This is a genomic window from Microbacterium sp. NPDC055455 (assembly GCF_053619935.1).
Map to the genome: position 1 here is coordinate 907,660 of NZ_JBSHLB010000001.1, position 112,735 is coordinate 1,020,394.

The following is a 112,735-nucleotide window of genomic DNA, read 5'->3' on the forward strand; positions in this document are numbered from 1 at the left end:
TCCGAGCAGGCGAAGATCCCCACCGGCCCCTCGCCGCCGAGCTCCGACAGCGCCCGTGCACACGCGCGGCGAGCGTCCCACGCGCTCCAGTCCGCGCTCGTCCGCACGCACGGCGCATGGGGCGCGAGCTCGCCCAGGGTGGCGGTGAACCCCTCGACGCGCGCTCGGCCGTAGCGGTAGGAGGGGGCGCCGCCGATGACGACGAAGCGACGGGCTCCCCGCGAGATGAGGTGCTCAGCGGCCGCCGAGCCTCCTGCCCGGTCGGTCGTGCGGACGCTCGGCAGGGGCCTCGACGCCTCGGACGGCGGCTCCATCAGCACCAGGGGGATGCCGGCGCGCTGCATCGCGGCGATCTGCGCGCTCGTGGGGGTGATGAGACCGGTGACGACGCCGGCGGAGCCGCGGGAGCGGATGCGTTCGGGCCAGTCGTCGGCCGGGTCGTCCCGCTCAGCTGTCAGGACGAGGTCGTAGCCGAGCGACGAGGCGGTGGTGCGGGCGCCGGCGGTGATCTCCTCGGTGTACGGGTCGTGGAAGTGCCCGAGCACGAGGTCGAACATCAACGCGGTGCCGCGGCGCGGTCGGCCCCTCCCTGCGCCGGTGCCGGGATAGCCGAGCTCGGCGGCCGCGCGGAAGACCCTCGCTCGCGTATCGGCGGACATCTCGCCGCGCGCGCGGAGCGCCCGCGACGCCGTGGCGATGCTCACCCCCGCGCGCTCGGCCACCGCGCTGAGGGTCACCCGTGCACCGTCGCTCACGCATCGATTTTTGCGCAAAGTTCATCCGGTTCGCATCCGCGCGGTGGCATTGTGACGGCGTAGCACCCGTCGATGCGGAGGGATGAGGTCGATGACGACGACTCACGAGGGACGCCGCGCCTTGATCGTGCGCGGGGGATGGGAGGGTCACCGACCCGTCGAGGCGACCGAGATGTTTCTTCCGTTCCTCGAGCAGCGGGGCTTCGACGTGCGCATCGAGGAGTCCAACGAGGTCTACGCCGACCGCGACGAGATGGACCGCACCGACCTGATCGTGCAGTGCGTGACGATGTCCGAGATCTCGGCCGATGCGCTCAAGGGCTTGCGCGGCGCTGTCGAGCGGGGCACGGGACTGGCCGGGTGGCACGGCGGCATCGCCGACTCGTATCGCGACAGCTCCGACTACCTGCAGCTGATCGGCGGTCAGTTCGCCACCCATCCGTCCAAGCACCCCGATGCGCGTGAGGGTGACGAGCGCGACAACTTCCTCTGCTACACCGTGGATCTCACCGAGCTCGGGCGCTCGCACGAGATCATGGCCGGTGTGGAGGACTTCACCCTTCGCACCGAGCAGTACTGGGTGCTGAGCGACGACCTCAACGACGTGCTGGCCACGACCACGCACCCCGTCCAGCCGCATCACCCCTGGCAGCGCCCCATCACCTCGCCCGCCGTGTGGACGCGCGAGTGGGGGCAGGGCCGCGTCTTCGTCGCGACTCCGGGCCACAGCCTGTCGGTCCTCCGCGACGTCAGCGTTCGCACGATCATCGAAAGAGGGATGCTGTGGGCGACTCGCAGTTCCTGACGTCGGCCCGGCTGCGGGAAAAGCGAAACCCCCGCGATGTAGAAGCTACGCGAGGGTTCCTGGGGTGACTGTAACGATCACCCTTGTGGCTCCGACCGGCATCGATCCGGTGACCTTTCGATTTTCAGTCGAACGCTCTACCAACTGAGCTACAGAGCCGCACGGTGGTTTCTCTTGCAAGACCTGCCGCGTCCTAGACGAAAGGCCCTCTTCGAGAAAAGGGCCCGTCGCTCGGAGCGACCCTGACGGGACTTGAACCCGCGACCTCCGCCGTGACAGGGCGGCACGCTAACCAACTGCGCTACAGGGCCATGCTTATTGATTTGTGTGGAGTGACCCCAACGGGATTCGAACCCGTGCTACCGCCGTGAAAGGGCGGCGTCCTAGGCCGCTAAACGATGGGGCCGGGTGAACCTTGGGGGCTCACTGCCGAGGACCAAGCATACGTAATCGCCGGGCAAAACGCGAATCGAGGGCGCGCCGCTCTTGTGGAACGTGCGGCGGAGGCGGAGACTTGCGCAGTGACCGCTGCCCGAAGCGGCGGCGGACGTGCGCAGGTGGGGGTTTGCGCATGTTACCGATGTTGCTAGTGTGAAAAGAGTGACGCCGCGAGGGGAGGGTCCGGTGCAGCTCGATGAAGTCACCGCGAAAGCCTCATCCGACGATGCCGTCGACGACTGCGGCTGCGCTCCCACTCCGCTCGAGCAGCGTCGACTGTGGCCCTCGATGAACCGCCGCACCGCGCTCGGACTCGGCATCCTCGGCGTCGCCGCGCTCAGCGCAGGCGGCGCAGTGCTCGGGCCGCTGGTGAGCCCCGCGTTCGCCGCCGACTACCCTTCGTGGGACGACGTGGCCGCGGCCAGGGCGAACGAGGCCGCGAAGGCCGCCGAGATCGTCAACATCCAGAACCTGATCGCCGGGCTCGAGGCCGATGTCGCCTCGAAGCGGCAGATCGCGCAGCAGCTGGCCGACGAGTTCTACGTGGCGCAGCAGGAGTACTTCGATGCGGCCCTCCGCGCCGACCAGCTCCAGCAGCAGGCCGACGAGCAGGCGGCGGCTGCGCTGGACGCCACCAACAAGGCCGGACGCGTCGCCGCGCAGCTGTACCGCAACGGCGGCGACGACACGTCGCTCGAGCTCTTTTTCGCCGGGTCGGCCTCCTCGGCCGACGATCTGCTCGCGCGTCTGGGCACGATGGACAAGCTCGTCCAGCGCAACCAGGCGGTGTACGCCCAGGCCGTCACGGCACGGGATTCGGCACAGAGCCTCAGTGACCAGGCCGCCGTGCAGCGCACAGAGCGCGACCGCCTGCAGAAGATCGCCGAAGAGAAGATGGCGGCAGCCCAGAAGGCCGCCGACGAGGCGCAGGCCGCCCTCGACGCGCAGAACGCCAAGCGCGGCGAGCTCGAGGCGCAGCTGGCCGCCCTCCAGGACACCACCGCCAAGACGGTCGCCCAGTACGAAGAGGGCGAGCGCGTGCGCAAGGCGGCGGAGGAAGCAGCCCGCGCCGCCGCGGCCGCAGCCGCGCGCGCCGAGGCCGAGCGCATCGCGCGCGAGCAGGCGGCCGCCGGAGGCGGGGGCGGTGGAGGCGGCGGAGGCGGCGGCGGCGGAGGCGGCGGCGCGGTCATCGGGACCGGATGGGCTCGCCCGTCCTCCGGATGGCGCAGCTCCGGATACGGCCCGCGCACCGTGCAGTGCGGCAACAGCTACTGCTCGAGCGGATTCCACTACGGCGTCGACCTCGCCGCCGGGTGCGGGGCCGGCATCTACGCGGCATCCGCAGGACGCGTCGTCTACGCGGGCTGGAACGGCGGCTACGGCAACTACATCAAGATCGACCACGGCGGCGGCATCGGCACCGGCTATGCCCACATCCGCTCGGGCGGCATCTTCGTCGGCGTCGGCCAGTGGGTCGGCGCGGGGCAGCTCATCGCGAGCGAGGGCAACACCGGCAACTCGTTCGGCTGCCACCTCCACTTCGAGACGTACTGGAACGGCTACCCCGTCAACCCGATCTACTTCATGGCCGACCGCGGCATCTCGGTCTGACCCGCAGACGTCCCAGAACGACGAAGAGCGGATGCCTCGGCATCCGCTCTCCGTTTGTGCACAGGTCAGAGCGTGTTCGGTGCGACGCCCTCACCCTGGGTCTTGGTCTGGCCCTCGTGCTCGGCGAACCGTGCGAAGGCCTCGTCGACGAGCCGCTCGGCCTCGGCCGCGTCCGCCCACTCGTCGACCTTGACCCACTTGCCGGGCTCGAGATCCTTGTAGTGCTCGAAGAAGTGCGTGATCTCCTTCTGGGTGTACTCCGGGATGTCGGCGACGTCCTGGATGTGCGCCCAGCGCGGGTCCTTGGCGAGCACGGCCACGACCTTGTCGTCGCCGCCGGCCTCGTCGCTCATCTTGAGCACGCCGACGGGGCGCACCTGCGCGAGGATGCCGGGGGCCAGGTCGTGGTCGAGCAGCACGAGCACGTCGAGCGGGTCGCCGTCCTCGCCGAGGGTGTTCTCGAAGAAGCCGTAGTTGGTCGGGTAGCCCATCGGCGTGTAGAGGATGCGGTCGAGGAACACCCGGCCCGTGCCGTGGTCGACCTCGTACTTGATCTTGCTGTTGCGCGGGATCTCGATGACGGCGTCGTACGCGCCCATAGCGGTGCTCCTTCGAAGACTGTGGATTGCCGCGACAAGCCTAGTTCCGGTGCTCGGCCGGTCCCTAACTGCTCAACGCCGTCGCGAATCCGGGCGACACGCCGGTGCGCACCCCCGCGACGCACGGATCCTCGCGAGGGCGCGCGGCGTCGGCCGGTACCGTGGGTCGCGTGACCGACCGCCGACCCGGACTCGACCCCGCCGTCGCCGAGGTGCGACTGGCGGTCCGCCGCGCCCTCACCGGCCTCGCGCAGGGCTCGACGGTGATCGTGGCGCTGTCCGGCGGGGCCGACTCGCTCGCGCTGGCCGCCGCGACGGCGTTCGAGGCGCCGAAGCTGGGGCTGCGGGTGGCCGCGGTCATCGTGGACCACCGGCTTCAGGACGGATCGGCGGATGCCGCGGCCGCCGCGGCCCGGCAGGCCGAGGCGCTCGGGCTCGGGGCGCACGTCACCCGGGTCGAGGTCGGAGACGCGGGCGGGCCGGAGGCGGCTGCCCGCGACGCGCGCTACGGCGCGCTGCGCGCCCACGCCCGCGCGGCGGGGGCCACGGCCATCCTCACCGGTCACACGCTCGACGACCAGGCCGAGACGGTGCTGCTGGGCCTCGCGCGGGGTGCCGGGGCCACGAGTCTGCAGGGGATGGCGGATGCCGCGGATCTCGACGGCGTCGCGCTCCTGCGCCCGCTGCTGGGCGTGCGGCGGGCCACCACGCACGCGGCCTGCGCGGCCGCGGGGCTGACGCCCTGGCACGACCCGCACAATGCCGACGCCCGCTACGCGCGGGTGCGCGTGCGCCAGACGGTGCTGCCGGTGCTGGAGGCCGAGCTCGGGCCGGGCATCGCCGAGGCGCTCGCGCGCACCGCGGCCCAGCTGCGCGAGGACGCGGAGGCCTTCGACGAGATGATCGACGAGACCATCGAAGACCTCGTCGAGCATGCGGAGGCCGGCATCTCGGTCTCGGCCGCGGCCCTCGCCGCGAATCCCGCCGCTCTCCGCCACCGCATCATCCGTCATGTCGTGTCCAGCGAGTTCCACGAGAGCCTGACGCGCACCCAGACCCTCGAGGTCGCACGGCTCGTGACCGACTGGACGGGTCAGGGCCCGATCGATCTGCCCGGATGCCGCGCCCGCCGCGTGGGCGGCCGGATAGAGTTCACCGCCCGCTGACGCCGCGATCGCGGGGCCGGCGCTACGCCTGCGGACATGGGGAAATGTACCCCTCGGCCGCTGGATCCGACCCCGCTAGCGTGTGTCGAGACATGGCCGACGTCGCATTCGAAGACTCCGACTTCGCCGCGGCGACCTCGCACCTCACGCGGGCGGGAGTCGCCCCGGTCGACCCGTTCTGCCCGTCGCTCGCCGCCGTCGGCTCCGACGTCGTGGCGTCCGCGGTCGGCGACGTCGACGCACTGATCCGCCAGGCCATGAGCGCGCTGGCCGGGGTCGCGGCGGAGCTGTCGGCGGACGTCGACACCGTGCACACCGAGCTGCGCGCCCTGGATGCCCGGATGGCGGGGGCCGGCGCATGAGCCTCCCGGGCCTCGCCGCCGATCCCGGCGAAGGAAGCGTCGACGCCATCCGCGACCTCGCGGGGCTCTTCCGGGGCCGCGCGGCCGTCGAACGGGACCAGAGCGCATCCGCCCGCGCGGCGCTCGCGGCGCTCGCCGCCGTGACGGCTCGGAGCGTCGACGCGCTGCGGCCGCGCGTCACGGTCGCCCAGGGGCGGTTCACGGCCGTCGCCGACGCGGCCGACGAGGCGGCGGGGGTGCTCGACGGCTACGCCGACGCCGTCGCCGACCTCCAGCGCCGCGCGGAAGCCGCGCTCCAGCGGGCCGCGGCCGACCACGCGGCGATCGGCTCGCGGCGGGAGGCGGCTCTCGATGCGGCGTCGGAGTTCGTGGTCGGGTGGGCACTGGACTGGGACGACGTGCTGCCGTCGTGGCTGTACATCGACGACCCGTCGCTGCTCCACAGCTGGCAGGCCGCGATCGACGACTACCGGTCGTCGCGCGCCGCGTACAACGCTCTGCGCGAGGAGCGGGACCGGCTCGACGACGACACGGCCGCCCGGCTCGCGGCGATCCCGCTCATCACCGAGCTCACGCACGACGGCGCGGTGGGCAGGGGCGGGTTCGTGGCGGCGACCGCGCTGTGGGCGGGTGACACCGACGCCGTGACGGCGGAGCAGATCGCCGCGCTCGCCGATCCGGGTCTCGTGCGGCAGGTGTGGGACAGCCTCAGTCACGCCGAGCGGGAAGCGCTGATCGCCGGCGCCCCGCACGTCATCGGCAACCTCGACGGGGTCCCCATCGGCGACCGCGTCGCCGCGAACCGCCTGAACATCGAGGACGAGATCGCCGCCCGGCGCGCCGAGATCGAACGGCTGCAAGCCGCCCGCGACGCGGCGCTCGGCCGCGCGTATCACAGCCGCGACGCCGTCGAGCAGGCGTACGGGGCGCTCATCGCCGAGCAGCAGCGCCTCATCGACGCGTACGAGGGCCTCCTCACGCAGGAGATCCAGGTCATCGACGCGTCCGGTGCGAGCCGCACCGAGATCGGCGCCCGCGTCGTGGTCTTCGACCCGGCGCGTCAGGCGATCGCCACGTATCACGGCCCGCTCGACCCGGTCACCGGTGACATCCCGGCGTGGGTCACGTCCGTCGCCGTCTCGGTTCCCGGCACCGGCTCGGACATGACCGCGTTCGGAGACGCCCGCGCGGCCGACCTGCAGGCGGCGGCCGGTCGCACGTCGGCGGTGTTCCAGTGGGCCGGTGGCGCGTTCCCGCAGTCCATCCCCGAGGCCATGAGCACGTCGTACTCGCACGCCCTCGCTCCGCGCCTGCGGGACTTCACAGCGGGGATCGTGGTCCCGGCGGGCGCGACCACGACGGTGCTCGGGCACAGCTACGGCGGGGCGACGGTCGGCCTCGCCGAAGCCGCCGGCCTCCGCGCCGACCGCGTGCTGTACGTCGCCGCTGCGGGCATGGGCGACGGCGTCTCGGGCGTCGCCGATTTCCCGCATACTTCAGACGTGCCCCACTACGCGATGATGAGCCGCAACGACATGGTCGTGGGGCTCATCCAGGGTCGCGAGGGCGATCTCCACGCGCTGCACGGGCAGTCCACCCTGACCGCCGACGGCGTGATCCGGCTGGAGACGGGCGTGATCGACGCCGCTCGCGCCGACAGCGACGACATCGAGGACTACAACGTCCCGGGCAACGGCACGCCGAGCGCCATCGACAGCCACAGCTCGCTCTACACGCCCGGGTCGACGGCGTTCGAGAACATCGTGGCGGTCATCACCGGCGGCGATGCCGAGGTGTTCGCCGACGACGAGATCGTCGTCGCCGGTGGCCGCCCCATCGTGATCGACGGCATCGACCGCGACGACTACGAGCCGGTCTACACGGAGGTCGACTGAGGCATGCGCCGACTCCTCGCCGCCGCCGCCGCGGTCTTCTTCGCACTCCCCCTCGGAGGATGCAGCATGACGCCAGAAAGCCGGCTCGACGAGTACCACGCTGAGGCCGATCGGCTTCTCGAGGACACCGTCGCGCTGATCCCCGACGACCTCGCTCCCGCCTCGGGCTTCAGCGAGTCCGAGCCGCGCTTCGGCCCGAGCGAGGGATCAGCTGCGGCATCCGATCCCGCCTGGTGGCAGGCGCGCGAGAGCGTCAACCTGGCTCCGCAGACGGATGCCTCCGCCGACGCCGCCGCGGCGATCGCGGCGTCACTGGAGTCCGACGGGTGGCGCCAGGCCCGCGTGCGCGAGACCGAGGGCGGGGACCGCATCGCCGACGGCTTCCGGCGCGAGGTGGACGGCGACCAGTGGTACATCGAGGTCACCTGGGTCAGGACGAGACCCGAGATGGCGGAGGTCGTCGAGGTCCTCGTCGTAAGCCCTCAGACCGTTCGCGGCTCGGCCGCCACCGCCCCGTAGACTCGTCGCATGCGTGCGGCAGACGTCTCCAGCGAGATCACGGAAGTCCTCGTCACCGAGGAGGAGATCCAGGCCAAGCTCGAGGAGGTCGCCGCCCGGGTCGCCGAGGACTACGAGGGCAAGGACCTCCTGCTGGTGGGCGTCCTCAAGGGCGCCGTCATGGTCATGGCCGACTTCTCGCGGGCACTGAAGATGCTCGCGCCGATGGACTGGATGGCCGTGTCGTCCTACGGTGCCGGCACGAAGTCCAGCGGCGTCGTGCAGATCCGCAAGGACCTCGACACCGACATCCTCGGCAAGCACGTGCTCATCGTCGAGGACATCATCGACTCCGGTCTGACCCTCAGCTGGCTGCTGGAGAACTTCGCGGCCCGCGGCGCGGCATCCGTCGAGGTCTTCGCCCTGCTGCGCAAGCCCGAGGCGGCCAAGGTCGAGGTGCGCTGCAAGTACGTCGGCTTCGACATCCCGACCGAGTTCGTCGTCGGCTACGGCCTCGACTACGCCGAGCGGTACCGCAACCTCCGCGACGTCGCCGTGCTGGCCCCGCACGTCTATTCCTGACGCCCCCGCCGATTACGCCCGGGGCGAATGCACAGTCAGCGCCTAGGAAGCCCGCGATACCCTGATTCAACCGTCGACGGGCCCTTTCCGTCTGCGGCGGAACGTCGACGAAAGGGGTCGGGCTCTCGCCCGCACCATGGACTTCAAGAAGATCACACGCAATCCGCTCTTCTACGTCCTGCTGATCGGGGTCTTCCTCATCGTGGGTTTCTCGCTCATCTCGAGCCTGAACGGCGCGAAGCAGATCTCCACGCAGGAGGGGCTCGAGCTCCTCGCCGGTGACACCGTCGCCGAGGTCGTCAACACCGACGGCGATCAGCGCGTCGACATGACGCTGTCGAAGGAGTACGACGGCGCGAGCGACGTGCAGTTCTACTACGTCTCCGCGCGCGCCGACGAGGTCGTCGAGGCGATCAACGCGGCCGAGCCCGAGGACGGCTTCAACGACGCCGTCCCGCGCGCGACCTGGTTCGACGGCTTCATCTCGCTGCTCCTGCCGATCCTCCTTCTGGGCCTGCTCTTCTGGTTCCTGCTCTCCAGCGCTCAGGGCGGCGGCAGCAAGGTCATGCAGTTCGGCAAGTCGCGCGCCAAGCTCGTGACCAAGGAGATGCCGCAGGTCACCTTCCAGGACGTCGCCGGCTCCGACGAGGCCATCGAGGAGCTCGAGGAGATCAAGGACTTCCTGAAGGACCCGTCGAAGTTCCAGGCCGTCGGCGCCCGCATCCCGAAGGGCGTGCTGCTGTACGGCCCTCCCGGAACCGGCAAGACGCTCCTCGCCCGCGCCGTCGCGGGTGAGGCGGGGGTGCCGTTCTACTCGATCTCGGGTTCGGATTTCGTCGAGATGTTCGTCGGCGTCGGCGCCAGCCGCGTGCGCGACCTGTTCAACACCGCCAAGGACAACTCCCCGGCCATCATCTTCATCGACGAGATCGACGCGGTCGGCCGCCACCGCGGCGCCGGCATGGGCGGCGGTCACGACGAGCGCGAACAGACGCTCAACCAGATGCTCGTCGAGATGGACGGCTTCGACCCCAAGGTCAACGTCATCGTGATCGCGGCCACCAACCGCCCCGACATCCTCGACCCGGCCCTTCTGCGCCCCGGCCGCTTCGACCGTCAGATCGGCGTCGACGCGCCCGACTTCAAGGGTCGCGCCAAGATCCTCGAGGTGCACGGCCGCGGCAAGCCCCTCGCCGACGGCGTCGACCTCGAGGTCGTCGCCCGCAAGACGCCCGGCTTCACCGGCGCCGACCTCGCCAACGTCCTCAACGAGGCCGCCCTCCTCACCGCCCGCTCGAACGCGCAGCTCATCGACAACCGCGCGCTCGACGAGGCGATCGACCGCGTGCTGGCCGGCCCTCAGCGCCGCACGCGCGTCATGAAGGACAAGGAGAAGCTCATCACGGCCTACCACGAGGGCGGCCACGCCCTCGCGGCGGCGGCGATGAACCACACCGACCCGGTGACGAAGGTCACGATCCTGCCCCGCGGGAAGGCACTCGGCTACACGATGGTGCTGCCGCTGGACGACAAGTACTCCGTCACGCGCAACGAGCTGCAGGACCAGCTCGCGTACGCGATGGGCGGCCGCGTCGCCGAGGAGATCGTCTTCCACGACCCGACCACCGGCGCATCGAACGACATCGAGAAGGCGACCAGCATCGCCCGCAAGATGGTCACCGAGTACGGCATGACCGGCGACATCGGACCGGTCAAGCTGGGTCAGTCCTCGGGCGAGGTCTTCATGGGCCGCGACATGGGTCACGGGCGCGACTTCTCGGAGCGCATCGCCGAGCGGGTGGACGCGCAGGTGCGCGACCTCATCGAGCAGGCCCACAACGAGGCCTACCAGGTGATCAACGACAACCGCGACGTGCTCGACACGCTGGCGCTGGCGCTCCTCGAGAAGGAGACGCTGGACCACATCGAGCTCGCCGAGATCTTCAAGGACGTCAAGCGCCTCCCTCCGCGCCCGCAGTGGCTCTCCAGCGAGCAGCGGCCGCCGTCGTCGCTGCCGCCGGTGGACGTGCCGCACCGCCGCGACGAGGCCGGCCTCGCCGCGAGCGTCGAGGCCGAGCAGCCGGCGGCCGAGAAGGCGCCCAAGCGTCGCCCCAGCGGGCAGGCGCGGCCCGCGACCGCGTAGGCTCGGCCCGTGGCCGTCGATCGTGAGCGCGTCGCCGCGCTCGTGCGTGAGCTGCTCGAGGCGATCGGTGAGGACCCCGAGCGCCCCGGGCTGAAGCTGACCCCGACGCGCGTCTCCGACGCCTACGCGGAGTTCTTCTCGGGCGTCGGAGAGGATGCCTCCGCCCCGCTCGCGCACACCATCTCGGTGACCCGCGGACCGGCACCCGACACGCTCCCGTCCGGCGCCGTCATGCTCCGCGACATCCTGTTCCGATCAGTCTGCGAGCATCACCTGCTGCCCTTCCGCGGCCACGCACACCTGGCGTACCTCCCCGGCGAGCAGGTGGTCGGGCTGGGTGCGCTGCCGAAGGTCGTCGACATCCTGTCGTCTCGACCGCAGGTGCAGGAGCGCCTCGGCGAGCAGATCGCCGACGTGATCGCCGCGTCCCTCGATGCGCGCGGGGTGCTGGTCGTGCTCGAGGCGACCCACGAATGCGTGACGATGCGCGGTGGACGACAGCCGGATGCCTCGACTGTCACGATCGCCGCGCGCGGCGAGCTCGCCGAGCCTGCCGCCCGCGCCGAGCTGGTCGCGCTGATGGGCGCGGCCAGATCAGGGGCGCGCGGATGACGACGCTCATCATGGGCATCGTGAACGTCACGCCCGACTCGTTCAGCGACGGCGGACGCTATGCGGATGCCGAGGCCGCCGTCGCCCACGGACTGCTGCTGCGCGCACAGGGCGCCGACATCCTCGACGTCGGCGGTGAGTCCACCCGTCCCGGTGCCGAGCGCGTCGACCCGCGGGTGGAGCAGGACCGCGTCCTCCCGGTCGTGCGCGCGCTCGCCGAGGCGGGTGCCGTGGTGAGCATCGACACCATGAACGCGTCGACGGCCGTGGCCGCCGTCGAGGCCGGCGCCCGCATCGTCAACGACGTCTCCGGTGGCCTCGCCGACCCCGACCTCCTCGCCGCGGTCGCGCCGACGGATGCCGACGTCGCGCTCGGCCACTGGCGCGGCCACTCGGCCGACATGTACGCGCGCGCGCAGTACGAGAACGTCGTCGACGAGGTCGTGCGCGAGCTCCGGGGGCGGGTCGAGGCCGCGGCATCCGCCGGCATCGCCCCGTCGCGCGTGATCCTCGATCCCGGAGTCGGGTTCGGCAAGAAGGGCGCGCAGAACTGGGCCGTGCTGCACGACCTCGACCGGCTCGTCGGTCTCGGACCCCGGCTGCTGGTGGGGACGAGCCGCAAGCGGTTCCTCGCGGAGGCGCTCGAGGTCGACCCCGCCGACGTCGACGAGGCCCGCCGCGACCTCGCCACCGCGGTCACCAGCGCCCTGGCCGCCGAGGCGGGGGTGTGGGCCGTGCGCGTGCACGATGTCGCCGCGACCCGCGATGCTCTCATCGTGGCGCGCGGCTGGCGGGAAGGGATCCGATGGACTTCGTCGACGAGATCACCCTGACAGGCGTCCGCGCCTTCGGGTACCACGGGGTGCTCCCCGAGGAGCGGCGTCAGGGCCAGGAGTTCGTGGTCGACGCCACGCTGTACCTGAGCACGGCGGCGGCTGCGGCATCCGATGACGTCACCGACACGGTGCACTACGGCGACGCCGCCGAGCGCATCGCCGCGATCGTGGCGGGCGAGCCCCTCAACCTCCTCGAGAGTGTTGCCGCGCGGATCGCCGACGACCTGCTCGCCTACGACCTCGTGAAGATGGTGTCCGTGACGATCCACAAGCCTCAGGCGCCGATCCCGGTGCCGTTCTCAGACGTGTCGGTGACGATCCGCCGCGCGCGACCGGACGATGCCCCTCGGGCGGTGGCACCGTGAGCCGCCGCCTCGCGCAGGGCTTCGAGGGCGACACCGCGCGCCGCCGCCGCGATGCCGTCGAAGCCGTCGTCGCTCTCGGTGCCAACCTCGGCGATCGCGCAGAGACGATGTCCACGGCGATCAAGGAGCTCGCGCGCGTGCCGCTCGTCGGCGCCGTGCGGGTGTCCGAACCCATCGAGACGGTCGCGGTGAAGCAGGACGGGCCGGATGCCGCGGCCCCGGCGTACCTGAACGCGGTGGCGATCCTCACCACGCGCCTGGCGCCCTCGGTGCTGCTGGGCTACCTCCACGCCATCGAGGAGCGGCACGGCCGCACGCGATCCGGGCGGCGATCCGCGAACGAGCCCGGGTGGGAGGACCGCACGCTCGACCTCGACCTGATCGCCTACGGCGACCTGGTCAGCGACGACCCGCGGCTCCTGCTCCCCCACCCCCGGGCGGCCGAGCGCGAGTTCGTGCTCGGGCCGTGGCTCGCCGTGGACCCCGACGCGATACTGCCGGGCACCGGTCGCGTGGACGAGGCTCTCGGTCGGCTGCGGGGGGCGAACCGGCGATCGACCGACGAGGCGGCGCGATGAGGCGCACGAGCGCGGGCGTCCTGCTCCTCGCCGCCGCCCTCGGCGTGGCGGCCGGCTTCCTCCTGGACCAGCTGCTGACGTCGGCGGGCCGCCCGACGTTCACCCCCGCCGTCACCCTGCCGATCCTGCTCCTGCTGCTCGGCGCGGTGGTCGTGGCGCTGGCGGTGCCGATCCGCCGGGCGACGCGCGGCGGATCGACGACCGCGGTGAATCCGTTCCGCGCGGTGCGCATCGCGATGCTCGCCAAGGCGTCCAGCATCGTCGGCGCCGTCATCGGCGGGCTCGGCGCGGGCCTGTGGATCTTCCTCGCGACCCGGCCCGTCCCGCCGTCGCTAGGCTCGTTGGGAACGGTCATCGCGACGACCGTGTGCGGCGCCCTGCTGGTCGTCGCCGGTCTGGTCGCGGAGCACCTGTGCACGATCCGGAAGGACGACGATGACGAACAGCCCGGAGGCGACGACCCCGGACTCGAGCCGCGCATCCACGGCCACTGAGGCGGGGACCTACGACCGGATCGTCGAGCCGCGCTCGGAGAACCGCCTCGTCCTCGCGGAGGGCGTCTGGCACCAGATCTCGCCGAAGTACGTCAAGGTGCAGTACATCTCGTCGGGCTCGTTCCTCCTGATCGTGATCGCCGCCACCCTGGTCCTGACGCTGCTCATGCACCAGCTCTGGGCGTGGATCCCCGGGGCGATCATGACGGTGATCCTCGGGTGGACGCTCGCGATCCTGCCGCGGCAGGCCCGCTCGATCGGGTACCAGCTGCGCGAGGACGACCTGGTCTTCCGCCGCGGCATCCTTTGGCAGCGCTTCGTGGCCGTGCCGTACGGCCGCATGCAGCTCATCGACATCACCCACGGTCCGCTCGACCGGGGCTTCGGCATCGCGCAGCTGAAGTTCGTCACCGCGGCCGCGGCGACCGGCGTGACGATCCCCGGTCTGGAGCAGTCGACCGCCGAGACGCTCCGCGACCACCTGGTGCAGGTCGCCGAGAGCCGGCGCACGGGCCTATGACCTCCGTCGGGCCCAGTGCGCCGCCGCCGCAGCTGGTCCGTTCGCCCCTGAGCGACGGCGAATGGCACCGGCTGCATCCGCTCACCCCGCTCCTGCGGGGCGGGCTGTTCCTCATCGTGGTCATCGGCATCGTGCTGGCGAACCTGCGCGACCGGCTCGTGTTCGTCTTCCTGCCCTGGCTCGCCCCCGACATCGAATCCGAGGTGGGGGAGTGGGAGGGCGCCGGCGGCGACCCTATCGACTTCATCATCGCGAACAACCTCTACGTGATGGCCGGCCTCGCGGTGCTCGCCGTTCTCATCGTCGTCGTGGCGGTGTTCTACACGTCGTGGCGGTTCCACACCTTCCGGATCACCGAGGACGACGTCGAGGTGCGCAGCGGCATCCTGTTCCGCACGCAGCGGCGCGCGCCGCTGGATCGCGTGCAGGGCGTCAACCTGACGCGCCCGATGATCGCCCGTCTCCTGGGCATGGCGAAGCTGGAGGTGGTCGGGGCGGGGACGGATGCCAACGTCAAGCTCGAGTACCTGTCGACCGCGAACGCCGAGGCCGTCCGCGCCGACATCCTCCGCCTGGCCTCGGGGCGCCGGCTCGCCGCGGCGAGCCCGCCGGCGGATCCCCGCCACGAGGGCAGGGCGGCATCCCTCGGGCAGCGGGTCGGACGCGAGCTGACGGGCATGATCGAGGGGCCGGAGGCCCCGGTGGCCGAGGTCGAGTCGGTCGTGAACATCCCGCTCGGCCGGCTCGTGGCATCCCACGTCGTCAGCATGTCCACGCTCGTGCTGGTGCTCGCGGTCATCGCGGTCATGGTCGGCGTCAGCCAGGGCGTGACGTGGCTGCTCTTCGCCTTCGTGCCGGCGATCATCGGCATCGGCGCCTACTGGGTGCGCTCCATCGTCCGCTCCCTGCGGTACTCGATCGCACCCACCCCCGACGGGGTGCGGATCACCTTCGGACTCTTCACCACCATCACCGAGATCGTCCCGCCTGGACGCGTGCACGCCGTGGAGGTGACGCAGCCGATCCTCTGGCGCCCCGCCGGCTGGTGGACCGTCCGCATCAACCGCCTGACCGGCCGCAGCGTCACGGAGGCGTCGACCGACCAGTTCACCACGGTGCTGCCGGTCGGCACGGCGGCGGACGTCGAGCGCGTGCTGCGGCTGCTGCAGCCGTCGCTCCCCGACGACGAGAGGGCGCTCGTCGTGCAGGAGGGCATGTTCGGGCCCGGCGAGGACGACACCTTCACGAACACCCCCCGGCGTGCCTGGTGGATCAGGCCGCTGTCGTATCGCCGGAACGGCTTCCGCCTCACCGGCGACGTGCTGCTGATGCGGCGGGGCGTCGTGTGGCGCCGGCTCGTCATCCTGCCGCTGGCGCGGCTGCAGAGCTTCGGGCTGTACCAGGGGCCGCTCGACCGCGCCACGCGCGTGACCAACGTGCGGGCGCATGTCGTCGCCGGTCCGGTGTCGCCCTTCCTCGCCGCCGTCGACCGCGACAGCGCGCTGACGCTCTTCGACGACGTCGCACGCGGCTCGGTGCGCGCGGCCCTCGCCGATCGCACGCACCGCTGGGCCCAGGACGAGGCGGACGCGCCGCCCACGCCGGCGATGACGCCCCACGCCGGAGAGGGGGACGCGTGAGGTCGAGAGACGGAAGGCTCGGCGTCGGGATCATCGGCGCCGGGCGGGTCGGGCCGGTGGTGGGCGCCGCCCTGGGTGGCGTCGGGCATGCGGTCGTCGGGATCACCGCGGGCTCCGATTCGGAGCGGGTCGAGGCGGTCCTCCCGGGCGTGCCCGTCCTGGATGCGACGGAGGTCGTCCGCCGCAGCGAGCTCGTCATCATCGCGGTGCCCCACGACCAGCTCGAGGGGCTCGTCGCCGGTCTCGCCGAGATCGGCGCGTGGCAGCCGGGGCAGCTGGTGCTGCACACCGACCCGAGCTGGGGCACGGCCGTCCTCACCCCCGCCGTCGCGAAGGGCGCGATCCCGCTCGCGGTGCACCCCGCGATCGAGTTCACCGGGACAACCATGGACCTCCGTGCGCTGTCGAGCTCGTACGCCGCGGTGACGGCGCCCGGGCCCGTGCTTCCCATCGCACAGGCGCTGGCGGTCGAACTCGGCTGCGAGCCGGTGGTGGTCGAGGAACAGGCGCGGCCGGCGTACGGGGAGGCGATCGCGACCGCCCGGGACTTCTCCCGGTCCATCGTCCGCCAGGCGGCGGCGCTCCTCGCCCAGGCGGGGATCCCGCAGCCGGGGTCCTACCTGTACTCGCTCGCGCACACGACGATCGACCACGCCCTCGCGGAGGCCGGGTCCGGTCCCGTGGACGAGCCCCCCGCTACGATCCAAGGATGATCAGCACCGTCGACGGGCTGCGCGCCCGGATGGCCGAGGTCCGCGCCGCCAGACCGGAAGCGCGCGTCGCGCTCATCTCCACCATCGGCTCCCTCCACGACGGGCACATCGATCTCGTCCACCGTGCGCGCGAGGTCGCCGACGTCGTCGTGGTCTCGGTGTTCGTCAATCCGCTCCGCTTCGCCACTCCGGCCGAGTATGCCGCCTACCCCCGCACGCCCGACGAGGACGGCGAGCTGCTGCGCTCGCTCGGCGTCGAGATCGTGTTCGCCCCGGACGCGTCCGAGCTGCTGCCGAACGGGTCCGCCACGACGAAGGTCAGCGCCGGCGACCTGGGCCTGCGCTACGAAGGGCGTGCGCGCCCCTTCTACTTCGACGGGCTCCTCACCGTCGAGGCGAAGCTCTTCCACCTCGTGCAGCCGGACGTCGCCGTCTACGGCGAGCGCGACCGGCAGCGGGTGTTCCTGGTGCGCCGCATGATCCGCGACCTCTACTTCGACGTCGACGTCGCGACCGTCGAGACGGTGCGAGGCGACGACGGGCTGCCGGTGTCCACGCGCATGGGCATGCTCGAGCCGCGCGACCTCGCCGCGGCGGCCCTGCTCCCCGCCGCCCTCGACGCCGCCGCCGCGAACGCCGACCGGGGCGTGGACGCCTGCATCGCGGCCGCGCAGTCGGCGCTCATGGGGGAGCAGCGCATCCGCCTCGAGTACCTCAGCGTGGTCGACCCGTCGACCTTCCTCCCCGTCGACGAAGGCAGCAGCGGGCCGGCGGTCGCGCTCATCGCCGCGACGGTGGCCGGTCACCGCTTCATCGACAACGCGGACATCTACCTGGGCTGAGACGGGGGCGGGAGCGGGCGGCAGGCGTCCGCGGGGCCCGTCACCGCCGTGACGCACGCTCGGACAGGGCGGAGGTGGCGCTCGATAGACTTGGGAGTCCGCGTTCTGCGGCGAACATCCCCACCGAGGAGCCCATCCGTGACCGACACGACCTCGCCCGCCGAGACCGCCGAGCCGACCGAAGCCGAAGTCTTCGAGCAGAAGGCCGTGCGGCTGGCAAAGCGCGAGCGACTGATCGCCGAGCGGACGGATGCCTCGGGTGGCGCGTACCCGGTGAGCCTTCCGATCACCGACACCATCCCCGCGCTCCGCGAGCGCTTCGGCGACCTCGAGGCGGGTGCCGAGACCGGCGTCACGGCAGCCGTTGCGGGTCGTATCGTCTTCAGCCGCAACACCGGCAAGCTGTGCTTCGCGACGCTCCAGTCCGGCGACGGCAGCCGCATCCAGGCGATGGTCTCGCTCGCCGCCGTCGGTGACGAGTCCCTGCAGGCGTGGAAGGAGCTCGTCGACCTCGGGGACCACGTCTTCGTGTCGGGCGAGGTCATCTCGAGCCGGCGGGGTGAGCTGTCGATCATGGTGTCGGAGTGGCGCGTGGCGTCCAAGGCCGTGCTGCCGCTTCCGAACCTGCACTCCGAGCTCAGCGAGGAGACGCGCGTGCGCAGCCGCTTCCTCGATCTCATCGTGCGCGACCGTGCGCGCGACACCGTGGTGGCGCGCGCGAAGGTGAACGCCAGCCTGCGGGAGACGTTCGGGTCGCACGGCTTCCTCGAGGTCGAGACGCCGATGCTGCAGGTGCAGCACGGCGGGGCATCCGCTCGCCCGTTCATCACCCACTCCAACGCGTTCGACACCGACCTGTACCTGCGCATCGCGCCGGAGCTGTTCCTCAAGCGCGCCGTCGTCGGCGGCATCGACCGCGTGTACGAGATCAACCGCAACTTCCGCAACGAGGGCGCGGACTCCACGCACAGCCCCGAGTTCGCGATGCTCGAGGCCTACCTGGCGTACAGCGACTACAACGGGATCGCCGACCTGACGCAGGAGCTCATCCAGAACGCCGCGGTGGCGGTGGCCGGCTCGACGACCGTGACCTGGGCGGACGGGACCGAGTACGACCTGGGCGGCCAGTGGGACCGCCTGTCGATGTATGACTCGCTGTCGGAGGCGGTGGGGCGCAGCATCACCCCCGAGACGTCGTTCGCTGAGCTCGTCGCGCTCGCCGAGGCGGAGGGCGTCGACCTTCCGCCGCACGCCATCCACGGCAAGCTCGTCGAGGAGCTGTGGGAGCACTTCGTCAAGCCGGGCCTGGACCGCCCCACGTTCGTCATGGACTTCCCGCTCGACACCAGCCCCCTCGTGCGCGAGCACCGCTCGATCCCCGGCGTGGTCGAGAAGTGGGACCTCTACACGCGCGGCTTCGAGCTGGCCACCGGGTACTCCGAACTCGTCGACCCGGTCATCCAGCGCGAGCGGTTCGTGGAGCAGGCCAAGCTCGCGGCGCGCGGCGACCTCGAGGCGATGCGCATCGACGAGGAGTTCCTGCGCGCGCTCGAGCACGGTATGCCGCCCACCGGTGGCATGGGCATGGGCATCGACCGCCTGCTGATGGCGATCACGGGGCTCGGCATCCGCGAGACGATCCTCTTCCCGCTGGTCAAGTAGATCCGTCGGGTCTCGGCGCGTCGCGTCGCCGTCGTCATCGGGGTGCGCCACGGCGGAACGCCCAGTCGGGCAGATGCCCGGCCTGCACGAACGACAGCACGATCTGCGACAGGCCGTGCTCCGGCTCGATCTCGCACGCCATCCCCGCGTACGCCGCGGCGTGCGTAGACCGGCCGAGCGCCCACGACAGCCACGCGCACATGGCGAGCGCACCGGGTCGCGCCTCGCGCGGGGCCACGGCCGCGGCGTGACGGCACACCTCCAGCGCCACCTCCAGGCGGGCGACGTCGGGAGTGTCGCCCTCCCCCCACATCCGCATCGCGAGGTGCGCCGGGTACTCCTCGCCGGACTCCCACCGCAGCTGGGCGTCCAGCGCCTCATCCCCGTCGGCGAGGTTCCCGCTCCACTGCACGAGCGCGACATCCCGCAGCGACGGCCGTGCGAGGCACCACACCAGGGCCGCGGAGTCGTAGGCGTCGCGCCCTGCGGGCCGCTGTTCGAGCGCGTCCTCGAAGAGGCCCGGGAGGTCGTCGAGCCGGCATGCGGTGCCGAGGGCGCGCGGGTCGATCCGGGTGTTCGAATCCGGTGCCGGGTCGCCCTCGTCGGCGTCGCCGAAGATCGGGCCGGGCACCGGCCCGAGGTCGCACGCGTGCCCGGCCGCCGGAGCGCGATCGTCGGGTGCGGGCGCCGCCTCGGGTGCGTGCGCCGCCTCCGGGAGGGGTGCCGTCGACACCCCAGGCGCTCCGCGGAGGCGACCGCCGGCGACGGCATCCGGCCCGCACAGCACCTCGACCGCGTCGTCGAGCGCCGTCAGCGCGCGCGCCACCCGCTCCTGCTCGCCCGGTGGACACTCCGGCAGCTCGGCGCCGCTCGCCTGATCGCCGTCCGCCGCACGCATCCCCTGCAGCTGCGTGCCGGCGCCCTCGAGATCCGACAGCGGCCGTCCGGACGCAGGGAGGTGGGAGTCGAGCGCCGAGCCCCAGCCGTCGGCGGCCACGCACAGCAGGTCGGTGACGCGCAGCCCGCAGGCATGCGCGCGGCGGTCGAGGGCGTCCAAGAGCTCGCGGTGCGGCATCCTGTCGCGGTCTTCGAACCGTGCGCCGGTGTACGCGATCGCGGCGACGGCGTCGGCCTCGGGCAGGCGGCATGCCAGGCCGATGACGGTGGCGGCGACGCCGTCGGTCTCGCCCCCGGCAGGCAGATCGAATCGCATGGCGCCCAGGCTGCGGGCGCCCTGGAACGGGATCACGACGAGGCTCTCGGAAGGGTGGTAGCCCAGCATGAGGGGGACGAACGACAGGAACTGCGCCGCGTCGGCGGCCTTGACGACTGTTGCGGGGGTCATGCGGACGACTCTCGCGGGACGCGCAGAGGGGCAGGAGCCGGATCCGCCGTTCGAGGAAACTCCGCGCCGGTGCCGCCTGCGCACAGGCCTGGGGAGGAGCCCCGGTCGGCCGGCGGCAGGAGGCCGCGGGGGACGGCGTATCCTGGATGGCATGGATTACTGGGTCGCGGTGCTGTGGACGCTCCTGCCGACCGTCGTCGTCTCGCTGATCTTCTTCTACGTCATGCGCAGCGCGATGCGCGCGGACCGCAACGAGCGGCGTCTGTACGCCAAGGTGGAGGCGCAGGAGCGCGCCAAGCGCGGACTGCCGCCCGCTCCGACCGGCGCCCCCGCCGACCACTGACGCGCTGAGCCCGCTCGGCGCGTCACCGCGTCAGGAGTTCGCCGCCGCCCGCGGGCGGACCCCCGCCAGCTCGAACGGGAACCGGGGCAGCGGCCCGATCGCCTCGTCCAGGCCGCCGAGGGCCCGCTCGAGCGCGTCGCCCACGCCCGCGACGATGCCGGCATCAGCCGGGCGCGCGTGGCGACGCAGCGACTCGACCGTCGTGTCGTGATCTACGGCGAGGAAGCGGCTGGTCCCCGGCGAGATGACGCTCTCGTAGTCGTGGAACTTGAAGTCGCCGCCGTTGAGCGGCGGCTCCAGCGACGTCCACGCGGCGGGGATCCCGTAGGAGTCGGCCACGATCAGGCCGTGCAGCGATGACGTGAGCACGACCGAGCACGCGGCGATCTCGCGTGTCGCCGCCGCTGCGCTCCGGCGCACGTCGATCACCCGCACCGCCTCGCCGCCCCGGCGCTGCAGCGCGGCGATCACCGAGCTGTCCCGGTGCGTGTAGTGCGGGACGATCCCGACGTCCCACCGCACCCGTGGCCGCCGGGCGATGCGGCTGACGAGCACGCCGGGGTCGCCGAGCGCGAAGGCGCCGCGGGCGCCGATCACGTCGGCGCTGTGGCGTCCCCGCACGGCCAGCACGTGCGCCTCGGGCAGCGGGCGAGGGTCGTCGCGGATGGCGCCCGCGCCCCAGATCGCGCCCGTGTAGCCGGCGTCGAGGCGCTGCAGCAGGCTGCCGACGCCGACGAGCCTGGCCCGCGGGAGGAGCTGCCGGACCGGGAGGAAGCCGTAGTGAGGAAGGAGCCACGACGTCAGGCCGTCGCCGAAGTTCTGCACGTCCTCCCACCAGTAGGCGGACACGAACCGGCCGGTCCGCCACATCCGAGGACGAGCCGCCGCGCTCGCGAATGCGCCGGCCGCTCGCACTCGGCGGCGCAGCGGAGACGTGTAGGACGGCGCCCTCACCGGCTGGGCTCTCCGGCGCGATGGGCGCGTACGCTTCCGGTCACGGTGCGATCCTCGCACATGCGGCGACCGCACCCGTCGCGGCCGGCCCGTCCGCCGCCACTGCCGATGCACGGCTTGTCGTCCGGCCCCCGATACGCTGGCCTCACCCGTCCCGACCGCGATGCGAGAGGCCTCCGCCGATGATCACCATCACGTTCGATGCGACGTGGTGGGCGGTGCTCGTCCTCCTGCTCGATCTGACGATCCGCATCGCGGCGATCATCATCGTGCCGCGCAACCGGCGTCCGACCGCGGCGATGGCATGGCTCCTCGCGATCTACTTCATTCCGATCATCGGTGTGTTCCTGTTCCTGCTGATCGGCAACCCCCGGCTGCCGCGCAAACGCCGGCGCAAGCAGGAGCGCATCAACGAGTACATCCACGACACCAGCGCCTCGCTGGACTTCGGCACGCTGCGCCCGCACGCCCCGTCGTGGTTCACGTCGCTGGTCACGCTCAACCGCAACCTCGGCGCGATGCCGCTCGCGGGCGACAACTCCGCGCAGATCATCTCCGACTACCAGGAGAGCCTGGATGCCATGGCCGACGCGATCCGCGCGGCCGAGAGGTACGTGCACGTCGAGTTCTACATCCTCCAGGCGGACGAGTCGACCGACAACTTCTTCCGCGCGCTCGAGGAGGTCGCGGCGCGCGGCGTGCCGGTGCGGGTGCTGCTGGACCACTGGGCCAACCGCGGCAAGCCGAAGTACCGGCAGACGATCAAGCGCCTGGACGCGATGGGGGCGCACTGGCGCCTCATGCTCCCGGTCCAGCCGCTGAAGGGCAAGTATCAGCGACCCGACCTGCGCAACCACCGCAAGCTCGTCGTCGTCGACGGACGGGTCGCGTTCACCGGCTCGCAGAACGTGACCGACTCGACCTACAACCTGCGCAAGAACATCCGGCGCGGCCTTCACTGGGTCGACCTGATGGCGCGCATCGAGGGCCCGGTCGTGGCATCCGTCAACGCCGTCTTCCTGAGCGACTGGTACAGCGAGACCGACGAGGTGCTCACCGACGACGTCGACCTCTTCGACGTCAGGAGCGGTCCGGGGGACCTCGACTGCCAGATCGTGCCGTCGGGCCCCGGGTTCGAGTTCCAGAACAACCTCAAGCTGTTCGCGGGCCTGCTCTACGCGGCGCAGCGCAAGATCATCGTGGTCAGCCCGTACTTCGTGCCCGACGAGGCGCTGCTGCTGGCGATCACGACGGCGTGCCAGCGCGGCATCCACGTCGAGCTGTTCGTGTCGGAGGAGGGCGACCAGGCGATCGTGTACCACGCGCAGCGCAGCTACTACGAGGCGCTGCTGCGTGCCGGCGTGAAGATCTGGATGTACAAGAGGCCGTACATCCTGCACACCAAGAGCCTCACCATCGACGACGAGGTCGCCATCATCGGCTCGAGCAACATGGACATGCGCTCGTTCGGTCTCAACATGGAGATCTCGATGCTGGTGCGCGGCGAGGAGTTCGTGCGTCAGATGCGCGGCGTCGAGGACATGTACCGGTCGCAGTCGCGTGAGCTCACGCTGGAGGAGTGGGAGAAGCAGCCGCTGCGCTCCACCATCCTCGACAACCTCGCGCGCCTCACGTCCGCGCTGCAGTAGAGACCTTCAGCAGCCCCTCGACCACGAGCCGGTCCACCGCCGCCCGCACGAGTGCGCTGGCATCGGCGCCGTCGGGGGCGCCGTGCGCCGCGGTGGCGGCCGCGACGAGCGCATCGAGGGGGACGCCGGATGCCGCGGCCCACAGTGTCGGCGCGATCCCGTCCAGGACGCGCACGGTGCCGCGGCCGACCGCGTCGCTCGTCAGCACGGCGATGCGGTCGGCGCCCGCGAGCTCGAGCTCGTCGACGCACGCCGCACGCGAGAAGAGGACCTCGCCGGGGGAGCCGCCCGGGATGGACGGGGGACCCGCCGGCTCCCGCACTATGGCCGGGGCGACCACCGGTGCGGCCGCTGCGCCGGCGAAGAGACCGGGCACGATCTCGGACAGGTCGCCGGCCTCGCGGTAGCGCACGGCGCGGATGCCGCCGGTCGCCTCCGCGACCGCGGCGATGAACCGCAGCGAGTCGGGGCGCTCGGCGAGGTGGCTGGACTGGGTCACGAGGTCGTCGAGCGCATCCGCCAGCTCGACCCGGCGGACAGCGGGGGCGCCGTCGTGGGCGGCGTCCCGGTGGAGCAGGACGATGGCGCGCACGCGCAGCTCGCCGGGGATCGGACCGAGTCCGACCGACGACGCGGAGCGCTCCACCTTGGGGGCGAACGGCTCCTCGATGATCGACAGCGGCTTGCGGTAGGCGACCACCCCGCCGTCGCGTGCGATGCCGATCGTCTCATCGGAGACGTAGCCGTAGTGCTGCCCCAGCCGACGCGATGCGGTCGTCTTCCCGCGCCCGGACGGCCCGACTAAGGCGACGACGTCTCCCTCGGGTGACGCGATCCCCGCCGCGTGCAGCATCCACAGATCCCTCCGCCGGGCGTCGATCGCGGCGCGCGTGACCTGCTGCGACAGCGCCTGCAGCATGCGGGTGCGGATCCCCGCGCGGGGGACCACGATCGCCGCGGGCTCGTCGGCGGGGTCGGTGGCGGCATCCGCCCACGCCGCCCGCACCGCGTCGGCGTCGCCGGCGTCGAGCCTCGACAGGTCGATGGCGACCGTCGTGCCGATGGCGCTGACGTGAAGCATCGCGGTCATCCTCGCAGTGTAGGCGAGGGCGGACCCGTGCCGATCCCGCCCTTCCCGGACGGAAACAGGCGCGAAAAACCGGTGCTCTACGCTGGTGCGGTGACATCCGCACCTGCTGGGGAGCGAACGGAGCGCATCGCGGCCATCGACGGCCTGCGCGCGTTGGCGTTCCTGCTGGTGTTCGCGTTCCACTCGTGGCAGTTCGCGGGGGCGCCGGACATCCCGGTGATCTCCACCGTGGTGGCCCAGAACATCCGTCCGGACTTCTTCGTGGTCCTGACGGGCTTCGTGCTGTTCCTGCCGTTCGCCCGTGATCCGTCGCGCCTCGGGCGATTCCGGACGCGGCCGTACCTGAATCGGCGCCTGCGCCGGATCGTGCTGCCCTACTACGCCGCTCTCGCGTACGCGATCCTGCTGCCGCAGGCGCTGGTCGTGATGATGAAGGCGCTCGGTCGCGAGGCCTCGTGGCAGCCGTGGCCGAGCATCGGCGACGTGCTGAGCCACGTCACCTTCACGCACATGTTCTTCCCTCAGTACTGGTCGACGATCAACGGCAGCCTGTGGACGATGGCCCTCGAGATGCAGCTGTACCTGCTCTTCCCGCTGGTGATGCTCGCCGCCGCCCGGTGGGGGCTGCGCGCGATCGTGGGCGCCATCGTCGTATCGGTGCTCTTCCGCATCGGCGTCGACCTCTTCCTGGGGGACGCCGGATTCTCCGTCGTGTTCCTCTGGGCCGCCTCGGGCCTCGGCCGGCTGACCGAGTTCGCCTTCGGCATGCTCGCCGCGGTGGTGGGCTTCCGCGTCGCCGGCCGCGTGCGACCGCCGCACGCCGTCGCGGTGCTCGCCGTCATGGTCGCGGCCTACTTCGTCGCCACCGAGCCCTTCTTCCGCGGGACGGTGCTGCCCATCCGCGACTTCGGGCTGTCGGTGCTGTTCGGCGGACTCATCGTCCTCGTGCTCACAGTGCGCCCGTTCGGGGCGGCTTTCGCATGGCGGCCGGTGTCCTGGCTCGGCTACCGGTCGTACAGCCTCTTCCTCATCCACCAGCCGACCCTCTGGTACGCCTCGGAGTTCCTGCAGAAGTTCCTCCGCGTGCCCGAAGGCGTGCTGCTGCTCATCCTGCTGTGGACCGTCGGCTTCGCCGCGGTGCTCGGGGTCGGTCTGCTGCTCTTCGTCACCGTGGAGCGGCCGTGCATCACGTGGGCGAAGCGGGTGCCCTCCAGTCGGGCACCCGTCCCGGCCCCGGTGGTCGAGGCGCCCGGCGCGGCGGAAGCCTCTGCGACCGACATCGCTGCAGACGGCGACGCGGGCGATGCTCCGCGTCCCGCCGGGGGAGATCGGCCGCCGAGTGCCTGAACTGTCGGTACTCATGCCGGTACGCAACGGCCAGGCCACGGTGAGCCATGCGGTGGCCTCGACCCTGCGGGCCCTGCCGCGCGACGCGGAGCTCGTGATCTGGGACGACGCGTCCACCGACGCGACGGTGAGCGTGATCGAGCGGATCCGGGACCGGCGCGTGCGGCTGATCCGCAGCGATCGCCCGCTCGGGGTCGGCGCGGCGCTGCGCGAGCTGACCGATCGCACCGACAGCCGACTCGTGGCACGCATGGATGCCGATGACATCTGCCTGCCGTGGCGGTTCGCCGTGCAGTCGGCGGCGCTCCGAGAAGGGCGCAGCGGCATCCTGTTCTCGTCCGTCGTGCGGTTCCGCACGTCGCCGCTGCGGGTGTCGCCGTCGGCGCCCGTCGGGATCGCCACCGCGGCGCTCCCCCTGCACCTGGCCGTCATGTGCGTGGTGATGCATCCGACGATGCTCGCCACGCGGCGAGCGGTCGAGCGGGCCGGCGGCTACCGCGACGTCCTCGCCGAGGACTACGACCTCTGGCTGCGCGCGGCGACCGCCGGCGTGCCGATGCGGCGGATGGCCCTGCCCGCCCTCGCCTACCGGCGCCACGCCGGTCAGGTGTCGGTGTCGGGCGAGTACACGCGACAGGTCAGTGCCGATGCGAGACTCGCGCAGTCCTACCGCGAGTTCGTGCGGACGACGCTCGATCTCGACACGACCTGGCTTCCGGCCCTCGGCGTGGACTCGCCCGAGAGCGAGGCCGCGGGCCGGGAGCTCCGCGAACGCCTCACGGCTCGATCGGCGGGCCTGTCCGCGTGGCAGCGGACACTGCTCGAGCGCACGATGCGGCGTCTCCCGACGTAGCCGGCATCCGGCGGATCACCCGGCGCGGCGCAGCAGTTCGTCCACGGCGGCGGCGGCGTCGGCGGCGCTGCGGGCGAACCGGACCGTCGGGAACCGCGCCAGGTAGTCGCCGAAGGCGGCCGCCAGCTTGCCGTTGGCATTGTCTCTGGCCACGACCGGTCTTCCGAGGATGGTGGCGAGCACGGCCGCGTGAAGCCGGTCGGTGACGACCACCCGGCCCTGCAGCAGGGTGCGCTCGGCGGCGCGCACAAGCGTTCGGGCGGCCAGCGCGTACCCGGGGTCGACCAGCGCGCGATAGAACCGGGGCATCGTCGCGGGAACGCGTTTGGCCACCGACCCGGGTGCCTTGGCGAGGCTCCATGTCGCCCTCTCGAGCGGCGAGTAGTTCCAGTCGACGGTGCGCCGCGACCACGACCCGACGGAGTCGACGAGCGTCTCACCCGTCGATTCGCCGTCGCGGCGGCGCAGCTCCAGGACGTCGACGCGCGGGCGCTGCGCCCTGCTCGGCTCGTATCCGAACGCGAGGTCGGGGCAGTACACCGCGTTCACACCGGGGAGCAGCTCCGCGGCGCGTCTCATGCTGCGCGTGTCCCGCAGGAGCACCGTGAGGTCAGGATGTGCGAGGTAGGCGGCGCGCACGCGCTCCGCGGTGCCGGGGGTCATCTCGATGCTCTGCGGAAGCTGGACGATGCGACGGCCGGGGAAGTCGGCGATCACCCGCTCGCGGAAGTGCTGGAACAGCGCCCACCGGTCGCCGAAGTTCCCGCCGCCGTGGAGGAGGATCGGCCCGTCGGGGTGCAGCGCCGAGAGATCGGCCGGCCGGTATCTCCCGGCCGTCGTCTGGTAGCGCAATGGCAGGCCGAGCCGTCGCAGGTAGGCGCGCTCACCCAGGTAGATGAGTGAGTCGCCGGCGTTGTCGTGCAGCGGGAAGTCGACCAGCGCCACGGGACGCCCCGCTTCGAGCAGGCCGCCGAGTGCGCTCAGCGAATCCCGCTGGAGATCTTCCTGGACCTGACGGCCGCTCACGCGGACGCCTTGCGGCCGCGCACCCGGAGCACGACCGCCTCGGCCGACTCGAGCGGCGCGCTCCCGACCGCCCACCAGGACAGCGCGGCGACATAGCGCCCGCGTCCTGCCCGCGCGGCCGCGGCGAGCTCGCCGAGGTTCTCCGCCGCGGCATGACGCCGATAGCGCCGGAGATTCTGCCTGAGCAGGGTCGCCAGCTCGCGGTCACCGCGCCGCGCGGCGCGAAGCTGCCCGCGCAGGCCGCGCACGGCGGCCTTCCTCCCCGGCAGCCCGCGGTTGGTGACGTTGGCGCTGTGCCGGCGGTAGCCGACGAGCTGCCGGTCGACGGCGGCGAACTCCCCGCGCTGCAGCAGCCGCAGGATGAGCTCGTTGTCTTCGGCGGGCTCCATCTCGGAGCGGCATCCGCCGACGCCCGTGTACGCGCTGCGGCTGATCAGCAGGGTCGTGATGCGGGGGAAGGTCACCGCGCCCGAGAGCATGTCACGAGCGGATGCCGCGGGCGCGGGCCACCCCGCGCCGAACGGCCGCCCTTCGGCGTCCATGTACCACCCGCCGGTGTATGCGGCGATGGCCTCCGGAGCCGCGGCGAGCGCATCGAGCTGGCTCCGGATGCGCTCGGGATGCCACACGTCGTCGTCGTCGAGGAACGCGATCCAGTCGCCGTGCGCGGCCGCGACGCCGGTATTGCGGGCGACGGACAGGCCCGAGGCATCCTGTCGCACGTACGTCACGCCCAGTTCCGCCGCGATGGTGGCCAGGCCCGGAGCAGGAGCGCCGTCGTCGACGAGCACGATCTCACCCACCGGCGCGGTCTGCGCGCGCACGGAGGCCACCGTCTCGCGCAGGTACCGGCCGTCGCGGTTCGTCGGGATGATGACGCTGACCGACCGCGAGTCCACGCGTCCTCCCCGGTTGCTCCCGCCTCGCGCGACTCCCGCGGCGAGTCCTGCATAGTGTAGACGGGAGGACGAACCGGATGGGTGCAGTCAAGCAGTCGGTGTGGCGGGCGTCCCGGCCGCTGCGGAGGGCCATCGCCCATGTCCGCTGGCGTGCGCGGCGGACGACGGCGGACGTCGTGGACCGGTTCCGCCGGGGCGACCGCACCGTGATCGCCACCCCGGGCGGCATGCGCTTCGGCAACTGGCTGTACCTCTGGCTCGCCGCCCATCAGCGCACCGCCGAGGGCCGCCCGACGCTCGTGCTCGAGGTTCCGGGCATGACTCCCTGGCTGGAGCGGTTCCCCGCGCTGTCCGCACTCACGATCCGCACGCAGGATCTCCGCTTCCACGATCGACGCGAATGGAAGGGCGGCGCCGCGCTTCAGCGCTTCGGCACCGACTTCACGCGCGAGGCGCTGCAGCGGTTCGTCCGCGAGGTGCTGGCCCCCGGCATCCCGACGACACCCCCGGCGCCCGTCGCCGTCAACGTCCGGCGGGGCGACTACTACGCCTACGACGGCTTCCGGGCGATGTACGGCATGGACATCGAGGGCTTCGTCCGCGAGGCGCTCGCCGAGATCGGGCCGGCTTCCGCCATCCTCGTGGTCTCGGACGATCCGCAGTGGTGCCGGGAGCATCTGGGTGGGATGCTGTGCGCCGCGGCGCAGGAGGTCTCGTACGCCGAGCGCGACCCGGTCGGGAACTTCCTGGCGATCGCCTCGGCCCCCACGCTGATCGGGACCAACTCGACGTTCTCGTACTGGGGCGGCTACGTCACCGACGCGATCCACGATGATGCGCACGTGGTCATGCCGAGGTTCCACGCGCGGATGGACGACGGGTGGGACGCATACCAGCTCGACCCGGCATGGACGGCGCTCGAGGGCTTCGACGGGCGTGAGGATCCCGCCGCCGGATCGCCCTCCGGCGGCGCGCGAGGCGCTGGATAGAGTGTGACGGTGAAGCAGTCCGAGGCGGCCGAGATTTCGGTGCCGCTCGCGGTGCGGCTGCTGCTCGGACGCGCGGCCGTGCAGGTGATCGCATCGGATGCCGGGGCGGACCTGCTCCACATCAAGGGGAACGCCGTCGACACGTCGCTGCGGGTGCGAGAGGCGCCGGGGACCGACATCGACGTCATGGCGCGACCCACCCACGTGCCCCGGTTGCACGACGAGCTCGTGCGGCACGGCTGGGTGGTGTACAGCTCGTTCCGCTACGGGTCCCCGTTCGGCCACGCGCAGACCTATCGCCATCCCGACTGGGGGTACCTGGACCTTCATCGCATGTTCCCCGGCATCCGGCTCGACCCCGAGGCGGCGTTCGACGAGCTCTGGCGCGACCACGGCACGCGCGATTTCGCGGGGACCGACGGCGCCGTCCCCTCCCTGACCGGTCAGGCGGTGCTCCTGGTGCTCAACGACGTGCGCTCCCGCAGGGCGGCCCGGGCGATCGCCACCTGGGTCGACCGGCCGGGTCTGGATCGCTCGGAGGTGTCGGCGCTGGTGGAGCGACTCGACGCGCGCGTGGCCTTCGCCGCGGCGACCGGCGATCTCGAGCGGTATCGCGGCGAGCGCGACTACCGCCTGTGGAAGGGCATCACCCAGGGCAGCACGCGCACGGGGGAATGGTGGGCGCGCGTGCGGGCGGCCCGCACGCTGCCGGAGGCGCTCGGCATCGTGGTGCGCGCACCGCTGGCCAACGTCGAGCGACTCACGCATCAGCTCGGACGCAGCCCCACGCGTGCCGAGGTGCTGCGCGCGACGGCGATGCGCCCCGTGCGCGCGGTGCGCGAGCTCGTGGCAGGCGTGCGACGGCGGGTCCGGCCGTGATGCGCGTCGGTCCTCGCGTGGCGGCCACCGCGTACGAAGGCAAGGTGTTCATCGCGCAGCTGCCGGACGGCCCGATCCGGGTACTCGAAGGCACGGCCGCGCTGATCTGGACGCATGCCCTCGCCGTGCCGCGCTCCGGCCTGGTGGCGGCGCTGGCGGAAGAGGTCGTCGGAGACCCCGCGACGGTCGAGGCCGAGGTGTCGGCGTTCGTCGACGCGCTGCTGCATCAGCGGCTGCTGGTCGAGGACGGGGAGGCATGATGCGCGCGCGCGCCACAGCGGTCGCGATCGGCGTCCTCGCCGTCGTGGCAGGCCTCCTCGCGATGACGGCGGCCCTCGTGGTGCCGGCGGGACTGCCCTACGACGAGCCGGCGCACTGGTCGAACGTCCTCTTCTACGCCGAGCACCTCGGACCTCCGGTGCTCGGAGACCCCGGGGTGTCGTACCAGGGCCAGCAGACGCCGCTCTACTACGCGCTCGCCGCGGTCCTCGTGCGCGTGGTCGGCGATGCGGATGCCGCATTCCTCGCGGTCCGGCTGCTCGGGGTCGCGGGTGCCGTCGCGCTGACCCTGCTGACGGCGGGGATCCTGGTGCGCAGCATCCCGAGCCGTCCCGTGGTGATACTGACCGGCACCGCCTTCATCGCGCTGAATCCGATGTTCGCCGTCATCGCGGGCTCGGTGCAGAACGACACGTGGACCCTGGTGTGGGCGTTCGCGCTGCTGTGGGCGGCGCTGCCCTTCGTCGATCCGTCGCACCCCGCTCTCCGTCCATGGGCGTGGGGACTGCTGCTGGGCGCCCTCGGCTCGGCGGCGATCCTCACGAAGCTGAGCATCGCGCCGCTGGTCGCGATCGTGCTCGTCCTGCTGCTGGTGCGGCGCCGGATCGTCATGGCGCTCACCGCGGGCGCGGTCGTGCTCGCCGCGTGCGGCTGGTGGATCGTGCGAAACCTCCTGCTCTACGGCGATCTGACCGGCCAGGCCGGCGTCGAGCAGGCCGGGTACGAGTTCGGACAGGGTGCCCTCGGCCCGCTGCACCTGGCGCGGTCGGCGCTGACCTACCTCTTCCTCCCGACGGAGTACCTGCGCAACTCGATCTCGGCGCCCTGGTGGATCGACGCCGTCGTGGTCGTGCTCGGACTGGCAATCGCAGCCGGCGGCGTCTTGCTCGCCGTGCGCGCGCGGCGCGACTGCGCTCCCGGTGCCGTGCTGCTCCTGGTCGTAGTCGGGGCGGTCTCGGTCGCGGCCTGGCTCGTGCAGGTGACGTTCGGCTGGCACGTCGCCTTCCGCACGGCGTACGGCGTGCTGCCGCTGGTGGCCCTGGCGTTCGGGTGCGCCACGCAGGCGATCCCCTCCCGCCGCGGCGGCATCGCCATCGGCGTGATGCTCGGGATGCTGCTGCTCGTCGTCGCCGGATGGGTGGCGGTCGCGGCATCCGCTGAACCCGCCCAGCTGGTCCCCTGATCGAGTGCGATACTGAATCGACGATCGGGAGGACCGTGGTCCAGGTTTCGGAGCGCACGCAACGAATCCGCGACATGCTCGGCCGCTGGTGGCCGGCGGCGTGGCGGTTCGTCCTGCTCGCCTTCGGAGCGGCGCTCAGCAGCTACCTGGTGCTCGATCGAGGCCTGCGCGACGGCGTGATCTCGGCCGTGATCATCGGTCTGCTGGTGATCGGCGTCTCGCTCATGCCCCGGCTCCCGCTCGCGATCGCGCTGCTGGCCACGCCGGGCCTCATCGTCGTGCAGCGCGTCGGACTCGGCGGGACCGATCTGACGGTGTCCGACGTGGCGCTGGCAGCGGCGTTCGGCTCGGCGGTGCTGTTCGGGACCTATCCGCTGAGCCGGCCCATGAAGCAGCTCCTCGCGCTGAACCTCGTCTACCAGTTCGCGACGCTGCTGACGGTGATCGTCAACCCGTTCCCGCAGAACACAGTGGAGTGGTTCCACGCGTGGCTGCTCATCTCGGGCGCACTGCTCGTGGGATGGGCGCTGGGCAGAGCCGGGCTCGCACACGCCGCCTTCGGGCTGCTGATCGGCGCGATGCTCGTGGTGGCCGTCGGCGTGCTCGTCACGGCCGTCCTCACATTCGCGCAGGGACAGTTCGTGGGAATCGCGCCCAAGTGGCCGCTGCCGATGCACAAGAACGCCGCGGGTGACCTCCTGGCGATCGGCGCGGTGGTGGCGCTGGTGAACCCGCGCTGGGCGGGCTGGTCCGACGGCGCGGCGCGGCTGGCGTTCTGGACGCTCACGACCGCGGTCGTGCTCACCCAGTCCCGGCAGGCGATCATCGGGCTGGTCGTCGCCGTCCTCGTCGTGACGCTGCGGCGTGGCGCCTCGCGGCGCTCGCGGCTGATCCTGCTGCTCGTGCTGCCGGCCGTGTGGTTCGTGGTCTCGATGGTCATCGACCAGATCGAGACGGGGAACCGGTTCAACTCGTTCTACGTGCGGATCGAGTGGATGCAGCAGGTCTACGCGCTGTGGAAGCACTCGCCGATCTTCGGACACGGCCTTCGGTACTGGTACGTCCATGAGTGGGCGCTCTTCCAGCCGCCGCAGGCCGAGCTGGAGGTGGTCGCCTCCGCGGGCGTGGTCGGGCTCCTGGCGTTCCTGGTGATGTGGGCGGGGTTCATCGTCGTGCTCTGGCGGGTGGATCCCGTCTTCGGCACGCTCGCGGTCGCCGCGGTGCTCAGTCGTATCGTGCAGGCGCAGTTCGACCTCTTCTGGGTGGCGGCTCAGGTGTCGGTGCCCTTCGTGGTCGCCGGGATCTGTCTCGGGGCGCAGGCGCTGCTCGCCTCAGAAGGGTCGGACGCCAGACGGGCGGATGACTTAGCATGGAGCATCCGTCCGAGCGGCCGGCAGGCGGTGCCCGCTCGGACCGGGAAGACGTGGGGGGAAGGCGCCGATGGAACTGCGTGACTACATGCGCGGATTGCGGCGCCATTGGCTCGCGATCGTGCTCATCACCCTGATCGGTCTCGGCACGGGATACGCCTGGACGCTCATCCAGACTCCCGTCTACGAGGGGTCGGCGAGCGGCCTGCTGAAGACGACCGTGGCCATCGAGGGCGGATCGACCACGACCATCTCCGTCGCGGAGGACTCCGCGGCGCGCGCCAAGGTGCCGACGTTCCTGGACCTCGCGCAATCCGAGCGCGTGGCCCAGGGTGCGATCGACGAGCTGGGACTGAGCACCACTCCGGCCGCGGTGATCAACCGGATCACGGTGACCAACCCGACCAGCACCTCGATCCTCAAGGTGAACGCGCAGGCCGCCACCCCCGACGAGGCCAGCGAGCTGGCGTCCGCGTGGATCGGCTCCCTCGCCGTCGTCGCCGACGACGTGCTCGGCGACGGGTCGGACGGCTCCTCCGCCGTGACGGTGGTCGCCTACGAAGCAGCCGGCAAGCCGACGAGCCCGATCTTCCCCGACGTGAACACCGCGCTGGTCGTGGGCGGCGTGCTCGGCTTCGGGTTCGGCGTGGCGTTCGCGCTCGTGCGCACCGTGTCGGACCGCAGGATCCGCATCAACGACGACATCGAGGCGCGCGTGGGCGCGCCGGTGGTCGGCACGATCCCGATCGCCGACGGCCTCACCCGTGAGTCGCGCATCGTCGCGCGCGCCGAGCCGAACGCGAAGGGCACCCAGTTCGCGGTGTCGGAGGCGTTCCGGTCGCTGCGGACCAACCTGCAGTTCATGGACGTCGACGATCCGCCCCGCACGATCGTCGTCACCAGCCCGCTGCCGGGCGATGGCAAGTCGATGGTCGCGGCGAACATCGCGGTGGCGCTCGCCGAGAGCGGGCGGCCCGTCGTGCTCGTCGACGGCGACCTGCGGCGCTCGACCGTGGCGAAGACCTTCGGGCTGCCCGACGGCGCCGGGCTCACCGACGTGCTCGCCGGCCGCGCGGACCTCATCGACGTGATGCACCGCACGCCGGTCTCCGAGAACCTCGTCGTGCTCACCGCGGGCAGCGTTCCGCCGAACCCCAGCGAGGTGCTCGGCTCGGCGAAGATGCGCACGGTCCTGAACGACCTCGCCCAGCACGCCATGGTCATCGTCGACGCCCCGCCGCTGCTCCCCGTCACCGACAGCGCGGTGCTGGCTCATCAGGCCGACGGCGCGATCCTCGTCGTCGGGCTCGGGAAGACGACGTACGACCTCGTCACCAGGGCCGAGGACGCCCTCGCCAAGGCGTCCGGTCGACTGCTGGGCATCGTGCTCAACCGCGCGCCGCTCAAGGGCGCCGACGCGTCGCCGTACTACGACTACCGCAAGGGCTACGACGGCACCCGCTCGCGGGGCGGGACGGATGCCACATCGGCCGAGCCCGCTGCGACGGCTGCGCCCGCCGCCGAGACGCCGGCCGCCGAGGCCGGTCCGGCGCGCCCGGCGTCCAAGAAGCGGTCGGCAGCCGCCAAGTCCGCCGCACCGGCGGCGTCCGCGGGTGAGGGGGATGCCTCCTCCCCGGCCTCCGCCGACACGGCGAACCAGGACTTCGAGTCGTTCATCGCCGGGATCGACGGGACCCCGCAGGGCGAGCCGCGCCGTCGCGCGGGGCGGAGCTGACCGGCTCGATGCCGCGAGCCGCCCGCCGAGTCGCGCTGATCTCGTCGTCGTTCGCGCCGTACGTCGGGGGTGTCGAGACGCACGTCGATCGCGTGGCGCGGGCGCTGCGCGACAGCGGGTGGACGGCGGAGGTCTGGACCGTGGATCGCGGTGAGGCTCTGGGCGTGGTCGACCGGGACGGCATCCGCATCCGCCACCTGCCGACGCCGCTGCCCGCGCGCTCCGTCGCCGCCATGGCGCGCTTCGCCCGCGAGGGCGGGGCCGCGCGCCGGGCGTGGGCCGGGGCGCACCGGGCCTTCCGCCCCGACCTCCTGAACATCCAGTGCTTCGGGCCGAACGGGCTGTACGGTGCCCGGCTGGCCCGCAGGACGGGGACCCCGCTGGTGGTGACCTCGCACGGCGAGACGCTCGCCGACGATCGCGGGGCGTTCCAGCGTTCCCGCCAGCTGCGCGACGGACTGCGCCGGGCGATCGGGGAGGCGGCGTCGGTCACGGCGCCGTCGGACTACGTGCTCGACGATCTCCGGCGCCACTACGGACTGGGCCGGCTGGACGGCCGGATCGTGCGCAACGGCGTCGACCCGCTCCCGCCCGCGTCGGGACGGCAGCCGCTCAGCGGTGCGTACCTGCTCGGGGTCGGACGCCTGGGCCGGATGAAGGGCTTCGACCTGCTCATCGAGGCCTTCGCCGATGCCGGTCTGGACCCCGCCGTCCGGCTGATCATCGGCGGCGACGGGCCGGAGCGCGGTGACCTCGTCGCTCTTGCGGCGGCGCGCGGGGTCGCCGACCGGGTGACGCTGCTCGGAGCGCTCGACCCCGCGGCGGTGGCGCAGAGCATGGCCGGCGCGCGGGCGGTCGTGGTGCCGAGCCGCGCCGAGTCGTTCGGAATCGTGGCGCTGGAGGCCTGGCGTGCCGGCACCGCGCTGGTGATGACGAGTCGCGGCGGCGCCGTCGAGTTCGTCCACGACGAGCGGGATGCGCTGCTGGTCGATCCGCTGGACCGGGCCGAGCTTGCCGGCGCGCTGCGGCGCGTGGTCGCCGACGAGGCGCTGCGGACGCGTCTGGCGGCGGCGGGCCACGCGCGCGTGGGCGAGTTCGCGTGGCCGGCGGTGGCTCGCGCCTACGCCGCGCTGTTCGACGAGATCGTCGACGCGAAGACGGGAGCCCAGCGGTGAGCTATCACGATCCTTGGCCGCGGCGCCTGCGCGCGGCGCGGCGGCTGGCGCAGGCGGCCCTCGTCCCGGAGGTGTGGCGGCACGGCCGCGTCGTGCCGGCGTACTGGTGGGACGGCCACCCGAACTTCGGCGACGACCTCACGCCGTGGCTCCTTCCCGCCTACGGCGTGGTGCCCGTGCATCGGATGCCGCAGCACGCGCGTCTCGCCGGCGTCGGAAGCGTCCTGGAGTTCCTCCCGCCCGAGTTCGATGGCGTGGTGTGGGGGAGCGGGCTGATGAGCGACGCGCCGCATGCGCTGCCGCACGCGCGCGTGCTGGCGGTGCGCGGCGCGCTCACCCGCGACCTGATCGGCGCCACCGGCGAGACCGCTTTCGGCGACCCCGGGCTGCTGGTGTCGCGCCGCACACGGCGACCAGCGCCCCGATGGGACGTGGGCTTCGTGCCGCACGGCCATCATCGCTCCCACGCGGGGTTCGCCGCCGTGGCGGCCGCGACCCCCGGCTCGCGCGTCGTGAACGTGCATCAGAGCGCCCGCCGCACGGTGCGGGAGATCGCGGCGTGCCGGGTCGTCGTCACGACGTCGCTGCACGGCCTGGTGACCGCGGACGCCTTCGGCATCCCCGCGGTGTGGACGACCCTCGACCCGCCCCTCGGCGGCGGAGACTTCAAGTTCCGCGACTACGAGTCGGTGGTGACGCCCGGCCGCACGCGGCAGGTCGCCTGGGACGACGCCATGGCACCCGCCGAGCTGGCCGGAGCCGCATGGTCGGCCGATGCCGAAACGGTGACGCACCTCGCTGACGGCCTGGTGCGCGCGATCGGGCGGCTGGACGACGAGGTGCCGGGGCTGCGCCGCTTCCCGCTGGGTGCGCTGCTCTCCGGCTGACGCCGCTCAGCGTCGCCAGGGGAGACGCTCCACGACGGCGCGCCGGCTGGGCAGCACCGCACGAGCGACCGGACCGAGGCGGGGCGGGGTCGCCGCGATGCCGAACTCCGCCGCGAGTCGCTTCGAGACGGGGCGGCCGAGCCCGCCGAGCGAGACGCCGGAGTGGTTCTCGCCCGTGCCGACCCGGTACAGCGCGCCCGCGAACGGAACCGGCGCGAGCGGGTGACCCGCCGCGGCGAGGTCGTCGGCGACATGCAGGTGCGATCCGAACCACCGCTCGAGACGGTCGCCCAGCCGGTCCTCGAGCTGCGCCTGCGACGCCCCCGCGTCCAGGTCGCGCGGCAGATCGTACAGATCGGTGCGGACCACGCAGCCGCTGCCGCAGTGGCGGTGGAAGTCGGGCTGACGGCGGAGGGCCCCGCGGTCGGCGGCCCAGCGGTACCCGCGCTCGATCCGCCACCCGGGGGCATCCGGCTGCTCCGCCGAGAGCTGGGCGAGGCGTCGCGAGACGAGGTCGTCCGCATCGAGGAACATCACGTGATCGGGCGAGCTCTCGCGGGCGGCGAGCAGTCCGGCGGCGAGCTTGGAGCCCTTGTCGCGCAGCACCGCCGCGACTCCGGTGCGCGGCCCGCCGAGGGTGCTGGGGGCCTCGAAGTCGACCTGCACCCAGTGCACGTCCGGTGCCAGCCGCGTCGGTCGCCGGTTGCCGACCACCCAGACGCTGTACGGGGCGGTCTGGCGCGACACCGATGCGAGCGTCTCGGCGAGGAGCGCCTCCACGCGGGCGTAATCGGCGCTGTTGCGGGGGTGCCGCAGCGAGGTGATGAATGCGAGCATCGGATGCCTCAGCCCACGCGGGCCCACACCCGGGCATGGGCGGCGACGCAGCGCTCCCACGTGAAGTCGGCGGCCCGGGCGCGTGCGACCTCGACCATGCGCTCGACGTCGGCGTCGCCCGAGGTCACTGCGAGGAGCCCGTCGGCGATGGCCGGCCCCTGCGGCGCCACCAGCAGACCGCCGTCGCCGACGACCTCGGGAAGCGAGCTGGTCGCCGCGGCCACCACCGGAACGCGGGCGGCCATCGCCTCGAGGGCGGGAAGCCCGAACCCCTCGTACGTGGACGGGACGACGACGGCCTGCGCGCTCGCCAGGACGCGGGGCATGACAGCGTCGGCCAGGCGCCCCGCCAGGACCGTGCCCTCGAGTCCCGCGAACAGGGCGCTGCGCCGCGGGTGCGGCGGCCCGCTGAGGACCAGGCTCAGCCCCGGCCGCTCCCGCCGCACGGCAGGCCACGCGGCCGCGAGGGCATCGAGGTTCTTGCGCTGCGCGGCGCCCCCGGCGTGGAGCACGAACCGTTCGGGCAGTCCCAGCGCGGTCAGCTCGCCCGTCGACAACGGCACGGCGTCGAAGAAGCGCTCGTCGACCCCGTTCGGGATGACGTGGACGTCCGACAGGCCGAGCAGGTCGTGCGCCTCCTGCGCCGTGAACGCCGAGACGCAGATGACCGCGGCCGCCCGTCGCAGCTCCTCGGGAGCGGCCGGCACCGGGGCGGACTCGTCGGGGAACCGCCAGGCCACCACGTCGTGCAGCGTGACGACGTCGGCGCCCGGCGCAGGCGGGAGCTCGAGGTTCATCCGGTGGGTGACGTCGTCCGCGCCGAAGAGCAAGCGGCCGATCGCGCGGCGCACGCGGGGGTCGGCGCGGGTCACCCGGGCGAGCGGGAGCCGGCGCGTCCCCGCGAGCGGTGACCGCAGGGATCGCACGATGACGCGCCGGACGGCCCAGGGCACGTCCGCGGTGGCATCCAACGCGGCCTGTGCGCGCCCGGCCACCTGCTCCTGGTACACCTGCGCGCCCATCGGCGCGTCGGTCGCGATGGTGGCGATGCTCAGGCGTCGATGCGATGCGATGCGGTGCCTCCGGAGGATCGGGGGACGCGGACGGTGCGCATCCGCCCACGAATCTAGTTGAATGGGTGCTCGGCGGCGATCAGGTCGCCTCGGACCGCGTTGGGAAGATCGCCGAATGACAGACCTGCGAGCGGTGGTCGTCGTCGCCACCTACCGGCGACCCGACCACGTGCGCACGTGCCTGGAGCATCTGGCCGCTCAGACCGTGAAGCCCGCGCGGACGATCGTCGTGGATGCCTCGCCCGACGAGCTCACGCGGGCGGTGGTCGCCGACTTCGAGGGCGTCGAGTACCGCCGCAACGACCACGGCGCCGGCACGCTCGCGACGTCGCGCGCGATCGGCATCGAGGGCGTGGATGCCGACGTCGTGGCCTTCATCGACGATGACGCGTACGCCTTCCCGGAGTGGCTCGAGGAGCTCCTGCGCCCCTACGACGACCCGACGGTCGGAGCGGTGGGCGGGCGTGCCCTGAACGGGCAGCCCGACGAGGCCGAGGAGGGCATCGGCCAGATCGGACTCCTGCTGCCCGACGGCCGGCTGACGGGCTACTTCGCCGCGGATCCCGGCCGGGTCGTCGAGACGGATCACATGCTGGGCGCGAACATGTCCTACCGGCTGGATGCCGCACGCAAGGTCGGCGGTGTGCACGACTTCTATCCCGGCACCTGCCTGCGCGAGGACGCCGACATGCCGCTGCGGCTGGGGCGCGCCGGGTGGCGCGTCGTGTTCGCACCTCGCGCGGTCGTGCGGCACGTCGCCGGGCAGTACGCCAAGGGCGTGCGCTTCGACTCCCGCTACCGGTACTACGGCGCCCGCAACCACGTGGTGCTGCTGGCCACGACGCTCGGCTACCGCGCCCCCGTCTTCCGCCGCTACCTCGGCACCGCGCTCCGCGCCGCGGGTCGCGACCTGCGCAGCGCCGTGACCGCGCTGAAGCGGCCGAGCTGGCGCGCGAAGCTCAAGGGCGTCGCGGGAGGATGCCGCCGCGCCGCGATCGGGATCGGCGGCACCGTCGCCGGCCTCGTGGCGAGCGTGGGTGCCGTGCGCGCCCAGACGCGGGCATCGTGAAGATCCACGCGTACGTGCTCGCCGGCGATCCCGCGTGGATCGGCGAGAGCATCGGCTCGTTCTACGGGCTCGTCGACCGGATCGTCGTCTCGTACGACGCGGACGGCCTGTCGTGGTCGGGGCATCCGCTCTCCACCGCCGAGTCGCTGTCGCGCATCGCCGCCGCCGACCCGGACGGCAAGGTCGTCCTGCGCCCCGGCCGCTTCAGCAACCCCGAGCTCATGGCGATGTGGGCCGAGACCGCGCAGCGGCAGGATGCGCTGGATGCCGCGTCCGAGGGGGCCGACTGGGTGCTGCAGCTCGACACCGATGAGATCGTCGCCGACCCGGGCGCGTTCCTCGCCGCGATCGAGACGGCCGACGGGCGCGCCGCGTCGGCCGTGGAGTATCCCGCACGCGTGCTCTACGCCCGCGCCCGGTCGGGGCGCTTCCTGGAGACGTGCGGTCGATTCTGGTCGACGCAGTCGAGCTACCCGGGCCCCGTCGCGGTGCGGGCCGGAACCACGTTGAGCCATGCCCGCCAGGCGGCGGGGGTGCCGGTGTACCGCGTCGACGTGGCGCCGTGGAACACCGATCCCGCGCGCCCGGCGACGACGCCCGTCCACCGGGTGATCCGCCGCGATCAGTCGATCCTGCATTTGAGCTGGGTGCGCACCGAGGCCCAGATGGCAGAGAAGCGCACCGTCTCCGGTCATGCGCGGGACCGCGACTGGGACGGCGAGCTGGGTCGCTGGCGGCGGCGGATGCGGCATCCGTTCCTCACCGCGGCGGCCGCGCCGTTCGCGCGCAAGCCGTTCGAGCGGTACCGGGTGGCCTCGCTGCCGGCGTTCGCGCGCCTCGACCCGTAGGCGTCAGTTCAGCTCGCCGAGCGCCACCAGCCGGGCGAACTCGGTGCTGGCGTCTCGCACCTCGGTGAAGGTGCCGGTGGCTTCGATGTGGCCGTCCTTGAGGAAGACGAGCGTGTCGGCGCCCCGGACAGTGGAGAGCCGGTGCGCGACGATGAGGATCGTCATACTGCCCTGAAGGCCTCGGAGGGTCTCCGCGATCTCGTACTCGGTGGCGTTGTCGAGCGCGGAGGTCGCCTCGTCGAGCACCAGCACCCGCGGGCGGCGGTACAGCGCGCGCGCGAGCCCGAGGCGCTGGCGCTGGCCGCCGGAGAGGCGGACACCGCGTTCACCGACGACCGTGTCGAGGCCGTCGGGGAGGGTATCGATGAGCTCGCCGAGCTGCGCCATCCGGATGACCTCGGCGATGCGCTCGTCGTCGATGCGATCGGCCGGGACGCCGAACGCGATGTTCGACCGCATCGTGTCGTTGACCAGGAAGACGTCCTGCGGCACGACGCCGAGACCGGCGTACCACGCGGCGCGGTCGGCGAAGATCGAGCGCCCGCCGCACTCGATGGTGCCCGACGTGGGGTCCTGCAGGGCCAGCACCAGGTCGAGGAGCGTGCTCTTGCCGGCGCCGCTGGATCCGACGAAGGCGGTCGTCGCGTTCTCGCGGATCGTCAGCGACAGGTCGGTGAGCACGTCGGTGGCGGAGTCCGCGTAACGGAAGGAGAGGTTCCGCAGCTCGATGTCGCCCCGGTAGGGAGTGTCGTCGATCGGCGTCTCGACGTGGGCGCCGCGCTGATCGAGCTCGGCCGTGGAGTTCAGGACGATCTCGAGTCCCACGTGGCCGGTGCGGATCGTCGCCATGTTGGAGCTGACGCGGTTCAGGGTGGGCAGGGCGCGGACCGCCGCGGCCGCGAAGACGCCGAGGACCGTCAGGGCATCGCCCGGCTCTCCCGTGGCGAAGAGCACGAGGGAGACGCCGCCGATCATCACCACGAAGCCGATCTCGAGCACGTAGCGGGGCGCTTCGCCGAGGATGCCCATCGTGCGACTGGCGTTCGCGCCTCGCAGACGCGCCTGGTAGAAGCCGTCCACGAACCGCTCCGAGCTCGACGTGAGCCGCGCCTCGCGGAACCCGTCGAGTCCCGGCATCAGGTACTGCCAGGCCTCGAGGGCCGCCTCGCTGGTGACTTCGCCGAGCTGCGATTGGCGCTTGCGGAAGATCCGCTGCAGTCCGACGACGAACCCCCCGAAGATCACGACGGTCACGATCGTCACGACCGGCGCGGTCCACGCCAGCACGGCGGTGATGGCGATGAGCATCATCAGATCCGTGCACATGCTGATGGTGGCCAGCAGCACGCCCGTGGCCTGTGCCGTGCTGGTGGAGATGTTGCGGTACACCTCGCTGAGGCGCCGGGTGCGATGGTCGGCGTACGGGGCGAGCACGTACCGCCGGAACATCCCGCGCGAGAGCGTCGCGGAGACGCGCGTCGTGCGCCCGAGCAGCCACCAGCGGAACAGGAGCGCCGCGACGCTCTTGCCGATGAAGAGGACGGCGACGGCGCCGGCGACGAGAGGGATGAGCTCCTGCGGCGTCGACATGCCCGTCACCCCCGAGATCCAGCCCAGTGCGCCGGTGTCGGTGTCGGCTCCGGCGATGAGCTGGGTGAGCGGGATCATCGCCGCGATCCCGAGGCTGTCGAGGACCGCGAGGACGAGGGATGCACCGACGGTGGATGCCGCCCAGCCGGCCGGGCGCGCGTCGGCGAGCTCCAGCAGCGAGCGCAGCTGCGGCAGCAGCCGGGTGGGAGGCTCGGGGGCTGTCATGACGACCTTCCGCCTGCGCGCTCGGATCGCAGGCCTTCCGCATCCTATCCGGGCGCACCGGGCGCAGGCTCGGGCCGCCACGGCGTGGGGCAGGCGCAATTCGCGTCATGACCTGGTATGGGGTGTGCGCGGAACGGGATGATGCGATACGATCCCCCCATCGCCTTCCGCGAGGAGATGGGGTCTGTCCGTCGCCGGAAGGGATAAGCCTGGTGCTGGGGGGGCCCAGGGCCTCGCCATAAATAGGGGAATATCGACGTCGGAATCCGGCGGCACCAGCTCTGGGAGGGACTGGGGAACATGGACGAACTCGAACCGCAGAAGTCCGGCGTCAGCCGCCGGACCGTGACCAAGGCCATGGCGTGGGCGGTTCCCGCCATCGCCATCGCCGCACCGGCTCCGGCCTTCGCGATCTCGGGCTCGCCGCCCGACGTCGTGATCGGACAGGCGTGCAAGCTGCCCGGTGCCAGCAACCAGGGCTGTGCCGGCGTCTACGCCAACTGTCCCGGACTAGACACCGACAAGGCGTACGCCTTCCCGATCCAGATCACCAACACCGACGATCAGATCATCTACATCACCGATGTCGAGATCACGACCGTGGGCGACCTCGATTTCGACGTCCGCTGCATCTCGCCGGCGTACTGCTCGCCGATCGCGGGTGGCGCCACGGTGACGATCTTCGTGTACGCGAACTCGAACAACAGCGCGAACACCGAGGAAGACGTCACCCTGACGGTCACGTGGGGACACTCCGTCGACACGACGGGCGGCACCTGCACGCTCACCGACAACGACCACACTCCGGTCGTCGCCGGCCCCGTGCACATCGACGCGTTCCCGCCGTGCTCGTCGCGGATCCCGTTCCCGACCGGCGCGCCGACCTGCACGCCGCCGTTCTACGAGCCCGCGTAAGGCTCAGTCACGACAGCGCCTGAGGCGCCGGGACTCGTTCCCGGCGCCTCAGCCGTTTCCGCACGACAGCCCCGCACGGTCGCATCAGGCGGGCTGCCGGGAACGGCCCCGCTACGCTCGAGTGGTCGCTCTTCGACCGGCCCGGAGGATTGCAGTGGAACGCAGCCTGATCCACGCCATCACCCCCGGCGACCACTTCTCGCCGCTGACCGGGTCGGCCATCCCGACGGTGGTGCACGGGCTGGCCGGCGCGGCGCTGCAGGCCGGCGCGCCGCGACACCGGGTCGTCGTGGACCGCTCGACGTGGCATCCGCGCTACGACAGCGCGGATGTGATCGAGTACACCGGCGCGCGCGCCCCCGACCGCCGCGCGCGGTACGCGGATGCGCTGCGCGGACGCCTCGGGATGCCGCGCACCGCTGTCGCCGCGTACTACCGACCGATCGCCGACGCCGTGGGGGCGCAGCCGGCGTCGGTCGTCCTCGCGCACAACGCCCCCATCCTCGTGCGGCTGCTGCGCGACACGCCGCACCGGGTGGTGCTCTACGCGCACAACGACCTGCTGCGCACGTACTCGCGCCGTGAGGCGGGGCGGATGCTGGGCTCCGCCGCGGCGATCGTGTGCGTGAGCGAGTCGCTCGCCGACCGTACCCGCGAGCGTCTGCCTCGCGCGCTGCACGGGCTCGTCCACGTCATCGGCAACGGCGTCGACACGGCGCAGTTCCAGCCCGACGGAGTCCGGCACGAGGGGGCTGTCCGCGTCATGTTCATGGGCCGCGTGATCCCCGACAAGGGCGCCGACGTCCTCCTGCAGGCGGTGCAGCGGCTGGACGCCGCGGGCCTCGAGGTGGTGATCGTCGGACGACCGGGGTTCGCGGCGGATGCCCCGCTCAGCGACCACGAGCGGGAGCTCCGCCGGCTCGCCGAGGCGTCCGCCGCCGCGGTGCGCTTCCAGACCTTCGTGCCCCGCGCGGAGCTTCCCGCCCTGCTGCGCACTGCGGACGTCTTCGTGGTCCCGTCCCGCTGGCCCGACCCGTCGCCGCTCACGGTCGGTGAGGCGCTCGCGACCGGGCTGCCGGTCATCGCCAGCCGCATCGGCGGGATTCCCGAGGCGATGGGGGATGCCGGGATCCTCGTCCCGCCCGACGACCCGGGGGCGCTCGCCGTCGCCCTGCGCGGGCTGATCGGCGACGGCGCGCGGCGGGCGGCGTTGGCCGAGGCGGCTCGCGCGCGCGCCGAGGAGCGCGACTGGTCGTGGTCGTGGCGGCAGCTGGAGACCGTGCTCGATCGGATGTGACGGCGTCGCAGCCGACCGGGCGTCAGCGCGGCGGCATCCGGTCGATCACGGAGCGCATGGCGGCAGCGCGGTCGTCCCAATCCGGGGCATCCCCCTCTGCCCCGTCGGGGAAGCGGCTCACCGCGGGCATCAGCGACGCGACCGCGGCGGGGAACGCGGATGCCTCCGCCAGCCGCACCCGCGAATCCGAGACATCCCGGAACCCGGCCACCGGCGTGGCGACGACCGGGCGGCCGACCGCCGCGTACTCGTACAGCTTGATGGGGTCGAGGCTGTCGGTGAACGGGCTGACGACATGCGGCACCAGCAGCACGTCGGCGTGCTGCAGATAGGCGACGACGTCCTCGCGCCGGCGCGGGCCGAGGAGCAGCACACCGGCGGCGCGCAGCCGTGCGGCGTCGGAGGGATCCAGGGCGTCGGGGCCGACCAGCACGACGCGGCCGCGGCCGGCGACGAGTCGCGCGGTCGCCACGCACACGTCGAGGTCGAGCCGGTCGCGGTGGAGCGTGCCGACGTAGACCGCGGCGACGGCCGGGAGGTCGCTCGGTCGCGGCCGCGGCACGCGGTACGCGGCCACGTCGACGGCGTTCGGGATGAGGTCGATGCCGACCCGTGCCGATGCCTTGCGTCGCACCAGCTCCTCCGAGCACGCGACGACCGCGGCGGCGTTGCGCAGCAGCCACTCCTCGCCGCGGCGGATGCGGTCCAGCTCCGCCCCCGGCCGCTCGGCGGCCAGCCAGTCGTCGGTCAGGTCGTAGAGCGTCGGCCAGCCGGTCGCCCGGGCGAGGTCGGCGGCGCGCGGATCGTTGAGCCACAGCAGCGGGCGCCGCATCCCCGCCGTCCCGGCGGCCCGGTGCACGGTGCGCGCGAGGCGCTGATCGGCGCGCCGGTCCAGTCGTCGCGGCAGCGCCTTCAGAGGTCGCACGCGCAGCAGACGCCCGTCGTAGCCGGCCGCGCGGGGGCCGAACGGGCGCGAGGGCCGGCGCCGCGACGCGAGGTCGTGGAGGGGATCCGCGGGCGGCTCGACGAACAGCACGCGCAGTGCGGGGTCACCGTCGAGCAGGCGCGAGACCAGGTGCTGGTTGCGGCGCCACACCTCGTCCCATGCTTCCAGCGACACCACCACGAGGTCGGTCATCGGCGCTGCCGCCGCTCCGCGTCGCCGCCCCGCCGCGCGGCGATCGCGCGACGGTACACGGCATCCGTGCCGGCGAGCTGCGCGGCGATCGAGAACTCGGCGCGCTGCCGCTCGCGTCCGGCGGCACCCAGGGCCGCCCGCGCGGCCTCGTCGTCGGCGAGGTCACGCAGCGACCGCGCCGCGGCGGCGATGTCGTCCGGCGGGAACAGCGCGCGCGGATCGAGACCTGCGAGGATCTCGGAATGCCCGCCCGCGTCCGCGGCCACCGCGGGAAGCCCCGTCGCCATCGCCTCCAGCAGCGACAGCCCGAGGCCTTCGACCGGACAGGGGGCCAGGAACAGCCCGGCCCGCCGATAGAGCTGTGCGACGTCGTCCCGGAATCCCAGGAGGTCGACCGCACCGTCCACGCCGAGCGACGCCGCATCCTCCTCGAGCAGCGCCAGCTCCGGTCCCGCGCCGGCGATCTGCAGGCGCCACCCGTCGTCCGCCAGGCCCGACGCGGCGAAGGCCGCGAGGCCGATCCGCGTGCGCTTCTCGGGCTGCAGCCGCTGCGCCATGAGGACCGTGCGGGATCGCGTGGCGTCAGCCGGCGCCGCGGCATCCGCGACACCCGAGTGCACCACGGTGCTCGGGATCCCGATCGAGCGCGCGACGGCCTCGCTGATCGCGATCTCGGCGTCGATGCGGCGTTCGATCGCCGGATACACCGGCCGGGGGGCGCGACTGCCGCGTCGCCGCGTGAAGTGGCGGGTCGCGACGAGGGCAGCATCCCGGCCGAGGAGGGCTGTCGCGGCGGCGGCATCCGCCGCGGTCATGTGCGTCGCGACGACATCGGCGCCCCGCGCGCTGCGGCGGATGAGGAGGATGTCGCGGATGCCGCTTCCCGACGCCGTGAAGCCGACGCCCGCGGCGTGCAGCGCGAGGGCCATCTGCGCGGGGTCGCCCCCGATCACCGCGACGCGATGCCCGGCGCCGGCCTGGGCGATCGCGAGGCGCCGCACGAACTGCTCCACGCCGGCGAAGCTGCGGGTGCGCACCACGTGGAGGATCTGCAGCGGGCGGTCGGTCATCGCGCCGCCTCGGCATCCCGCTCGGCGCGCACGTCCTCGAGCAGTGCGACGTACCGCTCCGCGATCGCGCGCCAGCCGAACGGCTCGGCACTGCGGCGGGCGGCCGCCGTGAAGCTCCCCGGCTCGGCGGCGGCCACCTGCTCCAGCCGCCGCGCGAGTTCGAGCGGATCCCGGTCGACGAGCCAGCCGTTTCGGCCGTCCTCGACGACTTCGGGCGCGATCCCCACGCGTGTCGCGACGACCGGCAGGCCGCTGGCGAGCGCCTCGAGGAACACCAGGCCGCTCGACTCGTACGAGCTGGGGAGCACGAACAGATCCGCGGCGGCGAGGTACGGCGCGAGGTTGGACTGCTGGCCGAGCAGCAGAACGCGGTCGGCCACCCCCAGCTCGTCCGCCTCGCGCTGGGCCCGCGCGACCATCGAGCGGGTGCCGCCGACGACGAGCAGCAGCACGGTCGTGGCGTGCACGAGCGCCTCAATCGCCAGCCGGAGGCCCTTGCGCTCGAACTCGTGCCCGACGAACAGCGCCACACGGTGCTCGGCGTCCAGCCGGAGCCGCTCGCGGGCGGCCCGGCGCTCCTGCGGGGTCGGCGGACGGAACCGCTCCAGATCCACGCCGTTGGGGATCACGACGGTGCGGGGGCGCACCCGCCCGAACGTGCGGGTGAGGGTCGAGACCTCGTCCTCGGTCAGGCACACGACCACGCGATGGGTGTCCGAGCGCAGCCGCGCGCGGTCGCGGACGAAGCTGAACAGGTGGGTGGGGTCGCGCACGAAGCCGCCGATCCCCGATCCGTGGGCGTGCATGGCGGCGAGCAGGATGCCGTGGTTGACGTAGACGTCGCCCGCGACCACCTTGCTGTGGCAGAGCGAGACGGCGTCGGGGCGCGCGGCGAGGAACGCCCGCGCCCTGCGGGTGCCGACCGTGCTGAACCAGAGCGTGCGCCACGACTGCAGCGCCCGAGCGCTCCAGCGCCCCCGGGCGCGGAACGGATCCGGTCTGCCGCGGCGGGCGGTGGCGAACGTGAAGCTCTCGACCTGATGGCCGAGCGTCCGGAACTGGCGGTCGAGATTGTGAGCGACCCCCGGAACGCCCGCTCCCGGCCCGATGAAGGGCGCGAGCTGGACGATGTGGACCACGCTTCACTGTACCGACGGCCCCCGCGCCGTGCGACGTCCCGGATGGGGCCGGTTGTAGTCTCAGGGCGGGGTTCGGTTCGAAGGGGAACGGCATGGCGGACGCGACCGTGCAGGGGCACATCCTCCCGGATGAGAGTCAGGCGCTCACCGGGTTCCGCTCGGCGACCCTCGAGAGCGGCGGATCACCGTTCACGCTGTGGTTCCGCGAGCTCGACGGCCGGCCGCTCGACGCGCGTCTGGCGGACGTGTACGTGCTGGGCTCGCTCCTGCACTGGATGGCCCGCGGCGGTGCGGTGCACGTGCACGGCGCGGTGAGCCGGACGCTGCTGAGCAACCTCGACGAGTGGCAGGCGGCGCTGCACTCCTGGCTGCCCGACGTGTACGACACGGTCACCTTCACGGTCGACGAGGTGGTGGACGCCGAGCCGGATCGCTCCGCGCGCGCCATCGCCGCCTACTCCGGCGGCCTGGACTCCTCATGCACCGCGATCCGGCACACGCGCGGCCTGGCCGGGTGGCGCACCGAGCCGCTGGGCGCGCTGCTGCTCGTTCACGGGTTCGACGTCGCGCTGGACCGGGCCGCCGAGTTCGAGGGGGCGAGCCTTCGAGCCGGCCGCGCCGCGGAGGCGCTGGGACTGGAGCTGCGCACCGTCTCGACGAATCTGCGGGACCTCGGCCAGGACTGGGAGATGGTGCACGGCCTGGCGATCGCGGCCGCCCTGCAGCTCTTCGCCCCGGAGTTCGGCGTCGGGCTCATCGGCAGCAGCGCGCCGTACTTCCGCCTGGTGGTCCCGTGGGGGTCGAATCCGGTGACCGATCAGTTCCTGTCGTCGGGTACGATGCGGATCTCTCACGACGGAGCGGCGCTGAGCCGCACCGCCAAGGCGAAGGTGGTCGCCACCGAGCCGGACGTCCTGGCCCTGCTGCGGGTGTGCTGGCAGGGAGAGCGGCTGTCGCGCAACTGCGGACGCTGCGAGAAGTGTGTGCGGACGTACTGGGCCCTCCACATCGCCGGCGTCCGGCGGCCGGCCTGCTTCGACGAGCCCTTCTCGGTGCCGCCGACCCGGGTGCGGATGCCGTCGCACAACATGTCGTACTGGCGCGAGATGCTCCGGCTGGCCCGGCTCGAGGGCGACGACGAGGCGATCCGCTACATCCTCACGCTGCTGCGGTACCAGCGCGCGCGACGCGCGCTGCGCAGCATCAGGCCGCTGCGGGCGGTCGCCGTGCGGGCCCGTCGGCGGCCGGGCCTGGCGAACCGGCTGTTCAGGTGACGGATGCCGCGCCGAGGCGGGCCTCGACGCGGACGGGGCCACGCCGGAAGGCCGCGGCCCGTCGCCGGGCGGCCGCACGGCGATCGCCGCGCAGCGCGACCGAGCGCGCCATCGCCCCGAGCCAGATCGCGGCCCTCGCCGCCTGCCAGCCGACCGGGCCGAAGTGCTTGCGGTAGAACCGTTCCTGCGAGGCGAAGAAGTGCGCCTCGCGACGCCGGGGGTCCGTGCTCGTCGCGGCGCCCGCATGCACCGCGCGCACCTCGTCGACGAGGGCGTGCCGCCAGCCGAGCAGGTGCGCGCGGTAGGCCCAGTCGGTCTCCTCCGCGTACAGGAAGAACCGCTCGTCGAAACCGCCGACCTGATCCAGCGCCTCCGCGCGCAGCAGCAGCACCGAGCCGATCACGTAGCGCGCCCCGCGCTGCCACCTTCCCAGCCCGGCCGCTTCCAGCCACGCGTTGAGCGGGGTGGGGAACGGCCACGCGACCCGGGCGGGGCGACCACGCTCATCCGTCTGCGCCGGCGCCACCGACGCGAGGCCGGGGTCGGCCGCCAGACCGGCGTGCAGCGCGGCGATCGCGTCCGCCGAGATGACGGCATCCGGATTCAGCAGCAGCATGTCCGCTCCCGCCACCATCCGGTCGCCGAGCGCGACGTTCACACCCGCCGCGAACCCTCCGTTGCGACCGGGATCGAGGTAGCGCACGCCGAGCTCGCCGCACAGCGCCGCGATCTCGGGCAGCGACGAGTTGTCGACCACGGTGACAGGAAGATCGCGCACCGGCTCCAGCGCCCTGCGGAGGAGGTCCGGGGCGCCATAGGCGACCACCGCGATCTCGAGCGCGCGCGGCGCACGAGCAGCGCCGCCGGGCGCTGCGTGGGCGCCGCGGCTGGTGATGCTGCCGTAGAGGTCGGCGTAGGCGCCGGCAACGGCATCCCACGAGCACTCCGCAGCGCGCGTCAGCCCGGCCGCCCGGAGCTCGGGCGCGCGTGCGGTCGCCGCCTCGATGAGGGCGCTCGCGAGAGCGGCCGCGTCGCCCGCGGGCACCACGAGCCCCGCCCCGCCGACGACCTCGGGGAGGGCGCCGGCGTCGCTGGAGACGACGGGGACTCCCGAGGCCATCGCCTCGACGGCGACGCGGCCGAACTGCTCGGTCCAGCCAGGACTCGGGAGGGACGGAACCGCCAGCACGTCCAGCCCGGTGTAGAACGCGGGGACGGCCTCGGGGTCGAGCGGGCCGAGGAGCTCGACGCGCTCGCCGAGGCCGCGGGCGGCGGCGTCGGCGCCGAGCTGCTCCGCGAGCGGACCGGCACCGGCGATCCGCAGCCGCAGCCGGGGGTCGTGCGTCGCGGCGTCGAGCAGGACGTGCAGGCCCTTCTCGGGCACGAGACGACCGAGGAACCCGACCGTGACCGGATCGTCCGTGGGCGGCGCCGACGGCCGCGGGGTATAGCGGTCGAGGTCGACGCCGAGCGGGATCACCCTGGCGCGGCCCGCGAATCCCTTGCCCTCCGCGATGCGCGCCGCGGCCGCGTTGCACGCCGAGATGCCGCTCGCATGCCGCAGCGCGTATCTCTCCAGCCAGCGGAACGGCGGCGGGTAGCGCTTCAGGATGTTCTGGGCGGTGTAGAGCACCACCGGTGCCTTGTTGCGCCGCAGCCACCGCAGCAGCAGCACCTCTGCCGTCGCGAGCGCGAAGGGCTCCTCGTGCACGTCGATGACGTCGTACTCCTCGGCCAGCGCCCGCCACAGCGGACGCGGGTCGTAGACGAAGAGCGCCGGATGCCGCCCCCAGGTGTCGACCGGGACCGCATGCTCGTCGGCTCCGGCGGTGAGCTGCGTCTCGGCGCCGCCGGCATGCCATCGCCGCGCGCTCAGCAGCGTCACCGTCATGCCGAGGGCGCGCAGGCTGCGCTCCCGGCCGCGCCAGTCGGCGACGGCGGCGCTGTGCGAGATTCGCAGGACGCGCACGGAAGGCCTCCTAGTATGCTTGCCCAGGCAACCCTATGTCCGGATGCTTCTGGACCGGGATAGTGAGGTGCCCGATTGGCCGATGACTTCGTCGTACTGGCGGTCTGCGCAGGAAACCTCCATCGTTCGCCCCTCGCCGAGGCGCTCCTGCGGCGCTGGGCGACGTGGTACCTGCCGTCGCCGCTGGCGCCGCACGTGCGCGCCATGAGCGCGGGGGTCGTCGCCCCGGCCGGGGTCCCCATGGGCGAGCGGGCCCAGCGGATCGCCGCGGCGCTGGGCGCTGACGGCTCGAGCCATACCGCCCGGCGTCTCACGGACGCCGACCTCAGAGGGGCCGACCTGATTCTCACCGCGTCGCGGCGCCTGCGCGACACCGTCCTGCAGCGGGAGCCCTCGGCGGCGCGCCGCACGTTCACGATGCGCGAGGCGGGCCGGATCGCGGCATCCCTCGATCCGGCGTCCCCCTCCTCGGTGCAGGACCTGCGCGACGCGGTGGGGCGCCTCGCCGACCACCGCTCACCCGGCGACGACGACATCGTCGATCCCGAAGGCCGTGGCGACGAGGCGTACGCCGCGATGGTCGCGCAGGAGGTGCCCGCGCTGGCGCGGCTGGCGCACCTGCTCTACGGGATGCCGGCCGGCGACGTCGAGCGGTATGCCGCCGTCGCGACGACCGGAGAGGGGATGCCCTTCGCGCCGGCGCCTCCCGCGACGAGGGACCCGGCCGCCCCGTGACCTCTCTGCGCGTGCTCCACCTCGATCACACCGCGGCGGCGGGCGGCGCAGAGCTGGCGCTGGTGCGCATGCTGTCGGCCCGGCCGGGCTGGCGGCCGTTCGTGCTCACGCCGCCCACCGACGGCTCTGTCTTCGATCCGCTGGACGGGGTGGTCGCGCGTGGGACGAGCGGCATCCGGCAGCCGGCGGGCGTCTCCTCCGGGCGGACGGGCGCAATCCTCGGTGCCGCCTGGCGCCTGATCGTCCAGGCCGCCGCGACCCGCACCCACCGCGCCTTCCGCGGCGCCGACCTGGTCGATGCCAACAGCGCCCGGGCTGCGGCGTACGGAGCGCTGGCGGTGCGGGGCTCGCGCACGCCCTTCGTCGTGCACCTGCGCGACACGGTCGATCCCACCGCGCTCGGCGGCGTCGGCTTCCGGCTGATGAGCCGCCTGGTGCTGCCGCGTGCCGACGGCGTGATCGCCAACTCGCGGCTGACGCTGCGGACGGCGTCGCCGTTCCTGCGCGAGGGCACCGGCACCGCCGTCATCCCGAGCGCCTCGGGGCTGCGCGCCGCGTCGGCGTCCGCGGACGGGCGCGAGCCCGGCCCGCTCCGCATCGGGATGCTGGCGCGCATCGACCCGTGGAAGGGGCAGGCGCTGCTGATCGAGGCGTTCGCCGCCGCCTTCCCCGACGACGCCGTCCTCGAGATCGCCGGCTCCGCACCGTTCGGGCACGAGCGGTACGCCGCGGAGCTTCGCGCACAGGCGGAGCGTCTCGGCGTCGACGATCGCGTCGAGCTGCTCGGCCACGTCGACGCGGTGGACGCCCTGCTCGCGCGCTGGGACATCGCGGTGCAGTACTCCACGCGCCCCGAGCCCCTCGGCCAGAACGTGCTGCAGTACCTGGCCGCCGGGAAGGCCGTGGTGGTGGCGGACGAGGGCGGACCCGTGGAGTGGGTCGACGACGGCGTCAACGGGCTGCGGGTGCGTCCTCGCGACCCTGCTGCGCTCGCGGCGGCGCTGCGCCGTCTCGCCGACGAGCCCGAGCTCCGCGACCGCCTGCGCGCCGCCGCCGGGGCGACCGCGGGCCTGCTGACCGACGCCGATGTCGCGGCCGCTCACGCGCGGTTCTACGCAGAGGTCGTACGCCGGCGCGAAGAGGGTGCGGGCCGTCGCCGCACCCGGTTGCCGCGCGAGTAGCATCAGCGTGTGATCGCTGCCCTCGCCGCCACCCTTCCTGTGATCCTCGCCGGCGTGCTCGTGGCCAGCGCCGTGGCGAAGCTGCGCGCGCCCGACGACCTGGTGGGCTGGGCCGAACTGGGCGTGCCGAAGGCGTTCCGCAGACAGTGGCTGCTCTCGTTCCATCCGTGGGGTGAGATCGCGCTCGGCGCCGCGCTCGCACTGCTCGGGGGGTGGCTGGGCCTCCTCGCCGCCATCGTGGCCGTCGTCCTGATGGCCGCCTATCTGTGGCTGGTGGTGCAGGCGAAGGGCCGTTCCGACGACGCGTCCTGCGCGTGCTTCGGCTCGCGACGCCGGATCACCCGGGTCACGATCATCCGCAACAGCTGGCTGCTGGCGCTCGCGCTCGCCACCGCCGCCGTCATCTGGACGGCACCTCTGCTGGGCGGGGCGCTCGCGCTCGCCGTCTCGGGCTGGTGGGGCACCCTGATCGCCGCGGCCGCGGCGGCGGTGACCGCCGCGCTCGTGCTCTGGCCCGACGCACCCCAGGCCGAGCCGGTCTCGCCCGCGGCAGAGCCGGCAGCCGCCGAACAGGTCGACGCCGGCGGCGAACTGGACTACATCCGCACCCGCACGCCCGCCGTACCCGTCTCGCTCGCCGACGGCACCCGCGTCAACCTCCGCGAGCTGACGCGCACGAAGCCCATGCTGATGCTGGCAGTCTCGTCCACGTGCGGCTCGTGCAGCGTCGTGATCGAGCAGGCGCCCGATTACCGCACGCTGCTGCCCGAGCTCGACGTCCGCCTCATGTTCACCCACCCGCACGACAGCGGACGCCTGAGCGAGCTCACCGAGCCGCAGTCTCTGCACGACCCCGAGCACTTCATCAGCGGCTCGATCGAGGACTGGAGAGTGCCCTCGGCGGTGCTGTTCGGCATCGACGGCCTGCTGGCGGGCGGTCCCGTCACGGGGGTGCGCGAGATCGAGGACTTCGTCGACGACGTGTACGAGAGCCTCCACGGCGTACGGCCGTCTCGATCCCACATCGCGTGAGCATCGCGCGGCGGCGGCCCTCGTCCCGCGGGGACGTTCATGGCATCCTGGCGTGAGACGACCGGCCGGGTCGCGACACTGTCACCAGTGACGGGTGCTGCGGTCGCGGCATCCGTCCCGTCGAAAGGTGCGCCCATGATCCGCCGTCTTGCTTCCGTCGCAGGCATGACACTCCTCGCCGCGGGGCTCCTCGCCGGGTGCGCGAGCACCGCCGGCACCGAATCCCCCGAGCCGGACGAGACGGTGCCCGCCGACAGCGAGGAGATCGAGGTCGAGGCCGCCTGGCTGGACGGCGGCCGCATGATCGGCATCGTGACGGAGGGCTCCTCGACCTGTGTGCCCTCCGCCGGCGAGGTGAGCTACGACAACGGCGTCCTCCAGGTCGAGCTCGTCGAGGCTCCCGCCGACACCGCGTGCACGAGCGACCTCGTGGCGCGGGCGACCGTCGTGGGACTGCCCGAGGGCATCGACACCACGCGCGAGCTCGAGGTGTTCGTCACCGGCGACGGCTACCACGGCGAGGCCGAGCTCGACCCGGTCCCCGGCCTCGATCAGAGCGGCGAGACCGACTACCTCCCTTCGGCAGGATGGACCGACAAGGACGGGCAGTTCGTCATCCTCACGTGGGGGTCGTCGACCTGCGTGCCGGCGATCGAGAACGTCGAGGGCTCCGGTCAGGAGGTCACCGTCACGTTCATGACGCCGCCCGAGGACCAGGCGTGCACCATGGACATGGCCCCGCGCGCGGTGGTGGTGCAGGTCGAAGGGGTCGACGACGACGCCGAGGTCACCGCGATCCTCACCGGCGGCGAGTTCGACGACGTGCGCGTCCCGATCGTCGGCCACGACTGATAGTGCGCGATTGCGGATGCCGCGGCCCGCGGCATCCGCAATCCACTCAGTCCGTCCGCACCAGCAGCTCGCCGATCTCGCAGTCCAGCGCGCGGCAGATGGCCGACAGCGTCGAGTAGCGGATGGCGCGGGCGCGGTCGTTCTTGAGGACCGACAGGTTCACGACCGACACCCCGACCAGCTCCGAGAGCCGGGTGAGGGTCATGCCGCGCTCCTCGAGCAGCTCGTCGAGCCGGCAGTGGACCCCGGTGGGCCCGTCGTCTTCGGCCGGGCTCACACGAGGCCTTCGGTCTCGCGCTGCAGGCGCTCGCCGATCTGGAAGGCAGCGCCGATCGCCGCGAGCGCGAGCATGCCGAACAGCGGCGCGAAGTCGGTGGAGAAGGTCACGCCGTCGTACGTGTAGTCGCTCACGGCAGACAGCGCGCCGTTCACCGTCATCGTGGTGAGCATCGAGCCGACGAACCAGCCCACGGCGAGGATGCCGGTGCCCAGGAAGATGAGGCGCGCGGTGCCGCGCTCGAAGGCGCGGCCGCGCGCGAGGCGCAGGCAGAACAGCGCGCCGACCACGATGCCGGCGATGATGGCGAGCGCGATGACGATCGGCTCGGCCCACAGCGCGAAGAGGGTGGCCGCCGCCGGCTCCGCGACCGTGACGGTCGCCTGCTCGACGGCGACCTGCACCGGCGCTCCGTCGGGGCCGATGGGAAGGTCGGCGGTCTCGCCCAGGAACGGGACGAGCACGGGGATGTCGGTCCCGCGCGCCACCTCCGCCAGCCGGGCGATCGCGTGCCAGGCCGTGAAGCCGATCGCGACCGCCCCGATGGCGACGGAGAGGTAGATCCCGACGCGATCGCTCCTGGTGGGCATCCTGGTGTCCGTCATCTCGATCGTTCTCCCATGCTCATATCGATAAACGTTGTTATCGAAAAACGATACGGTATGTGCGCCGCTCGCCGCAACCGGCGAGCCGGCACGGGCGCCGGCGGGGCGTGCGCTATGCCCACGGCGAACACGGCCATCCCGTCCGGGCCCGCTGGCTACCCTCGATGTAAGGCGCAGTAGGTCACACCGACCCGAGGCGTCCCGGAGGAGTGAACGATGTTCGAGAGATTCACCGACCGTGCCCGTCGTGTGGTCGTCCTCGCCCAGGAAGAGGCGAAGATGCTGAACCACAACTACATCGGCACCGAGCACATCCTGCTCGGTCTCATCCACGAGGGCGAGGGTGTCGCCGCCAAGGCCCTCGAGAGCCTCGGCATCTCGCTCGACGCCGTCCGCGAGCAGGTCCAGGACATCATCGGCCAGGGGCAGCAGCAGCCGACCGGTCACATCCCCTTCACTCCGCGCGCCAAGAAGGTGCTCGAGCTGTCGCTGCGCGAGGCGCTGCAGCTGGGCCACAACTACATCGGCACCGAGCACATCCTCCTGGGGCTCATCCGCGAGGGCGAGGGCGTCGCCGCCCAGGTGCTCGTCAAGCTCGGCGCAGACCTCAACAAGGTGCGCCAGCAGGTCATCCAGCTGCTCTCGGGCTACCAGGGCAAGGAGCCCGCCGGCGTCGCCTCCGGCGCGGGCGAGCAGACCCAGGGCACCACCCAGGGCGGCTCGCAGGTGCTCGACCAGTTCGGCCGCAACCTCACGCAGGCCGCGCGCGACAACAAGCTCGACCCGGTCATCGGGCGCGAGAAGGAGATCGAGCGCGTTATGCAGATCCTGTCGCGCCGCTCCAAGAACAACCCCGTCCTCATCGGCGAGCCCGGCGTCGGAAAGACGGCGGTCGTCGAGGGCCTCGCCCAGGCCATCGTCAAGGGCGACGTTCCCGAGACGCTGAAGGACAAGCAGGTCTACTCGCTCGACCTCGGCTCGCTCATCGCCGGCTCGCGGTACCGCGGTGACTTCGAGGAGCGCCTCAAGAAGGTCACGAAAGAGATCCGCACCCGCGGCGACATCATCGTCTTCATCGACGAGATCCACACGCTCGTGGGTGCCGGTGCCGCCGAGGGCGCGATCGACGCCGCGTCGATCCTGAAGCCGCTCCTCGCGCGCGGCGAGCTGCAGACGATCGGCGCGACCACCCTCGACGAGTACCGCAAGCACTTCGAGAAGGATGCCGCGCTGGAGCGCCGCTTCCAGCCGATCCAGGTCGCCGAGCCGAGCCTGCCCCACGCGATCAACATCCTGAAGGGGCTGCGCGACCGCTACGAGGCGCACCACAAGGTGCAGATCACCGACGGCGCGATCGTCGCGGCGGCGAACCTCGCCGACCGCTACATCTCGGACCGCTTCCTGCCCGACAAGGCGATCGACCTGATCGACGAGGCCGGCGCCCGCCTGCGCCTGTCGATCCTGTCCAGCCCGCCCGAGCTGCGCGAGTTCGACGACAAGATCGCCAACGTGCGCCAGCAGAAGGAGCAGGCGTCCGAGGATCAGGACTTCGAGAAGGCTGCGTCGCTGCGCGACGAGGAGAAGTCGCTCCTCGCCGAGCGTCTGCGCCTCGAGAAGCAGTGGCGCTCGGGCGACGTCGCCTCGCACGCCGTCGTCGACGAGGGCCTGATCGCCGAGGTGCTCGCCCAGGCCACCGGCATCCCGGTCTTCAAGCTGACCGAGGAGGAGTCCAGCAGGCTCGTCTTCATGGAGAAGGCGCTGCACCAGCGCGTCATCGGCCAGGAGGAGGCGATCGCCGCCCTCTCGAAGACGATCCGCCGCCAGCGCGCGGGCCTCAAGGACCCCAAGCGTCCGTCGGGCTCGTTCATCTTCGCCGGCCCCACGGGCGTCGGAAAGACCGAGCTGGCCAAGGCGCTCGCCGAGTTCCTCTTCGACGACGAGCACGCGCTCATCTCGCTCGACATGTCGGAGTTCGGTGAGAAGCACACCGTCTCGCGCCTGTTCGGTGCCCCTCCCGGCTTCGTCGGATTCGAGGAGGGCGGCCAGCTCACCGAGAAGGTGCGCCGCAAGCCGTTCTCGGTCGTGCTCTTCGACGAGATCGAGAAGGCCCACCCCGACATCTTCAACTCGCTGCTGCAGATCCTCGAGGAGGGTCGCCTGACCGACGGTCAGGGCCGCGTCATCGACTTCAAGAACACGGTGATCATCATGACGACGAACCTCGGTTCGTCGGCGATCGCCGGAGGCCCGGTGGGCTTCCAGGTCGAGGGCGACACGGGCACGACGTACGACCGGATGAAGGGCAAGGTCAACGAGGAGCTCAAGCGCAACTTCAAGCCCGAGTTCCTCAACCGCGTCGATGACATCATCGTCTTCCCGCAGCTGAACAAGGACGAGCTCCGCCAGATCGTGGGCCTGTTCACCAAGCGTCTCGGCGAGCGCCTGCTCGACCGCGACATGACGGTGGAGCTGACGGATGCCGCGAAGGACAAGCTGATCGACATCGGCTTCGACCCCGCGCTCGGCGCCCGGCCGCTGCGTCGCGCGATGCAGCGCGAGGTCGAGGACCGCCTGTCGGAGAAGATCCTGCACGGCGAGCTCAACCCCGGCGACCACGTGAAGGTCGACGCCGAGAACGGCGAGTTCGTCTTCGAGCATGGCCCCCGCGGCGAGAAGGTGGCGGTGGGCGTCGTGCACAACGGCGAGATCACCGCGACCCCCGATCTGGCCGCCAACGCCTAGGGCGGTCGCCGAGTCGCGACACGCAGTCGAAGAGCGGATGCCTCACTCCGAGGCATCCGCTCTTCGCATTCCCGGCCCGCCCCTCGCTCCACGCACCGGTCCCGGCCCTACGCTGGACGGATGAGCGAGTTCACGGTGCGGCCCGCGCGCACGCCGGACATCCGCCGCATCCAGGCGCTCCTCGAGCCGTTCGTGCAGCGGCGCATCCTGCTCGGCAAGGACCTCGTCGTGCTCTACGAGGCGACCCAGCAGTTCCTCGTCGCCGAGGATGCGCAGGGCGAGCTGATCGGCTGCGGCGCCCTGCACGTGATGTGGGAGGACCTCGGCGAGGTGCGCACCCTGATCGTCGCCGACGGGTGGCTGCGGCACGGGGTGGGACGCGCGCTCGTGGAGGGCCTGGAGGAGAACGCGCGCTCGCTCGGGCTGTCGCGGCTGTTCTGCCTGACGTTCGAGGTGGACTTCTTCACACGGCGCGGCTTCGAGCCGATCGGCGAGCAGGTCGTCGACCCCGACGTGTACTCGCAGCTCATCCGCTCGCCCGACGAAGGCGTCGCGGAGTTCCTGGACCTCGCGCACGTCAAGCCGAACACCCTGGGCAACACGCGCATGATCAAGCGCCTCTGACCCGCGGGCGACGCGCGCGCCGGCGGCTGCGCCCTGCCGGGTGGCGCGACCCGGGGCGCGCCGACCGGCGATGACGCCGCCCGGAGTTAGCCTGTCATCATGACCGGCACCACTCCGCGCCGCCGCCATTCTCCGGCGGTCTATCGTCGCCGGCGATTGGTGCTGCTCGTCGGGCTCCTCGTCGTCGTAGGCGTCGTGTGGCTGCTGATCGCCCAGCCCTGGCGCGGATCGGCCGAGGAGTCGGCCGCCGACGGGGATCGCGCGTCGTCGCAGAACTCGGCGGACTCGCTGCCGGTGCCGTCGCCGGGGGAGACCCCGGGCCCGTCTGAGACGGGCGCCGTCGAAGGTGCAGTCGTCGAGGGTGCGACGCCGGGCGCGACGCCTGCCGCGCAGCCCTGCGTCGCCGGCGAGATCACCGTGGAGCCGGTCACCTCCGCCGACGCGTTCACCGGCGACCAGAAGCCGCAGTTCTCCATCGAGCTCACCAACAACGGCCCCGACTGCACGCTCAACGTCGGCACCAGCGCGCAGTCCTTCACGGTCACCAGCGGCGACGACGTCTGGTGGCGCTCGACGGACTGCCAGAGCGAGCCCAGCGACATGATCGTGCTCGTCGCCGCGGGGCAGACGGTGTCCAGTGCGGCGCCGCTGGAGTGGGATCGCACCCGCTCCGCCGTGGGCACGTGCGGCGACACGACCCGGCCGGTCGCGCCGGGCGGCGGCGCGTCGTACCACCTGTCGGTCGAGATCGGCGGCGTCGCGTCGACGGAGCCGAAGCAGTTCCTGCTGTACTGAGCGCGTCCTGAGCTGCCGGGCGTGGGCGCGGGCGCGGCATCCGCTGTCCATCGCGGCCGCGGCATCCGCTGTCACCGGCCCGCCTCGGGCTCTTGGTCGCCGGCGCCGTCCACGGCGCTGGCCCAGACCCAGCAGCGGTATTCCTCGCCTGAGATCCGGAAGCGGATGGCGATCGCACGCGGCGTCCACATGCAGGCCTCCGCGTCGACCTGGATCGGCGTCCGGCCGAACCGCACCCACGCCTTGACGCGCTTGGGCTTCGGATCGGTGGTGCACGGCAGATCGTCCAGTTGCAGCTCGAGCCGCGAGAGCGTCTCGAGCGGGCCGCCGGCCGCGATGCGCTGCAGGATCCTCTCGTCCATCAGCCGGTCGTAGTGGTCGGCGTATCGCCTGTTCGTGCCCACCCGCCGGCTCCCTCCTCCGGCCTCCTTCCACTCTATCGAGAGTCGAAGATGTGTTCTATTCTCTTAACCCATGACGACCACGCGTATCGAACATGACGTAACCATATGGATGGCCGACGACATCCCCGCGCGCATGTTCTACGCGGGTCGCCGGTGGCGTGTGAGCGATGCGCCGACGCGGCTCCGCGAGTCGATCTGGGCCATGCCGCTGGAGCGCGGGCGCAGCATGTACGGCTGGCGGTTCCAGGCGACCAGCGACGACGGCGACGTGGTGGTGTTCGACGTCTATCGCGACGGCGAGGACTGGCACATCCACCACACGTACACGTGAGAAGGCGCAGACAGCGCGAAGCGGGGCTCCCCCAGGACGCCCCGCTCCGCTTCCCCACACCAGGGTGTCAGCCGAACACCTAGGGCTTGTCGCCGAACACCTCGGACTCCATGGCGTCGTACCCCTCCGCCTGGGGGTCCCAGTGCTTGCCACCGGAGAGGGCGTACTCCTCCTCCGGAGAGAGCACGAGACGGTGGCGGAAGTACAGGGCGAATCCGACGAGGATCACCACGTACACGATGGCGATCGCGACGATGGCGGGCCGGGCCGGCTCGTTGATGAAGAAGCCGAAGAAGATGAGCACCGACACGGCGCCGGCGATGACGGCGCCGGGGATGCCCCACGGACTGCGGTAGGGGCGGTGGGCGTCGGGGTACTTGCGGCGCAGGATCACGTACGACGCCATCTGCAGCGCGTAGGCGATGACCGCTCCCCAGATCGCGATGTTCAGCACGATCGCTCCTGCCACCCCGCCGGTGCCGCCGAGCGAGTCGACGAGCACGAGGGCGATGAAGCCGATCGCCGCACCGACCACCAGCGCGACCCACGGCGTCGCCCGCTTGCCGGTGAGCGACAGGAACTTCGGGTAGTAGCCCGCGCGCGACAGCGAGTACATGTTGCGGCCGTACGCGAACATGATCCCCTGCAGCGACGCGAGGAGCCCGATCAGGGCGAAGAGCGCCAGCACCGCGGCCAGCTCGTCGCCGACGATCGCGCGGAATCCGTCGAGCAGCGGCTCGCCGGCGCTGCCGGTCGCCTCCGCGCCCACGACACCGGTGTTCAGGAACAGCACGAGCAGGCCGGTGATGATCAGAGTCGTGCGGGCGATGAAGCCGGCACGGGGGATGTCGCGCTCCGGGTTGTGCGACTCCTCGGCCGCGAGCGGCAGCTCCTCGATGCCGAGGAAGAACCACATCGCGTACGGCAGAGCGAAGAGGATGGGGATCACGCCGTGCGGCAGGAAGGCGCTCTGTCCGGGATCGGGTGCGATGTCGAAGAGCTTGTCCCAGCTGAACTGGCCCGAGAAGAGCGCCATCGCCGAGAACACCAGGATGATGGCGATCGAGATGATCGACACGACGATCGCGAACTTGAACGAGATCGCCGCGCCGGCGGCGTTCAGCGCGATGAAGGCCGTGTAGAGGATGATCCACCACACCCACGTCGGCATCGAGAAGTTCAGCAGCTCGCTGGTGATGGCATCCGCGTAGGACGCCGAGAAGTACACGATGACCGCGGTCGTCGCGACGTACTCGATCGTCTCAGCCGCGCCGGTGACCAGGCCGCCCCACGGGCCCATCGCGGAGCGCGCGAACGAATACGCACCGCCGGTGTGCGGCATCGCGGCGGCCATCTCGCCGATCGAGAAGATCATGCCGTAGTACATGACGACGAGGATGGCGAAGGCGATGAGCATGCCGCCGAAGCCTGCGAAGCCGATGCCGAAGTTCCACCCCGAGAAGTCGCCCGAGATGACGGCGGCGACGGCGAGGCCCCACAGGCCCCAGACGCCGGCCGAGCGCTTCAGGGTCCGCTTCTGGAAATAGTCGTGACCTGCTCGCCTATAGGTCGCTCCTGCGACCTTCGACGAGCTTGCGGCGGCGGATGCCGGTGGCTTCGGGGTGGATGCACTGCTCGCTTGGGACATCGGTCCTCCAGTGATAGGCGAAGGGAGGCGCGCTCGGGTCGCGCGGCTTGCACGTTGTCGCCGATTGTGGCGCTATTGGTGGGCTGTGTCTACCTTTGAATCCGATTTTCGTTAGAGTGAGCGCGTGCCCGCGGCCGGGCATGGTCGCGTGCGCGACTGGTCGCACGTCGGGACTTGAGGAGGACGGATGCCGGGCAACCTCACCGTCGAGCAGTTGAACGACCGGATCGCGAGCGGCGACATCGACACGGTGGTGGTCGCCTTCGGCGACGCGCAGGGGCGGCTGGTGGGCAAGCGCGTGTCGGCGCGGCTGTTCCAGGAGGAGGTGCTCCCCCACGGTGCGGAGGCCTGCAACTACCTTCTGTCCGTCGACGTCGACATGAACACCGTCGACGGCTACGCGATGTCGAGCTGGGAGACCGGCTACGGCGACATGATGCTGCGCCCCGACCCGTCGACGCTGCGCGTCATCCCGTGGCTGCCGGGCTCGGCGCTGGTGATGGCCGACCTCACCTGGGAGGGTGGCGACCCGGTCGTGCAGTCGCCGCGCGACATCCTCGACCGCCAGCGGCAGCGCCTCGCCGACCGCGGCCTCGTCGCCTACTCCGGCACCGAGCTGGAGTTCATCATCTTCGACGACACGTACCGCGATGCCTGGGCCAAGGGCTACCGCGGCCTCACGCCTGCGACCGACTACAACGTCGACTACGACCTGCTCGCCTCGGGCCGCCTGGAGCCGCTGCTGCGCGACATCCGCCTGTCGATGGACGGGGCCGGGCTCTACACCGAGGGCGTCAAGGGGGAGTGCAACCTCGGTCAGCAGGAGATCGCCTTCCGCTACGCCGAGGTGCTCGAGACCGCCGACCAGCACGCCATCTACAAGAACGGCGCCAAGGCCATCGCCGAGCACCACGGCAAGGCGCTGACGTTCATGGCCAAGTTCGACGAGCGCGAGGGCAACAGCTGCCACATCCACCTGTCGGTGCGCTCCGAGGCGGGCGAGCCCGTCATGGCCGGCGACGGGAGGCACGGCTTCAGTCCGCTGATGGAGCACTGGATCGCCGGCATCCTGGCCACCCTGCGCGAGTTCACGCTGCTGTACGCGCCCAACATCAACTCGTACAAGCGGTTCGCGAAGGGCTCGTTCGCCCCCACCGGGATCGCGTGGGGCCTCGACAACCGCACCTGCGCGCTGCGCGTGATCGGCCACGGCTCCTCGCTGCGGGTGGAGAACCGGGTCCCGGGCGGCGACGTGAACCCGTACCTCGGCATCGCGGCGATCATCGCGGGCGGCCTGCACGGCATCGAGCACGAGCTGCCGATGCCCGACGCGCTCACCGGCAACGCGTACACGTCCGGGGTCGACCACCTTCCGACGACGCTGCGCGAGGCCGCGCAGCTGTTCGACCAGTCGGCCATCGCGCGCGCCGCCTTCGGCGATGACATGGTCGAGCACTATCTGAACCAGGCGCGCATCGAGGTCGAGGCCTACGACGCCGCCGTGACCGACTGGGAGAGGGTGCGTGGCTTCGAACGCCTCTGAGAACCCCGTGATCGGCCTGACGACGTATCTCGAGCAGGCCACGCAGGGGGTGTGGGACGTGCGCGCGGCGTTCCTGCCGCAGGTGTACTTCGACTCGGTGACCGCCTCGGGCGGCATCGCGGTGCTACTGCCGCCGCAGCACAGCAGCGCGACCGGCGTGCGGGTGGAAGACGCCGCCGAAGCCGTCCTGGACGGCCTCGACGGTCTCATCCTGACCGGCGGCCTCGACGTCCAGCCCGAGCTGTACGGCGCGGAGCGGCATCCGACCACCGACCCGGCGCGTCCGGATCGCGACGCGTGGGAGCTCGCGCTGTTCCGCGGGGCCGAAGCGCGACGGATGCCGGTGCTCGCGATCTGCCGTGGCCTCCAGCTGGTCAACGTGGCCCGTGGCGGGACGCTGCACCAGCACCTCCCGGAGGTGCTGGGCACCGAGCGGTACCGCGTCGGCGGAGGGGTCTTCGCCACCAACGAGGTGCACGTCGACGACGGCACGCGGCTCTCGGCGCTCGTCGGCGCGGGACCGATGGACGTCCACAGCTACCACCACCAGGGCATCGACCGGCTCGGCGACGGCCTCGTGGTCACCGCGCGCACCGACGACGGGCTGGTCCAGGCGTTCGAGTCGGACGGCGACGGCTACGTCCTGGGGGTGCAGTGGCATCCCGAGCAGAACCAGGAGGACCGCCGGCTGTTCGCGGGGCTCGTGGCCGAGGCATCCGTCTACGCGTCCCGGGAGGTCCACGCATGAGTGGGACGTTCACGCTCGTCAACCCCGCGACCGGGCAGCCGATCCGCGAGATCGCCCGTGCCGACGAGGCGCAGACGGATGCCGCGATCGCGCGTGCCGTCGCCGCCCAGCGTTCTTGGGCGTCGCTGCCGCCCGTGGCGCGGGCCGACGCGCTGCGTGCGTTCGCTCGCACGGTGGAGGCCCATGTCGAGGAGCTCGCGCAGCTCGAAGTGCTGAATTCGGGGCATCCGATCGGTTCGGCGCGGTGGGAGGCGTCGCACGTCGCGCAGGTGCTGAACTTCTACGCCGGCGCGCCCGAGCGGCTCTCGGGCCAGCAGATCCCGGTCGCCGGGGGACTCGACGTGACGTTCCACGAGCCGTACGGCGTCGTCGGCATCATCGTGCCCTGGAACTTCCCGATGACGATCGCGTCGTGGGGGTTCGCCCCCGCGCTCGCCGCCGGGAACGCCGTCGTGCTCAAGCCCGCCGAGCTCACCCCGCTGACCGCGATCCGCCTCGGCGAGCTCGCGCTCGAGGCGGGGCTTCCGGCGGGGCTGTTCGAGGTGGTCACCGGCTCGGGCTCCGTGGTCGGTCAGCGCTTCGTGTCGCACCCGGACGTGCGCAAGGTGGTCTTCACCGGGTCGACGTCCGTCGGCGTCGAGGTCGCGGCCGGCTGCGCGCGCGAGCTGAAGCCGGTCACCCTCGAGCTCGGCGGCAAGAGCGCCAACATCGTGTTCGCCGACGCCGATCTCGAGAAGGCGGCCGCCAGCGCGCCGGGCGCGGTGTTCGACAATGCCGGCCAGGACTGCTGCGCCCGCAGCCGCATCCTCGTCGAGCGCTCCGCGTACGACCGGTTCCTCGAGCTGCTCGAGCCCGCGGTGAAGGCGTGGCGCGTGGGCGACCCGGGTGACGAGCGCACCGACATGGGACCGCTGATCTCGGCATCCCACCGCTCCACCGTCGAAGGCTTCCTCGACGGTGCGGACGTCGCCTTCCGTGGGTCGGCGCCCGACGGCGACGGCTTCTGGTTCGCCCCGGCCGTCGTGCTCGCCGATCGCGGGGACCGCATCGCGCGCGAGGAGGTCTTCGGACCGGTGGTCGCGGTGCTGCCGTTCGACGACGAGGCCGACGCCGTGCGGCTCGCCAACGACACCATCTACGGGCTCGCCGGCTCGATCTGGACCGAGAACCTCGGCCGCGCCGTGCGCGTCTCGCGCGGGGTCAAGAGCGGCGTGCTGTCGGTCAACTCGCACTCCTCGGTGCGGTACTGGACGCCGTTCGGCGGCATGAAGGCGTCGGGCCTCGGCCGTGAACTCGGCCCCGACGCCGCCGAGCACTTCACCGAGACCAAGAACGTCTTCTTCGCGACGGACCGAGAGGGAACAGCATGGATCTGACGGCGAGGCTCAAGGACCGGGTCGCCATCATCACCGGCGGCGCGTCGGGCATCGGCCTGGCGACGGCGCGCCGGTTCGCGGCCGAGGGCGCACGCATCGTGATCGCGGATCTCGATCCCGAGTCCGGCGAGGCCGCCGCCGCCGAGGTGGACGGCGTCTTCCGCGGGGTGAACGTCGCCGACGAGGCCCAGGTGAACGCCGTCTTCGACGGCGTGGCCGCGGAGTTCGGCGGCATCGACATCGCCTTCAACAACGCCGGCATCTCACCGGCCGACGACGACTCGATCGAGACGACCGAGCTGCCCGCGTGGGACCGCGTGCAGGACGTCAACCTCAAGAGCGTCTACCTGTGCTCGCGCGCGGCGCTGCGGCACATGGTGCCGGCGGGCAGGGGCTCGATCATCAACACCGCGTCGTTCGTCGCGCTGCTGGGGTCAGCCACGTCGCAGATCTCGTACACCGCCTCGAAGGGCGGCGTGCTGGCCCTGACCCGCGAGCTCGGCGTGCAGTTCGCGCGTCAGGGGATCCGCGTGAACGCGCTGTGCCCGGGACCGGTGAACACCCCGCTACTGCAGGAGCTCTTCGCGAAGGACCCCGAGCGCGCGCAGCGCCGCCTCGTCCACGTGCCGATGGGCCGGTTCGCCGAGCCGGAGGAGCTCGCCGCCGCCGTCGCGTTCCTCGCCTCGGACGACGCCTCGTTCATCACAGCGACCGCGTTCGTCGTCGACGGCGGCATCACCAACGCCTACGTGACGCCGCTGTGAGGACCCTTCCGATGCCTTGCCCGTACCGTGTGCAGGACCGACCGGCCGAACCGAGGCGGAACTCGGCGTGTCGCGCGGGTTCGGCGGGATCCGTCCTGCGAACGGTACGGCGGAGAGGCGAGGGGCTGTGACCGACCCGCCGCTGCACGAGGTGCGCAAGGCCGTGTACCGGCCGGTGCGCGAGGGCAACGCCCTCGAGGACACCGTCGCGCGCATCGCGCAGACCATCCGGCTCGGCGTGGTGGCACCCGGGGAGTCGCTGCCGTCGGAGCGTGAGCTCGCCGTTCTCTACGCCGTCAGCCGCGACACCGTCCGCGAGGCGATCCGCGAGCTCGCCGACACCGGCTATCTCGTGCGACGGCGCGGCCGCTACGGCGGCACGTTCGTCGCCGACCCCCTGCCGCAGCCCCCGCACCCGCGGGACGTGACCGCCGCCGAGTTCGAAGACGTCCTCGGGCTCCGGCGCGTGCTCGAGGCCGGCGCAGCCCGCGCCGCCGCCGGCCGGACGCTCGACGCGTCGGCGCGCGACGTGCTGTGGGCGAGGTACGAGGCCGTGGCCGAGGCATCCGCCACGGACTACCGCAGGCTCGACACGCTGCTGCACCTGACGATCGCCGAGCTCGCCGGCATTCCGTCGCTCGTCGCGCTCGCCGCCGAGAACCGCGCGAAGGTCAACGAGTGGCTCGACACCTTCCCGCTCCTGCCGCGCAACATCGAGCACTCCAACGCCCAGCATGAGCACATCGTGACCGCCATCCTCGCGGGGAGAGCGGATGCCGCGGAGGCGGCGATCCTCGAACACCTCGCCGGCTCGGAGGCCCTGCTGCGGGGCTTCCTCGCCTGAGGGTTCCTGCTCCGGTGGCCGCTGGGGCGGCGGAGGGAAGGCCGTCCAGGCCGAAGCTACGCTGGAGGGGTGGCAGGCAAGAAGCGGGCGAAGAAGGCGAAGGAGCCGCTGGAGTTCCGCAACACCCAGCTGAGCGATGCGCTCCAGACGCAGGACATGGCGGCGGTCGCGTTCGCGCTGCGCCATGGCCCCACCGTCGTCCCGCTCATGCGCCCGGGGCAGCGCGACAACCCGCTCGACGTCGGCGAGGTGTGGACGTACCGCGACCCCGACACCGGCGACGTGGCCCTGCTGCTGTTCAGCGATGCCGCGCACAAGCCCGCGAGCCTGCCGCCCGGCGTCGCGCTGCAGTCGCCGGCGTGGCTGCGCGCGTTCCTCGGCGCGCACGAGGCCGAGATCACCACGGTCTTCTTCGACATCGCCGGACCCCACCCGCTGCAGGCCTCACCCGCCGACCTCATCGCCGCGCTCGACGCCTGACGCGCCCCAGCACCCAGCGTCCCCGGGTTTGGGGCGCGTCGCGCGCGTCTGGGGCGTGCCCCGTGCGCCCCGAACGACAGTGGTGCGCCCCAAACCCTGGTTGATGCGCCGGGTGGGTGCCCGCGCGACAGCGCCGGGCTTCATCGGTTTTGGGGCGCGTCGCGCGCGTCTGGGGCGTGCCCCGTGCGCCCCGAACGACAGCGGTGCGCCCCAAACCCCCGGTGACCCGCCGGGTGGGTGCCCGCGCGAGGGCAGCTCCGGGGGAGGGGTTTGCGTCGACGGGGATGAGCGGGCAGACTCGCCGGGTGGAATTCCTGCTCGTCGGAATCGTGTGCGCGGCCGGACTGGTGATCCCCATCGTGCTCGGGTACGCCGACCCTGGGCGTCGACGCCGGCCCCGGGGTCGCTGAGCCGACCGGCCGCACGCCGCGGGACCCGAGGACGTCTTCGCCCGGCAGGCTCCAGCGCTGAGGGGACCGGCCGAGCCTCAGAACTCGGGGACGTCTTCGCCCGGCCGGCCCTTGGACCGCGTCCGCACGTCGCTGACGGCGCCACCCAGCGAGCCCGAGCGGTGGTCGATCACGTCTCGGTACCCGAGACGCGCGCCTTCGCTGCGCCGTTGCGTCGCCTGGGTGACGGGCCGCACCTCGCCCGCCAGGCTCAGCTCGCCGACCACGGCGATATGGCGGGGAATCGTCCATCCTTCGACCGCGCTGGCCACGGCGAGCGCGATCGCGAGGTCGGCCGCCGGTTCGGCGAATCTCACTCCGCCGACCGTCGAGACGTACACGTCCTGATCCGAGGTCTTGATCTTCATCCGCTTCTCGAGCACCGCCAGCACGGTCGCCACGCGGGCGGCGTCGACCCCGTTCACGATGCGCCGCGGGTTGCCCGACTTGCTGTCGATCGTCAGCGCCTGCACCTCGACGGGCAGCGCGCGCCGGCCCTCCAAGGCGATCGAGACGCACGTGCCGGGCTCGGTGCTGCCGTGGCCGAGGAACAGGGCGCTGGGGTCGGGGACCTCGGCGATGCCCGCGCCGGTCATGTCGAAGCATCCGACCTCGTCCGTCGGGCCGAAGCGGTTCTTGAGCGCGCGCACGAACCGCAGCGACGTCTGCCGGTCGCCCTCGAACTGGCACACGACGTCGACCAGGTGCTCCAGGATGCGGGGCCCCGCGATCGAGCCGTCCTTGGTGACGTGGCCCACGATGATCGTGGGGATCCCGCGCTCCTTCGCGACGCGGATGAGCGTCGCCGCCACCTCGCGCACCTGCGACGGATGCCCCGCCATGCCCTCGGACAGGGCCGACGACACCGTCTGCACGGAGTCGACGATCAGCAGGTCGGGGGCGACGTCGTCGACGTGGCCGAGGATGGTCGCCAGGTCGGTCTCGCTCGCCAGGTACAGCTCGTCGTGGAGGGCGCCGGTGCGCTCGGCGCGCAGCCGCACCTGAGCGGTCGACTCCTCGGCGCTCGCGTAGAGCACGCGGCGCCCTTCGCGGGCGGACTGCGCCGCCACCTCGAGCAGCAGCGTCGACTTGCCGACGCCCGGCTCGCCGGAGAGCAGGATCGCCGCACCCGGAACGAGGCCGCCGCCGAGCACCCGGTCGAACTCACCGACCCCGGTCGTGCGGCGCGGCGCGTCGGACGTGTCGATGCGGGTGATGGGCTGCGCGGCGCGGGCCGCGCCGGGCGAGACCGGTGTGATCGAGCGGAGGATGCCGGTCTGCTCGGCCGCCTCGACGACGGTGCCCCACTGCTGGCATTCGCCGCAGCGGCCCACCCACTTGATCGTCGTCCAGCCGCATTCGGTGCAGCGGTAGGGCGCGGTCTGCGTCGGGCGTCGGGCTGCGGGCATGGGCCCAGCGTAGGCGCCCGCGGGGACATCGCCGGCGCGCGTCGCCGGGGTTCGTCAGGCGCGCAGCGAGTCGGCCACCTTCTTGAGCGCATCGGCGGACGCGTGGAACAGCTCGAGCTCGCGGTCGTCGAACCTCGTCTCGCGGATCGGGACCGCGCCGGTCGCACTCACCACCGAGGGCACCGACAGGGCCACCCCGTCGACGCCGTGGAACCGGCTGAGCACCGTCGACACGGGCATGACCGCGCGCTCGTCGTTGAGGATCGCCTCGATGATGCGGGCGCTGGACAGGCCGATGGCGTAGTTCGTCGCACCCTTGCCCTGGATGACCTTGTAGGCGGCGTCGCGGACGTCGACGGCGATGCGGTCGAGCTCTTCGACGGTCATGCGATCGCCGCGAGGGGTGACCCAGTCCAGGATCGGCACGGTGCCGATCGTCGCCTTGGACCACAGCGGGAACTCGGTGTCGCCATGCTCGCCGACGATGTAGGCGTGCACGCTCGAGGTGGAGACGCCGGCGCGCTCGGCGAGCTTCCACCGCAGGCGTGACGTGTCGAGCACCGTGCCGGAGGCGAAGATGCGCTCGGGCGGCAGGCCGGTGTCCTCCTGCGCGAGCACGGTGAGCACGTCGCACGGATTGGTGACGATGACATAGATCGCGTTCGGGGCCGCGTCGAGCAGCTGCGGCATCATCTTCTGCATGATCCCGGCGTTCACGCCGGCGAGTTCGATGCGAGTCTGCCCCGGGTGCTGCTTGGCGCCGGCCGTGATGACCACGACGTGCGAGCCCTCGACGACCGACAGGTCGCTGCCTCCGACGATGTCGCTCGAGCCGGTGAACTGCGTCCCGTGGGCGAGGTCGAGCACCTCGGCCTCGACCTTCTCGGTCGCGATGTCGTAGAGCGCGACGTGCCGCGCGGACCCCCGGATCAGCGCCGCGTAGGCCGCGCTGGACCCCACGCTGCCGGCTCCGACGATGGTGACTTTCGAGTTCTCGATCACAGCCATGCCGCCAGTCTGGCAGTGCGGGACGCGGTGCGGCCAGCGCCGGTGGCCGTGAGTATGGCGACGGCGAGCGGATGCCCCGGCCCGGCCGGGCCGGGGCATCCGTCGCCCGTCACGCGGGCGGTGTGTCGGCGGCGGTCTCGGGATTGCGGATGCCCAGGAACGACGTGATCCCGCCCGCGATCATGAGCGCGGCCGTCACGATCGCCGCGCGGTGGAAGCCGTCGAGGTCGAGCGCGCCGCCGACGATCGTGGCGAGCAGGGCGATCGCGATGAGGCCCGCGACGCGGGCGACGGCGTTGTTGACCGCGGACGCGATGCCGGAGCGCTCCGGTCCGATCGAGCCCAGGATCGCCGACGTCAGCGGCGCCACCGTGAGCGCCAGTCCCGCGCCCAGGACGACCATGCTCGGAAGCACCTGCCACCAGTAGGAGAAGTCCGTGCTCACGGTGAGCAGGAGCAGGGCGCCGGCGCCCATCGTGATCGGGCCGACGGTCATGAACAAGCGCGGACCCCACCGGCCGCTGAGCGTGCCCACGCGTGAGCTGAAGAGGATGAGGAGGATCGTCGTGGGCAGGCTCGCGAGCCCCGCGAGCGTGGCGGAGAGGCCGGCGCCCTCCTGCAGGTAGACCACCACGACCATGCCGTTGAGGGCGAGGGCGCCGTAGATGAACGTCGTCGCGATGTTGCCCGCCGAGAAGTTGCGGACCCGGAAGAGGTCCAGCGGCAGGATCGGGCTGCGCACCCGCCGCTGGCGCAGGATGAACAGCACGAACAGCACTGCGCCGAGCAGGAGCGGCACCCAGATCGCGGGAGAGGACCAGCCCAGGTGGGGCTGCTCGATGAGCGCGTAGACCATGCCGCCGAGGCCGAGGGTGCACAGGGCCGCGCCGAGCCAGTCGATCGAGGCATCCCGGTGCCGGGTGTCACGGAAGCCGCCCCGCGCGAGCAGCACCAGCGTCGCGCCGATCGGGAACACGTTGATGAGGAACGCCAGCCGCCACGACGCCAGGTCGACCAGGAGGCCTCCGATGAGGGGGCCGACGATCATCGCCGAGGTCGTCATCGCCGTCCAGACGCCGATGGCGCGGCCCTGCGCCCCGCCGGAGAAGTTCGACGTGATGAGCGCGAGTGAGCTCGGCACGAGGAACGCGCCCGCGGCACCCTGCACCGCTCGCGCGACGATCAGGAACTCGGCCGTCGGCGCGACCGCGATCGCGAGGGATGCCACGCCGAAGCCGATGAGCCCGATGCGGAGCACCAGCACGCGACCGTAGGCGTCGCTCACGGATCCCGCGACCAGGATCAGCGCGCCGAGGGTGATGAGGTAGGCGTCGACGACCCACTGCTGCGTCCGGAGGCCGCCGCCGAGCTCGTCGCTGATGGCGGGGAGGGCGACGTTGACGATGGTGCCGTCGAGGAAGGCCACGAAGGATCCGAGGATCGCGATCCACAGCACGAACCGCTGCGTCGTCGACATCGGATCGGTGACGGTCTGCTCGGCCCCGGATTGCTCGTGCGTCACGACCCCCACGCTAGACCCGCCCGGCGACACGGCGGTCGGTCCGCGCGACCCCGTGTGCGCGGATTCGCGGCATCCGTCCGCGTGTCGTAAGCTTGTCGGCGGTGACGTGTCCGAGCGGCCGAAGGTGCAACTCTCGAAAAGTTGTGTAGGGTAACCCCCTACCGTGGGTTCAAATCCCACCGTCACCGCCATTTTGGGCCAGATCGACTTCCTTCTCGGACAGTCTCGATCTGGCCCATTCCTTTGGTTCGGTCTCGTTCCTTCTCGGATGTGGGAACCGCCGCGGTCAGGGGTCTTCCCGAGGCGATGAGAGACACTTAGAGCGACCGTGTCGAGCGGGAACGAGACCGACTCAGCCGCCGAGCAGTGCTACGAGCCGCCCGCGCCCGACGATGACGTCGACGCCATGAAGCGCTTCAACGGAGCCGTACCGCGCCCGGACCCCGCGCGCTTCAAGCATGGGGGCGGTCATGCGGCTACCCAGTCGTCGCCGAGATAGGCGGCGATGACTCTGGGATCGCGGCCGACGGTGTCCGGGTCGCCCTGTGCCAGGAGACGCCCGGCGTCCAACACGACGACGCTCACTGGGATCGACTGGGCGCCAGGGCTCGGTCGCAGCTGCTGGCGGAGTCTCGCTAGTCGCCGTCAGCTCGCGCCGAGAAGGTAGTCGGCGACCGCGCGGGAGAGCTGTTCGAGGAAGACCTCGTCGGAGAGCGGACGAGGCGACTCGAAGTCCGAACCGTGCGTGATGCGCCGGGCCGTCATCGAGTAGAGCATCCGGAACGCGAAGTCGGCGGCCGTTTCGGGATCGGGATGCCGGAAGTCGTCTCGGCAGGCGAGCAGCGCGGCCTCGAACTGCTTGGCGACGCGCTGCGAGCCGTCGCGGCCGCGAACGAAGATCTCCGGGTCCTCGGGGCCGCGGCGCATGAACGCCCGGAGGATGCCGGCGTTCGCGAGCATCTGTGCCGATGTCTTGGTGACGACCTGCTCGATGTGTGCACGGGCTCCGCCGGGAGGCACGGAGGTCGGCGCGAGCCACACCTCCTCGCGGTCCATCCGGTCCATCTCCTGAGCGTGGATCGCGAGGAGCAGGGCTTCGCGGCTCGGGGCGCGTAGGTAGATCGATCCGACGGAGACACCGGCCCGTTTGCTTACCGCCTGGACGGTGAATCCGGGGAAGCCCTCCTCCTCGAGGATCTCCCGACCTGCCTGGAGCACGCGTGCGTAGGCCTCCTGGCTGCGCCGCTGCACCGGCTGGCGGATCTGGGAGTCGGTCTCAGACATCGGTTTCATCGTAGGCGTGCGCTCGAGGTGCTTGTCAGATCCGTGCTTGACAGCGTCGACATGGATGCTCACAATCTAACTAGAACACAGGTTCGTGTTCTAGTTCAATGAGGAACGAGGAAGCAGTGACCCCCACCGTTACCACCGCGGTCGCCCCCGGAGCATTCGGTCTCGGGACCTTCGCGGCCTCGGCTCAGACGTTCGTCGGGATGCTGCGCGATGGTCTCGTCTACGACACCCGCCCGTTCCTAGGACGGGACGCCACGATCCGCAGCCTCCTGCAGGACTGGGACGCCGCGATCGACACGCTCATCGAGGTTGCCCCGGCGCTCACGGGCGGAATTTCGCCCGACGCGCTGGAAGTGCTCCCTCCGGTGCAGCCGGTGGGTCAGATCCTGTGCGCGGGCGCGAACTATCGCGTCCACGTGGAGCAGATCGTGCAGAGCACGCTCCGCAATGCGGGTGACCCGCGCAGTGACGAGGAGTTGCACACCTTTGCGCTGGAGGCTGTTGAGCGACAGGCGCAGTCGGACCCGTTCATGTTCGTCGGGCTGCCCTCCGCCGTCTCCGGCGCCCACGACGACGTGATCCTCTGGACTCCCGGCGGCCAGCACGACTGGGAGCTCGAGCTCGGTGTCATCCTCAAGACGGCGGCGCATCGGATCTCGCCCGAAGAGTCGTTCGACCACATCGCGGGCTACGTGATGAGTAACGACATCACGGTGCGAGACGTGATGTCGCGTTCGAATGTGCCGTTGACCGACTTCGTCACCTCGAAGAACCGTCCGACCTACTTCCCGACAGGTCCGGTCATCCTGCCGTCTCGGTTCGTCTCGGACTACCGCCGGCTGAGGATCACACTGAAGGTCAATGGCGAGACGATGCAGGACGAACTGGTCGCCGACATCATCCACGGCGTCGAGAAGTGCGTCAGCTATGCCTCGCACTCGGCGCGCCTGTCGGCCGGCGACATGATCCTGACCGGGTCACCGGCCGGCAACGCCGGCAAGCACGGCAACCGCTGGCTCCGGCCCGGTGACGTCATGGAGGCGAGCGTCACCGGCCTCGGCACTCAAGTCACGCGGTGCGTCGCACCGCCCCAGTAAGACCCCCATCATCGACGAAGGAGTCACCAGAAAATGTCAGAGATCCTGCTCTCGCAGCTCGCGCACGTCGAGCTGTTCAGCCCGAAGCCCGAAGAGACCGTCGCGTGGATGAAGGAGATCTTCGGCCTCGAAGAGACCACGCGCGAGGGTCAGTCCGTCTACCTCCGCGGCTGGGCGGAATGGCTGCATTCCAGCCTGATCGTCACCGAGGCCAAAGAGTCCGGTATCGGCCGCATCGGCTGGCGCACCTATGGGGCAGAAGACCCCGAGACGATCGCCAAGCGCCTGCAGGATAGCGAAGAGCACGTCGGCTGGGTCGACGACTGGACCGGCCACGGCCGCACCTACCAGTACCGCTCGGCGTTCGGCCGCCACCTTCACGAGGTGTTCTGGGATGTCGATCTGTACGAGGCGCCCGAAGACAAGAAGGACCACGCCGTTCCCAACCGCCCACAGAAGATCCCGACCAGCGGCGGATCCGCCGTGCGGTATCTCGACCACGTCACGATGCCTAGCGCGAACATGGGGGGCGACATCGAGTTCTACAAGAAGCTCGGCGCGCGCCACACCGCCGAGACCGAGGTCGAGCCCGGCTTCTCGGTGTTCTCGACCCTCACCTGCAACGGCATCCGCTCAACCCACGACATCGCGCTCGTCCCCGACTTCAGCGGCATGACCGGTCGCGGCCACCACATCGCCTTCCGCGTCGACCAGCGCGTCGACGTCGAGCGCATGGCCGAGATCGCAGTCTCACACGGCACCCCGATTGAGCTCGGCCCCGGCGTGCACGGCATCGATGAGATCACCTACCTCTACCTCCGCGAGCCGGGCGGCTTCCGTATGGAGGTCAACTCCGGCGGCTGGGTCAACAGCATGCCCGACTGGGAACCCAAGACCTACCAGGCCGCCGGCGGCAACCCGGGCCAGTCGATCTATCGCAACGTCACGATGCCCGAATCCTTCTACGAGGCGTGGCCGCTGCCGCCCAAGGAGGCCGCAGAGAAGGAGCAGGCGGCGGTCAACTCTGAAGAGCTTGCCGACTTCTTCCAGCAGAAGCCCCAGGGCGTCTGACCGCTGGCGCGAGACCCGTACCGCTGAAAGTTCAACCGAGATCGATGACGATCTCAGAGAAGGAGACCGCAATGGCTGCGGTGAAGAAGGTGGCGATCGCCGGCAGTGGCGTCGCCGCAATGGCGGCAGCGATCCAGCTGGCCAAGCTCGGCGTCGGTGTGGAGGTCTTCGAGAAGAAGCCCGAACTGTCTCCGCTGGGCTCGGGTATCACGCTGCAGGGCAATGCCTTGCGGGCGCTCGGCCAGCTCGGCGTCTGGAATCAGGTGCTGGAGCAGGGGTATCCGGCCGAAGGCCTGGTCATCAGGGCACCCGGCCCGGGCGCTCCGGTCGTCATGTCCCTGCCCGAAGCGAAGACGGGAGGCCCTGACTACCCGGCTTCGTTGGGGATGTATCGGCCGGATCTGACCCGCATCCTCTACGCGGCCGCTGTCGCGCAGGGTGTGACCTTTCACTTCGGCGCGGAGCTCACCGGTCTCGCGGACCGGGGGGAGCAGGTCGAGCTGAAAGTCAACGGCGAGCCGGCCGGGGCGTTCGACCTGCTCATCGGGGCCGATGGCCTCCACTCGACGGTGCGTGAGCTGATCGGCATCGACGTCCGACCCCAGCGGACGGGAATGGGCGCGTGGCGGGCTTTCGTGTCGCGGCCCTCCGAGGTCGTGTCCTCGGAGGTGATCTACGGCGGACCGGTCTACATCGCCGGCTACACGCCCACCAGCGAAGACGCGATGTACGCCTTCCTCGTCGAGCCGGCCCAGGATCGTTCTGCCCTTTCGGACGAGGAACACGCACGTCTCATGTACGAGACATCCCTGCCGTACGACGGGCCGTGGAACGCGATCCGGGCCGATCTGCTCAACTCGCCGCAGGTGAACTACACGTGGTTCACGTCGCACCTCGTCCCGGATGCCTGGAATCGGGGGCGGGTCGTGATCATCGGCGATGCGGCCCACAGCTGCCCCCCGACGATCGCCCAGGGGGCGGCGCAGGCCCTCGAGGACGCACTCGTCCTCACCGAAATCCTCGAGTCACACGACCGGCTGGACCAGGCGCTGTGGGATGAGTTCCACGCCCGTCGCCTCCCGCGTGCGGCCACCGTGGTCGAGGCCTCGGTGCAGGTGGGGCAGTGGCAGATCGACGGTGACCAGCACGCGGACATCGGTGGCCTCGTCTACGCGGTCGCACAGAAGATGGCGCTACCGGCGTGAGCCGGCGGCGCTCTACGAAGATTCGCGGGGCCGTCGGGCGGCGGCGGCCCCGCCAAACCATCGGATAGCGACTACGAGGAGATGACAGTGACGACAGCAGAGGCACCCCCGGGGGACGATCTCCGCGACGTCGCGCTGGCCGTGCTGCGGCATGCCGGACTGCTCGACGAGGAGCCCACGGTCCAACCCCTGGCCGGTGGAGTCTCGAACGACGTCGTCGTGGTGCGGACGGCGCAGAGCGCGTTCGTGGTGAAGCGCGCACTGCCGCGGCTGCGGGTCGCGGAGGTGTGGGAAGCGTCGGCGGAGCGCTCCTACACCGAGGCCGCGGCGCTGCGGTGGGCTCACGGCGTGGCCCCGGACGCCGTACCCGGCGTCATCGCCGTCGACCGCGAGCACAATGTGCTCGTCATCGAGCTCGCCCCCGCTGGATACGGCGACTGGAAGCAGCAGCTGCTGGCCGGCGACGTTCGAGCGGATGTCGGCACGCGGCTGGGCGCCGTCCTGGCCGCGTGGCAGGTGGCGTCGGCATCCGATCCCGCGATTCTCGCGGAGTTCGACGACCAGGAAGCGTTCGGCCAGCTGCGCGTGAAGCCCTTCTACGCGGTCGCGGCAGAGCGCAACCCCACGGCCGCGCCGGTCATCGCGACGCTGGTCGAGCGGATGGCCGGCACCCGCGTGGCTCTCGTGCACGGCGACTTCTCGCCCAAGAATGTTCTGGCCGAGCCGCCCGTCGGCGGCGGCCTCTGGGTGATCGACTGGGAGGTCGCCCACACCGGGGATCCGCTGTTCGACGTGGCGTTTCTCCTGCACCACCTGATCTGCAAGATCATCGTCCGGCCCGACCGCCGACACGAACTGATGGCTACGGCGGAGAGCTTCGTGCAGACCTATTCCGACCACACGCGGGCGGCCCTCGGCGCCCTCGACCATCGCTATCTGCTCGCCCACGCAGGAGCGCTTCTGCTGGCGCGGGTCGACGGCAAGTCGCCGGTCGACTACTTCTCTCCAGCGCAGTGCGACCGAGCTCGTGCGCTGGCCCTGAACGTGCTGCGCGAGGCTCCTGACGGACTCGCTGAATTCTGGAGGATGACGAGTGTCTGACGCGATCGAGACGATCACCGCCTTCGAGGCGCTGGACTCACGGGGCCGTCCCACGGTGGGCTGCACGGTCGTGACGCGGCAAGGTGCCCGCGGCCGTGCGATCGTGCCATCCGGCGCCTCCACCGGCTCCCACGAGGCGCGAGAGCTGCGCGACGGCGGCGACCGCTACGGCGGGTACGGCGTCCGGCGAGCAGTCGCCAACGCGGAAGGCGAGCTGCTCGAGGCGGTGCGCGGAATCGACGTCACTGACCAGGGTGCCGTCGACATCGCGCTCAGGGCGGCCGACGGTACGGCGGACGGCGGTCGGCTCGGAGCCAACGCGATCCTCGCGGTCTCGGTCGCCGCTGCGCAAGCAGCCGCGGCCTCCCGCGGCCTCCCGCTCTACGCCGCCGTCAGCGATGGGCCTCGCACGCTCCCGATGCCGATGATCAACATCATCTCCGGCGGCGCGCACGCCGCTCGCGCGCTCGATGTCCAGGACTTCCTCGTCGTCCCCGTCGGTGCCTCGACGTTCGCCGAGGCGATCGAGACCGTCTCCCGTGTCCGCGCCGCCACCGGGGAAGTGCTGCGCGAGCGCGGTGCGACCTGGGCGCTCATCGCTGACGAGGGCGGCTACGGTCCGCAGCTGGCGTCGAACCGGGAGGCGCTCGAGGTGCTCTCGACGGCCTTCGAACGCGCCGGTCTCACCCCGGGTGATGACATCGCCATCGCCATCGACGTGGCCGCGACGCAGTTCCACTCCCCATCCGACGGCACCTACATCTGGGAGACCGAGGACCGCCGGATGCGTGCCGACGAGCTCGTCGAGGAACTCGCTGCCTGGTCAGCGGACTTCCCGATCGTCTCCATCGAAGACGCGCTCGCTGAGGACGACTGGGTCGGCTGGCGTACGGCGACGGAGCGGCTCAGCGGTATCCAGCTCCTCGGCGACGATCTTTTCGTGACGTCGCCCGATCGGCTACGCCGGGGCATCGACGAAGCGGTTGCCAACGCCGTGCTCGTCAAACCGAACCAGATCGGCACTCTGAGCGAGGCGCGCGAGGTCGTCGAGATCGCGCACGCCGCCGGCTACGCCACAGTGCTGTCGGCGCGTTCGGGGGAGACCGAGGACCATTGGCTGGCCGATCTCGCCATCGGATGGAACACCGGTCAGCTCAAGATCGGCTCCACGATGCGCTCCGAGCGCACGGCGAAGTGGAACCGCGTGCTCGAGATCGAGCGCGAGCTCGGCGACGACGTCGCCCTCGCCCGGCCCACATTCGGGACAGGCTCCTGACATGGCGACGATCGTGATCACGGACATCGCCTGGCCGAGCCCGGCCATCGAATCCGAGCTGGCGCGCGCAGCCGGCCACGAGATCCTGCCGGCGGAGTCCGACGAGCACCTGCTGACCCTCGCCCCGCAAGCGGATGCCATTCTCACCTGCTTCCGCCGGGTGCCGGCGCAGGTTCTCGACGCTGCGGGTCGGTGTCTCACGGTCGCCCGCTACGGGGTCGGCGTCGACAACATCGACGTCGCCCGTGCGACCGAGCTCGGCATCCTCGTCAGCAACGTCCCCGAGTTCTGCACCGAGGAGGTCGCCGACCACACCCTCGCGCTCACCCTCGCGACCCTCCGCAACCTGGTTCCTGCCTCCGATGCGACCCGCGGCGGCGGCTGGACGCCCGCGCCTGCGTACCCGTCCCGACGGCTCCGCGGCCTCGTGTTCGGAATCGTCGGGTTCGGCGCCACCGGCCGCGCGGTGGCAGAGCGCGCCGCGGCCTTCGGGTTCGAGGTCGTCGTCTCCTCTCGCGCGCTCGCGGCCGAACCCGGTGCGGCGCCGCCACCGGTGGCCCGCGTGGTCGGTCGCGATGAGCTGCTGCGCCTCGCGGATGTCGTGTCTCTCCACGTCCCGCTCAACGCCGAGACCCGTCATCTCGTCAGCGCCGAGGAGCTCGGGATGATGAAGGACGGCGCGCTGCTGATCAATGTCGGACGGGGAGGTCTCGTCGACACCGAGGCGCTTCGCCCCGAGCTCGAACGTGGCCGGCTGCGGGTGGCGCTCGACGTCACCGACCCGGAGCCCCTTCCTGCAGACCACTGGCTCCGGTCGAGCCCGGCCGCAATCATCACGCCCCACGTCGCGTTCGCCTCGGACGGCTCCCTCGTCGAGCTGGCCACGAAGGCGACGTCCAACGCGCTCGCCGTCCTCGCGGGCCAGCGCCCGGCATCCATCGTCAATCCCGAGGTCCTCACCTCGGACCTCCTCCGCATCACCCCGCAGTAACCCCGATCAGAACGCACTCGACGAAGAGAGCAGGTCTTTCATGAACAACAACTCCACCGAGCCCGTCGCCGTCATCGGCGCCGGTCCCGCCGGCATCGCGACCGCCCTGGCCATGCATGCCGTCGGGATCCCCGTGCAGCTGTACGAGCGCTACGCAGAACCGCGCGCGGCCGGCAACATCGTCAACCTCTGGCCACCGGCCGTTCACGCGCTCGAGCAGATCGGCGTCGACGTCGACGACATCGGGGCATTCTGCGAGTCGGAGTTCCGCAACTCCCGCGACAAGGTGCGCGCGCGGGTGAAGTTCCCACCGTCGGTCGTCGAGAAGTACGGTAACGGCGGCTTCATCGGACTCACCCGCCCCGACCTCTACGAGCGCATGGTCGATGCCCTCCCGCCCGGCATCCTCGTCGGAAACAAGCAGGTCGTCGGGATCGAGGACGAGGGCGATCACGTCGTCGTCCGCTTCCAGGACGACACGAGCATCACCACGCCACTCGTCGTGGGCGCCGACGGGATCAACTCGGTCGTCCGCGAGATCGTCTGGGGCCTTCCCCCGATCCGCGAGCACAACCTCCACGTCATCGGCGGCTTCACTTTCGACCTGCCCGCCGCTGTCAACCCGCGAGAGGCGATTCTCCGCCATTCCCGCACGGTGCAGGCCAGCCACACCGGCATCCGCAGCAAGGGCCGCGACGGCGCGGAATGGTGGGTACTGCAGGCCTGGGACGCGCAGAAGCCAGCCCCGGTCGATCTCAAGGCCCACGCGCTCTCCCTCGCGAAGGGATTCCCTCCTCAGATGGCGGAGCTCATCGCGAACACGTCAGAAGAGCACATCTTCCGGTGGCCGATCCGCGACCGCGGAGACGTTCCCAAAGTGTGGAGCAAGGGGCGTGTCACCTTTGCGGGCGATGCCGTGCACGCCACCAGCCCCTACGCCGCCTATGGCGCGGGCATGTCGATCGTCGACGGCTACTTCCTGGGCCAGACGCTCAACGGCGTCGACCTCAGCGACGCGGCCGCCCTTCAGAAGGCGCTCGCGCGCTACGAGGAACTCCGCGTCGAGCACACGGCCGGACAGGTGAAGCAGGCGTACATGCTGGGTCGCAACTTCCACCACGTCCCGGCACCCATGCGACCTCTTCGCGACGCCATCTTCGACCACACCAAATTCCTGCAGAAGGTGGTCGGCGACTCCAACCCGGCCGAGATCAGCGCGCAGCTCGACATCATGGGGGCGGACATCCACACGCCCGCGCCGGTCACATCCGCAGCGCGCTGAGCGCGGCATCCGATCCCGCCGCTCCCGCCCGTGTCAGCCGGGCGGGAGCGGTGGTTCCACGTGGAGCACGTTGTTCATCAGCGCGACTTTGACGTACTGCGCGCCCACGAACACGGCCTCCACAGCGCCCCGGGCGCCCAGCCCATCGTGGATGCGTTGCCAGAGCTCGTCGCCCACCGCTCCACGGTCGCTCAGGGCGTCGGCCAGCTCGAGCATCGCGCCCTCCAGTCCGGCCACCTTCACCTCGCTTGACCGCAACGCGGTCACGTCCGACGCCGAGATCCCCGCTCCCGCGGCGAAGAGCTGCAGGTGCACCCGCCATTCCGCGGTCGCGCCGTAGTTGTGCAGGACGCGCAGGATGAGCAGCTCCCTCAGGCGTGGCGTCAGTTCCGTCGCGTTGAGCACGCGCGCCGTCGCTCCTTTGAGATCGGCCAGCGCCGCCGGAGAGTGGGCGACCACCCCGAACAGCTCCAGAGGCCGGCCGTCGGGGAGCCGGTACGCGTCGAGAGCGGCCTCCGCGACCGGTTCGACTCTTCTGCGCGAGGACACGGACATGCTGGCTCCTTCGTGTGCGGATGATGTAACCTACCACCCAGACGGTAGGGAGCGCCGTCTGCACCGTCAGAGAGGTCGGATCGTGCACCACAACGACATCGCTCATGCATTGCTCGATCGCTATTACACCGACGCGGATCGGCTGGCCGACCGAGGCGTGGCGTCGCCCGACGACATCGATCTCGCGATGCGGCTCGGCGCCGGGTACCCCGCCGGCCCCTTCGAGGCGCGGGCAGGGCAACCCTCCGCCGCTCCGGATTCCCGCACGGTGGCGACGTCGGCCTGGTCGTCCGTGGTGATCGTCGGCACGGGCCACATGGCGTCCGGTATCGCCGAAGCCGTGGCCCGCGCGGGCAGCGCGGTCACGGTGATAGGCCGTGGCGCGGCATCCCTCGACCGCTCGCGGGCCGCGGTCACCGCCAACCTCGACCGGTCGGTGGGCCGCGGGCGCCTTTCGGCTCAGGATGCCGCAGCCGTCGTGGACAGGATCGGATTCCTGTCGGGCATCGATGCCCTGCCGGACGACACTGAGGTCGTCATCGAGGCGGTCGCCGAAGACCTCGCCGTCAAGCAGTCCGTGCTCGCGCAGATCGACCGATCGGCCCGGTCGGAAGCCGTCCTGGCGACGAACACGAGTTCGTATCGGGTCGCCGACGTCATGTACGACGTGTCGACGCAGCGGCGCACGCTGGCTCTGCACTTCTTCAACCCTGCAGCGGTGATGAAGCTCGTCGAGGTCGTGCCCGGGCCGGCGAGCGAATCCGTCGCCGCGGCGGCGGCGGACTGGGTGCGATCGCTCGGCAAAGCCCCGGTGCGCAGCGCCGACACCCGCGGCTTCATCGTCAATCGACTCCTGATCCCGTACCTCAACGATGCCGCGCGTCTGCACGAAGGCGGCCGACAGATCGCCGACATCGACGCCGCGATGACGGGCGTCGCCGGACTGCCCATGGGGCCCTTCGCCCTGCTCGACCTCATCGGGCTCGACGTCACGGTCGCGGCGCTTCGCTCGATGGCCGAGGCGGAGCCGGGCGAAGAACGACTGGTCCCCGCCGACATCCTCAGCCAGCTCGTCGCCGACGGCCGTCTTGGCCGCAAGAGCGGCGCGGGCTTCTACTCCCAGGGAGACATCCATGCACGATGACCTGCGCGAACGCACCCGGATCTTCATCGACGGGCGCTGGACGGCGCCGCTCGGCACCGAGCCGCCGATCGAGGTGACGGATGCCGCGACCGGCGGCCGGCTCGGCACGGTCCCGGCCGGCGGCGCCGGCGACGTCGATCGCGCGCTGGCCGCAGCGCAGGCTGCCGGCGACGAGTGGCGGCGCACCGATCCTGCGGAGCGGGCCGCCGCGCTGGAGGCCGTGCGCGATCATCTGTCGGCGCGCCTCGACGAGATCGCGGAGGTGATCAGTCTCGAGGTCGGAACCCCGGCCAACATCTCCAAGAAAGTGCAGGTCGGTCTGCCCCTGGCGACACTCCAGGGCTTCGCGGATGCCGCGCGGGCGTTCGCCTGGGAGCGCGCCGTCGGCAACTCCGCCGTGCTGCGCGAGGGCGCCGGCGTCGTCGCGGCGATCACGCCGTGGAACTACCCGCTGCACCAGCTCGTCGGCAAGGTAGGCGGCGCTCTGGCGGCGGGCAGCACCGTGGTGGCAAAGCCCGCCAGCGAGGCGCCGCTGGCGGCCTTCGCCTTGGCCGATGCCATCGAGGCGGCCGGCCTCCCCGCCGGCGTGTTCAACCTCGTGAGCGGAGGCGGGGCTGCCGTCGGCGAGGCGCTGGCCGGCGACCCGCGTGTCGACCTGGTCTCGTTCACCGGCTCGACCGCGGTGGGCGCACGCATCGCCGCCCTTGCCGCCGCGAACGTGACCCGCACGAGCCTCGAGCTCGGCGGAAAGTCGGCGAGCATCGTGCTCGACGACGCCGACCTCGAACGTGCCATCCGCTCCAGCGTGGGCAACGCCTTTCTCAACTCGGGGCAGACGTGCTCCGCATGGACCCGACTGGTCGTCCCTCGGGCGCTGCAGGACCGGGTGATCGAGATCGCGATCGCGTCGGCCGAGCGGCTCCGGCTCGGCCATCCTCTCGAGGACACCACGCGCCTCGGCCCCCTGGTGTCGGCGGCGCAGCAGCGCTCGGTCCGCGCGCACATCGACCGGGGTGTCGGGCTTGCCCGGCTCGTCACCGGAGGCTCGCAGCAGCCCGCCGCGCTCGACAGCGGCTTCTACGTCGCGCCGACGATCTTCGCCGACGTCGACAACTCCTCCCCGCTCGGTCAGGAGGAGATCTTCGGCCCGGTGCTGTCGATCATCCCGTTCGACAGTGAGGAGCAGGCGGTGGCCATCGCCAACGACAGTCCCTACGGACTCTCCGGCGGGGTGTGGAGCGTGGACGAGGACCGCGCGGCGGCGGTCGCGCGCCGCATCCGGACCGGTCAGGTCGATATCAACGGCGCGGCGTTCAACCCGGTCGCCCCGTTCGGCGGCGTGAAGTCGTCGGGGTACGGGCGCGAGTTCGGTGAGTTCGGGATCGAGGAGTTCACGGTGACGAAGGCGATCCAGCGATGAGCGCTGCCCACCTCGAGATCATCAGCCGGTACTACGACGGCTGCTCCACGGGTGACGTGCCACTCATGCTCGAGACGCTGCATCCTGATGTCGTCCACTACTTCCTCGCGCCGAACGTCGGCTCCGCACCGGTGGCGGGAGCCGAGCACCTGGCGCGGTACTGGCGCAAGGTCACCGGCATGATCGGCGCCACGTGGGTGGTCGACCACATCCTCGACGGTGTCGACGAGGCGGTGATCGAGTGGACGATGTCATGGATGCCGGCGGCCGGTGACGGGCCGGTCGCCACGAGGGGCGCGGAATGGTTCGTGTTCCGCGACCGTCTCATCTCGGAGATCCGCTCGTACTATCAGCAGCGACCCGAGACGACGGAGCTCGACGCCTTCCCGTATGCGGAACGGGACTACTCCACGGCCGGGCGACTGGCCAGCGCCATCCACCAGCCGCAGCCGAACAGGAGCGCCCGATGAGCATCGACGTCCACATCCACGAGCGGCGCGCGACGATCACGATCGATCGCCCCGACCGCATGAACGCGCTCGACGAGCCGACCCGGCTGGCCCTCGCCGAAGCCATCCGCGGATGCGGGAGCGACCCGGAGGTCGGTGCCATCGTCATCACGGGCGCCGGCCGCGCCTTCTGCGCGGGCCAGGACCTGGCTGCCGTCCACGAGCTCGACGATGCGCACGACACCGTCGCGCGCACCTACAACCCGATCGCCGCGGCGATCGCGGACACCGCGGTCCCCGTCATCGCCGCGGTGAACGGCGCCGCCGTCGGCGCGGGCATGGGCATCGTGCTCGCGTGCGACGTCGTCCTCATGTCCGAGAAGGCATCGCTCGCCTGCGTCTTCGGGAAGGTAGGGCTGGTGCCCGACACGGGCACGTCGTGGCAGCTGGTGCGCAGCGTCGGCTATCTGCAGGCCTTCGAGCTGGCGACGACGGGACGCCGGATCGGCGCCGAGGAGGCGCTCGCGCTGCGCCTCGCGTCGGAGGTCGTCGCGCCCGAGACTCTGCTGACGCGGGCGCACGAGCTCGCCGGCCGCCTGGCGAGCGGTCCGCGTGTGGCGCAGGAGCTCACCAAGCGCCTGCTCCGGACCGCTCAGGTCGCCACGCCGGCGGAGACGATGGAGCACGAGGCCGTCAGTCAGGGCATCGCCGCACGCGACGGTGAGCACCTGCGTCTGCGGGCGGCGTTCCTCGAACGATGACGGCGGCCGCGTCCCGACGCCCGGGATCGCCTGCGATATCGTGACTGCACATCAGGGGAGAGAATTCGTGAGCACCTCAGACGGACGACGGCCGATCACGTCACGGATGTCGGGCGACGCACGTCGCGCGCAGATCCGCGAGGTGGCCGCGGGGCTCTTCGACCGTTCCGGCTATCGCGACACGTCGATGGACAGGATCGCCGACGAGGTCGGCATCAAGAAGGCGTCGCTGTACTACTACTTCCCGAGCAAGGACCGCCTGCTCATCGAGATGCACGACGAGATGATCGAGCTCATCATCGCGTCGCATGAGGCGCGGAGGGAAGCCGGTGCCCCCACCGCGTCCGACCTGCTGCTCGGGATGATGACCGACATCATCTCCCTCCAGGAGACGCACCCCGGCTCACTGCGGGTCTTCTTCGAGCATTTCAAGGAGATCCCCGAGCCCGAACGCACGCGCGTCATGGATCGTCGAGCGGTCTACGAGCGGTACCTGCGCGAGGAGCTCCAGCGCGGGATGGACGACGGCGAGTTCAAGCAGCTCGACATCCGGTTCGCGACCTTCGCGATCCTCGGCATGGCCAACTGGTCGTATCAGTGGTTCCGGCCCGGGGGCGGCGCGACCGCCGAGCAGGTGGCGCGAGCCTTCTGGTCCATGCTCAGCGACGGTATCGCGGCTACTTGACCGCGATGGGGTTCACCGGTGAGCCCACCGCGCCCGTGAAGGGCAAAGGCTGCGCTGCGAGGAGGAACTCGTAGGTGCCGTCGAGGGCGCAGTCCGCGGCGAGTCGGTCGAGGTCCCACATCTCGCCGAGCAGCAGTCCCACATGCGGCAGGAGCACCTGGTGCAGGGGCTGCATCGAGTTCGGGAACTCGTTCGGGCGCACCTCCACGCCCCAGGTGTCTGTCGCCACGGCGGCGATCTCGCGGGCGTGCAGCCATTCCGCCGTCGTGAAGGACAGCCCCGGCGCGGGGCCGCCGGCGTACGTGCCCCAACCGATGCCGCGGCGTACGCGCGTGAGCTGACCGGTCCTCACGAGCAGGATGTCGCCGCGCCCGACCGCCGACGAGGCGCCCTGGGCCTCGATTGTGGTGTCGAGATCGGCGGGCGTGATGGCGTATCCATCCGGCAGTTCCCCACCGGCGAGGACACGGCCGACGTCGAGGAGCACGCCTCGACTGACCATCGGCTCCGACACGTGCTCGATGCCGGTCGCGAGGTCGCCCTCGCTGGTCACCGTGCGGGCGGCCACGCGGTTGTTCCACCCGATGCCGTGGTCGAACACGTGGCCGAGACCGTCCCACTGCGTCGAGCACTGTAGGGGCATGAAGACGCAGTCGTCGGCCACCGAGAGTCCATGCGGCAGGCCCATGATCTCGGCGGTGTCCAGGCCGGTGCTCGTCATCGTGTGGACGGGATTGACACGTCGCTTCCAGCCGTTCTGTGGGCCGTCGTTGTCGAACGGGAGCGACAGCGAGAACGTCTCGCCGCGCCTCACGAGCGATGACGCCGCGACGCGCTTGTCGGCGTCGATGAAATTGACGGTGCCGCGCGCATCGTCGGGGCCCCATCGATCCCAGTTGCTGACACGCGCCGATACCGACGCGATCGCCGCCTCGGCATCCGCGCCGTACGCGGCGACGGCGGGTGTGGTGTTGTCGGTCATGCGGTCTTCCTCAGGGTGATGCGCTCCATCAGCCGCGGACCGAAGAGCGCCTGCGCGCTCCCGGACGTGACGGCGGCGCGCGCGGCGCGGTCGTCGAGCGCTGCTTCGATGCGGTCGATCGGGTCGTCGACGCCCATGTCGAACGGGTAGTCGCTTCCGAGCGTGACGTGGTCCTCGCCGACGCTCTCGACGAGGAATCTCAGGGCGGGGGACGTGTAGACGAGCGCGTCGAACCACATCCGGCGCAGGTACCAGCTCGGCGGGTGCTCGCAGGTGCGGGCATCCTGGCGCTGATGCCACGCGTGGTCGGCGCGGCCGCTGTAGCTGGGCAGCCAGCCGCCGGCATGCGCGGCCCACACTCTGAGCCCGGGGAACCGGTCGAGCACTCCGCCGAAGATGAGCCGAGACAGCGCGAGCGACGTCTCGGTCGGGTTGCCGACGTGGTTGAACATGTAGCCGACGTCGAGGCGCGCCCCGAGGCTGCAGCCCCAGGGGTGGATGAGCACCGGGACGTCGAGCGCCACCGCCGTCTCCCAGAACTCCCAGAGCGAGGGGTGGTCGAGCTCCGTTCCGGGGGCTGCGGTCGTCGAGATCTGCACGCCGATCGCCCCGAGATCCTCGACCGCAGTGCGCAGCTGGCGCACCGCGAGGTCCGGAAGGTGGAGGGCGACGGTCGCGACGGGCACGAGCCGGTCCGGCTCCTGACGGCAGAAGTCGGTCACGGCCCTGTTCGCTTCGTCGATGTAGCGTTCGGCCAGGGGCCGCTCCATCCACGGACGCGCGATCGGCGTGGCGCTCACGGTTTGCACGTCGACCCGCGCCGCATCCATGGCGGCGAGCCGCTCGGCCAGCGAGGTGAGCCTCCGCCCGAGAGCCGCGAACTGCTCCCGGTTGTACGCCGCCGAGGCGGCACCGAGGGCCTGCCCATCGGCGGCCAACTGGTCGGCGAAGCCGGCTTCGCCGACCAGCAGCCGGTCGGCGTCGGGGGTCCCCAGATGAGCGTGGACATCGATCGTTCTCACAGTCCGAGACCTCCCTTGGCTTCTTCTCGCCGCCACGTTATCGTTCTCTTGGGACGCTATCAACCGTCCCGACGGTAGATTAGGAAGTGAGGCAACCGTGCGACTCGCAACGATGCGGAACGGTACCCGGGACGGCGCCCTGCACCTGGTCGCTGGCGACGGCACGCGTGCGGTGAGTGCGCAAGCCGTCGCGCCGACCCTGCTCGCCGCCCTCGAGGACTGGGAAGCGCTGGCGCCGGGCCTCGAAGAGCTCGGCGCCGAGCTCGAGGCCGGACTGGTGGAGACGGTGCCGTTCGACGAGACCGTCGCGCTCGCGCCGCTGCCGCGCACGTGGCAGTGGCTCGATGCCTCGGCGTTCCTCAACCACGGGGCGCTGCTTTCACGGTCGCTCGGGATGGATCCGATCGTCTCGCCGGTGCCGCTGATGTACCAGGGGATGTCGCACGAGTTCCTCGCGCCCCACGGCACCGCAACCCTGTGGAACCCGAGCGGTGACATGGACTTCGAGGGCGAGTTCGCGGTGATCCTCCGCGACACTCCCGCCGGCATCGACCCCGACACGGCGCTCGAGCACGTCGCACTCGTCACGTTCGTCAACGACTGGTCCCAGCGCGCGATCGTGGTCGAGGAGATAGGACGCCGGTTCGGCTTCATCGAAGGGAAGCCGGCGACGGGCATGGCGCCCATCGCGGCCACACCCGCTGAGCTGGGCGACGCGTGGCAGAACGGCCGGATCGCCGCGAGCCTGACGGTCGGGCTGAACGGCGAGCGATTCGGTGCGGTTCCGGCCGGCGAGATGGACTACACCTTCGGCGAGCTGATCGCGTACGCCGCTCGCACGCGCAACCTGGCAGCGGGCACCGTCATCGGCAGCGGGACGGTGTCGAGCACGCGGTACGCCGAGACCGGTTCCGCGTGCATCGCCGAACGGCGTGGCATCGAGATCATCGAGGAAGGCGCTGCATCGACGCCGTACCTCCGCGAGGGCGATCGCGTGACAATGCAGGTCGACCTCGACGGAGACGTCGTGTTCGGCCGGCTCGATCAGACCGTGGTCCGCCGATGATCGACAAGACGGTTCCGGATGCCGCAACCGCCGTCGCCGGCATCCCCAACGGTGCGACCGTCATGATCGGCGGCTTCGGCCGCGCGGGCGAGCCCGTCGAGCTCATCGACGCGCTCATCGCCTACGGCGCGCAGGACCTGACGATCGTCAACAACAACGCCGGAAGCGGCGACTCGGGCCTGGCCGCCCTCTTGGCTCACGGTCGAGTGCGCAAGGTGATCTGCTCCTTTCCCCGGCAGCACGACTCCTGGGTCTTCGACGGCCTGTATCGCGCCGGCGAGATCGAGCTGGAACTCGTGCCGCAGGGCAACCTCGCCGAGCGCATCCGCGCGGCCGGCGCGGGAATCGGCGCCTTCTATACGCCCACCGGGGTGGGCACGCAACTCGCCGAGGGCAAGGAACAGCGAATCATCGACGGTCGCACGTTCGTGCTGGAGCATCCGATCACGGCCGAGTTCGCCCTCGTCAGCGGCTGGCGCGCCGACCGCTGGGGCAATGTCGTCTACCGCAAGACCGCGCGCAACTTCGGACCGGTCATGGCGACTGCCGCGACGACCACCATCGTGCAGGTCGACGAGGTCGTGCCGGTAGGCGGCTTGGATCCCGAGACGGTGGTGACGCCGGGGATCTTCGTCGACCGGGTCGTGGCAGTGGGGGACCGCGCCTGGCTGCAGGACGGCGTGTTCGCCGGCGGTGTGGACGTCGAGGGTCGCCCGAGCATCGAGGTCGGGCCATGAGCGCCCGCATCACGCGCGAGCAGCTCGCGGCCCGTATCGCGCAGGACATCCCGGAGGGTTCGTACGTGAACCTCGGCATCGGGGCACCCACGCTCGTGGCGAACTTCCTCCCTGACGACCTCGAAATCATCCTCCACACCGAGAACGGGCTGCTGGGCATGGGCCCCGCGCCCGAGGCGGAGCGGATCGATCCCGACCTCATCAACGCGGGCAAGCAGCCGGTCACGGCACTGCCCGGGGCGGCGTACTTCCACCACGCGGATTCGTTCGGGATGATGCGCGGCGGCCATCTCGACGTGTGCGTGCTCGGCGCGTTCCAGGTGTCCGAACGCGGTGACCTCGCCAACTGGTCCACCGGCGCGCCCGGCGCGATCCCCGCCGTCGGTGGCGCGATGGATCTCGCCATCGGCGCGAAGAACGTGTACGTGATGACCGACCTGTGCACCAAGACCGGCGAGTCCAAGCTCGTCGAGGCCTGCACCTACCCGCTGACCGGTGTCGGCTGCGTCACACGGGTGTACACCGATCACGCGGTGTTCGACGTGACGCCCGACGGGTTCGCTGTCCATGAGGCGTTCGGCGACAACACCCTCGAGCTGCTCGCCGAGCTCACCGGATTGAAGCTCAGGGAGAGTCGGCTGTGACGCGGCAGTACAACACGATCCTCGTCGAGACGCGTGACCGGGTCGGCTGGATCACGCTCGATCGGCCGGAGGCTCTGAACGCACTCAACTCCGAGGTCATGCGCGATGTCGTGGCCGCGGCATCCGTCTTCGACACCGACCCGGGCATCGGTGCGATCGTCGTGACCGGATCCGCGCGTGCGTTCGCCGCCGGCGCCGACATCAAGGAGATGGACCAAGCATCCGGCGTCGACATGGCGCTACAGGAGCCGTTTGCCGGCTGGTCGCGGTTCGCGGCGGTCCGCACCCCGGTGATCGCCGCTGTCTCGGGCTACGCCCTCGGCGGCGGATGCGAACTGGCCATGATGTGCGACATCGTGCTCGCAGACCCTGCCGCGAAGTTCGGCCAGCCCGAGATCACCCTCGCGGTGATCCCGGGGATGGGCGGCACGCAGAGACTCGTGCGTGCCGTCGGCTACTACAAGGCCGCCGAACTCGTGCTCTCCGGCCGGATCATCGATGCGCAGGAGGCGGAGCGCATCGGCCTGGTGTCAAGGGTCGTCGCGGCCGGCGACCTGCTGGCCGACGCGGAGCGGACCGCGAACGCGGTGGCTTCGAAATCCCTGCCGGCGCTCTACGCCGCGAAGGCAGCGTTGGACGTCGCCCTGGAATCCTCGCTCGCAGAGGGGTTGCGGTTCGAGTCGAGGGCATTCGGATCGCTCTTCGACACCGCGGACCAGAAGGAGGGGATGGCCGCCTTCCGGGAGAAACGGCCGCCGGCATTCGTGCACCGCTGATCGTGCCGATGACCGGCGGGCGTCAGCTCGCGGCGGTGAGTCCGGCGCGGCGGGGCGCTTTCGGCCCCCGAATGGGCATCGTCCCCACGGCAGGTGGAGCCCGCTGAGGTGGCCGACTTCCGCACTACGCAAGTTGTCGCTGCGGGGACTGAGGAGCTTCCGGGCCTGGGCCATTGACCGGCCGCAAATCGCTTCTCACACGTATGCCGCGGGCAGTTGCTGGAGTGCGGCCGCGTGGCCGAGCGGGTTGCCGTCTTCGATCCAGCGCGCCAACGCAGCGGGGGCGAAAAGATTCTCGGCCGCGAGAAGCGCTGCGCCGGCGACCCCTTCCTTCTGATCGAGGGAGGCGGAACGGATGACGAGTCCGTCCGTCGCAAGCCGCGTGCTTCGCCGCTGGATGACTGCGCTGATGATGTTCAGGAAGTCGTCGCCGGTGCGCAGCACACCGCCGCCGATGACGAGCTGGCCCGGATTGGCGAAGTTCACGAGGTTCGCCGCAACGTCACCGATCACGCTCGCGCGAGCCTCGATGAGCTCTCGCACGAGAGCATCCCCTGCCTGGGCGGCGGCGCCGATGTCGCCGAGAGTGACCTGGTGCCGCTCAGTCAACGCTTGTTCGAGTACAGGGCTTTCGGCTGCACGCCGGGTGGCCTCTGCGAGCAGCGACCATCCACCGGCGACCGCCTCGAGACATCCGACGAGCCCGCAGCGGCAGACCGCGTCCGGCGCATCCGTGATGTGCACGTGCCCGATCTCGCCGGCGCCGCCTCGCTGACCTCGGAGAAGTCGTCCGCGAGAAATGACCGCGGATCCGATACCCGTTCCCAGCTTGATGAAAAGCATGTCATCGGTTCGCGGCCCCGGACCGAACGTCCATTCGCCGATCGCCATGAGGTTGACATCGTTGTCGACCCACACTGGCGCATCGACATGCTCGCGCAGCCAGGCACGCGCACTGAACCCGTCCCATCCGGGCATGATGGGCGGCGAAACGAGGCGGCCCGTCGTCAGATCCACCGGTCCCGGCACGCCGACACCGATGCCCCACGCCCGCAGTCTCGGCTCGCGCGCCGCCAACGCATCGATGTGAGCTTTGACACGCGCCATCGTGGCATCCGGGCCGTTGTCGACCGACCAATCCTCGTGAGAGGTCGAGAGAAGTCGGCCACGAAGGTCCGCGACACCGACGGTGATCTCCGACGCCTCGACCAGCACCCCGAAGACGCGAGCGGCGTCCGCGTTGAACTCGAGCAGACGGGCCTGTCGGCCGCCTTCCGAGGCCGCGAGGCCGCCGTCGCGGAGAAGTCCGAGCCGCGAGGCGTCCTCCACCCGCTGAGTGACGACTTTCCGGGTGAGCCCGCTCACGACGACGAGCCTGGGTCGGGTCACCGCTCGCCCCGAGCGGACGAGGTCCACGACGTGCGCAAGAGGCGCGGCGTCGAGCGATGCCGCGGTGCCCAGCGACGCCCCGCCGAGCGGAGCATCTGCGGAGTCGAGGAACGGTCCCATGCTCATTGACCCAGCATATGACCCTCCGGGCACAAAGCACTGGGCTCGGCATGATCCTGCGTCGAGGCGGCCGGGCGCTGGGAATCACCGACGCGATGATGGCGCATCAGCGATACTTATGTGCCTCAGGGGCAAATCCTGAGAGAGTGGTGTGGCGGTTCTCGACCCGGCCGCTCTCGCGAGTTGGCGACAACGACGTCTCGAAAGGCTCGAAATGACACACCTCTCACCTGAATCTCGGCGCCGCGCACCGCTTCTCGCCGCGCCCCTGACAGCGATCCTGGTCCTCGCAGGCTGCTCCGCAGGCTCCGAGGCGGGGCCCGCGGCCACAGAAGACTCGGCACTGAGCGGATTCACCCTCATGTTCCCCAAGGCCAATGACGACGACGACGCGTACGGCCAGCTGGCTGAGCAGTACTCCAAGGAGACCGGCGTCGAGATCGAGCTGCTCCCGTACCAGGCAGAGAGCTACAACAACCAGCTCACCACTCAGCTCCAGGGCGGCAACGCGGCCGACCTCATGGTGCTCATCCCCGGCGGTGGACAAGCCGTGACCGTCACGACCATCGCGGACGGCGGTTTCCTCGAGCCGCTCGGCGATGCGTCGGCAGCCATCATCCCGGAGGGGCAGGAGGCCCTGTTCGGGATCGACGGCACCATTTACGGCCAGCCCACCGCACTGTCCCCGACCTCGCTGGTGTGGAACGGTCCTGCCGGCGAGGAGGTCGGCATCGACGAGTACCCGGAGAACTTCGACCAGATGCTGGACGGCTGCGCCGCGGCTCGTGACGGCGGCAAGACGGTCATGGTCATGGCGGGCGCCGTCCCGTTCAACACGGGACTCCTCGCGACGATCATCTCGGCGACGCGCGTCTACCAACAGGACCCGGACTGGAACGCGCAGCGGTCCGCAGACGAGGTCACCTTCGCCGAAAGTGGGTGGAGAGAAGTGCTCGATGACATCGTCGAGATGAATGACGCCGGCTGCTTCCAGGACGGCGTGGCCGGCGGAACCTTCGACTCCATCACCCAGGGACTGGGCGGTCAGACAGCCCTGACGGCGCCCGTTCCCGGCTCGGCGGCGGCTCAGATCAACCAGGCCGCCGGCCTCGAACTCGACGTCCGCGCGTTCCCCCCAGCCGACGGCCAGGAGCCGTACGCCGTCGTCTCGGCGAGTTACTCGTGGGCCATCAACGCCGCCGCCGAAGATGCCGCCAAGCGTTCAGCCCAGGCCTTCCTCGATTGGGCCGCGGAGCCCGCTCAGGCCAAGACCTTCGCGGACCTGTCCGGCCTGATCCCGATCTCGGGTGCTGACGCGTCCAACGTCGCGGCGGAGTACGCGCCGATCGCGGAGATGATCGAGTCCGGCTCATACACAGGCTTCCCCGTCGAGACGTGGCCCAACCCCGCTGTCTACGACGCCCTCAGCGTGGGCGTTCAGGGACTGTTGACCGGCCAGAAGACGGTCGATCAGATCCTGGACGAGATGGACGCCGCGTGGGATTCCTGACCTGACATGCAGTAGCGCTCAGCCAGCGCGGCGCATGTCGTCCTGCTGGGGCGCCCGCCTGCTTCGACCCGGGCGGGCGCCCCGCCACCTCATCTCACGCAGCCGAACCTGACGGAATCACAATGAACCCCAACCCCGATCCCATCGTCATCATCGGAGCCGGTCCCGCGGGAATGGCCACCGCGCTCGCCCTCCACAAGGTGGGACAACGGCCGATCCTCCTCGAGCGCTATCGCGAGGCGCGACCCGCCGGAAACATCCTCAACCTCTGGCCCCCGCCCATCAAAGCGCTGCAGGACATGGGCGTCGACACCGTGGACCTCGGCGCGCCGTGCCACACCACCTTCCGTGGCGTGAAGGGCAACATCCGGGCCGACGTCAAGATCCCCCCCGACGTCGTCGATGCCTATGGCGGTGGGTTCATCGGACTCCTGCGGCCCGAGCTGTACCGCCGGATGCTGGCCGCGATGCCGGAGGGAGTTCTCCGCACGGACGTCGAGGTCGTCGGGCTCGAGGACAACGGCGACGGCGTGACGGTCACCCTCGGCGATGACAGCGTGATCGACGCCGGCGTCGTCGTCGGCGCCGACGGAATCGACTCGATGGTCCGCGGTCATCTCTGGGGACCGAGCGAGAAGCGCGAGCACAAGCTGCACATCATCGGTGGATACACGTTCGCAGCGATTCCCGGCGTGGAGCGCAACGAAGTCGTCCTCACGCACGACCGGAGTGTGCAGGGCACATACTCCTCCATCCGCGACGGCGGCCGAGACGGCATCCAATGGTGGGTGCTGGAAGCGTGGGACCCCGCCGCCGAACCGCCCACCGACCTGAGACAGCACGCACTCTCGCTTGCACGGCGCTTCCCCGGTCCGCTGGCGGACCTTGTGCAGTCGACCGAGCCGGGGCACTTTCAGCGCTGGCCGATCCGAGATCGCACGCCTCTCCGTCAGTGGTCGAAAGGACGGATCACTCTGGCTGGCGACGCTGCGCACGCGACGTCCCCCTACGCGGCCTACGGGGCCGGGATGTCGATCGGGGACGGCTACACCCTCGGTCAGGAGCTCGCGGGCATCGACCTCTCCGACACGCCCGCCGTCATCGCGGCCCTGACCCGCTACGACGAGCGACGGATCGCGCACACGACGTCGCAGGTGCAGCAGGCATTCGTGCTGGGCAAGGTGTTCCACCACGCGCCGGCGTTCCTCCGGCCGGTCCGTGACTTCATCCTCGACAAGACGCCGATGCTGCAGAAGCAGGTCGGCGAGAAGAGCCCGGGCGAGATCGTCGCACAGCTCGACGAGATGGGAGCCGGACTTGTCGCGCGTTGAGCCGTGGCCGCCCGTCGACGAAGCGTCGGTGGCTCCCGACGTCATCATCGTCGGAACCGGGCCGGCCGGCGCCGCCTACGCGCGCATCCTGAGCGAGGAGCGCTCGGATCTTCTCATCTTCCAGTTCGACGCGGGGCCCGTGGTGAGCGACCCGCCGGGCGCTCACGTGAAGAACCTGCTGGACGACGAGGTCCGGGCGTCCGCGCAGCGGCGTTCCGAGGGTCCCGCGCCGACGGACCACGCAACGACCGACACGATGGACGGCTACGCATCGGACGCGGCGCGCATCGTGCGGCCCGGCACCTACCTCCTGGACGACGGATACCGGGTCGGTGACCAGGTCGGCCTGCCTGCGCTCGCGTTCTCGACGAACGTCGGCGGAATGGGTGCCCATTGGACATGCGCGTGCCCGCGACCCGGTGAGAGTGAGCGGATCGACTTCCTCCCGGACCTCGACGAACTCCTGGACGAAGCCGAGCGTCTTCTCGGCGTGTCCGCAGATCTCATGGCCGACGCCCCCTTGGCAGGTGAGGTCCGCAAGCGGCTGTCGGAGGGGCTCGATGGACGACGGACCCGAGCCGTCGGACCGATGCCCCTCGCCGTACGGCGCGAAGCGGATGGTCGACTGTGGTGGTCTGGATCGGATGTGGTCTTCGGCGACGTGACACGAGCCAACCCGAATCACCGGCTCTTCCCCGAGACCCTCGTGACGAAGGTGCGGACCGCGGCCGGAGAGGTTCGCGGGGTAGACGTGCGAAGCATGGTGGACGGGTCCAGCGCCAGCATCGACGCGCCGGTCGTCGTCGTCGCCGCGGACGCCTTTCGCACCCCGCAGCTGCTGTGGGCGTCCGGCATCCGGCCCCCGGCGCTAGGACGCTACCTCAACGATCAGCCGCAGGTCGTGCATGCCGTCAAGCTGCGGGATGTTCCGCCTCAGGCGGCGAGCCGCGCCGCGGGGCCCATCGACGAAGTCAGTGGAGTGTCGTGGGTGCCGTTCACAGATGACGAGCCCTTCCACGGCCAGGTGATGCAACTGGATGCCTCGCCCGTGCCGTACGACGGCGACATCCTGCCCGGTGAGGTGGTCGGGCTGGGGTGGTTCTGCGCGAAGGACATCCGTGAGCAGGACCGGGTCGAGTTCGACGATCAGGCACAGGACGGGTTCGGGATGCCTGCCATGAAGGTGCACTACGAGCTCACCGAGGCCGACCGACGCTCGATCGCCGCGGCGACCTCGCAGATGGTCGCGGTGGGCGATCTGCTCGGCGAGGCCGTCTTCGGCGACCCGATCGAATTCGCACCCGGCGCCTCCCTCCACTATCAGGGAACGACCCGCATGGGCGAACACGACGACGGGCGCAGTGTGTGCGACGACACCTGCCGCGTGTGGGGTACCAGGGGTCTCTATGTCGCGGGCAACGGCGTCATCCCGACCCCGATGGCCTGCAATCCCACCTTGACCACCGTCGCTCTGGCGGTTCGCGGTGCCCGAGCGATCGCCCGCTCCGCCGCCCCGACCCAGCCGAACGAAGAAAGGCTCCGAAGTCATGCTTGAAAGAGAGATCATCCAGAACCGCGGCGTGGAGAACGTCGTCGAAGAGGGAGAGATCACCGGCTTCAGATTTCTCATCCGAATGCCCAACTACCGTGGCGCCTACGGTCGCCTGATCGACGGGATCGATGTGCGAGTCGGCGACCGCCATTGGGAGCGAACCATTCCGCTGTGGACCCTGTACGGCACGCAGTACACCCTCGACGAACTCCAGGCTTCGCACCTGGACGTCCATTGGGATCTCGATGAATCCGCGGTCATCACCGTGCCGCAGCCCGGGGGCCTTGCTCCGGGCGTGCACGACCTCGACATCGAGATCGCGATCCATGCCCCCTACATACCGGCGAGATTCCAGCCGTCCCTGTTCCACGCCTCACGGAAGGTCACGGTGGTCGCATGACCGGCGAGAGCACGTTCAAGTACGGAGTATCGCTCTACAGCTACACCGGCGACATGAACACGGTCCTGACACTCGATGACGCGATGGCGGAGATCGCGTCGGTCGGTGCGACGGGCATCGAGATCCTCGGTGAGAGCAACATCCACCGATACCCCTCGCCGCCGGCAACGTGGATCGAGCACTGGTGGGAATCCTTGGAGAGGCACGGTCTGATCCCGACGAATTACTGCTCCTGGGTGGACATCGGACTCTCCCGCGGCCGCGACCTCACGCGTGAGGAAGGAGCCGACATCCTGCGGCGCGACATTCTGCTCGCGTCATCGCTCGGCTTCACGACTATCCGCCCCAAGTTCGGGGTGGTGAGCATGGAACTCGATCCGCACCCGGACTGGGAGCCGATCGTGTCGGCCAACCTCGATCTCGCCGCCGATCGCAACATCGTCATCTGCCCGGAGATCCACGCGCCGACCCCGATCAAACACAAGGTCGTCGACGATTACATCTCATTCATCGAGCGCACCGGCACGGGCCATTTCAAACTCATGATCGACACCGGCATCTTCCAGCGCGAGATCACGACCGCCGTCCAACCTGGCATCAGCGAGGACGGACACAAAGAGGGATGGATGCGTCCGCTCGCCGTCCCGATGAGCGACCTGGTCGATGTACTGCCTTACGTGGGATTCATCCAGGCCAAGTTCTTCGAAATCGACGAGCACCTCATGGATGCGCAAGTGCCCTGGAACGAGATCATCCAGACGCTTGTGACCCACGACTACGACGGATGGCTTTCCAGCGAGTACGAAGGAGATCGCGTCGCCTACCGCGGGCAGGAGCAGGTCCGGCGTCATCACGCTCTGATGCGTTCGATCGAACGCGACCTCCGCTCCGCCTGACGTCCACGCGCGGCGGTCGGCTCGATGGAAGCGGTCGCGCGGCCGCCGTTGAGCCGCGTCTAGGTCGTCTCGCGCACCACGAGGCAGGCGTCGGTCTCGGGGCCGGCGAGCGGAGGCGCTGAGCCGGTGGCTGCGCTGAGGGCGAGCTCGGCGAGGAACCGACCGAGACCTGCGTTGTCGACACGCACCGTGGACAGTGCGGGTACGAGGAGGCGCGCCAGCGGTGTGTCATCGTGACCGACGATCGCCAGCTGTCGAGGAACGGCGATGCCCGACCGGAGGGCGGCGCCCAGAATGATCCCCGCGATGTCGTCGTTGTATCCGACCACGCCATCGACGCCCCGGTCCATCCAGCCGCGCAGTTCGTCCGCCGCCGTCTGCTCGGTGATCGCGGCCTCGTCCACGAACCCCGAGCCGGTCCGTGCCCACAGCGTCTGTCGTGCGAGTTCGCGTCGCTGGGCGACGAGGTCCGCGACCCGCAGATCGGCCGAACCTGCGAATGCCAGCCGTCGACGCCCACGCTCGAGCAGGTGCTCCACCTGCAGTCGGGGACCGTCCGTGAACCCGAGAGTCGCGATGGTGCCCTCGTCACCTGCCGCCACAGGCGGGATGATCTGCTGAACACCGCTTCCACGGATCTCGGCGAGTTGCTCCGGTGTGAACGGCGTCATGGCCATGACGACGTCCGGGCGGAGCGTCTCCCACAGTGGCCGGGCCTGACCCCCTGGGTGCGGAGTCATCGTGACCAGCGAGTAGCCTGCCTCGTCCAGTGCGAGCGATGCCTCGTCGAGATGGGTCCGCATGCTGTAGTCGAGTGGCCAGTCCGGCAGGACGAGCAGGATGATCCGGGTCTTTCCGCTCGCCAGCGCCTGTGCAGCGCTGTTGGCGCGATAGCCGAGTCGCTTGGCCTCCGCCAGCACGCGGTCGCGGGTCGCAGCGGGAATGGTCTGGCCGGGAGTGTCATTGAGCACGAACCCGACGGTCGCCCGCGACAGGCCCAGCGACCGGGCGACATCGGCCGCCGTGACTCGCTTCGTCGATGGTCCTGCCATCATGGTCTCCTCTAGGACTTGCGCGCGCTAGTGGATACACCGTAGCATCCGTACCTAATCACTAGCACGCGCTAGCAATCAACCCCGACAATGGAGTCCTCCCGATGACCCCGAGCAACGACGAGCCGCTCATCACCCCGCTTCCCGCGACGATCCCCGCGCCGACGGCGAACGCCGTGGAACTGGACGAGGCGGCGCACCCCGCTCCGGAACTGCCCAAGGTGGGCGCTCGCTACATCTGGTTCATGGTGCTGGCGCAGTTCGGCGTCTTCATGGCCTTCATCACCCCTCTGGCGATCTCGCTCACGATCCGGGTCAACGCACTGGCCCCGGGCCATCCCGAATACCTCGGTTACATCACCGGCGCGGGCGCGCTCTTCGTGATGCTCACGTCGCCCTTCATGGGCATCTGGAGCGACCGCACCCGCACCCGCATCGGGCGCCGCCGCCCGTTCATGATCGGCGGGATGCTCGTGGGCGTGCTCTCCCTCGTGGTGATGGCACTGGCTCCCAACGTCTTCATCGTGGGCCTCGGCTGGATCCTCGCGCAGTGGGGCTGGGGCACCACGCTCAGCAACCTGCAGATCTCCACCGCAGATCGGCTGCCCGAGTCGCAGCGCGGCAAGGTCGCCGGCCTCACGAGCTTCGCCACACAGATCGCCCCGGTGTTCGGCGTCGTCCTCGCGCAGTTCTTCACGGGTGACCCGCTGCTGCTCTTCCTGGTCCCCGGAGCCGTGGGCGTGCTCTTCGTCGTGCTGTTCGTCGCCCTTGTGCACGAGGACGACAGCCGGGCACTCCCGAAGGACCCCATCACCGTCCTCCAGCTGCTGTCGAAGTACGTCTACAACCCCCGCAAGCACCCCGACTTCTCGTGGAACTGGCTCGGACGATTCCTCTTCTACACCGGCATCACGCTGAACACGACGTACACGGCGTTCTTCTTCGCAGACCGCCTCGGCATCACGGTGGAGTCCGTCGCGGGCATCATCGCGGCACTCAGCCTCGGCGGCATTCTCGCCGTGACGCTGGGCGCGATCGGTGGGGGATTCCTGTCGGACCGCCTCAAGCGCCGCCGGCTGTTCGTGCTCTTCGGCGGTCTGATCATGGCAGTCGGCATGCTGCTGCAGGCGTTCGCCCCCGACATCACCCTCCTGATCGCCGGTTCGCTGATCACCTCGGTCGGGCTCGGACTGTTCGCCGCGGTCGACCAGGCTCTGCTGCTGGACGTGCTGCCCGAGCGCGAGACCGATGCCGGGCGCTTCATGGGCATCACGGGATTCGCCACGTCCATCCCGCAGTCCATCGGCCCGCTGTTCGCGTCCGGAATCCTCCTCGTCGGCGTCACCGGAGACGAGCGCAACTACACCCTGCTGTTCATCGTCGCCGCGGTCGCGGTCGTCCTCGCCGGCGCCGTCGTCCTCCGTATCCGCTCCGTCCGCTGACCCGCTCACCCCAGAAAGCCTCACCGCAGATGTCTCTCACCGTCACGCCTGTCCGCTTCGAGCACCACCGCCATGCCCTCGGTATCGGCGACGCCCGGCCTCGCCTGTCGTGGATCACGACGGATGCCCCGGACGGGTGGTCGCAGGCCGCCTATGAGGTTGAGCAACGCGACGGTGCGAGCATCCGCGTCGAGAGCGGCGAGTCGGTGCTCGTGCCGTGGCCGTTCGACGCACTGCGGTCGCGGGAACGGCGGGAGATCCGTGTTCGGGTGGATGGGCACGACGGGTCGACCGGTGCGTGGAGCGAGTGGGCCGCCGTCGAGGCCGGCCTGTTGGAGGCATCTGACTGGTCTGCGCAGATGGTCGGCCCGGCGGACTCGGCGGTCGCCTCGCCGCTCGTGCGCGGATCCTTCGAGGCTGGACAGGGCGATGTGGTGAGGGCGCGCGTCTATGCGACCGGCTACGGCTTGTTCCAGCTGGAGCTCAACGGGCAGCGGGTCGGTGACGACGAGCTCGCCCCCGGGTGGACCGCCTACGAGTCCCGACTGCGCTACACCACCTACGACGTCACCGATCAGGTCAACGCCGGGGAGAACGTCATCGGAGCGTGGCTGGGGGACGGCTGGTGGCGCGGCCACCTCGGCTGGGGCGCCAAGAAGGCGCTCTACGGCTCGGAGGTGGGCGTGCTCGTCCAGCTGGAGGTCGACTACGCCGACGGCGCCCGCCAGACCGTCGCGAGCGGTCCGGACTGGATGGCCGGGACCGGTCCGATCCGGTCCGCCGACCTGTACGACGGCGAGGAGTACGACGCCCGCGATTTCGACCCGGCATGGTCGACGATCGACGCGCAGCCAGGCGGCTGGACCCCCGTCGCGCTGCGAGAGCTGGGAGAGGTGGAGCTGGTCGCACCGGACGGTCCGCCGGTGCGGGTCGTCGAGACGCGGGCGGTGCAGACGGTGCTGACGTCCCCGTCGGGCGGCACGATCCTCGACTTCGGGCAGAACCTGGTCGGCCGGCTGCGGATCACGGTCTCCGGCGACGCCGGCACAACGATCAGGCTGCGACATGCCGAGGTCCTCGAGCACGGCGAGCTCGCGGTCGAACCCCTGCGCGGTGCGAAAGCCACCGACACCTACACGCTCGCCGGAACAGGCGAGGAGACGTGGGCGCCCCGGTTCACCTTCCACGGCTTCCGATACGCCGAGGTCACCGGATGGCCCGGCGAGTTCGACCCCGCGGCGGTGACGGCGGAGGTGATGCACTCCGACATGCACCGCACCGGATGGTTCGAAGCGGACAACCCGCTGGTGGACCGGCTGCATGAGAACGTGGTGTGGGGGATGAAGGGCAACTTCGTCGACATCCCCACCGACTGCCCGCAGCGCGACGAGCGGCTCGGCTGGACCGGCGACCTGCAGGTGTTCGCCCCCACCGCGACCTATCTCTACGACTCCGCCGGGTTCCTCGTCTCGTGGCTGAAGGACCTCGCCGCGGAGCAGAGGAAGTACGGCGGCACGCCGATGGTGGTTCCCGCGGTCGTCACCGGCTACACCGGTCCGACAGCCGGGTGGGCGGATGCCGCCACCGTCGTGCCCTGGACCATCTACCAGGCGTACGGGGACCTCGGCGTCCTGGAGTCGCAGTTCGACAGCATGGCCGCCTGGGTCGACGAGGTGACCGCCGCCGCGGGCACCGACCGGGTGTGGAGCGCCGGGTTCCAGTTCGGCGACTGGCTGGACCCGACCGCACCGGCCAACCGCCCCGAGCAGGCCCAGACCTACCCCGAGATCGTCGCCACCGCGTACTTCGCACGCTCCTCCCGCATCGTGGCAGATGCCGCCGCACTCCTCGGCCGCACGGCGGAAGCGGAGAAGTACAGTGCCCTCGCGGACGAGGTCAAGGCGGCCTTCCATCGCGAGTACGTCTCCGGGTCGGGGCGACTGCTGTCCGACTCGGCCACCGCCTACGCCCTCGCGCTGACCTTCGAGCTCATCGATGACGCCGACCAGCGGCAGCGCGCCGCCGACCGGCTCGCGGAGATCGTGGCGGGCAACGGCTACAAGATCTCCACCGGCTTCATCGGCACGCCGATCATCACCGACGCGCTCAGCGCGAACGGTCATGGCGACGTCGCCTATCGCTTGCTGCTGCAGACGGATGCCCCATCCTGGCTGTACACCGTCGAACAAGGTGCCACCACAATCTGGGAGCGGTGGGACTCGCTGCTGCCCGACGGAACCGTCAACCCCAGCGGCATGACCTCCTTCAACCACTACGCCTTCGGCGCGGTCGCGGACTGGATGCACCGCGTCGTCGCGGGCCTGGCCGCAGCAGCACCCGGGTACCGACGCCTGCGGGTGGCGCCGCAGCCTCCCCGGCGTGGGCTCACCTCTGCTTCCACGACGCTCACGACCCCGTACGGCACGGCGGCGGCGGGGTGGGCGCTCGACGACGGTCAGGTGCGCGTCTTCGCGACCGTACCGGTCGGCGTCACGGCCGACGTCGTGCTCCCCTCCGGCCGCAGGCTGGAGGTCTCCGCGGGAGTGCACGAGTGGACTGAGCCGTTCGACGTCGAGCAGGAAGGCGCCCGCGTCTTCACGGTCGACTCGCGGATGGCCGACATCGCGGACCACAAGCCGGCACTCGAGGTGCTGACCGGCGTGATCGCCAAGTGGGTGCCCGGCGCGGCTGAGCACATGTCGGGCGGGCTGCGCGGCCAGGACGAGGTCACGCCGCGCCAGATCACCGGCATGCTCCCCGACCCCGCCGGCGTGCTCGCCGACCTCGAACGAGGTTTCGCGGCGCTGAACGCCGGGGAAGACATCCCGGCCGACATCTACACGCTCCCCGAGTCGACGCCGGACGAGGGTGACCTGCAGGAGAAGGCCGCGCTGCTGTCCGGCCGCGACTTCTGGTCCACCCGCGACAGCGCGGGGGTGGCGTCGATGGTGATGGTCGACGGCCCGCACGGTGTGCGCCGCCAGGACAGCAACGCTGACAATCTCGGGATGTACGCCTCGCTGCCCGCCACCTGCTTCCCGCCAGGAGTGGCGATCGGGTCCACCTGGGACCCCGCGCTGGTGCGCGAGGTCGGGGTCGCGCTCGGAGAAGAGGCGCGCGCGTTGAGCGTGAACATGATCCTGGGGCCGGCGATCAACATCAAACGGTCCCCGCTGGGCGGACGTACTTTCGAGTACCTCTCCGAGGACCCGCTGCTGACCGGCGTCCTGGCGACCGAGTACGTCCGCGGCGTGCAGTCCACTGGGGTCGGGACGTCGGTGAAGCACTTCGCCGCGAACAACCAGGAGACCGACCGCATGCGCGTCAGCGCCGAGGTCGATCCCCGCGCGCTGCGGGAGATCTACTTGCCCGCGTTCGAGCGGGTCGTCAAGGAGGCGGCACCCACGTCGGTCATGAGCGCCTACAACGCCATCAACGGCGTGTTCGCGTCGGAGAACCGCTGGCTGCTCACCGAGCTGCTGCGCGACGAGTGGGGTTTCGACGGCCTCGTGGTCTCCGACTGGGGTGCGATCAAGGATCGCGTCGAGGCGCTGCGCGCGGGGCTCGACCTCGAGATGCCCGGCACGGGCGACGAGGGCACCGACGCGATCCTTCGGGCGGTCCGGGACGGCCGCCTCGACCGTGCCGTCGTGGAGCAGGCCGCCACGCGAGTCGCGGCACTGGTAGACCGCACCCGCCTCACCGAGAAGCCGGCGACGTTCGACGAGGACGCGCACCACGCGCTCGCCCGCCGCGCGGCCGCCGCCGCCATCGTGCTGCTGCGCAACGAGAACCAGACCCTGCCCCTGCGGCCGGGGCAGACGGTCGCCGTTCTCGGCGCGCTCGCCGCCGAGCCGCAGTACCAGGGTGGCGGAAGTTCCCACGTCAACCCGACCCGCCTCGACATCCCGCTCGATGAGCTGCGCGTCGCGTTGGGGGCGGACAACGTGTCGTACGCGCCCGGCTACGCCGATGAGGGTGACCCGATCCAGCTGCGCTGGGACGCCGCCCAGGTCGCCGCGGCGGCCGACGTCGCCGTCGTATTCGTCGGCCTGTACGAGAAGGACCAGTCCGAGGGCTTCGACCGCACCAGCATCGACCTCCCCGCTGAGCACATCGCACTCATCGAAGCAGTGGCCGGCCGCGCAGGCCGCACCGTGGTCGTTCTCTCGAACGGCGGCGTCGTCGCGCTGGAGCCGTGGCACGACTCCGTCGACGCCATCGTCGAAGGGTGGGCGCTCGGACAGGCCGTCGGCGGGGCGCTCGCCGATGTGCTCACCGGGGCGGTGAACCCGTCCGGACGGCTCGCCGAGTCCATCCCGCACCGCCTGCAGGACACCCCCTCGTTCTTGAACTTCCCCGGAGAGCAGGAGATCGTGCGGTACGGCGAAGGCGTCTTCGTGGGCTACCGGTACTACGCGACCGCCGAGCAGCCGGTGCGATACCCGTTCGGCCACGGACTGTCCTACACGACCTTCTCCCACGAAGAGCTCGAGGTCGTCGCCACCGGTGCAGACAGTGCAACGGTGCGGCTCACCGTTCGCAATACCGGCCCCATCGCGGGTGCTGACGTCGTCCAGGTCTATGTCACCCCGGCGCCGTCGCCGGTGCGTCGACCGGTTCGTGAACTCGCCGCATTCGAGAAGGTGCATCTCGAGCAGGGCGAGGCGCGCACGCTGGAACTGACCCTGGACCGCCGGGCGTTCGCGTACTGGGACACGGTCAAGGACTGCTGGCGTGTGCAGCAGGGTGCCTACGAGGTCGCGATCGGCCGTTCCTCCGCCGATATCGTCGCCTCCGTCGCGATCGACCTGGAAGGCGACACCGATCGACCGGAGCCGCTGAGCTTGGACTCGACCGTCGGCGAATGGTTCGGCCACCCGACCGTCGGGCCGGCGCTGATGCAGGCGATGATGGCGAATGCGACCCCTGAGCAGCTGGCCGCAGCCGAGGACAACGGCAACATGCTGAGGATGGTCGAGTCCATGCCGATGGGGCAGTTCGCCCGCTTCCCCGGGGTGGAGATTCCCGACGACGCGCTCGACAGACTCGTCTCGCTCAGCCACACCCGCTGAGGGGCCCCGCATGGTCGCGCCGCCGGGACCCGGCGGCGCCTCGGTGCAGGCGCCGACGTATACGCCACCGACATCAACCAGGCCGAACGCCACCACGCCACGGGCCTGAACAGTTGGACTCACTCGAAGCGTCACACGTCAGAGTCCGCTTCCACGCGTCTCGTCGCCTGCGCTCTGGGACAGTTGCGCCCCGACGGCCCGATGGACGTTGCCGTGGACGTGGTCAGTGCCGATCCGATCGATGATGCCCTGGGCCTCGAGTACGTCGCGTACGCGGGGCTTGACTCGCGCCAGCCGCATCGTGACGCCCTCCGCTTCGGCCAGGTCGACGAGCTCGGTGAGTTTGGCTGCCCCCTGCGAATCCACGAAGGCGACGCCTTCCAGATCGATCACCAGCGCGGTGAGGAGCGGGTCCCCGGAGATGACCTTGCGGATGCGTTCATCGAACGCTTCGGCGGTTGCGAAGAACAGGCCGCCGTCCAGACGTATCACGGCGATACCGGCGATGGTCTCATCGGCGGGGTTGAGGTCGATGTCGCGGAAGACCTGGGTGCCGGGCTCACGGCCGAGCAGGGGCATGGCGGGCCGTGTCGAGACGTAGATGAGCCACCCGAGCGACAGTGCGATCCCGATGACGATCCCGAAGAGCACGCCCGCGGACAGCACTCCCACGACGGCCGCCACCGCGATCCAGAAGTCGAACCTGGACACGCGCCGCAGCCGGGAGAACTCTTTGAGGTCGATCATCCCGAACACGACCGCGTCGATGATGATGGCGGCCAGCACGGCCTTCGGCAGCTCTGAGAAGACAGGTGCGAGGAAGAGCAGCGTCAGGATCACCAGCGTTCCGGTGGTGAGCGACGCCACGGGTGTGCGCGCACCTGCGGATTCGTTGAGCGAACTGGCCGACAGACTCGTCGAGACCGGCATCCCTTGGACGAGGCCGGCGCCGACGTTGGCCATACCCTGGGCCACCGCCTCCTGATTCACATCGATGCGGTAACGGTGCCGGGTCGCGAAGGATCTGGCGTCGCCTGCCGTCTGAGAGAACCCGATCAGCAGCAGCGCCAATGCCGCGATGATGATTTCCGGGACGTTCCCCAGGACGATGTCGAGGTCCGGCAATTGCGGGACGGGCAGCCCGCTCGGCACGTCGCCGACCAGCCTCACTCCTCGCTCGCCCAGGTTGAGCAGCGCGGATGCGAGGAGCCCGCCGACGACGAGCACCAGCGCGCCGGGGATCTTGGGCGCCCAGAAGCGCAGCGCGAGGATCACCGCGAGGGCTGCCGCGCCGACCACCAGCGTCGGGAGGTGGATGGCACCCAGCCCGACGATCCACGACGCGAACTCCCGCCACACGTTGTCGCCCTCTCCCGAGGTGCCGGTCAGCTTGGGCAGCTCTCCCACGACCACATCGATCGCGGCTCCCGCCAGGAACCCGGTGACGACGGCCTTCGAGAGGAACTGGGCGATCCATCCCATCCGGAAGAGCGCCAGGAGCAGCAACAGGATGCCGGTCACCAGCGTGATCGCCGCGACGAGCTGAGCTGCATCACCGCCGGTGACACCGGTCACGATCACCACACCCCCGGCGACCGTTGCCAACGCCGAGCTCGGACCGGTGGAGATCTGACGTGACGTGCAGAACAGCGCGTAGATGATCGCCCCGGCCGCCGCAGCGTACAGACCGTTCTGAACTGGGATCCCCGCGATCTCGGCATACCCGAGGTTCTTCGGCACGATCATCGCCACGACGGCCACTCCCGCGATGATGTCCGCGCGCAGCCATCGCCGTTCATAGCGAGGCAACCAGCGCAGGATCGGGAGAAAGCCTGCGGAGCCGCTCTTCGCGCTTGTCCGCACAGTTGCCTCCGACCATCGGCGCGTCGGGCCGGTCGCCGGCAGGGTACGAGAAGCGCCTCGCCTGCACCGCCGATGTTCCCGGTACTTTCCTGACGGCATGCTACGTCTCGAAAGGACGCAGACATACCTGTGCATATTCCGGACCGGCGACCACGGGAGCCGAGACGGCGAGCGAGCTCTGACGGAACCCAGTTCGACGAACCGCTTTGCCATCGCTCGAAGGCACGCTAACGTTGAGAATTGTTGTTGCCTAGAACAAATCGCGAGCCAAGGATGCCTCATGACCGGCCTCACTGCGGAGAACTGGCCGATCGCGGCCGCCGCGCTTCCTTTCCCCGGCACCACCGCTGACGGACGCAGCGTCACCGACGCGGGCGCCGAGGAATGGGCGGTCACCCTGACCGAGATCGCCGATGCCGGGTTCGACCGTGTCGACATCACCGACTCGTGGCTGCGCGTCGGGGACCTGACCGCCGGCGGCCTGCGTGATCTTAAAGACGCGTCCGCGCGCGCGGGCGTCGTGCCGACGTCGATCTCGGCCATCCGGCGCAGCGTCATCGATCGCGCCGACGGCGACGCGAACCTCGCCTACAGCCATCGCACGCTCGACGCCGCCGCCGCGCTCGGAATCGAGACCGTGTCGTACGGCCTGCACCAGGCGCTGACTCCGCAGCAGCAGGAGGAGCTCTGGTTCTGGACGGTGCAGGGCCACGTCGACGACCCCGCGGACTGGAATCTCGCGGTCAGCCGGCTGAGAGAGCTCGGCAGCCACGCCGCGGAGCTCGGCATCCTGGTCTCCCTCGAGATGTACGAGGACACCTTCCTCGGCACCGCCGACTCGGCGGTGCGCCTGGTAGAGGAGATCGGTCTCGACAATGTCGGCCTCAACCCCGACATCGGGAATCTGGTGCGACTGCATCGGCCCATCGAGTCGTGGTGGGAGCTCGTCGAGAAGACGCTGCCCTACGCCAACTTCTGGCACGTCAAGAACTACGCGCGCGACGAGGCCACGGCACGCGGGACGTACTTCGCGGTGCCTGCGCCGATGCAGTACGGCCTCATCGACTACCGCCGCGCGTTCCGGTACGCGATCGCGCAGGGCTTCCAGGGCGTGATCTGCGTGGAGAACTACGGTGGCGACGGGCTGAGCGTGTGCGCCGACAACCGCGATTACCTGCGCCGGCACGTGCTCCCCAAGCGCGACGGCTACGTGCGGGGCGAGAGCAGGGTGCGCCAGCCCCGCCACGACGGAGGTGCCTCGTGACCCGCATCGCCAACGACCCGACCGAGTTCGTTCCGCAGGCCCTCGCCGGTTTCGTCGCCGCGCACGGCGACCTGGTCCGCGCCGTCGACGGCGGCGTCGTCCGCGCCGCTCCTGCACCGCGCGGCTCGGTCGCGCTCGTCGTGGGCGGCGGGTCGGGGCACTACCCCGCCTTCGCCGGCGTCGTCGGAGCCGGGATGGCGGCGGGCGCGGTGTGCGGCAACATCTTCACCTCGCCCTCGGCAGGGCAGGCCTATCGCGTCGCGAAGGCGGCGCACCGCGGCGGCGGCGTGCTCTTCAGCTTCGGCAACTACGCCGGCGACGTGCTGCACTTCGGGGAGGCGCAGGAGCGCCTGCGCGAGCAGGGCATCGACGCGCGCACGGTGCTCTGCACCGACGACATCGCCAGCGCCCCGCAGGACGAGCTGCACAAGCGCCGCGGCATCGCGGGCGACTTCGTCGTGTTCAAGATCGCCGGCGCGGCCGCCGAGCGCGGCGACTCGATCGACGACGTCGAGCGCCTCGCCCGACACGCGAACCACCGCACCCGCACGCTCGGAGTCGCCTTCAGCGGCTGCACGTTCCCGGGCGCCGACGAGCCGCTCTTCACCGTCCCGGACGGCATGATGTCGATCGGTCTCGGCATCCACGGCGAGCCCGGCATCCGCGACGTGCCGCGCGCCACGTCGGAGGACCTCGCCCGCACGCTCGTCGACGCGCTCCTCGCGGACGTCCCCGAGGAGCGCGGCGATCGCGTGGCCGTGATCGTGAACGGCCTCGGCTCGGTGAAGTACGAGGAGCTCTTCGTCCTGTACGGCGACGTCGCCGCCCGGCTCGAGGCGGCGGGCATCACCGTGGTGCAGCCGGAGGTCGGCGAGCTCGTGACGAGCCTCGACATGGCCGGGGCATCCGTCACCCTCTTCTGGCTCGACGACGAGCTCGAGGCGCTGTGGGCCGCGCCCGCGTACACGCCGGCCTACCGCAAGGGCTCAGTCGTGGTCGCCTCCGCTGCCGACGCCGAGGACGAGGACGAGGATGCCGCCGCCGAGACCGCCGGCAGCTCCGATGCCTCCGCGTGGTCCAAGTCCGCCGCCGCGGTCGCCCGGGCCTGCCTCGTGGCCGCACGCGACACGATCCACGAGCACGAGGCCGAGCTCGGCCGCATCGACGCGATCGCCGGGGACGGCGACCACGGCGTCGGCATGCGCACCGGCGTCGACGCGGCATGCGAGGCGGCCGACCCCGACGCGGGCCTTGCGGCGATGCTGGATGCCGCGGGCGAGGCGTGGAGCGAGAAGGCAGGGGGCACCTCCGGCGCGCTGTGGGGCGCGATGCTGCGCGCGATCGGCTCCGCGCTGGACCGCGATGGCGCCGACCCGCGCACGTCCGCCGTCGGCGCAGCGCAAGCGGCGCTGGACGCGGTGACCGCCCGCGGCGGCGCGAGCGTGGGCGACAAGACGATGGTCGACGCCCTCGATCCGTTCGCGCGAGTGCTCGCCGAGCAGATCGACGCCGGCGAGAGCCTGCCCGTCGCGCTTCAGACCGCCGCCCGGGCCGCGACAGACGCCGCCGCGGCCACGTCGGCCCTTCGTCCCGCCCTCGGTCGCGCGCGCCCGCTCGCCGAGAAGAGCCTGGGGCATCCCGACGCCGGCGCGACGTCGCTCGCCCTCATCGCGACGGCGATCGCCGAGGCATCCGCACAAGAGAACCTTCGAGAGGAACAGCGATGAGCGACACCCTCCGCATCGTCGTCGGAAGCGACGATGCCGGTTACGAGTACAAGTCCGCCCTGAAGGCGCTGCTGGAGGCCGACCCCCGGGTCGCCTCGGTCGCCGACGTGGGCGTCGCGGGCGACGAGCACACCGACTACCCGCACGTCGCCGTCGAAGCCGCCCGTCGCGTGGCCGCCGGGGACGCCGACCGTGCCCTGCTCATCTGCGGCACCGGGCTCGGTGTGGCGATCTCGGCCAACAAGGTGCCGGGCATCCGCGCCGTCACCGCGCACGACAGCTACTCGGTGGAGCGCTCGGTGCTCAGCAACGACGCGCAGGTCCTGACGATGGGGCAGCGCGTCATCGGCCTCGAGCTCGCCAAGCGCCTCGTGACGGAGTGGCTCGGCTATCGGTTCGACCCGTCCTCGTCGTCGGCGGCGAAGGTCGCCGCCATCGACTCCTACGACCAGCCCGGCGTCGCCGGAGACACCACCCAGAACCCGCACACCGTGGAGGCCCGCTCATGACCCGTATCGCCGTCGTCGGCAGTGGCTACATGGGTGGCGGGATGGCACAGGTCTTCGCGATGGCCGGCCACGACGTCGTGCTCTCGGACGTCACCGCCGAGATCGCGGCATCCAAC

At 71.0% G+C, this 112,735-nt stretch carries 105 protein-coding genes and 4 tRNA genes (2 of these 109 running past the window's edge); 77 read left to right on the plus strand and 32 right to left on the minus strand.

Translation table 11 applies throughout. The features are described 5' to 3' along the window. Nucleotides 1–755 carry the 5' portion of a LacI family DNA-binding transcriptional regulator gene (locus ACWGUG_RS04005; RefSeq protein ID WP_452323900.1) on the minus strand. It extends 265 nt beyond the left edge of the window, so 755 of the gene's 1,020 nt are visible here — the first part of the coding sequence; the start codon lies at nt 753–755; its stop codon lies beyond the left edge, outside the window. A gap of 91 nt (nt 756–846) precedes the next feature. Between ACWGUG_RS04005 and ACWGUG_RS04010 the strand changes: the two genes are divergently transcribed. Then, on the plus strand, nt 847–1,560 hold the full coding sequence (locus ACWGUG_RS04010) for a ThuA domain-containing protein (protein ID WP_452323901.1): 714 nt from the start codon (nt 847–849) through the stop codon (nt 1,558–1,560). Nucleotides 1,561–1,646: 86 nt separating this feature from the next. On the opposite strand, the gene ACWGUG_RS04015 is transcribed toward ACWGUG_RS04010, so the two are convergent. The 3 genes from ACWGUG_RS04015 to ACWGUG_RS04025 all read right to left on the minus strand — a co-directional run bounded on the left by ACWGUG_RS04015 (nt 1,647) and on the right by ACWGUG_RS04025 (nt 1,966). After that, nucleotides 1,647–1,719, minus strand: a tRNA-Phe gene (locus ACWGUG_RS04015). 78 nt (nt 1,720–1,797) lie between these two features. Then, a tRNA-Asp gene (locus ACWGUG_RS04020) sits at nt 1,798–1,871 on the minus strand. 22 nt (nt 1,872–1,893) lie between these two features. Then, nucleotides 1,894–1,966, minus strand: a tRNA-Glu gene (locus tag ACWGUG_RS04025). A gap of 218 nt (nt 1,967–2,184) precedes the next feature. Between ACWGUG_RS04025 and ACWGUG_RS04030 the strand changes: the two genes are divergently transcribed. Next, nucleotides 2,185–3,609 (plus strand): M23 family metallopeptidase, encoded by a 1,425-nt coding sequence (locus ACWGUG_RS04030; RefSeq protein WP_452323902.1) that lies wholly within the window; start codon nt 2,185–2,187, stop codon nt 3,607–3,609. Nucleotides 3,610–3,674: 65 nt separating this feature from the next. Here ACWGUG_RS04030 and ppa read toward each other — a convergent pair whose 3' ends face one another. Then, a complete protein-coding gene (gene ppa, locus ACWGUG_RS04035) occupies nt 3,675–4,208 on the minus strand; it encodes an inorganic diphosphatase (protein WP_336393812.1) in 534 nt (177 codons plus the stop codon). Nucleotides 4,209–4,378: 170 nt separating this feature from the next. Between ppa and tilS the strand changes: the two genes are divergently transcribed. The 16 genes from tilS (at nt 4,379) to lysS (ending at nt 19,116) form a co-directional block, all read left to right on the plus strand. Beyond that, nucleotides 4,379–5,374, plus strand: a complete 996-nt coding sequence (gene tilS, locus ACWGUG_RS04040) for a tRNA lysidine(34) synthetase TilS (protein ID WP_452323903.1) — start codon at nt 4,379–4,381, stop codon at nt 5,372–5,374. A 92-nt stretch (nt 5,375–5,466) separates the two neighbouring features. Further along, entirely contained in the window at nt 5,467–5,736 is a 270-nt protein-coding gene (locus tag ACWGUG_RS04045; protein WP_452323904.1) for a hypothetical protein, read from the plus strand. Continuing rightward, nucleotides 5,733–7,631 (plus strand): alpha/beta hydrolase, encoded by a 1,899-nt coding sequence (locus tag ACWGUG_RS04050; protein ID WP_452323905.1) that lies wholly within the window; start codon nt 5,733–5,735, stop codon nt 7,629–7,631. Before ACWGUG_RS04045 ends, ACWGUG_RS04050 begins: the two co-directional genes overlap by 4 nt. Nucleotides 7,632–7,697: 66 nt before the next feature. After that, nucleotides 7,698–8,150, plus strand: coding sequence for a hypothetical protein (locus tag ACWGUG_RS04055; RefSeq protein ID WP_378879728.1), 453 nt, complete (start codon nt 7,698–7,700; stop codon nt 8,148–8,150). A gap of 9 nt (nt 8,151–8,159) precedes the next feature. Next, entirely contained in the window at nt 8,160–8,711 is a 552-nt protein-coding gene (gene hpt / locus ACWGUG_RS04060) for a hypoxanthine phosphoribosyltransferase (protein WP_336393807.1), read from the plus strand. Nucleotides 8,712–8,847: 136 nt separating this feature from the next. Then, entirely contained in the window at nt 8,848–10,854 is a 2,007-nt protein-coding gene (ftsH, locus tag ACWGUG_RS04065) for an ATP-dependent zinc metalloprotease FtsH (protein WP_336393806.1), read from the plus strand. A 9-nt stretch (nt 10,855–10,863) separates the two neighbouring features. Beyond that, nucleotides 10,864–11,466, plus strand: coding sequence for a GTP cyclohydrolase I (gene folE, locus ACWGUG_RS04070; RefSeq protein ID WP_336393805.1), 603 nt, complete (start codon nt 10,864–10,866; stop codon nt 11,464–11,466). Then, a complete protein-coding gene (folP, locus tag ACWGUG_RS04075; protein WP_378879734.1) occupies nt 11,463–12,299 on the plus strand; it encodes a dihydropteroate synthase in 837 nt (278 codons plus the stop codon). Before folE ends, folP begins: the two co-directional genes overlap by 4 nt. Beyond that, nucleotides 12,272–12,667 carry a dihydroneopterin aldolase gene (folB, locus tag ACWGUG_RS04080; protein WP_378879737.1) on the plus strand — a complete coding sequence of 132 codons (396 nt, stop codon included), beginning with the start codon at nt 12,272–12,274 and terminating at the stop codon, nt 12,665–12,667. Before folP ends, folB begins: the two co-directional genes overlap by 28 nt. After that, the gene (gene folK / locus ACWGUG_RS04085; protein ID WP_336393802.1) at nt 12,664–13,245 is read left to right on the plus strand and encodes a 2-amino-4-hydroxy-6-hydroxymethyldihydropteridine diphosphokinase; all 582 of its coding nucleotides are present in this window, start codon (nt 12,664–12,666) and stop codon (nt 13,243–13,245) included. Before folB ends, folK begins: the two co-directional genes overlap by 4 nt. Continuing rightward, complete coding sequence (locus ACWGUG_RS04090) at nt 13,242–13,739, plus strand: DUF3180 domain-containing protein (RefSeq protein WP_452323906.1); 498 nt, start codon at nt 13,242–13,244, stop codon at nt 13,737–13,739. Before folK ends, ACWGUG_RS04090 begins: the two co-directional genes overlap by 4 nt. Next, entirely contained in the window at nt 13,681–14,259 is a 579-nt protein-coding gene (locus tag ACWGUG_RS04095; RefSeq protein WP_452323907.1) for a PH domain-containing protein, read from the plus strand. Before ACWGUG_RS04090 ends, ACWGUG_RS04095 begins: the two co-directional genes overlap by 59 nt. After that, nucleotides 14,256–15,899 (plus strand): PH domain-containing protein, encoded by a 1,644-nt coding sequence (locus ACWGUG_RS04100; protein WP_452323908.1) that lies wholly within the window; start codon nt 14,256–14,258, stop codon nt 15,897–15,899. Before ACWGUG_RS04095 ends, ACWGUG_RS04100 begins: the two co-directional genes overlap by 4 nt. Then, complete coding sequence (locus tag ACWGUG_RS04105) at nt 15,896–16,612, plus strand: DUF2520 domain-containing protein (protein ID WP_452323909.1); 717 nt, start codon at nt 15,896–15,898, stop codon at nt 16,610–16,612. The genes ACWGUG_RS04100 and ACWGUG_RS04105 overlap by 4 nt, the downstream gene beginning before the upstream one ends. Continuing rightward, complete coding sequence (gene panC / locus ACWGUG_RS04110) at nt 16,609–17,454, plus strand: pantoate--beta-alanine ligase (RefSeq protein WP_336393797.1); 846 nt, start codon at nt 16,609–16,611, stop codon at nt 17,452–17,454. Before ACWGUG_RS04105 ends, panC begins: the two co-directional genes overlap by 4 nt. Before the next feature lie 138 nt (nt 17,455–17,592). Beyond that, a complete protein-coding gene (gene lysS / locus ACWGUG_RS04115) occupies nt 17,593–19,116 on the plus strand; it encodes a lysine--tRNA ligase (protein WP_378879754.1) in 1,524 nt (507 codons plus the stop codon). A 34-nt stretch (nt 19,117–19,150) separates the two neighbouring features. Here lysS and ACWGUG_RS04120 read toward each other — a convergent pair whose 3' ends face one another. After that, nucleotides 19,151–20,461 (minus strand): DUF4192 family protein, encoded by a 1,311-nt coding sequence (locus ACWGUG_RS04120; RefSeq protein WP_452323910.1) that lies wholly within the window; start codon nt 20,459–20,461, stop codon nt 19,151–19,153. 151 nt (nt 20,462–20,612) lie between these two features. Here ACWGUG_RS04120 and ACWGUG_RS04125 point away from each other — a divergent pair, with 151 nt between their 5' ends. Then, nucleotides 20,613–20,804 (plus strand): hypothetical protein, encoded by a 192-nt coding sequence (locus tag ACWGUG_RS04125; protein ID WP_336393793.1) that lies wholly within the window; start codon nt 20,613–20,615, stop codon nt 20,802–20,804. Between the two features lie 30 nt (nt 20,805–20,834). Here the strand turns inward: ACWGUG_RS04125 and ACWGUG_RS04130 are convergent, their stop codons facing one another. Continuing rightward, entirely contained in the window at nt 20,835–21,653 is an 819-nt protein-coding gene (locus ACWGUG_RS04130) for a polysaccharide pyruvyl transferase family protein (protein WP_452323911.1), read from the minus strand. 287 nt (nt 21,654–21,940) lie between these two features. On the opposite strand from ACWGUG_RS04130, the gene cls reads away from it, so the two are divergent. Continuing rightward, nucleotides 21,941–23,407: a cardiolipin synthase gene (cls, locus tag ACWGUG_RS04135; protein ID WP_336393791.1), complete on the plus strand. Its 1,467-nt coding sequence runs from the start codon at nt 21,941–21,943 to the stop codon at nt 23,405–23,407. Here cls and ACWGUG_RS04140 read toward each other — a convergent pair. Next, complete coding sequence (locus ACWGUG_RS04140; protein WP_336393790.1) at nt 23,388–24,497, minus strand: hypothetical protein; 1,110 nt, start codon at nt 24,495–24,497, stop codon at nt 23,388–23,390. The two genes, cls and ACWGUG_RS04140, sit on opposite strands and share 20 nt — an antisense overlap. Before the next feature lie 90 nt (nt 24,498–24,587). Here ACWGUG_RS04140 and ACWGUG_RS04145 point away from each other — a divergent pair, with 90 nt between their 5' ends. After that, nucleotides 24,588–25,844 carry an acyltransferase family protein gene (locus tag ACWGUG_RS04145; RefSeq protein WP_452323912.1) on the plus strand — a complete coding sequence of 419 codons (1,257 nt, stop codon included), beginning with the start codon at nt 24,588–24,590 and terminating at the stop codon, nt 25,842–25,844. Between the two features lie 13 nt (nt 25,845–25,857). Beyond that, nucleotides 25,858–26,697 carry a glycosyltransferase family 2 protein gene (locus ACWGUG_RS04150; protein WP_452323913.1) on the plus strand — a complete coding sequence of 280 codons (840 nt, stop codon included), beginning with the start codon at nt 25,858–25,860 and terminating at the stop codon, nt 26,695–26,697. Between the two features lie 15 nt (nt 26,698–26,712). Here the strand turns inward: ACWGUG_RS04150 and ACWGUG_RS04155 are convergent, their stop codons facing one another. Next, nucleotides 26,713–27,723 carry a polysaccharide pyruvyl transferase family protein gene (locus ACWGUG_RS04155; RefSeq protein ID WP_336393787.1) on the minus strand — a complete coding sequence of 337 codons (1,011 nt, stop codon included), beginning with the start codon at nt 27,721–27,723 and terminating at the stop codon, nt 26,713–26,715. Continuing rightward, the gene (locus ACWGUG_RS04160; protein ID WP_378879770.1) at nt 27,720–28,622 is read right to left on the minus strand and encodes a glycosyltransferase family 2 protein; all 903 of its coding nucleotides are present in this window, start codon (nt 28,620–28,622) and stop codon (nt 27,720–27,722) included. Before ACWGUG_RS04160 ends, ACWGUG_RS04155 begins: the two co-directional genes overlap by 4 nt. Nucleotides 28,623–28,699: 77 nt before the next feature. Between ACWGUG_RS04160 and ACWGUG_RS04165 the strand changes: the two genes are divergently transcribed. From ACWGUG_RS04165 to ACWGUG_RS04200, 8 genes are all read left to right on the plus strand, one after another. Next, nucleotides 28,700–29,611 carry an alpha-1,2-fucosyltransferase gene (locus ACWGUG_RS04165; RefSeq protein ID WP_452323914.1) on the plus strand — a complete coding sequence of 304 codons (912 nt, stop codon included), beginning with the start codon at nt 28,700–28,702 and terminating at the stop codon, nt 29,609–29,611. Nucleotides 29,612–29,620: 9 nt separating this feature from the next. Further along, complete coding sequence (locus ACWGUG_RS04170; RefSeq protein ID WP_336393784.1) at nt 29,621–30,490, plus strand: 2-nitropropane dioxygenase; 870 nt, start codon at nt 29,621–29,623, stop codon at nt 30,488–30,490. Next, nucleotides 30,490–30,750 carry a PqqD family protein gene (locus ACWGUG_RS04175; RefSeq protein WP_452324192.1) on the plus strand — a complete coding sequence of 87 codons (261 nt, stop codon included), beginning with the start codon at nt 30,490–30,492 and terminating at the stop codon, nt 30,748–30,750. The genes ACWGUG_RS04170 and ACWGUG_RS04175 overlap by 1 nt, the downstream gene beginning before the upstream one ends. Next, entirely contained in the window at nt 30,747–31,952 is a 1,206-nt protein-coding gene (locus ACWGUG_RS04180; RefSeq protein ID WP_452323915.1) for a hypothetical protein, read from the plus strand. The genes ACWGUG_RS04175 and ACWGUG_RS04180 overlap by 4 nt, the downstream gene beginning before the upstream one ends. A 74-nt stretch (nt 31,953–32,026) precedes the next feature. Next, complete coding sequence (locus tag ACWGUG_RS04185) at nt 32,027–33,406, plus strand: O-antigen ligase family protein (RefSeq protein WP_378879781.1); 1,380 nt, start codon at nt 32,027–32,029, stop codon at nt 33,404–33,406. Then, nucleotides 33,393–35,057, plus strand: a complete 1,665-nt coding sequence (locus ACWGUG_RS04190) for a polysaccharide biosynthesis tyrosine autokinase (protein ID WP_336393781.1) — start codon at nt 33,393–33,395, stop codon at nt 35,055–35,057. Before ACWGUG_RS04185 ends, ACWGUG_RS04190 begins: the two co-directional genes overlap by 14 nt. Before the next feature lie 8 nt (nt 35,058–35,065). Next, nucleotides 35,066–36,232 (plus strand): glycosyltransferase family 4 protein, encoded by a 1,167-nt coding sequence (locus tag ACWGUG_RS04195; protein ID WP_452323916.1) that lies wholly within the window; start codon nt 35,066–35,068, stop codon nt 36,230–36,232. Beyond that, complete coding sequence (locus tag ACWGUG_RS04200; RefSeq protein ID WP_336393779.1) at nt 36,229–37,119, plus strand: polysaccharide pyruvyl transferase family protein; 891 nt, start codon at nt 36,229–36,231, stop codon at nt 37,117–37,119. The genes ACWGUG_RS04195 and ACWGUG_RS04200 overlap by 4 nt, the downstream gene beginning before the upstream one ends. Before the next feature lie 6 nt (nt 37,120–37,125). Here the strand turns inward: ACWGUG_RS04200 and ACWGUG_RS04205 are convergent, their stop codons facing one another. Together ACWGUG_RS04205 and ACWGUG_RS04210 are read right to left on the minus strand one after the other, a co-directional pair. After that, on the minus strand, nt 37,126–37,956 hold the full coding sequence (locus ACWGUG_RS04205) for a hypothetical protein (protein WP_452323917.1): 831 nt from the start codon (nt 37,954–37,956) through the stop codon (nt 37,126–37,128). A gap of 8 nt (nt 37,957–37,964) precedes the next feature. Then, on the minus strand, nt 37,965–38,978 hold the full coding sequence (locus tag ACWGUG_RS04210) for a glycosyltransferase (protein ID WP_452323918.1): 1,014 nt from the start codon (nt 38,976–38,978) through the stop codon (nt 37,965–37,967). 166 nt (nt 38,979–39,144) lie between these two features. Here ACWGUG_RS04210 and ACWGUG_RS04215 point away from each other — a divergent pair, with 166 nt between their 5' ends. Together ACWGUG_RS04215 and ACWGUG_RS04220 are read left to right on the plus strand one after the other, a co-directional pair. Beyond that, complete coding sequence (locus ACWGUG_RS04215) at nt 39,145–40,098, plus strand: glycosyltransferase family 2 protein (protein ID WP_452323919.1); 954 nt, start codon at nt 39,145–39,147, stop codon at nt 40,096–40,098. After that, nucleotides 40,095–40,946, plus strand: coding sequence for a glycosyltransferase family protein (locus tag ACWGUG_RS04220; protein WP_378879794.1), 852 nt, complete (start codon nt 40,095–40,097; stop codon nt 40,944–40,946). The genes ACWGUG_RS04215 and ACWGUG_RS04220 overlap by 4 nt, the downstream gene beginning before the upstream one ends. Nucleotides 40,947–40,949: 3 nt before the next feature. On the opposite strand, the gene ACWGUG_RS04225 is transcribed toward ACWGUG_RS04220, so the two are convergent. Next, nucleotides 40,950–42,761 (minus strand): ABC transporter ATP-binding protein, encoded by a 1,812-nt coding sequence (locus ACWGUG_RS04225; RefSeq protein WP_378879796.1) that lies wholly within the window; start codon nt 42,759–42,761, stop codon nt 40,950–40,952. A 300-nt stretch (nt 42,762–43,061) separates the two neighbouring features. Here ACWGUG_RS04225 and ACWGUG_RS04230 point away from each other — a divergent pair, with 300 nt between their 5' ends. Together ACWGUG_RS04230 and ACWGUG_RS04235 are read left to right on the plus strand one after the other, a co-directional pair. Further along, on the plus strand, nt 43,062–43,676 hold the full coding sequence (locus ACWGUG_RS04230; protein ID WP_336393773.1) for a hypothetical protein: 615 nt from the start codon (nt 43,062–43,064) through the stop codon (nt 43,674–43,676). Nucleotides 43,677–43,830: 154 nt separating this feature from the next. Continuing rightward, nucleotides 43,831–44,973: a glycosyltransferase family 4 protein gene (locus ACWGUG_RS04235; protein ID WP_452323920.1), complete on the plus strand. Its 1,143-nt coding sequence runs from the start codon at nt 43,831–43,833 to the stop codon at nt 44,971–44,973. A gap of 22 nt (nt 44,974–44,995) precedes the next feature. Here the strand turns inward: ACWGUG_RS04235 and ACWGUG_RS04240 are convergent, their stop codons facing one another. The 3 genes from ACWGUG_RS04240 to ACWGUG_RS04250 are packed head-to-tail and all read right to left on the minus strand — an operon-like array spanning nt 44,996 to nt 48,320. Further along, nucleotides 44,996–46,111 carry a glycosyltransferase gene (locus tag ACWGUG_RS04240; protein ID WP_452323921.1) on the minus strand — a complete coding sequence of 372 codons (1,116 nt, stop codon included), beginning with the start codon at nt 46,109–46,111 and terminating at the stop codon, nt 44,996–44,998. Then, nucleotides 46,108–47,181, minus strand: a complete 1,074-nt coding sequence (locus ACWGUG_RS04245; RefSeq protein WP_336393770.1) for a glycosyltransferase family 4 protein — start codon at nt 47,179–47,181, stop codon at nt 46,108–46,110. The genes ACWGUG_RS04240 and ACWGUG_RS04245 overlap by 4 nt, the downstream gene beginning before the upstream one ends. Then, nucleotides 47,178–48,320 (minus strand): glycosyltransferase family 4 protein, encoded by a 1,143-nt coding sequence (locus ACWGUG_RS04250; protein ID WP_452323922.1) that lies wholly within the window; start codon nt 48,318–48,320, stop codon nt 47,178–47,180. Before ACWGUG_RS04250 ends, ACWGUG_RS04245 begins: the two co-directional genes overlap by 4 nt. A gap of 92 nt (nt 48,321–48,412) precedes the next feature. Between ACWGUG_RS04250 and ACWGUG_RS04255 the strand changes: the two genes are divergently transcribed. Continuing rightward, the gene (locus ACWGUG_RS04255; RefSeq protein ID WP_336393768.1) at nt 48,413–49,594 is read left to right on the plus strand and encodes a hypothetical protein; all 1,182 of its coding nucleotides are present in this window, start codon (nt 48,413–48,415) and stop codon (nt 49,592–49,594) included. On the opposite strand, the gene ACWGUG_RS04260 is transcribed toward ACWGUG_RS04255, so the two are convergent. Beyond that, the gene (locus tag ACWGUG_RS04260; RefSeq protein ID WP_452323923.1) at nt 49,587–51,563 is read right to left on the minus strand and encodes a glycosyltransferase; all 1,977 of its coding nucleotides are present in this window, start codon (nt 51,561–51,563) and stop codon (nt 49,587–49,589) included. The two genes, ACWGUG_RS04255 and ACWGUG_RS04260, sit on opposite strands and share 8 nt — an antisense overlap. Before the next feature lie 75 nt (nt 51,564–51,638). Here ACWGUG_RS04260 and ACWGUG_RS04265 point away from each other — a divergent pair, with 75 nt between their 5' ends. From ACWGUG_RS04265 to ACWGUG_RS04280, 4 genes are all read left to right on the plus strand, one after another. After that, nucleotides 51,639–52,298: an arsenate reductase/protein-tyrosine-phosphatase family protein gene (locus ACWGUG_RS04265; protein WP_336393766.1), complete on the plus strand. Its 660-nt coding sequence runs from the start codon at nt 51,639–51,641 to the stop codon at nt 52,296–52,298. Then, a complete protein-coding gene (locus ACWGUG_RS04270) occupies nt 52,295–53,479 on the plus strand; it encodes a glycosyltransferase family 4 protein (RefSeq protein WP_452323924.1) in 1,185 nt (394 codons plus the stop codon). The genes ACWGUG_RS04265 and ACWGUG_RS04270 overlap by 4 nt, the downstream gene beginning before the upstream one ends. Before the next feature lie 9 nt (nt 53,480–53,488). Next, nucleotides 53,489–54,511 carry a MauE/DoxX family redox-associated membrane protein gene (locus tag ACWGUG_RS04275; protein WP_452323925.1) on the plus strand — a complete coding sequence of 341 codons (1,023 nt, stop codon included), beginning with the start codon at nt 53,489–53,491 and terminating at the stop codon, nt 54,509–54,511. A gap of 165 nt (nt 54,512–54,676) precedes the next feature. Continuing rightward, nucleotides 54,677–55,363 carry a hypothetical protein gene (locus ACWGUG_RS04280; RefSeq protein WP_378879823.1) on the plus strand — a complete coding sequence of 229 codons (687 nt, stop codon included), beginning with the start codon at nt 54,677–54,679 and terminating at the stop codon, nt 55,361–55,363. Between the two features lie 46 nt (nt 55,364–55,409). Here the strand turns inward: ACWGUG_RS04280 and ACWGUG_RS04285 are convergent, their stop codons facing one another. Further along, nucleotides 55,410–55,640 (minus strand): helix-turn-helix domain-containing protein, encoded by a 231-nt coding sequence (locus ACWGUG_RS04285; protein WP_336393762.1) that lies wholly within the window; start codon nt 55,638–55,640, stop codon nt 55,410–55,412. Continuing rightward, a complete protein-coding gene (locus ACWGUG_RS04290; RefSeq protein WP_378879828.1) occupies nt 55,637–56,245 on the minus strand; it encodes a hypothetical protein in 609 nt (202 codons plus the stop codon). The genes ACWGUG_RS04285 and ACWGUG_RS04290 overlap by 4 nt, the downstream gene beginning before the upstream one ends. A gap of 216 nt (nt 56,246–56,461) precedes the next feature. On the opposite strand from ACWGUG_RS04290, the gene ACWGUG_RS04295 reads away from it, so the two are divergent. From ACWGUG_RS04295 to ACWGUG_RS04305, 3 genes are all read left to right on the plus strand, one after another. Then, the gene (locus ACWGUG_RS04295) at nt 56,462–58,987 is read left to right on the plus strand and encodes an ATP-dependent Clp protease ATP-binding subunit (RefSeq protein ID WP_336393760.1); all 2,526 of its coding nucleotides are present in this window, start codon (nt 56,462–56,464) and stop codon (nt 58,985–58,987) included. Nucleotides 58,988–59,107: 120 nt separating this feature from the next. After that, entirely contained in the window at nt 59,108–59,611 is a 504-nt protein-coding gene (locus tag ACWGUG_RS04300) for an amino-acid N-acetyltransferase (RefSeq protein ID WP_452323926.1), read from the plus strand. Nucleotides 59,612–59,710: 99 nt separating this feature from the next. Beyond that, nucleotides 59,711–60,406 (plus strand): hypothetical protein, encoded by a 696-nt coding sequence (locus ACWGUG_RS04305; RefSeq protein ID WP_378879831.1) that lies wholly within the window; start codon nt 59,711–59,713, stop codon nt 60,404–60,406. Nucleotides 60,407–60,477: 71 nt separating this feature from the next. On the opposite strand, the gene ACWGUG_RS04310 is transcribed toward ACWGUG_RS04305, so the two are convergent. Further along, entirely contained in the window at nt 60,478–60,810 is a 333-nt protein-coding gene (locus tag ACWGUG_RS04310; RefSeq protein WP_336393757.1) for a hypothetical protein, read from the minus strand. Between the two features lie 109 nt (nt 60,811–60,919). Here ACWGUG_RS04310 and ACWGUG_RS04315 point away from each other — a divergent pair, with 109 nt between their 5' ends. After that, on the plus strand, nt 60,920–61,141 hold the full coding sequence (locus ACWGUG_RS04315; protein ID WP_336393756.1) for a hypothetical protein: 222 nt from the start codon (nt 60,920–60,922) through the stop codon (nt 61,139–61,141). Between the two features lie 79 nt (nt 61,142–61,220). Here the strand turns inward: ACWGUG_RS04315 and ACWGUG_RS04320 are convergent, their stop codons facing one another. Then, nucleotides 61,221–62,789 carry an amino acid permease gene (locus ACWGUG_RS04320; protein ID WP_336393755.1) on the minus strand — a complete coding sequence of 523 codons (1,569 nt, stop codon included), beginning with the start codon at nt 62,787–62,789 and terminating at the stop codon, nt 61,221–61,223. 187 nt (nt 62,790–62,976) lie between these two features. Here ACWGUG_RS04320 and ACWGUG_RS04325 point away from each other — a divergent pair, with 187 nt between their 5' ends. From ACWGUG_RS04325 to ACWGUG_RS04350, 6 genes are all read left to right on the plus strand, one after another. Then, entirely contained in the window at nt 62,977–64,332 is a 1,356-nt protein-coding gene (locus tag ACWGUG_RS04325; RefSeq protein ID WP_452323927.1) for a glutamine synthetase family protein, read from the plus strand. After that, complete coding sequence (locus tag ACWGUG_RS04330) at nt 64,313–65,080, plus strand: gamma-glutamyl-gamma-aminobutyrate hydrolase family protein (protein WP_378879841.1); 768 nt, start codon at nt 64,313–64,315, stop codon at nt 65,078–65,080. The genes ACWGUG_RS04325 and ACWGUG_RS04330 overlap by 20 nt, the downstream gene beginning before the upstream one ends. Then, nucleotides 65,077–66,456 carry an aldehyde dehydrogenase family protein gene (locus ACWGUG_RS04335; protein WP_452323928.1) on the plus strand — a complete coding sequence of 460 codons (1,380 nt, stop codon included), beginning with the start codon at nt 65,077–65,079 and terminating at the stop codon, nt 66,454–66,456. Before ACWGUG_RS04330 ends, ACWGUG_RS04335 begins: the two co-directional genes overlap by 4 nt. Continuing rightward, on the plus strand, nt 66,447–67,220 hold the full coding sequence (locus ACWGUG_RS04340; RefSeq protein ID WP_452323929.1) for a 3-oxoacyl-ACP reductase: 774 nt from the start codon (nt 66,447–66,449) through the stop codon (nt 67,218–67,220). Before ACWGUG_RS04335 ends, ACWGUG_RS04340 begins: the two co-directional genes overlap by 10 nt. A gap of 127 nt (nt 67,221–67,347) precedes the next feature. Further along, nucleotides 67,348–68,064 (plus strand): FadR/GntR family transcriptional regulator, encoded by a 717-nt coding sequence (locus tag ACWGUG_RS04345; RefSeq protein WP_336393750.1) that lies wholly within the window; start codon nt 67,348–67,350, stop codon nt 68,062–68,064. Nucleotides 68,065–68,133: 69 nt separating this feature from the next. Further along, the gene (locus tag ACWGUG_RS04350; RefSeq protein ID WP_336393749.1) at nt 68,134–68,544 is read left to right on the plus strand and encodes a dehydrogenase; all 411 of its coding nucleotides are present in this window, start codon (nt 68,134–68,136) and stop codon (nt 68,542–68,544) included. A gap of 487 nt (nt 68,545–69,031) precedes the next feature. Here ACWGUG_RS04350 and radA read toward each other — a convergent pair whose 3' ends face one another. The 3 genes from radA to ACWGUG_RS04365 all read right to left on the minus strand — a co-directional run bounded on the left by radA (nt 69,032) and on the right by ACWGUG_RS04365 (nt 72,887). Further along, entirely contained in the window at nt 69,032–70,402 is a 1,371-nt protein-coding gene (radA, locus tag ACWGUG_RS04355; protein ID WP_378879851.1) for a DNA repair protein RadA, read from the minus strand. 54 nt (nt 70,403–70,456) lie between these two features. Next, complete coding sequence (locus ACWGUG_RS04360) at nt 70,457–71,410, minus strand: L-lactate dehydrogenase (RefSeq protein ID WP_452323930.1); 954 nt, start codon at nt 71,408–71,410, stop codon at nt 70,457–70,459. A gap of 109 nt (nt 71,411–71,519) precedes the next feature. Further along, nucleotides 71,520–72,887, minus strand: coding sequence for an MFS transporter (locus tag ACWGUG_RS04365; protein WP_452324193.1), 1,368 nt, complete (start codon nt 72,885–72,887; stop codon nt 71,520–71,522). Nucleotides 72,888–73,032: 145 nt separating this feature from the next. Between ACWGUG_RS04365 and ACWGUG_RS04370 the strand changes: the two genes are divergently transcribed. Next, nucleotides 73,033–73,123 (plus strand) — tRNA-Ser (locus ACWGUG_RS04370). Between the two features lie 277 nt (nt 73,124–73,400). Here ACWGUG_RS04370 and ACWGUG_RS04375 read toward each other — a convergent pair. Together ACWGUG_RS04375 and ACWGUG_RS04380 are read right to left on the minus strand one after the other, a co-directional pair. Beyond that, complete coding sequence (locus ACWGUG_RS04375) at nt 73,401–73,517, minus strand: ABC transporter ATP-binding protein C-terminal domain-containing protein (RefSeq protein ID WP_442928272.1); 117 nt, start codon at nt 73,515–73,517, stop codon at nt 73,401–73,403. A gap of 60 nt (nt 73,518–73,577) precedes the next feature. Beyond that, the gene (locus ACWGUG_RS04380; protein ID WP_336393746.1) at nt 73,578–74,216 is read right to left on the minus strand and encodes a TetR/AcrR family transcriptional regulator; all 639 of its coding nucleotides are present in this window, start codon (nt 74,214–74,216) and stop codon (nt 73,578–73,580) included. Between the two features lie 125 nt (nt 74,217–74,341). Here ACWGUG_RS04380 and ACWGUG_RS04385 point away from each other — a divergent pair, with 125 nt between their 5' ends. The 7 genes from ACWGUG_RS04385 (at nt 74,342) to ACWGUG_RS04415 (ending at nt 82,248) form a co-directional block, all read left to right on the plus strand. Then, entirely contained in the window at nt 74,342–75,322 is a 981-nt protein-coding gene (locus tag ACWGUG_RS04385; RefSeq protein WP_452323931.1) for a fumarylacetoacetate hydrolase family protein, read from the plus strand. 33 nt (nt 75,323–75,355) lie between these two features. Further along, complete coding sequence (locus ACWGUG_RS04390; protein WP_452323932.1) at nt 75,356–76,393, plus strand: VOC family protein; 1,038 nt, start codon at nt 75,356–75,358, stop codon at nt 76,391–76,393. A gap of 71 nt (nt 76,394–76,464) precedes the next feature. Then, complete coding sequence (locus tag ACWGUG_RS04395; protein WP_452323933.1) at nt 76,465–77,598, plus strand: FAD-dependent monooxygenase; 1,134 nt, start codon at nt 76,465–76,467, stop codon at nt 77,596–77,598. An 87-nt stretch (nt 77,599–77,685) separates the two neighbouring features. Further along, nucleotides 77,686–78,699, plus strand: a complete 1,014-nt coding sequence (locus tag ACWGUG_RS04400; protein ID WP_452323934.1) for a phosphotransferase family protein — start codon at nt 77,686–77,688, stop codon at nt 78,697–78,699. Next, entirely contained in the window at nt 78,692–79,975 is a 1,284-nt protein-coding gene (gene eno, locus ACWGUG_RS04405; protein ID WP_452323935.1) for a phosphopyruvate hydratase, read from the plus strand. Before ACWGUG_RS04400 ends, eno begins: the two co-directional genes overlap by 8 nt. 1 nt (nt 79,976) lies before the next feature. Continuing rightward, a complete protein-coding gene (locus tag ACWGUG_RS04410) occupies nt 79,977–80,966 on the plus strand; it encodes a C-terminal binding protein (protein WP_452323936.1) in 990 nt (329 codons plus the stop codon). Between the two features lie 40 nt (nt 80,967–81,006). Further along, complete coding sequence (locus ACWGUG_RS04415; RefSeq protein WP_336393739.1) at nt 81,007–82,248, plus strand: FAD-dependent oxidoreductase; 1,242 nt, start codon at nt 81,007–81,009, stop codon at nt 82,246–82,248. Between the two features lie 33 nt (nt 82,249–82,281). On the opposite strand, the gene ACWGUG_RS04420 is transcribed toward ACWGUG_RS04415, so the two are convergent. Further along, a complete protein-coding gene (locus ACWGUG_RS04420) occupies nt 82,282–82,803 on the minus strand; it encodes a carboxymuconolactone decarboxylase family protein (protein ID WP_336393738.1) in 522 nt (173 codons plus the stop codon). Between the two features lie 82 nt (nt 82,804–82,885). Here ACWGUG_RS04420 and ACWGUG_RS04425 point away from each other — a divergent pair, with 82 nt between their 5' ends. The 5 genes from ACWGUG_RS04425 to ACWGUG_RS04445 all read left to right on the plus strand — a co-directional run bounded on the left by ACWGUG_RS04425 (nt 82,886) and on the right by ACWGUG_RS04445 (nt 87,262). Then, a complete protein-coding gene (locus ACWGUG_RS04425) occupies nt 82,886–83,947 on the plus strand; it encodes a 3-hydroxyacyl-CoA dehydrogenase NAD-binding domain-containing protein (protein ID WP_452323937.1) in 1,062 nt (353 codons plus the stop codon). After that, entirely contained in the window at nt 83,937–85,367 is a 1,431-nt protein-coding gene (locus ACWGUG_RS04430) for an aldehyde dehydrogenase family protein (protein WP_452323938.1), read from the plus strand. Before ACWGUG_RS04425 ends, ACWGUG_RS04430 begins: the two co-directional genes overlap by 11 nt. Next, nucleotides 85,364–85,837 (plus strand): nuclear transport factor 2 family protein, encoded by a 474-nt coding sequence (locus ACWGUG_RS04435; RefSeq protein ID WP_452323939.1) that lies wholly within the window; start codon nt 85,364–85,366, stop codon nt 85,835–85,837. Before ACWGUG_RS04430 ends, ACWGUG_RS04435 begins: the two co-directional genes overlap by 4 nt. Continuing rightward, nucleotides 85,834–86,577, plus strand: coding sequence for an enoyl-CoA hydratase/isomerase family protein (locus tag ACWGUG_RS04440; RefSeq protein WP_452323940.1), 744 nt, complete (start codon nt 85,834–85,836; stop codon nt 86,575–86,577). Before ACWGUG_RS04435 ends, ACWGUG_RS04440 begins: the two co-directional genes overlap by 4 nt. Nucleotides 86,578–86,644: 67 nt before the next feature. After that, a complete protein-coding gene (locus ACWGUG_RS04445) occupies nt 86,645–87,262 on the plus strand; it encodes a TetR family transcriptional regulator (RefSeq protein WP_452323941.1) in 618 nt (205 codons plus the stop codon). Here ACWGUG_RS04445 and ACWGUG_RS04450 read toward each other — a convergent pair. Together ACWGUG_RS04450 and ACWGUG_RS04455 are read right to left on the minus strand one after the other, a co-directional pair. Further along, nucleotides 87,255–88,244 (minus strand): cyclase family protein, encoded by a 990-nt coding sequence (locus tag ACWGUG_RS04450; protein WP_452323942.1) that lies wholly within the window; start codon nt 88,242–88,244, stop codon nt 87,255–87,257. The genes ACWGUG_RS04445 and ACWGUG_RS04450 overlap by 8 nt on opposite strands. After that, complete coding sequence (locus ACWGUG_RS04455; protein WP_452323943.1) at nt 88,241–89,266, minus strand: amidohydrolase family protein; 1,026 nt, start codon at nt 89,264–89,266, stop codon at nt 88,241–88,243. Before ACWGUG_RS04455 ends, ACWGUG_RS04450 begins: the two co-directional genes overlap by 4 nt. A gap of 112 nt (nt 89,267–89,378) precedes the next feature. Between ACWGUG_RS04455 and ACWGUG_RS04460 the strand changes: the two genes are divergently transcribed. From ACWGUG_RS04460 to ACWGUG_RS04475, 4 genes are read left to right on the plus strand one after another with little or no spacing between them, the layout of a single operon-like run. Beyond that, nucleotides 89,379–90,332 carry a fumarylacetoacetate hydrolase family protein gene (locus tag ACWGUG_RS04460; RefSeq protein WP_452323944.1) on the plus strand — a complete coding sequence of 318 codons (954 nt, stop codon included), beginning with the start codon at nt 89,379–89,381 and terminating at the stop codon, nt 90,330–90,332. After that, nucleotides 90,329–91,069 carry a 3-oxoacid CoA-transferase subunit A gene (locus tag ACWGUG_RS04465; RefSeq protein ID WP_336393729.1) on the plus strand — a complete coding sequence of 247 codons (741 nt, stop codon included), beginning with the start codon at nt 90,329–90,331 and terminating at the stop codon, nt 91,067–91,069. The genes ACWGUG_RS04460 and ACWGUG_RS04465 overlap by 4 nt, the downstream gene beginning before the upstream one ends. Further along, nucleotides 91,066–91,713, plus strand: coding sequence for a 3-oxoacid CoA-transferase subunit B (locus ACWGUG_RS04470; RefSeq protein WP_336393728.1), 648 nt, complete (start codon nt 91,066–91,068; stop codon nt 91,711–91,713). The genes ACWGUG_RS04465 and ACWGUG_RS04470 overlap by 4 nt, the downstream gene beginning before the upstream one ends. Beyond that, nucleotides 91,710–92,489, plus strand: a complete 780-nt coding sequence (locus ACWGUG_RS04475) for an enoyl-CoA hydratase-related protein (RefSeq protein WP_336393727.1) — start codon at nt 91,710–91,712, stop codon at nt 92,487–92,489. The genes ACWGUG_RS04470 and ACWGUG_RS04475 overlap by 4 nt, the downstream gene beginning before the upstream one ends. 195 nt (nt 92,490–92,684) lie before the next feature. On the opposite strand, the gene ACWGUG_RS04480 is transcribed toward ACWGUG_RS04475, so the two are convergent. Then, the gene (locus ACWGUG_RS04480) at nt 92,685–93,704 is read right to left on the minus strand and encodes an ROK family protein (protein WP_452323945.1); all 1,020 of its coding nucleotides are present in this window, start codon (nt 93,702–93,704) and stop codon (nt 92,685–92,687) included. Nucleotides 93,705–94,359: 655 nt separating this feature from the next. Between ACWGUG_RS04480 and ACWGUG_RS04485 the strand changes: the two genes are divergently transcribed. The 5 genes from ACWGUG_RS04485 (at nt 94,360) to ACWGUG_RS04505 (ending at nt 99,687) form a co-directional block, all read left to right on the plus strand. Further along, nucleotides 94,360–95,508: an ABC transporter substrate-binding protein gene (locus ACWGUG_RS04485; RefSeq protein WP_452323946.1), complete on the plus strand. Its 1,149-nt coding sequence runs from the start codon at nt 94,360–94,362 to the stop codon at nt 95,506–95,508. 122 nt (nt 95,509–95,630) lie between these two features. Next, complete coding sequence (locus ACWGUG_RS04490) at nt 95,631–96,839, plus strand: FAD-dependent oxidoreductase (RefSeq protein WP_452323947.1); 1,209 nt, start codon at nt 95,631–95,633, stop codon at nt 96,837–96,839. Continuing rightward, nucleotides 96,826–98,394 carry a GMC family oxidoreductase gene (locus ACWGUG_RS04495; RefSeq protein WP_452323948.1) on the plus strand — a complete coding sequence of 523 codons (1,569 nt, stop codon included), beginning with the start codon at nt 96,826–96,828 and terminating at the stop codon, nt 98,392–98,394. Before ACWGUG_RS04490 ends, ACWGUG_RS04495 begins: the two co-directional genes overlap by 14 nt. A gap of 25 nt (nt 98,395–98,419) precedes the next feature. Next, nucleotides 98,420–98,791 carry a C-glycoside deglycosidase beta subunit domain-containing protein gene (locus tag ACWGUG_RS04500; protein ID WP_452323949.1) on the plus strand — a complete coding sequence of 124 codons (372 nt, stop codon included), beginning with the start codon at nt 98,420–98,422 and terminating at the stop codon, nt 98,789–98,791. Continuing rightward, nucleotides 98,788–99,687, plus strand: a complete 900-nt coding sequence (locus ACWGUG_RS04505) for a sugar phosphate isomerase/epimerase family protein (protein ID WP_452323950.1) — start codon at nt 98,788–98,790, stop codon at nt 99,685–99,687. The genes ACWGUG_RS04500 and ACWGUG_RS04505 overlap by 4 nt, the downstream gene beginning before the upstream one ends. A 59-nt stretch (nt 99,688–99,746) precedes the next feature. On the opposite strand, the gene ACWGUG_RS04510 is transcribed toward ACWGUG_RS04505, so the two are convergent. Continuing rightward, entirely contained in the window at nt 99,747–100,739 is a 993-nt protein-coding gene (locus ACWGUG_RS04510; protein ID WP_452323951.1) for a LacI family DNA-binding transcriptional regulator, read from the minus strand. Between the two features lie 104 nt (nt 100,740–100,843). Between ACWGUG_RS04510 and ACWGUG_RS04515 the strand changes: the two genes are divergently transcribed. Both ACWGUG_RS04515 and ACWGUG_RS04520 read left to right on the plus strand, forming a co-directional pair. Then, the gene (locus tag ACWGUG_RS04515) at nt 100,844–102,181 is read left to right on the plus strand and encodes an MFS transporter (protein WP_452323952.1); all 1,338 of its coding nucleotides are present in this window, start codon (nt 100,844–100,846) and stop codon (nt 102,179–102,181) included. Between the two features lie 29 nt (nt 102,182–102,210). Then, on the plus strand, nt 102,211–107,256 hold the full coding sequence (locus ACWGUG_RS04520) for a family 78 glycoside hydrolase catalytic domain (protein ID WP_452323953.1): 5,046 nt from the start codon (nt 102,211–102,213) through the stop codon (nt 107,254–107,256). Between the two features lie 138 nt (nt 107,257–107,394). On the opposite strand, the gene ACWGUG_RS04525 is transcribed toward ACWGUG_RS04520, so the two are convergent. Beyond that, nucleotides 107,395–109,332 carry a SulP family inorganic anion transporter gene (locus ACWGUG_RS04525; protein ID WP_452323954.1) on the minus strand — a complete coding sequence of 646 codons (1,938 nt, stop codon included), beginning with the start codon at nt 109,330–109,332 and terminating at the stop codon, nt 107,395–107,397. 67 nt (nt 109,333–109,399) lie between these two features. On the opposite strand from ACWGUG_RS04525, the gene ACWGUG_RS04530 reads away from it, so the two are divergent. The 4 genes in view from ACWGUG_RS04530 to ACWGUG_RS04545 are tightly spaced (each overlapping or abutting the next) and all read left to right on the plus strand, a layout consistent with a single transcriptional unit that may run on beyond the window. Beyond that, nucleotides 109,400–110,383, plus strand: coding sequence for a sugar phosphate isomerase/epimerase family protein (locus ACWGUG_RS04530; protein WP_452323955.1), 984 nt, complete (start codon nt 109,400–109,402; stop codon nt 110,381–110,383). Next, complete coding sequence (locus tag ACWGUG_RS04535; protein ID WP_452323956.1) at nt 110,380–112,110, plus strand: dihydroxyacetone kinase family protein; 1,731 nt, start codon at nt 110,380–110,382, stop codon at nt 112,108–112,110. The genes ACWGUG_RS04530 and ACWGUG_RS04535 overlap by 4 nt, the downstream gene beginning before the upstream one ends. After that, entirely contained in the window at nt 112,107–112,619 is a 513-nt protein-coding gene (locus tag ACWGUG_RS04540) for a ribose-5-phosphate isomerase (RefSeq protein WP_336393722.1), read from the plus strand. Before ACWGUG_RS04535 ends, ACWGUG_RS04540 begins: the two co-directional genes overlap by 4 nt. Then, nucleotides 112,616–112,735 carry the 5' portion of a 3-hydroxyacyl-CoA dehydrogenase family protein gene (locus ACWGUG_RS04545; RefSeq protein WP_378879864.1) on the plus strand. 849 nt of this gene lie beyond the right edge of the window, so 120 of the gene's 969 nt are visible here — the first part of the coding sequence; it begins with the start codon at nt 112,616–112,618; the stop codon falls past the right edge of the window. Before ACWGUG_RS04540 ends, ACWGUG_RS04545 begins: the two co-directional genes overlap by 4 nt.

What these genes read in the sequence shown, in the direction of transcription:
- ACWGUG_RS04510 (WP_452323951.1), bottom strand. Translation starts at nt 100,739, where the DNA reads ATGGCAGGACCATCGACGAAGCGAGTCACGGCGGCCGATGTCGCCCGG.
- ACWGUG_RS04305 (WP_378879831.1), top strand. Translation starts at nt 59,711, where the DNA reads ATGACCGGCACCACTCCGCGCCGCCGCCATTCTCCGGCGGTCTATCGT.
- ACWGUG_RS04195 (WP_452323916.1), top strand. Translation starts at nt 35,066, where the DNA reads ATGCCGCGAGCCGCCCGCCGAGTCGCGCTGATCTCGTCGTCGTTCGCG.
- ACWGUG_RS04520 (WP_452323953.1), top strand. Translation starts at nt 102,211, where the DNA reads ATGTCTCTCACCGTCACGCCTGTCCGCTTCGAGCACCACCGCCATGCC.
- ACWGUG_RS04430 (WP_452323938.1), top strand. Translation starts at nt 83,937, where the DNA reads ATGCACGATGACCTGCGCGAACGCACCCGGATCTTCATCGACGGGCGC.
- ACWGUG_RS04470 (WP_336393728.1), top strand. Translation starts at nt 91,066, where the DNA reads ATGAGCGCCCGCATCACGCGCGAGCAGCTCGCGGCCCGTATCGCGCAG.
- ACWGUG_RS04410 (WP_452323936.1), top strand. Translation starts at nt 79,977, where the DNA reads ATGGCGACGATCGTGATCACGGACATCGCCTGGCCGAGCCCGGCCATC.
- hpt (WP_336393807.1), top strand. Translation starts at nt 8,160, where the DNA reads ATGCGTGCGGCAGACGTCTCCAGCGAGATCACGGAAGTCCTCGTCACC.
- cls (WP_336393791.1), top strand. Translation starts at nt 21,941, where the DNA reads ATGATCACCATCACGTTCGATGCGACGTGGTGGGCGGTGCTCGTCCTC.
- ACWGUG_RS04360 (WP_452323930.1), bottom strand. Translation starts at nt 71,410, where the DNA reads ATGGCTGTGATCGAGAACTCGAAAGTCACCATCGTCGGAGCCGGCAGC.
- ACWGUG_RS04490 (WP_452323947.1), top strand. Translation starts at nt 95,631, where the DNA reads ATGAACCCCAACCCCGATCCCATCGTCATCATCGGAGCCGGTCCCGCG.
- ACWGUG_RS04530 (WP_452323955.1), top strand. Translation starts at nt 109,400, where the DNA reads ATGACCGGCCTCACTGCGGAGAACTGGCCGATCGCGGCCGCCGCGCTT.
- ACWGUG_RS04540 (WP_336393722.1), top strand. Translation starts at nt 112,107, where the DNA reads ATGAGCGACACCCTCCGCATCGTCGTCGGAAGCGACGATGCCGGTTAC.
- ACWGUG_RS04325 (WP_452323927.1), top strand. Translation starts at nt 62,977, where the DNA reads ATGCCGGGCAACCTCACCGTCGAGCAGTTGAACGACCGGATCGCGAGC.
- ACWGUG_RS04205 (WP_452323917.1), bottom strand. Translation starts at nt 37,956, where the DNA reads ATGCTCGCATTCATCACCTCGCTGCGGCACCCCCGCAACAGCGCCGAT.
- ACWGUG_RS04435 (WP_452323939.1), top strand. Translation starts at nt 85,364, where the DNA reads ATGAGCGCTGCCCACCTCGAGATCATCAGCCGGTACTACGACGGCTGC.
- ftsH (WP_336393806.1), top strand. Translation starts at nt 8,848, where the DNA reads ATGGACTTCAAGAAGATCACACGCAATCCGCTCTTCTACGTCCTGCTG.
- ACWGUG_RS04010 (WP_452323901.1), top strand. Translation starts at nt 847, where the DNA reads ATGACGACGACTCACGAGGGACGCCGCGCCTTGATCGTGCGCGGGGGA.
- ACWGUG_RS04100 (WP_452323908.1), top strand. Translation starts at nt 14,256, where the DNA reads ATGACCTCCGTCGGGCCCAGTGCGCCGCCGCCGCAGCTGGTCCGTTCG.
- ACWGUG_RS04255 (WP_336393768.1), top strand. Translation starts at nt 48,413, where the DNA reads ATGGCGGACGCGACCGTGCAGGGGCACATCCTCCCGGATGAGAGTCAG.
- ACWGUG_RS04450 (WP_452323942.1), bottom strand. Translation starts at nt 88,244, where the DNA reads ATGACCGACAACACCACACCCGCCGTCGCCGCGTACGGCGCGGATGCC.
- ACWGUG_RS04505 (WP_452323950.1), top strand. Translation starts at nt 98,788, where the DNA reads ATGACCGGCGAGAGCACGTTCAAGTACGGAGTATCGCTCTACAGCTAC.
- ACWGUG_RS04095 (WP_452323907.1), top strand. Translation starts at nt 13,681, where the DNA reads ATGACGAACAGCCCGGAGGCGACGACCCCGGACTCGAGCCGCGCATCC.
- ACWGUG_RS04440 (WP_452323940.1), top strand. Translation starts at nt 85,834, where the DNA reads ATGAGCATCGACGTCCACATCCACGAGCGGCGCGCGACGATCACGATC.
- ACWGUG_RS04180 (WP_452323915.1), top strand. Translation starts at nt 30,747, where the DNA reads ATGATGCGCGCGCGCGCCACAGCGGTCGCGATCGGCGTCCTCGCCGTC.
- ACWGUG_RS04320 (WP_336393755.1), bottom strand. Translation starts at nt 62,789, where the DNA reads ATGTCCCAAGCGAGCAGTGCATCCACCCCGAAGCCACCGGCATCCGCC.
- ACWGUG_RS04245 (WP_336393770.1), bottom strand. Translation starts at nt 47,181, where the DNA reads ATGACCGACCGCCCGCTGCAGATCCTCCACGTGGTGCGCACCCGCAGC.
- ACWGUG_RS04300 (WP_452323926.1), top strand. Translation starts at nt 59,108, where the DNA reads ATGAGCGAGTTCACGGTGCGGCCCGCGCGCACGCCGGACATCCGCCGC.
- ACWGUG_RS04365 (WP_452324193.1), bottom strand. Translation starts at nt 72,887, where the DNA reads ATGTCGACGACGCAGCGGTTCGTGCTGTGGATCGCGATCCTCGGATCC.
- ACWGUG_RS04525 (WP_452323954.1), bottom strand. Translation starts at nt 109,332, where the DNA reads ATGGCAAAGCGGTTCGTCGAACTGGGTTCCGTCAGAGCTCGCTCGCCG.
- ACWGUG_RS04485 (WP_452323946.1), top strand. Translation starts at nt 94,360, where the DNA reads ATGTTCCCCAAGGCCAATGACGACGACGACGCGTACGGCCAGCTGGCT.
- ACWGUG_RS04415 (WP_336393739.1), top strand. Translation starts at nt 81,007, where the DNA reads ATGAACAACAACTCCACCGAGCCCGTCGCCGTCATCGGCGCCGGTCCC.
- ACWGUG_RS04340 (WP_452323929.1), top strand. Translation starts at nt 66,447, where the DNA reads ATGGATCTGACGGCGAGGCTCAAGGACCGGGTCGCCATCATCACCGGC.
- ACWGUG_RS04420 (WP_336393738.1), bottom strand. Translation starts at nt 82,803, where the DNA reads ATGTCCGTGTCCTCGCGCAGAAGAGTCGAACCGGTCGCGGAGGCCGCT.
- folB (WP_378879737.1), top strand. Translation starts at nt 12,272, where the DNA reads ATGGACTTCGTCGACGAGATCACCCTGACAGGCGTCCGCGCCTTCGGG.
- ACWGUG_RS04050 (WP_452323905.1), top strand. Translation starts at nt 5,733, where the DNA reads ATGAGCCTCCCGGGCCTCGCCGCCGATCCCGGCGAAGGAAGCGTCGAC.
- ACWGUG_RS04240 (WP_452323921.1), bottom strand. Translation starts at nt 46,111, where the DNA reads ATGACCGACCTCGTGGTGGTGTCGCTGGAAGCATGGGACGAGGTGTGG.
- ACWGUG_RS04465 (WP_336393729.1), top strand. Translation starts at nt 90,329, where the DNA reads ATGATCGACAAGACGGTTCCGGATGCCGCAACCGCCGTCGCCGGCATC.
- ACWGUG_RS04315 (WP_336393756.1), top strand. Translation starts at nt 60,920, where the DNA reads ATGGCCGACGACATCCCCGCGCGCATGTTCTACGCGGGTCGCCGGTGG.
- ppa (WP_336393812.1), bottom strand. Translation starts at nt 4,208, where the DNA reads ATGGGCGCGTACGACGCCGTCATCGAGATCCCGCGCAACAGCAAGATC.
- ACWGUG_RS04210 (WP_452323918.1), bottom strand. Translation starts at nt 38,978, where the DNA reads ATGGGCGCGCAGGTGTACCAGGAGCAGGTGGCCGGGCGCGCACAGGCC.
- ACWGUG_RS04335 (WP_452323928.1), top strand. Translation starts at nt 65,077, where the DNA reads ATGAGTGGGACGTTCACGCTCGTCAACCCCGCGACCGGGCAGCCGATC.
- ACWGUG_RS04295 (WP_336393760.1), top strand. Translation starts at nt 56,462, where the DNA reads ATGTTCGAGAGATTCACCGACCGTGCCCGTCGTGTGGTCGTCCTCGCC.
- ACWGUG_RS04230 (WP_336393773.1), top strand. Translation starts at nt 43,062, where the DNA reads ATGGACGAACTCGAACCGCAGAAGTCCGGCGTCAGCCGCCGGACCGTG.
- ACWGUG_RS04175 (WP_452324192.1), top strand. Translation starts at nt 30,490, where the DNA reads ATGCGCGTCGGTCCTCGCGTGGCGGCCACCGCGTACGAAGGCAAGGTG.
- ACWGUG_RS04215 (WP_452323919.1), top strand. Translation starts at nt 39,145, where the DNA reads ATGACAGACCTGCGAGCGGTGGTCGTCGTCGCCACCTACCGGCGACCC.
- ACWGUG_RS04390 (WP_452323932.1), top strand. Translation starts at nt 75,356, where the DNA reads ATGTCAGAGATCCTGCTCTCGCAGCTCGCGCACGTCGAGCTGTTCAGC.
- ACWGUG_RS04280 (WP_378879823.1), top strand. Translation starts at nt 54,677, where the DNA reads ATGACACTCCTCGCCGCGGGGCTCCTCGCCGGGTGCGCGAGCACCGCC.
- ACWGUG_RS04185 (WP_378879781.1), top strand. Translation starts at nt 32,027, where the DNA reads ATGCTCGGCCGCTGGTGGCCGGCGGCGTGGCGGTTCGTCCTGCTCGCC.
- ACWGUG_RS04120 (WP_452323910.1), bottom strand. Translation starts at nt 20,461, where the DNA reads ATGACCCCCGCAACAGTCGTCAAGGCCGCCGACGCGGCGCAGTTCCTG.
- ACWGUG_RS04055 (WP_378879728.1), top strand. Translation starts at nt 7,698, where the DNA reads ATGACGCCAGAAAGCCGGCTCGACGAGTACCACGCTGAGGCCGATCGG.
- ACWGUG_RS04140 (WP_336393790.1), bottom strand. Translation starts at nt 24,497, where the DNA reads ATGACCGCGATGCTTCACGTCAGCGCCATCGGCACGACGGTCGCCATC.
- ACWGUG_RS04090 (WP_452323906.1), top strand. Translation starts at nt 13,242, where the DNA reads ATGAGGCGCACGAGCGCGGGCGTCCTGCTCCTCGCCGCCGCCCTCGGC.
- ACWGUG_RS04165 (WP_452323914.1), top strand. Translation starts at nt 28,700, where the DNA reads ATGGGTGCAGTCAAGCAGTCGGTGTGGCGGGCGTCCCGGCCGCTGCGG.
- panC (WP_336393797.1), top strand. Translation starts at nt 16,609, where the DNA reads ATGATCAGCACCGTCGACGGGCTGCGCGCCCGGATGGCCGAGGTCCGC.
- folP (WP_378879734.1), top strand. Translation starts at nt 11,463, where the DNA reads ATGACGACGCTCATCATGGGCATCGTGAACGTCACGCCCGACTCGTTC.
- ACWGUG_RS04045 (WP_452323904.1), top strand. Translation starts at nt 5,467, where the DNA reads ATGGCCGACGTCGCATTCGAAGACTCCGACTTCGCCGCGGCGACCTCG.
- ACWGUG_RS04290 (WP_378879828.1), bottom strand. Translation starts at nt 56,245, where the DNA reads ATGACGGACACCAGGATGCCCACCAGGAGCGATCGCGTCGGGATCTAC.
- ACWGUG_RS04150 (WP_452323913.1), top strand. Translation starts at nt 25,858, where the DNA reads ATGCCGGTACGCAACGGCCAGGCCACGGTGAGCCATGCGGTGGCCTCG.
- ACWGUG_RS04125 (WP_336393793.1), top strand. Translation starts at nt 20,613, where the DNA reads ATGGATTACTGGGTCGCGGTGCTGTGGACGCTCCTGCCGACCGTCGTC.
- ACWGUG_RS04460 (WP_452323944.1), top strand. Translation starts at nt 89,379, where the DNA reads ATGCGGAACGGTACCCGGGACGGCGCCCTGCACCTGGTCGCTGGCGAC.
- radA (WP_378879851.1), bottom strand. Translation starts at nt 70,402, where the DNA reads ATGCCCGCAGCCCGACGCCCGACGCAGACCGCGCCCTACCGCTGCACC.
- ACWGUG_RS04515 (WP_452323952.1), top strand. Translation starts at nt 100,844, where the DNA reads ATGACCCCGAGCAACGACGAGCCGCTCATCACCCCGCTTCCCGCGACG.
- ACWGUG_RS04225 (WP_378879796.1), bottom strand. Translation starts at nt 42,761, where the DNA reads ATGACAGCCCCCGAGCCTCCCACCCGGCTGCTGCCGCAGCTGCGCTCG.
- ACWGUG_RS04395 (WP_452323933.1), top strand. Translation starts at nt 76,465, where the DNA reads ATGGCTGCGGTGAAGAAGGTGGCGATCGCCGGCAGTGGCGTCGCCGCA.
- ACWGUG_RS04190 (WP_336393781.1), top strand. Translation starts at nt 33,393, where the DNA reads ATGGAACTGCGTGACTACATGCGCGGATTGCGGCGCCATTGGCTCGCG.
- ACWGUG_RS04380 (WP_336393746.1), bottom strand. Translation starts at nt 74,216, where the DNA reads ATGTCTGAGACCGACTCCCAGATCCGCCAGCCGGTGCAGCGGCGCAGC.